The sequence below is a fragment of the Tomitella biformata AHU 1821 genome, assembly GCF_000524475.1.
GTDB classification, from domain to species: domain Bacteria; phylum Actinomycetota; class Actinomycetes; order Mycobacteriales; family Mycobacteriaceae; genus Tomitella; species Tomitella biformata.
Genome location: NZ_BAVQ01000025.1, coordinates 1 through 101,515, shown reverse-complemented (window position 1 = coordinate 101,515; position 101,515 = coordinate 1). Strand labels below are relative to the sequence as shown.

General features: G+C 68.8%; 88 protein-coding genes, 3 pseudogenes and 1 riboswitch. Of the genes and pseudogenes, 53 read left to right on the top strand and 38 right to left on the bottom strand.

What is annotated here, in order from left to right; translation table 11 throughout:
• Window positions 1-137 precede the first annotated feature (137 nt).
• Both TBIF_RS10585 and TBIF_RS10580 read left to right on the top strand, forming a co-directional pair.
• Window positions 138-695: a hypothetical protein gene (locus TBIF_RS10585; RefSeq protein WP_024794781.1), complete on the top strand. Its 558-nt coding sequence runs from the start codon at window positions 138-140 to the stop codon at window positions 693-695.
• 44 nt (window positions 696-739) lie between these two features.
• A complete protein-coding gene (locus TBIF_RS10580; protein ID WP_024794780.1) occupies window positions 740-1,255 on the top strand; it encodes a hypothetical protein in 516 nt (171 codons plus the stop codon).
• Window positions 1,256-1,278: 23 nt separating this feature from the next.
• On the opposite strand, the gene TBIF_RS10575 is transcribed toward TBIF_RS10580, so the two are convergent.
• Window positions 1,279-1,860: a dihydrofolate reductase family protein gene (locus TBIF_RS10575; protein ID WP_024794779.1), complete on the bottom strand. Its 582-nt coding sequence runs from the start codon at window positions 1,858-1,860 to the stop codon at window positions 1,279-1,281.
• A 77-nt stretch (window positions 1,861-1,937) separates the two neighbouring features.
• Between TBIF_RS10575 and TBIF_RS10570 the strand changes: the two genes are divergently transcribed.
• Window positions 1,938-2,507 (top strand): TetR/AcrR family transcriptional regulator, encoded by a 570-nt coding sequence (locus TBIF_RS10570; protein ID WP_024794778.1) that lies wholly within the window; start codon window positions 1,938-1,940, stop codon window positions 2,505-2,507.
• On the opposite strand, the gene TBIF_RS10565 is transcribed toward TBIF_RS10570, so the two are convergent.
• Both TBIF_RS10565 and TBIF_RS10560 read right to left on the bottom strand, forming a co-directional pair.
• Window positions 2,504-4,069, bottom strand: coding sequence for an AMP-binding protein (locus TBIF_RS10565; protein WP_038170691.1), 1,566 nt, complete (start codon window positions 4,067-4,069; stop codon window positions 2,504-2,506). The two genes, TBIF_RS10570 and TBIF_RS10565, sit on opposite strands and share 4 nt — an antisense overlap.
• A gap of 8 nt (window positions 4,070-4,077) precedes the next feature.
• A complete protein-coding gene (locus TBIF_RS10560; protein WP_024794776.1) occupies window positions 4,078-4,860 on the bottom strand; it encodes an SDR family oxidoreductase in 783 nt (260 codons plus the stop codon).
• Window positions 4,861-5,013: 153 nt separating this feature from the next.
• Here TBIF_RS10560 and TBIF_RS10555 point away from each other — a divergent pair, with 153 nt between their 5' ends.
• Entirely contained in the window at window positions 5,014-5,775 is a 762-nt protein-coding gene (locus TBIF_RS10555; protein WP_024794775.1) for an SDR family NAD(P)-dependent oxidoreductase, read from the top strand.
• Window positions 5,776-5,952: 177 nt separating this feature from the next.
• Window positions 5,953-6,663, top strand: coding sequence for a DsbA family protein (locus tag TBIF_RS23415; protein WP_024794774.1), 711 nt, complete (start codon window positions 5,953-5,955; stop codon window positions 6,661-6,663).
• On the opposite strand, the gene TBIF_RS10545 is transcribed toward TBIF_RS23415, so the two are convergent.
• Window positions 6,660-7,529 carry a transporter substrate-binding domain-containing protein gene (locus tag TBIF_RS10545; RefSeq protein WP_024794773.1) on the bottom strand — a complete coding sequence of 290 codons (870 nt, stop codon included), beginning with the start codon at window positions 7,527-7,529 and terminating at the stop codon, window positions 6,660-6,662. The genes TBIF_RS23415 and TBIF_RS10545 overlap by 4 nt on opposite strands.
• A 101-nt stretch (window positions 7,530-7,630) precedes the next feature.
• On the opposite strand from TBIF_RS10545, the gene TBIF_RS10540 reads away from it, so the two are divergent.
• A complete protein-coding gene (locus TBIF_RS10540; protein ID WP_024794772.1) occupies window positions 7,631-8,503 on the top strand; it encodes an amidohydrolase family protein in 873 nt (290 codons plus the stop codon).
• Here the strand turns inward: TBIF_RS10540 and TBIF_RS10535 are convergent.
• Window positions 8,480-9,670: an aminotransferase-like domain-containing protein gene (locus TBIF_RS10535; protein WP_024794771.1), complete on the bottom strand. Its 1,191-nt coding sequence runs from the start codon at window positions 9,668-9,670 to the stop codon at window positions 8,480-8,482. The two genes, TBIF_RS10540 and TBIF_RS10535, sit on opposite strands and share 24 nt — an antisense overlap.
• 126 nt (window positions 9,671-9,796) lie before the next feature.
• On the opposite strand from TBIF_RS10535, the gene TBIF_RS10530 reads away from it, so the two are divergent.
• Entirely contained in the window at window positions 9,797-10,381 is a 585-nt protein-coding gene (locus TBIF_RS10530; RefSeq protein WP_024794770.1) for a TetR-like C-terminal domain-containing protein, read from the top strand.
• On the opposite strand, the pseudogene TBIF_RS26625 reads toward TBIF_RS10530, so the two are convergent.
• Window positions 10,269-10,550 (bottom strand): annotated as a pseudogene (locus tag TBIF_RS26625) (type II toxin-antitoxin system RelE family toxin); the annotation flags it as partial. The gene TBIF_RS10530 and the pseudogene TBIF_RS26625 overlap by 113 nt on opposite strands.
• 216 nt (window positions 10,551-10,766) lie before the next feature.
• On the opposite strand from TBIF_RS26625, the gene TBIF_RS10525 reads away from it, so the two are divergent.
• Genes TBIF_RS10525 through TBIF_RS10500 form a run of 6 tightly spaced genes read left to right on the top strand, consistent with a single transcriptional unit; the run spans window position 10,767 to window position 17,049 of the window.
• Complete coding sequence (locus tag TBIF_RS10525) at window positions 10,767-12,269, top strand: CoA-acylating methylmalonate-semialdehyde dehydrogenase (protein ID WP_024794769.1); 1,503 nt, start codon at window positions 10,767-10,769, stop codon at window positions 12,267-12,269.
• A 3-nt stretch (window positions 12,270-12,272) separates the two neighbouring features.
• Window positions 12,273-13,421: an acyl-CoA dehydrogenase family protein gene (locus tag TBIF_RS10520; protein ID WP_024794768.1), complete on the top strand. Its 1,149-nt coding sequence runs from the start codon at window positions 12,273-12,275 to the stop codon at window positions 13,419-13,421.
• A gap of 11 nt (window positions 13,422-13,432) precedes the next feature.
• A complete protein-coding gene (locus TBIF_RS10515) occupies window positions 13,433-14,518 on the top strand; it encodes an enoyl-CoA hydratase/isomerase family protein (RefSeq protein ID WP_024794767.1) in 1,086 nt (361 codons plus the stop codon).
• Window positions 14,515-15,411: a 3-hydroxyisobutyrate dehydrogenase gene (mmsB, locus tag TBIF_RS10510; RefSeq protein WP_024794766.1), complete on the top strand. Its 897-nt coding sequence runs from the start codon at window positions 14,515-14,517 to the stop codon at window positions 15,409-15,411. The genes TBIF_RS10515 and mmsB overlap by 4 nt, the downstream gene beginning before the upstream one ends.
• A complete protein-coding gene (locus tag TBIF_RS10505) occupies window positions 15,412-16,188 on the top strand; it encodes an enoyl-CoA hydratase (protein ID WP_024794765.1) in 777 nt (258 codons plus the stop codon).
• Between the two features lie 54 nt (window positions 16,189-16,242).
• Window positions 16,243-17,049 (top strand): MBL fold metallo-hydrolase, encoded by an 807-nt coding sequence (locus tag TBIF_RS10500; RefSeq protein ID WP_024794764.1) that lies wholly within the window; start codon window positions 16,243-16,245, stop codon window positions 17,047-17,049.
• A gap of 21 nt (window positions 17,050-17,070) precedes the next feature.
• Here TBIF_RS10500 and TBIF_RS10495 read toward each other — a convergent pair whose 3' ends face one another.
• Window positions 17,071-18,141, bottom strand: coding sequence for a class I SAM-dependent methyltransferase (locus tag TBIF_RS10495; RefSeq protein ID WP_024794763.1), 1,071 nt, complete (start codon window positions 18,139-18,141; stop codon window positions 17,071-17,073).
• A gap of 704 nt (window positions 18,142-18,845) precedes the next feature.
• Between TBIF_RS10495 and TBIF_RS10490 the strand changes: the two genes are divergently transcribed.
• From TBIF_RS10490 to TBIF_RS10475, 4 genes are all read left to right on the top strand, one after another.
• Window positions 18,846-19,904 carry a winged helix DNA-binding domain-containing protein gene (locus tag TBIF_RS10490; protein ID WP_024794762.1) on the top strand — a complete coding sequence of 353 codons (1,059 nt, stop codon included), beginning with the start codon at window positions 18,846-18,848 and terminating at the stop codon, window positions 19,902-19,904.
• A gap of 157 nt (window positions 19,905-20,061) precedes the next feature.
• Window positions 20,062-20,292 carry a heavy-metal-associated domain-containing protein gene (locus TBIF_RS10485; protein WP_024794761.1) on the top strand — a complete coding sequence of 77 codons (231 nt, stop codon included), beginning with the start codon at window positions 20,062-20,064 and terminating at the stop codon, window positions 20,290-20,292.
• 45 nt (window positions 20,293-20,337) lie between these two features.
• Window positions 20,338-22,251 (top strand): heavy metal translocating P-type ATPase, encoded by a 1,914-nt coding sequence (locus tag TBIF_RS10480; RefSeq protein ID WP_024794760.1) that lies wholly within the window; start codon window positions 20,338-20,340, stop codon window positions 22,249-22,251.
• A gap of 37 nt (window positions 22,252-22,288) precedes the next feature.
• Window positions 22,289-23,041 carry a Crp/Fnr family transcriptional regulator gene (locus TBIF_RS10475; RefSeq protein WP_024794759.1) on the top strand — a complete coding sequence of 251 codons (753 nt, stop codon included), beginning with the start codon at window positions 22,289-22,291 and terminating at the stop codon, window positions 23,039-23,041.
• A gap of 7 nt (window positions 23,042-23,048) precedes the next feature.
• Here the strand turns inward: TBIF_RS10475 and TBIF_RS10470 are convergent, their stop codons facing one another.
• Genes TBIF_RS10470 through TBIF_RS23405 form a run of 3 tightly spaced genes read right to left on the bottom strand, consistent with a single transcriptional unit; the run spans window position 23,049 to window position 24,838 of the window.
• The gene (locus TBIF_RS10470; protein ID WP_024794758.1) at window positions 23,049-23,447 is read right to left on the bottom strand and encodes a VOC family protein; all 399 of its coding nucleotides are present in this window, start codon (window positions 23,445-23,447) and stop codon (window positions 23,049-23,051) included.
• Entirely contained in the window at window positions 23,444-24,301 is an 858-nt protein-coding gene (locus TBIF_RS23410) for an AraC family transcriptional regulator (protein WP_038170688.1), read from the bottom strand. The genes TBIF_RS10470 and TBIF_RS23410 overlap by 4 nt, the downstream gene beginning before the upstream one ends.
• A gap of 18 nt (window positions 24,302-24,319) precedes the next feature.
• Window positions 24,320-24,838, bottom strand: coding sequence for a MarR family winged helix-turn-helix transcriptional regulator (locus tag TBIF_RS23405; protein WP_038170687.1), 519 nt, complete (start codon window positions 24,836-24,838; stop codon window positions 24,320-24,322).
• Between the two features lie 101 nt (window positions 24,839-24,939).
• Between TBIF_RS23405 and TBIF_RS10455 the strand changes: the two genes are divergently transcribed.
• Window positions 24,940-25,749: a LuxR C-terminal-related transcriptional regulator gene (locus TBIF_RS10455; protein WP_051461475.1), complete on the top strand. Its 810-nt coding sequence runs from the start codon at window positions 24,940-24,942 to the stop codon at window positions 25,747-25,749.
• Here the strand turns inward: TBIF_RS10455 and metE are convergent.
• Window positions 25,746-27,983, bottom strand: a complete 2,238-nt coding sequence (metE, locus tag TBIF_RS10450) for a 5-methyltetrahydropteroyltriglutamate--homocysteine S-methyltransferase (protein WP_024794756.1) — start codon at window positions 27,981-27,983, stop codon at window positions 25,746-25,748. The two genes, TBIF_RS10455 and metE, sit on opposite strands and share 4 nt — an antisense overlap.
• A gap of 95 nt (window positions 27,984-28,078) precedes the next feature.
• A riboswitch (cobalamin riboswitch) is annotated at window positions 28,079-28,222 on the bottom strand.
• A 60-nt stretch (window positions 28,223-28,282) separates the two neighbouring features.
• On the opposite strand from metE, the gene mftG reads away from it, so the two are divergent.
• The 7 genes from mftG to TBIF_RS10415 all read left to right on the top strand — a co-directional run bounded on the left by mftG (window position 28,283) and on the right by TBIF_RS10415 (window position 37,123).
• A complete protein-coding gene (mftG, locus tag TBIF_RS10445) occupies window positions 28,283-29,587 on the top strand; it encodes a mycofactocin dehydrogenase MftG (RefSeq protein WP_038170683.1) in 1,305 nt (434 codons plus the stop codon).
• A 255-nt stretch (window positions 29,588-29,842) separates the two neighbouring features.
• On the top strand, window positions 29,843-31,114 hold the full coding sequence (gene mdo / locus TBIF_RS10440; RefSeq protein ID WP_024794754.1) for an NDMA-dependent methanol dehydrogenase: 1,272 nt from the start codon (window positions 29,843-29,845) through the stop codon (window positions 31,112-31,114).
• 85 nt (window positions 31,115-31,199) lie between these two features.
• Window positions 31,200-32,222 (top strand): MadB family AAA-type ATPase, encoded by a 1,023-nt coding sequence (locus TBIF_RS10435; RefSeq protein WP_024794753.1) that lies wholly within the window; start codon window positions 31,200-31,202, stop codon window positions 32,220-32,222.
• 2 nt (window positions 32,223-32,224) lie between these two features.
• Window positions 32,225-33,763 (top strand): MadC family VWA domain-containing protein, encoded by a 1,539-nt coding sequence (madC, locus tag TBIF_RS10430; protein ID WP_024794752.1) that lies wholly within the window; start codon window positions 32,225-32,227, stop codon window positions 33,761-33,763.
• Between the two features lie 158 nt (window positions 33,764-33,921).
• Window positions 33,922-35,112: an iron-containing alcohol dehydrogenase gene (locus TBIF_RS10425; protein WP_038170706.1), complete on the top strand. Its 1,191-nt coding sequence runs from the start codon at window positions 33,922-33,924 to the stop codon at window positions 35,110-35,112.
• Window positions 35,109-36,479 carry a MadS family sensor histidine kinase gene (locus TBIF_RS10420; protein ID WP_024794750.1) on the top strand — a complete coding sequence of 457 codons (1,371 nt, stop codon included), beginning with the start codon at window positions 35,109-35,111 and terminating at the stop codon, window positions 36,477-36,479. Before TBIF_RS10425 ends, TBIF_RS10420 begins: the two co-directional genes overlap by 4 nt.
• The gene (locus TBIF_RS10415; protein WP_024794749.1) at window positions 36,476-37,123 is read left to right on the top strand and encodes a MadR family response regulator transcription factor; all 648 of its coding nucleotides are present in this window, start codon (window positions 36,476-36,478) and stop codon (window positions 37,121-37,123) included. The genes TBIF_RS10420 and TBIF_RS10415 overlap by 4 nt, the downstream gene beginning before the upstream one ends.
• Before the next feature lie 91 nt (window positions 37,124-37,214).
• On the opposite strand, the gene mftM is transcribed toward TBIF_RS10415, so the two are convergent.
• Window positions 37,215-38,105, bottom strand: coding sequence for a mycofactocin oligosaccharide methyltransferase MftM (gene mftM, locus TBIF_RS23400; protein WP_024794748.1), 891 nt, complete (start codon window positions 38,103-38,105; stop codon window positions 37,215-37,217).
• Window positions 38,106-38,230: 125 nt separating this feature from the next.
• Window positions 38,231-38,839 carry a mycofactocin system transcriptional regulator MftR gene (mftR, locus tag TBIF_RS10405; RefSeq protein ID WP_024794747.1) on the bottom strand — a complete coding sequence of 203 codons (609 nt, stop codon included), beginning with the start codon at window positions 38,837-38,839 and terminating at the stop codon, window positions 38,231-38,233.
• A gap of 110 nt (window positions 38,840-38,949) precedes the next feature.
• On the opposite strand from mftR, the gene mftA reads away from it, so the two are divergent.
• Genes mftA through TBIF_RS10380 form a run of 5 tightly spaced genes read left to right on the top strand, consistent with a single transcriptional unit; the run spans window position 38,950 to window position 43,682 of the window.
• Window positions 38,950-39,054, top strand: a complete 105-nt coding sequence (gene mftA / locus TBIF_RS24925) for a mycofactocin precursor MftA (RefSeq protein WP_038170680.1) — start codon at window positions 38,950-38,952, stop codon at window positions 39,052-39,054.
• A gap of 1 nt (window position 39,055) precedes the next feature.
• Window positions 39,056-39,352, top strand: a complete 297-nt coding sequence (gene mftB / locus TBIF_RS10395; protein ID WP_024794746.1) for a mycofactocin biosynthesis chaperone MftB — start codon at window positions 39,056-39,058, stop codon at window positions 39,350-39,352.
• 32 nt (window positions 39,353-39,384) lie between these two features.
• A complete protein-coding gene (gene mftC / locus TBIF_RS10390) occupies window positions 39,385-40,617 on the top strand; it encodes a mycofactocin radical SAM maturase (RefSeq protein WP_024794745.1) in 1,233 nt (410 codons plus the stop codon).
• Between the two features lie 51 nt (window positions 40,618-40,668).
• Entirely contained in the window at window positions 40,669-41,844 is a 1,176-nt protein-coding gene (gene mftD, locus TBIF_RS10385) for a pre-mycofactocin synthase MftD (RefSeq protein ID WP_024794744.1), read from the top strand.
• Window positions 41,841-43,682, top strand: a complete 1,842-nt coding sequence (locus TBIF_RS10380) for a mycofactocin system FadH/OYE family oxidoreductase 1 (protein WP_024794743.1) — start codon at window positions 41,841-41,843, stop codon at window positions 43,680-43,682. The genes mftD and TBIF_RS10380 overlap by 4 nt, the downstream gene beginning before the upstream one ends.
• A 23-nt stretch (window positions 43,683-43,705) precedes the next feature.
• On the opposite strand, the gene TBIF_RS10375 is transcribed toward TBIF_RS10380, so the two are convergent.
• Window positions 43,706-45,127, bottom strand: coding sequence for a DUF222 domain-containing protein (locus TBIF_RS10375; protein WP_158506335.1), 1,422 nt, complete (start codon window positions 45,125-45,127; stop codon window positions 43,706-43,708).
• Window positions 45,128-45,476: 349 nt separating this feature from the next.
• Here TBIF_RS10375 and TBIF_RS10370 point away from each other — a divergent pair, with 349 nt between their 5' ends.
• From TBIF_RS10370 to TBIF_RS10325, 11 genes and pseudogenes are all read left to right on the top strand, one after another.
• Window positions 45,477-47,399, top strand: coding sequence for a mycofactocin system FadH/OYE family oxidoreductase 2 (locus TBIF_RS10370; protein WP_024794741.1), 1,923 nt, complete (start codon window positions 45,477-45,479; stop codon window positions 47,397-47,399).
• Entirely contained in the window at window positions 47,396-48,070 is a 675-nt protein-coding gene (gene mftE, locus TBIF_RS10365) for a mycofactocin biosynthesis peptidyl-dipeptidase MftE (protein WP_038170677.1), read from the top strand. Before TBIF_RS10370 ends, mftE begins: the two co-directional genes overlap by 4 nt.
• Complete coding sequence (mftF, locus tag TBIF_RS10360; protein WP_372435167.1) at window positions 48,061-49,416, top strand: mycofactocin biosynthesis glycosyltransferase MftF; 1,356 nt, start codon at window positions 48,061-48,063, stop codon at window positions 49,414-49,416. Before mftE ends, mftF begins: the two co-directional genes overlap by 10 nt.
• 56 nt (window positions 49,417-49,472) lie before the next feature.
• A complete protein-coding gene (locus tag TBIF_RS10355; protein WP_024794738.1) occupies window positions 49,473-50,804 on the top strand; it encodes a sigma-54-dependent transcriptional regulator family protein in 1,332 nt (443 codons plus the stop codon).
• A gap of 59 nt (window positions 50,805-50,863) precedes the next feature.
• Window positions 50,864-52,387 carry an acetaldehyde dehydrogenase ExaC gene (exaC, locus tag TBIF_RS10350; RefSeq protein WP_024794737.1) on the top strand — a complete coding sequence of 508 codons (1,524 nt, stop codon included), beginning with the start codon at window positions 50,864-50,866 and terminating at the stop codon, window positions 52,385-52,387.
• Between the two features lie 144 nt (window positions 52,388-52,531).
• Window positions 52,532-53,968 (top strand): ethanolamine permease, encoded by a 1,437-nt coding sequence (gene eat, locus TBIF_RS10345; RefSeq protein ID WP_024794736.1) that lies wholly within the window; start codon window positions 52,532-52,534, stop codon window positions 53,966-53,968.
• Window positions 53,965-55,380: an ethanolamine ammonia-lyase subunit EutB gene (locus tag TBIF_RS10340; protein ID WP_024794735.1), complete on the top strand. Its 1,416-nt coding sequence runs from the start codon at window positions 53,965-53,967 to the stop codon at window positions 55,378-55,380. Before eat ends, TBIF_RS10340 begins: the two co-directional genes overlap by 4 nt.
• A gap of 20 nt (window positions 55,381-55,400) precedes the next feature.
• Window positions 55,401-56,147: pseudogene (gene eutC / locus TBIF_RS26245) on the top strand (ethanolamine ammonia-lyase subunit EutC); the annotation flags it as partial.
• Between the two features lie 48 nt (window positions 56,148-56,195).
• Window positions 56,196-56,672 carry a DUF779 domain-containing protein gene (locus TBIF_RS26240; protein WP_268746908.1) on the top strand — a complete coding sequence of 159 codons (477 nt, stop codon included), beginning with the start codon at window positions 56,196-56,198 and terminating at the stop codon, window positions 56,670-56,672.
• Between the two features lie 165 nt (window positions 56,673-56,837).
• Entirely contained in the window at window positions 56,838-58,409 is a 1,572-nt protein-coding gene (locus TBIF_RS10330; protein WP_158506334.1) for an ABC transporter substrate-binding protein, read from the top strand.
• Window positions 58,410-58,907: 498 nt separating this feature from the next.
• Window positions 58,908-59,828 carry a 3-oxoacyl-ACP reductase gene (locus TBIF_RS10325; RefSeq protein ID WP_024794732.1) on the top strand — a complete coding sequence of 307 codons (921 nt, stop codon included), beginning with the start codon at window positions 58,908-58,910 and terminating at the stop codon, window positions 59,826-59,828.
• A gap of 701 nt (window positions 59,829-60,529) precedes the next feature.
• Here the strand turns inward: TBIF_RS10325 and TBIF_RS10310 are convergent.
• From TBIF_RS10310 to TBIF_RS10255, 12 genes are all read right to left on the bottom strand, one after another.
• Window positions 60,530-62,209 carry an AMP-binding protein gene (locus TBIF_RS10310; protein WP_024794731.1) on the bottom strand — a complete coding sequence of 560 codons (1,680 nt, stop codon included), beginning with the start codon at window positions 62,207-62,209 and terminating at the stop codon, window positions 60,530-60,532.
• A gap of 83 nt (window positions 62,210-62,292) precedes the next feature.
• Window positions 62,293-63,222, bottom strand: coding sequence for an SDR family NAD(P)-dependent oxidoreductase (locus TBIF_RS10305; RefSeq protein WP_084611650.1), 930 nt, complete (start codon window positions 63,220-63,222; stop codon window positions 62,293-62,295).
• A gap of 102 nt (window positions 63,223-63,324) precedes the next feature.
• Window positions 63,325-64,452 carry an acyl-CoA dehydrogenase family protein gene (locus TBIF_RS10300; protein ID WP_024794729.1) on the bottom strand — a complete coding sequence of 376 codons (1,128 nt, stop codon included), beginning with the start codon at window positions 64,450-64,452 and terminating at the stop codon, window positions 63,325-63,327.
• 2 nt (window positions 64,453-64,454) lie between these two features.
• Complete coding sequence (locus TBIF_RS10295) at window positions 64,455-65,672, bottom strand: acyl-CoA dehydrogenase family protein (protein ID WP_024794728.1); 1,218 nt, start codon at window positions 65,670-65,672, stop codon at window positions 64,455-64,457.
• Between the two features lie 64 nt (window positions 65,673-65,736).
• Complete coding sequence (locus TBIF_RS10290) at window positions 65,737-67,950, bottom strand: acyl-CoA dehydrogenase family protein (protein ID WP_024794727.1); 2,214 nt, start codon at window positions 67,948-67,950, stop codon at window positions 65,737-65,739.
• A 10-nt stretch (window positions 67,951-67,960) separates the two neighbouring features.
• A complete protein-coding gene (locus tag TBIF_RS10285) occupies window positions 67,961-69,106 on the bottom strand; it encodes a steroid 3-ketoacyl-CoA thiolase (protein WP_024794726.1) in 1,146 nt (381 codons plus the stop codon).
• On the bottom strand, window positions 69,103-69,942 hold the full coding sequence (locus tag TBIF_RS10280) for an SDR family NAD(P)-dependent oxidoreductase (RefSeq protein ID WP_024794725.1): 840 nt from the start codon (window positions 69,940-69,942) through the stop codon (window positions 69,103-69,105). Before TBIF_RS10280 ends, TBIF_RS10285 begins: the two co-directional genes overlap by 4 nt.
• 2 nt (window positions 69,943-69,944) lie before the next feature.
• Complete coding sequence (locus tag TBIF_RS10275; RefSeq protein WP_024794724.1) at window positions 69,945-71,159, bottom strand: DegT/DnrJ/EryC1/StrS family aminotransferase; 1,215 nt, start codon at window positions 71,157-71,159, stop codon at window positions 69,945-69,947.
• 46 nt (window positions 71,160-71,205) lie between these two features.
• The gene (locus tag TBIF_RS10270) at window positions 71,206-72,387 is read right to left on the bottom strand and encodes a lipid-transfer protein (protein ID WP_024794723.1); all 1,182 of its coding nucleotides are present in this window, start codon (window positions 72,385-72,387) and stop codon (window positions 71,206-71,208) included.
• Window positions 72,384-72,794: a hotdog family protein gene (locus TBIF_RS10265; RefSeq protein WP_024794722.1), complete on the bottom strand. Its 411-nt coding sequence runs from the start codon at window positions 72,792-72,794 to the stop codon at window positions 72,384-72,386. The genes TBIF_RS10270 and TBIF_RS10265 overlap by 4 nt, the downstream gene beginning before the upstream one ends.
• Window positions 72,791-73,228, bottom strand: a complete 438-nt coding sequence (locus TBIF_RS10260) for a Zn-ribbon domain-containing OB-fold protein (RefSeq protein ID WP_024794721.1) — start codon at window positions 73,226-73,228, stop codon at window positions 72,791-72,793. The genes TBIF_RS10265 and TBIF_RS10260 overlap by 4 nt, the downstream gene beginning before the upstream one ends.
• On the bottom strand, window positions 73,225-73,779 hold the full coding sequence (locus TBIF_RS10255; protein WP_024794720.1) for an FAS1-like dehydratase domain-containing protein: 555 nt from the start codon (window positions 73,777-73,779) through the stop codon (window positions 73,225-73,227). The genes TBIF_RS10260 and TBIF_RS10255 overlap by 4 nt, the downstream gene beginning before the upstream one ends.
• 316 nt (window positions 73,780-74,095) lie before the next feature.
• On the opposite strand from TBIF_RS10255, the gene TBIF_RS10250 reads away from it, so the two are divergent.
• Together TBIF_RS10250 and TBIF_RS10245 are read left to right on the top strand one after the other, a co-directional pair.
• Complete coding sequence (locus TBIF_RS10250) at window positions 74,096-74,686, top strand: TetR/AcrR family transcriptional regulator (RefSeq protein ID WP_024794719.1); 591 nt, start codon at window positions 74,096-74,098, stop codon at window positions 74,684-74,686.
• A gap of 100 nt (window positions 74,687-74,786) precedes the next feature.
• Window positions 74,787-75,929: a steroid 3-ketoacyl-CoA thiolase gene (locus tag TBIF_RS10245; protein ID WP_024794718.1), complete on the top strand. Its 1,143-nt coding sequence runs from the start codon at window positions 74,787-74,789 to the stop codon at window positions 75,927-75,929.
• Window positions 75,930-76,155: 226 nt separating this feature from the next.
• Here the strand turns inward: TBIF_RS10245 and TBIF_RS10240 are convergent, their stop codons facing one another.
• Together TBIF_RS10240 and TBIF_RS10235 are read right to left on the bottom strand one after the other, a co-directional pair.
• The gene (locus TBIF_RS10240; RefSeq protein ID WP_024794717.1) at window positions 76,156-77,769 is read right to left on the bottom strand and encodes an ABC transporter substrate-binding protein; all 1,614 of its coding nucleotides are present in this window, start codon (window positions 77,767-77,769) and stop codon (window positions 76,156-76,158) included.
• A 233-nt stretch (window positions 77,770-78,002) separates the two neighbouring features.
• The gene (locus TBIF_RS10235) at window positions 78,003-78,998 is read right to left on the bottom strand and encodes an AraC family transcriptional regulator (protein ID WP_235174657.1); all 996 of its coding nucleotides are present in this window, start codon (window positions 78,996-78,998) and stop codon (window positions 78,003-78,005) included.
• A gap of 155 nt (window positions 78,999-79,153) precedes the next feature.
• Between TBIF_RS10235 and TBIF_RS10230 the strand changes: the two genes are divergently transcribed.
• Window positions 79,154-80,296 (top strand): acyl-CoA dehydrogenase family protein, encoded by a 1,143-nt coding sequence (locus TBIF_RS10230; RefSeq protein ID WP_024794715.1) that lies wholly within the window; start codon window positions 79,154-79,156, stop codon window positions 80,294-80,296.
• A complete protein-coding gene (locus tag TBIF_RS10225) occupies window positions 80,293-81,378 on the top strand; it encodes a CaiB/BaiF CoA transferase family protein (protein ID WP_024794714.1) in 1,086 nt (361 codons plus the stop codon). The genes TBIF_RS10230 and TBIF_RS10225 overlap by 4 nt, the downstream gene beginning before the upstream one ends.
• A gap of 10 nt (window positions 81,379-81,388) precedes the next feature.
• Here the strand turns inward: TBIF_RS10225 and TBIF_RS10220 are convergent, their stop codons facing one another.
• Window positions 81,389-82,579 carry a pyridoxal phosphate-dependent aminotransferase gene (locus tag TBIF_RS10220; protein ID WP_024794713.1) on the bottom strand — a complete coding sequence of 397 codons (1,191 nt, stop codon included), beginning with the start codon at window positions 82,577-82,579 and terminating at the stop codon, window positions 81,389-81,391.
• Between the two features lie 123 nt (window positions 82,580-82,702).
• On the opposite strand from TBIF_RS10220, the gene TBIF_RS10215 reads away from it, so the two are divergent.
• The 4 genes from TBIF_RS10215 to TBIF_RS10200 all read left to right on the top strand — a co-directional run bounded on the left by TBIF_RS10215 (window position 82,703) and on the right by TBIF_RS10200 (window position 87,870).
• A complete protein-coding gene (locus TBIF_RS10215) occupies window positions 82,703-83,917 on the top strand; it encodes an acetyl-CoA C-acetyltransferase (protein ID WP_024794712.1) in 1,215 nt (404 codons plus the stop codon).
• A 37-nt stretch (window positions 83,918-83,954) separates the two neighbouring features.
• Window positions 83,955-86,090 (top strand): 3-hydroxyacyl-CoA dehydrogenase NAD-binding domain-containing protein, encoded by a 2,136-nt coding sequence (locus tag TBIF_RS10210; RefSeq protein ID WP_024794711.1) that lies wholly within the window; start codon window positions 83,955-83,957, stop codon window positions 86,088-86,090.
• Window positions 86,091-86,244: 154 nt separating this feature from the next.
• Window positions 86,245-86,892 carry a YoaK family protein gene (locus TBIF_RS10205; protein ID WP_024794710.1) on the top strand — a complete coding sequence of 216 codons (648 nt, stop codon included), beginning with the start codon at window positions 86,245-86,247 and terminating at the stop codon, window positions 86,890-86,892.
• Between the two features lie 75 nt (window positions 86,893-86,967).
• Window positions 86,968-87,870: a phosphatase PAP2 family protein gene (locus TBIF_RS10200; RefSeq protein ID WP_024794709.1), complete on the top strand. Its 903-nt coding sequence runs from the start codon at window positions 86,968-86,970 to the stop codon at window positions 87,868-87,870.
• Between the two features lie 9 nt (window positions 87,871-87,879).
• Here the strand turns inward: TBIF_RS10200 and TBIF_RS10195 are convergent, their stop codons facing one another.
• The 8 genes from TBIF_RS10195 to TBIF_RS10160 all read right to left on the bottom strand — a co-directional run bounded on the left by TBIF_RS10195 (window position 87,880) and on the right by TBIF_RS10160 (window position 96,216).
• Complete coding sequence (locus TBIF_RS10195) at window positions 87,880-88,548, bottom strand: SRPBCC family protein (protein ID WP_024794708.1); 669 nt, start codon at window positions 88,546-88,548, stop codon at window positions 87,880-87,882.
• A gap of 24 nt (window positions 88,549-88,572) precedes the next feature.
• Window positions 88,573-89,427, bottom strand: a complete 855-nt coding sequence (locus tag TBIF_RS10190; RefSeq protein WP_024794707.1) for an FAD binding domain-containing protein — start codon at window positions 89,425-89,427, stop codon at window positions 88,573-88,575.
• On the bottom strand, window positions 89,424-91,832 hold the full coding sequence (locus tag TBIF_RS10185) for a xanthine dehydrogenase family protein molybdopterin-binding subunit (protein ID WP_024794706.1): 2,409 nt from the start codon (window positions 91,830-91,832) through the stop codon (window positions 89,424-89,426). Before TBIF_RS10185 ends, TBIF_RS10190 begins: the two co-directional genes overlap by 4 nt.
• Window positions 91,829-92,317, bottom strand: coding sequence for a (2Fe-2S)-binding protein (locus tag TBIF_RS10180; protein WP_024794705.1), 489 nt, complete (start codon window positions 92,315-92,317; stop codon window positions 91,829-91,831). The genes TBIF_RS10185 and TBIF_RS10180 overlap by 4 nt, the downstream gene beginning before the upstream one ends.
• Window positions 92,318-92,409: 92 nt before the next feature.
• Window positions 92,410-93,540 carry an XdhC family protein gene (locus TBIF_RS10175; RefSeq protein WP_024794704.1) on the bottom strand — a complete coding sequence of 377 codons (1,131 nt, stop codon included), beginning with the start codon at window positions 93,538-93,540 and terminating at the stop codon, window positions 92,410-92,412.
• Window positions 93,533-94,654 (bottom strand): vWA domain-containing protein, encoded by a 1,122-nt coding sequence (locus TBIF_RS10170; protein ID WP_024794703.1) that lies wholly within the window; start codon window positions 94,652-94,654, stop codon window positions 93,533-93,535. Before TBIF_RS10170 ends, TBIF_RS10175 begins: the two co-directional genes overlap by 8 nt.
• Before the next feature lie 56 nt (window positions 94,655-94,710).
• Entirely contained in the window at window positions 94,711-95,601 is an 891-nt protein-coding gene (locus tag TBIF_RS10165) for an AAA family ATPase (RefSeq protein WP_024794702.1), read from the bottom strand.
• 9 nt (window positions 95,602-95,610) lie between these two features.
• A complete protein-coding gene (locus TBIF_RS10160) occupies window positions 95,611-96,216 on the bottom strand; it encodes a nucleotidyltransferase family protein (protein ID WP_038170673.1) in 606 nt (201 codons plus the stop codon).
• Between the two features lie 103 nt (window positions 96,217-96,319).
• Here TBIF_RS10160 and TBIF_RS10155 point away from each other — a divergent pair, with 103 nt between their 5' ends.
• The 4 genes from TBIF_RS10155 to TBIF_RS10140 all read left to right on the top strand — a co-directional run bounded on the left by TBIF_RS10155 (window position 96,320) and on the right by TBIF_RS10140 (window position 100,417).
• Complete coding sequence (locus TBIF_RS10155; RefSeq protein ID WP_024794700.1) at window positions 96,320-96,898, top strand: TIGR03086 family metal-binding protein; 579 nt, start codon at window positions 96,320-96,322, stop codon at window positions 96,896-96,898.
• 19 nt (window positions 96,899-96,917) lie between these two features.
• Window positions 96,918-97,208 (top strand): Dabb family protein, encoded by a 291-nt coding sequence (locus TBIF_RS10150; RefSeq protein ID WP_024794699.1) that lies wholly within the window; start codon window positions 96,918-96,920, stop codon window positions 97,206-97,208.
• Between the two features lie 72 nt (window positions 97,209-97,280).
• Entirely contained in the window at window positions 97,281-99,662 is a 2,382-nt protein-coding gene (locus tag TBIF_RS10145; protein ID WP_024794698.1) for an AAA family ATPase, read from the top strand.
• A 320-nt stretch (window positions 99,663-99,982) separates the two neighbouring features.
• Window positions 99,983-100,417, top strand: coding sequence for an SRPBCC family protein (locus tag TBIF_RS10140; protein WP_024794697.1), 435 nt, complete (start codon window positions 99,983-99,985; stop codon window positions 100,415-100,417).
• 111 nt (window positions 100,418-100,528) lie between these two features.
• On the opposite strand, the pseudogene TBIF_RS23385 reads toward TBIF_RS10140, so the two are convergent.
• Window positions 100,529-101,515, bottom strand: a pseudogene (locus TBIF_RS23385) (hypothetical protein); the annotation flags it as partial.

The following is a 101,515-nucleotide window of genomic DNA, read 5'->3' as shown; positions in this document are numbered from 1 at the left end:
TCCGGCTGCGACACGCGGCCGGATCAGCAGGTCAGGGACCGATCCAATTCCCACCACTCCACGGGACTCTCCCGTGCCGTGGGCGGGATATTTGCCGTAGGACCACCCAGGCCTCATCCCTTCGCTACGGTGTGGCGATGGGACGGATCACCGTGTTCGACGAGCCAGCCGAGGCGTTTGCGGAGGACCTGCTTTCCGGCGGGCTGGCGGACCTGCGCCACAGGATCATCGAGGCGTTCACCTACCAACCGCTCGATGATGGCCATGTCGCCGACGTCTGCGACGCACTCGCACTCGTGGTGGCCGATCCCCGGCCCGCCGTCCGCGACAAGGCCGAGGCGAGACGGCTGCTCAACATCGCCGGAGATTTCCTGGCGCACATCGGGCGTCGTGGAGCGGTGCTGATTGTGTGGCGTCAGACCTTCACCCCATACTCCGAACGTGAGCGGGACGGCAACCCGACGGAGGATGAGCACCGGGGTATTTACCAAGGATCCTGGGGTGGGGGCGATCCAGGGGACGAGTCCTATGAGACCTCGCCGGAGTTCGCCACTCTCGAGGAGGCTCTGTTCTGGGCACGAGCACGTGCACCCCATGTTCGGGTGCGGCCCCGGTGGGACACGGGAGCCGAATACTGGGCGGGCGATGATCCGCGGCCGGATCGCTTTCCACCGCTGGCGGGGCCTCCGTCGTGACCGCGAGCGGCGTTGCTCGGCCCAGCCTCCGTCCGGAGGTGTAGATGAGCGTCTCCACGGTTCCCGTCCTCATCGACGGCTCGTCGTCGCTGCCCCACTTCCGAGTCGGCGACGAGGTGGCGTGGCAGCTGTTCTGGAGCGCGCGCGTGTGCGGGTGGCATGAGTTTATGGCCCCGGCTTGGCGGCCCGTCGTAGAGCAACGAGGCGCACTGGGTGTCTCGGGGAACCTCTCCGTCGAGATTTATACGGGGCAGGACTCGATGCCAGACGGGGCCTCTCTCGAATTGTCCGGTCCACTGCTCCTGACAGACCGTCGATCGGGGCCAGCCACCACCGGCACTGTCACCCGCATCCGGCTGATCACCTGCATGATCGGCGACCCCGGTACCGTCACCGACGGCTGGATAGTGCCAGTGCCGCTGCCGGAGACCGCGGTGTTCGAGGAGCTGGAAGAGTCTGTCGACGAGCTTGTGGTCGAGGAGTTGGACCACGCGGTGTGGAGCTATCGCGTGCAACTCCTCCTGGTCGAATTGCTGGTTGACTCTGCGCCGTCGCCGTAGACCACACCAGAGGCCGACGTGGTCTAGCTAGCAGGTTCTAGCTGATACTCGTTGAAGATCACCCCTGACCGAAAGGCGGTGCTGGCGAGCATCGTCGCCTGCCGAAGATCATGGCCGCGGTCGGCGAACAGTGGAACGCCGCCGCCGAGCAGGATTGGGTTGACCTTCAGGATCAGTCGGTCGATCTGGCCGATTAGGGCGGACGCGATCTGCCCGCCGCCGCAGAGCCAGATGCCGCTGCCGGCATCCTCCGCCTTGAGCGTCCGGGCGACCTCGGCGGGCGATTCGGCCGTCACGGTCACGCCGTCGGGGGCGGCCCGCTGGCGGCGGGAGAACACGTATTGCCGCAGGTGTGGGTAGGGACTGTCCACTCCGTAGGGGAGGCCGACGCCGTAGGTGTTCCAGCCCATCAGCACCGTGTCGAAGCGGGATTGGTCGGAGCGGAGCCCCAGGGCCTGCTGGGCCGGCGCGTTGATGGTGTCGGTGTAGTCCCGTGTGATCACGTCGATGTGATCGCCCGCTGTCGGGAAGTCCGCGAAGTCGTGGCCGGGGGCCGCGATGTACCCGTCGAGGCTGACGGCGACGAAATAGGTGAGCTCTCGCATGGTGACTCCTAAGCACGACGGACGTAGTGGTTGAAGTAGACTACAACGGCTGTAGTGGTTTGGTCTAGGGTGGGCGCATGGCGAGAAATGACGAGCGGCGGGCGCGGTTGACCGACGCGGGGCTCGAACTGCTGGCGGACGAGGGTGCGCGCGGGCTCACCCATCGCGGCATCGATAAGGCGGCGGGCGTCCCCGCCGGCACCACCTCGAACTACTTCGCTACCCGGGACGCGCTGGTAGCCGGCCTCGTCGAGCGGATCGGGGAGCGCCTCGCCCCGCGGCCAGAGGTGCTGCGGGAGCTTGCTGGCCGAGAGCCGACCCGGGAGCTGTTCGCCGCGTACATGCGGGACATCGTGACCCGGCTGCTGGGCAACCGAAAAGTCGCGGTGGCGCTATACGAACTGCGTCTAGAGGCGACCAGGCGGCCCGAGATCGCCAAGGTCATGGGGGACTGGCAGCGCGAGGCTTTCGCGGCGGACGTCGCCTTCAACGACGCCGCAGGGTTGCCCGGCGGTCGTCGCGAGGTCGCACTGTTCCACTATGCGATCGAGGGTTTGCTGTTCGACCGGCTGACGACGCCGATCGATGAGGGGACGCCGACCGACGAGATCATTGACGATCTCGTCGCGGGCCTTCTGCCGGGCTAGACCAGCTCGTACGCCAATGCGTTGCCCGGTCGCAACCACAGCGTGTCCGTCACGTTGGTGCCCTCGGCCTGCAACGTCCGCTTGATCACCTTGCTTGTGGGCGTGCGGGGGAGCGCGTCGGTGATGCGGATGAACTTCGGCGCCCACTTGGTGCCGAGATCCTGCTGCGCGGCAAGGAACTCCGCGAACCCGGCCGGGTCGAACTCGGTGTCGGGATACAGCTCGACGGCCACCATCACCTGGTCGCCCACGAGGGGGTCCGGGACCGCGTAGACGGCGACGTGGTTGAACGGCGCGTATCGCGAGAGTAGCCGCTCGACGGGGGCCGCGGCGAAGTTCTCGCCATCGACGCGCAGCCGGTCAGAGGTGCGGCCGGCGAAGAACCAGAAGCCGTCGGCATCGCGGTAGGCGAGGTCGCCGGACCAGAAGATGCCGTCGCGAATACGCTCCGCATCGGCCTCGGGGTTCTTGTAGTACCCCTCGAACTGGGGAGCGGTGCGGGTATTGACGATCTCGCCGATCGCGACGTCTGCGTTGAGCAGCTGGCCATTCGCGTCGAACTCAGCGGGCGGGCACTCAGCCAGGGTGTCGGGGTCGATCACGATCGTGCCCTCGTCCGCCAAACCCAGTGAGCCGGAGGGCATCTCAGGCACACGGTTGATGCGCATCCCGCCCTCGCTGGTGCCGTAGGAATCTAGGACGACGCAGCCGAAGCGGCGGGCGAACGTGTCGATGTCCGCCTCGTTGGCCTCGTTGCCGAACGCGATGCGCAGCGTGTTCTCCGCGTCGTCGGCACGCGCGGGGGTGGCGAGGATGTAATTGAGCGGCTTGCCGACGTAGTTGAAGAAGGTGACGCCGTAGCGGCGCACATCCTGGATCCATCCGGACGCGGAGAACTTGGCGCGCAACGCCATTTGCCCGCCGGTGGCGATCGCGGGCGCGATGCCGGCCATGATCGCGTTCGAGTGGAACATCGGCATGACGACGTAGAACACGTCGTCGCGTGTGAGTCCTCGGCGCTCGACCTGCTGCAGCGCGATGGTGCCGAGACGGCCCTGCGTGCAGACCACGGCTTTCGGCGCCGACGTGGTGCCGGATGTGAACACCAGCGAGAAAACGGTTTTCGCCGTCGGCGTGGGGAACTCGGCCACCGGGGCCGCGGTGCTGAAATCGGGGGCGTCGCTGATCAGGATGTTCTCGGGCGCGCAATTGAGCTCGAGCCCGTCGAGCAGCGGGCGGAGCGCGCCGTCGGTGACGATGAGCTGGCAGTCGGTGAAATTGATATCACGGGCAAGCGACTCGCCGCGCCGGGTCGGGTTGATGCCCACGACCGTCGCGCCCGAGAGACCCGCGGCCAGTAGCCAGAACAGGTTCTCCGGCGAGTTCTGCAGCAGCAGGCCGATGTGCCACGGGCCCGGCTTGCGCAGGGACGCGGCGAGATTGGCGCGGGCGCGGGACTCGGACACCACCTCGCGCCAAGTCCAGGATTGGTCCTGGAAGTGCAGCGCGGGGCTGTCGTCGTCGGCGCGGGCGGCGATGAGCTCGCCGAAGGTGGTCGTCATCGGGGCGGTCACTCGCCCTGGTCGCGGGTCAGCAGGAAACGGCCCGGGTACTCGCCGCCGCCGTGCACTGCGATGTCCACGCCGTTGAGGTACGCGCCGAGGTCGCTGGACAGGAACAGGCAGGTCTTGGCCACATCGGCCGGAACCGCCATGCGCTTCATGGGGATGATCTTCGACAGTGCCGCGCCGCCGTTCTCGCCATAGCCGGAGGCCGCGGCCTCGGTCATGATCAGGCCGGTGGTGATGTGATTGACGCGGACCTTCGGCGCCCACTCCAGGGCGAGGGAGTTGCTTAGCATCAGCAGGCCGGCCTTCGCGGCGGAATAGGCGGCGGTGCCGGGCTGGGGGTCATGGGCGGAGACGGAGCCGATGTTGACGATGGAGCCGCCGTCCTCCTGCTGCTGCATCACCGCGTTGGCGGCCTGCGCGAGGTAGAAGGGGGCAAGCAGGTTCAGCTTGACGATGGCGTCGACGAAGCGGGGCGAGACCGTGGCCGCATCTGCGTCGGGGGAGCCGCCCGCGTTGTTGACCAGCACGTCGAGGCGGCCGTGCGTGGCGGCGACCTCGTCGACCATGGCCTTCGCGGCGTCCGCGTCGCGCACATCGAGGGCGCGGAACTCGGCGCTGCGGCCATCGACGGTGGGCAGGGCTTCGGGCTCGTTGCGCCCGCACACGATGACCGTTGCGCCGGCCTGCAGCAGGTGTTCTGCGATCACGAAGCCGATCCCCTTGGTGCCGCCGGTGACGATGGCGACGCGGCCGGCGAAGTCGATCGGATTGGGGTAGCTCAAGGGATTCTCGCTTCCAGGAGGGCGTCAGAGAGGGGCCGGTGCGCATCCGACCAATGGGATGGACCCTACCAAGCAACTGCTAGGTAATTTAGCGTGATCCCATCGGGCGCCGGACCTCTAGCGCCGGCACATTCGACAGGTGGGAGCACTACGATGGGCACTCTCGATGGCAAGGTCGCGCTGATCACCGGCGCTGGCCAAGGGATTGGGCAGGGCATCGCGTTCGCATTGGCCAAGGAGGGCGCGTCGATCGCGGTCCTGGGCCGCACCGAGCGCAAGCTCGTGGACACCTGCGCGGAGCTGGTGAAGCTGGGCGTGCGCGCCGAGCCGATCACGTGCGATGTCAGCAAGCTCGACGCGCTCGAGCCCGCGGTGGCGAAGACCGTCGACCTGTTCGGCGGCGTCGACATCCTGGTCAACAATGCCAACTCCAGCGCGCTCGGCAGCCTGCTCGATATCGACCTGGCCGCCGTCGAGCTGGCCTTCAACACCGGCCCACTGGCCGCACTGCACCTGATGCGCGCCTGCCACCCGCACATGAAGGCCCGCGGCGGCGGCTCGATCATCAACATGGTCACGTCGGCCGCTGTGCGCTGGGACGTGTCCGGCTACGGCGCGTACGCCGCCTCGAAGGAGGCGATGCGCTCGTTCAGCCGCACCGCCGCCTCCGAGTGGGGCCCCGACGGCATCCGCGTGAACGCCGTTGCCCCGCACGCGATGTCGCCGGGCCTGAAGTGGTGGACCGAGAACCGTCCGGAGGAGGCGGCCGAGTTCGTCAAGACCATCCCACTGGGCCGCATCGGGGAGTGCGAGGAGGACATCGGCCGCGCGGTCGTGTTCCTCTGCGGCCCCGACGCCCGCTACCTCACCGGCGCGACGATCCCGCTCGACGGCGGCCAGGCCCGCTGGAGCTGATGACGGCGCTAACCCGCGGACGCGAATGAACTGTAGGTCCGGCACGGACCAGTTTGCGTAGCATCGGGACTCCACGGCGTCGTCGGTGATAGGCGCCTGGGTAATCATTCACCATCTCCGGTGATGCTCCCGACTGTGAAAAGGATTGACCCGATGCGGCTTTCACGCACTCGTCTGATGTTTTCCGGACTTACCGTCGCCGGAGCACTCGTGCTCGGCGCGTGCTCCAGCGGATCGGAGGGGGCAGCACCGGCCACCGCCGCGGCCGACTCTGACGAGAAGTTCCTGGTCTCCGACGTTGCATTGCCGGCGTTTGGGCCTGAGGTCGCGATCGCGGTGCAGGACCAAGGCGTGGTCCAGGTGGGGCAGGCGAATGCGGGCACCGCCATTGACGTCTACGTCGACCCCCTGTGCCCCGCGTGTGCAACATTCGACAGCGCCTACGGCAGCGACATCGAGAAGGCGATCACGGCGGGCGACCTGGCCGTGCGCTATCACACGCTGGACTTCCTCGCGGAGCGCTCGGCCAGCGGCGACTTCTCGACGCGCGCCGCCGCGGCCTCGCTGTGCGTGGCCGAGGGCGGGGACGCCGCGCAGTTCGTCGGCTTCCACAGCGCCCTGTTCAACATGCAGCCCAAGATGGGCGGCTCCGACGACCTGTCCAATGGCCACTTGTCGGCCATCGCCTCGGCGGCGGGCGCGTCCGAGCAGGTCCTCGAGTGCGTCGCGACCGGCGCCAACCTGGACCAGGGCGCAGCCGCGGCGACGTCGAGCTCCGCGGACCTGGCAGGGAAGAACGACGGCAAGGTAAGCACGCCGTCTGTATTCGCCGGGACGGAAGCCCTGGACTTCACAAACCGGGACTGGGTCGCCGAGCTGACCAGCTAGCCGCAGAGCGCGGCGGTGCTCATCCACGGCTCCGGCAGATCCCCTTCGGCGATGCCGAACTCTCCTGTGAGGGAGAGGATCTTGACCGGGTCGAGCTTGGCGAGCTGCTCGTTGTAGGCCTGGAGCAGAGTGGTGTCCGCGGGGCGGAAGGCCGTGGCGCTGGCGCCCAGCCATGCGGCGCCGTCGAGCACGGGGGTGAATCGGCTGGTCACCTCGACGGGAGAGAGCGCGTCGTGCTCGACCATCCAGGCCAGTGCGACGGCGTTGAGCGCGCACGCGTCGACCCGCTGATCCCGCATGGCGACCATCGCGGCGGCGGGAGTGTCGACGCTGGTGCTCACGATGCCCAATGCCGCCAACTGCTCGGCTTCGATGGACCCCGTGATCGCGCCGACGCGGGCGGGCGCGAGCAGCGCGGACTCGTAGTCGGAGAGCCTCATCGGGTTGCCCGCGGGCACCAGCAGGGCGGGCTCGCTGCGGAAGACCGGCTCGCCGAAGGCCACCAGTGGGCAGCGGCCGGGCGTGATCGCGAGGTTGGTGCAGATCGCGTCGTATCGGCCGGCCAGCAGTCCCGGGATGAGGTCGGCCAGCTGCGTGGACACGCCTCGCACCTCTGGGACGCCGAGCTTGGCGAAGACCGCGCGGTCGACCGCGACGGCGGCGCCGGTCAGGGGATTGGGCCCGGCCAGCGACTCGTCGTAGAAGCTGAACGGCGCGATGCCCGAGTGCCCGACGGTGATGAACCCGGCGTCGCGCGCCCGCTGCAGGGTATCGCCGGGACGGAAATATCCGCAGCTGGCGAGCACCGCCGCGGTGCCGAGGCCGCCCAGGCCCGCCAGGAATCCACGACGTGACAGCGGGGCCATGGGTCACCTCCGGTAGGCGGGATTGCTGACAGTGACGGTAGCGGACCGTGTGCCAGTGTGATGATCGGTTGGGTATTGGTTGCAGCGGACGAGAGGACAGTATGGGTTTTCCGACAGATTCGCCGATCGTGGACACACTCATCGGCTTCCGCGAGGCGGGCGGCGGGGAGTACGACTTCATCACCGCGCAGACTAAAGACCGCCAGAGCCGCGAGGAGTTCGAGTTCCCCGCCGAGTACATGTTCAAGGGCGTGCCGAGGGGCCTTGACACCGCCGATCCCGTGTCCGTGACGTTGCATGAGATGGACCTGCACGGCATCACCCTCGGGATGGTCAGCGTGGCAACGGAATCCGGCAGACGGGCGGTGCGCACACACCCCGACCGGTTCATCCCGCAGGGCACAAGTGTGGACCCCAACGACATCATGGGCACGCTACGAACGATGATCCGCGAGCATGAGGAGTTCGGCATACGCTCGGTCACCTCCTTCGCCGCGGGCACGTTTCCCCAAGTGGCGCTGAACGATCCGCAGATGTACCCCATCTACGCCAAGTGCGTCGAGCTCGGCATCCCCATCTTCGCCACCGCCGGCATCGCGGGCCCACGAGTGCGCTCGGCCCCGCAGTATGTGGGCCTGATCGACGACGTCATGTTCGACTTTCCTGACCTGGTCCTCGTCACCCGGCACGGCTGCGAACCATGGGAGGACCTCGCGATCAAGCTGATGCTCAAGTGGCCCAACCTGTACTACTCCACCTCGGCCTTCGCGCCCAAGCACTACCCGAAGGCCGTCGTCGACTACGCCAACACCCGGGGCGCGGACAAGATTATCTACGCCGGCTACTTCCCGGCCGGGCTCTCGCTCGAGCGCATCCGCGCGGAGCTGCCCGCGGTGCCATTCGCCGACCATGTGTGGCCGAAGTTCCTGCACCAGAACGCGTGCCGGGTGCTAGGACTGCCCAGCATCGGCTAGCGCCAACCGCAGCCGCTCGAGGCCGGTCCGGATCACCCCGGGCGCGTGCGTGGTGAAGGACAGCCGCATCGTCGAGAGGTCGGGCTCCTGCGGGTAGAACGGCGCGCCTGGGACGAAGGCGACCTGGCGCTCGATCGCCAGGGGCAGCAGCGACGTCGTGTCGTACTGCGCGGGCAGCCGGGCCCAGACGAACATGCCGCCGTCGGGCCGCGTCCACTCGCTCCCGGCGGGCAAGACCGAGGGCAGCGCGTCGAGCATGGCGTCGCGACGATCTTGGTAGGCGGCCCGCTGCCGGTCGAGCGCGCCATCGAGTCGCCCGCTCGCCAGATAGTGCGCGGCGGCGGCCTGGTTCACAGTCGAGGTGTGCAGGTCCGCGGCCTGTTTGGCGACCGTCAACACGGGGTGGGTGGACGGGTCGGTGCGGATCCACCCCAGGCGTAGGCCCGGGGCGACGATTTTGGACAGGCTGCCGGTGGTGAGCACCTGGCCGGGCGCGGCGAGGCTGGCGATGTGGGGGAGCTCGCCGCCGGAGTAGCGGAGCTCACGGTAGGGATCGTCCTCCAGCACCCGGAATCCGTGTGTGGCCGCCAGTGCCGCGAGCGCGCGGCGGGAGGCCACGTTGAGGCTGCGGCCGGAGGGGTTCTGAAAGGTGGGCACGGTGTAGAACAGGACCGGCCGGTGCTCCCGGGCGAGGTGCTCCACCGCGTCGGCGTCGAAACCCGCGGGGCCGGCGGGGACGGCGATCACCCGAGCCCCGGCGATCTCGAACGCCTGGATCGCCGCGAGGTAGCTGGGCTCCTCGACTAGGACGACGTCGCCTGGGCTGATCAGCGCGGTGGCGGCGAGATGCAGCGCCTGCTGGGAGCCGGTGGTGACAATGATCTGCTCGGGGGTGGTCGGCAGGCCCTGCCGTGCGTACCGGTCGGCGATGCGCTGCCGCAGCGCGAGCAGGCCCTCGGTGGCAGAGTACTGCAGGGTCTCGGGGTCCGCGAGGGCTGCCGCGAACGCCGCGCGGATCGCGGCGATGTCGAAAAGCTCAGGCGCGGGCAGTCCGCCGGCGAACGAGATCAGGTCCGGAATCTCTGTGAGCGCCAGTAGGTCTCGGACGGGGGAGCTGGCGACGGTATCGAACCGGGTGGACGTCTGAGGCAGGGCGGGGGAGGTCATGGCGGGTCCTTGCGGCGGGGAGCAGGGGACTGGAGTGACGCGCCGATCATGTCCGTGGTCATCCATGGGCCGACGCCCGGGTGGGGCGTTGCCGACCGATGGTCATTACGATACATTCTGCATCGTATGGTGAATATCGCGGGTAGGCCCCGCCAAGAGTCACTCGATCGCGCGATCCTCGACGCGGCGGTGCGGCTGCTCGTCGAGCACGGTTACGGGGGAGTGCGGATCGACGCAGTCGCGACCGCCGCCGGCACCACCCGGGCGGCGGTCTACCGGCGGCACGGTTCCGTCGCGGCCTTGGTGACCGCGGCCTATGCGCGGGAGTTCGGCGTCGACCCGGGCGTGGATACGGGCAGCCTGGCCGCGGACCTGCGCGCCATCCAGGAGCACCGGCTGGCGCTGTTCAACCACCCTCTGATCACTCGGGGGCTGCCCGGCTTGATCGACGACCTGTCCCGCCAGTCTGAGCTCGCGGACGCGTTCTGGTCCGACTTCCTCGGCCCGCGCCGGGCAGCGGCGACGGAGGCCGTCCGCCGTGCGGTGGCTAGAGGGGAGATCGAGCCGGGCGTCGACAAGGAGTGGATCAGCGATCTGCTCACCGGCCCACTGCTGATGCGCGCAGTGCTGCCGGGCCTCGAGCCCATCGACGACGCCCTGGTGCGGCGGACGGTGGCGGCGGCGCTGCGGGAGGTGGGGCTGCGTGATTAGGGTGGCTGAACGTGTAGATGATCTGGTAGTCGCCGGTACGCACCCGCAGATAGCCCGGGTGCCCGACGCGCGCCTTCGCTGCGGGTGGCCTCGGGTTCTCGCGCAGTAGTCCTAACGTGGCCACCAGCCTCGACTGCACGGCCCGGTCGAGCTTTCGCAGGGACTCGGCGGCGCGCGGCGCCTGGTAGTCCGGCCTAGGTCGCTGTCATCCCCACCCTCCGCGCGAGCTCCCTGGCTAGATTCGGCCTAACCGGTTTCAGACCTCTCGAAAAATCCTAGGCCTAGCCATAGTCGGGCTTCCTAGTATATTCTGGATCACGATCGCTCAGCCCCGGCTTGCCCGGAGCTGTCAGCAATAGCAATCGAGTGAGGAATCGGGCACATCATGGTCAAGGAACTGAATCACTTCATCGGCGGGAAGTCCGTCGCGGGCACCAGCGGAAACTTCGCGGATGTCTTCAACCCCACCCTCGGCACCGTGCAGTCGCGCGTGCCGCTCGCCAGCAAGGAAGAGGTCGAGGCGGTCATCGCCAACGCCGCCGCGGCGCAGAAGGTGTGGGCCGGCTGGAACCCGCAGCGCCGCGCCCGCGTGCTGATGAAGTTCGCCCAGCTCGTCAATGACGACATGGACAACCTCGCCGCGATGCTCTCCTCCGAGCATGGCAAGACCATCGCCGACGCGAAGGGCGACGTGATGCGCGGCATCGACGTCATCGAGTTCGCCATGGGCATCCCGCACCTGCTCAAGGGCGAGTACACGGAGGGCGCGGGCGGCGGCATCGACGTCTACTCCGTGCGCCAGCCCCTCGGCGTCGTCGCCGGCATCACCCCGTTCAACTTCCCCGCGATGATCCCGCTGTGGAAGGCCGGCCCAGCCATCGCCTGCGGCAACGCCTTCATCCTCAAGCCCTCCGAGCGCGACCCGTCTGTGCCGCTGCGCCTGGCGGAGCTGTTCCTCGCGGCCGGCCTGCCCGCCGGCGTGTTCAACGTGGTCAACGGTGACAAGGTGGCCGTCGACACGCTGATCGAGGACCCGCGCGTCAAGGCCCTCGGCTTCGTCGGCTCCTCCGACATCGCGCAGTACATCTACACCGGCGCGGCCGCCCAGGGCAAGCGCGCGCAGTGCTTCGGCGGCGCCAAGAACCACTGCATCATCATGCCCGACGCGAACCTCGACGAGGTCGCTGACGCACTCGTCGGCGCAGCGTATGGCGCTGCGGGCGAGCGCTGCATGGCGCTGTCGGTGGCCGTGCCCGTCGGCAAGGAGACCGCGGACCGTCTGCGCGAGAAGCTGGTCGAGCGCATCGGCAAGCTCACCGTCGGCGCCTCGGACGACCCCAACGCGGACTACGGCCCCATGGTCACCGCCGACGCCGTCGAGCGCGTCGCCGGCTACATCCAGAGCGGTGTCGACGAGGGTGCGGAGCTGGTCCTCGACGGCCGCGGCATCACCGTCGACGGCTACGAGAACGGCTTCTTCATTGGCAGCACGCTGTTCGACCACGTCACCACCGACATGAAGATCTACCAGGAAGAGATCTTCGGCCCGGCGCTGATGATCGTCCGCGCGGACGACTACGAGACCGCGTTGGCCCTGCCCTCCGAGCACGAGTACGGCAACGGCGTCTCCATCTTCACCCGCGACGGCGACACCGCCCGCGACTTCTCCAGCCGCGTCGACACCGGCATGGTCGGCGTCAACGTCCCGATCCCGGTCCCGGTGGCGTACCACACCTTCGGTGGCTGGAAGCGCTCCGGCTTCGGCGACCTGAACCAGCACGGGCCGGACTCGATTCGCTTCTACACCAAGACGAAGACGATCACCCAGCGCTGGCAGACCGGTTTCAAGGAGGGGGCCGACCACTTCGTGCTCCCCGTGATGGACTGACGCATGTCGACCTTCACACTGTCCGACGATGAACGCGCGATCGTCGAAACAGCCCGCGACTTCACCACCGACCTCGTAGCCCCCAACGCCCTCGAATGGGACCGCGACAGCCACTTCCCGGTGGACGTGCTGCGCGATGCCGCGAAGATGGGCATGGGCGGGATCTACGTCCGCGAGGAGTTCGGTGGCTCGGGCCTCACGCGCGTCGACGCGGTCCGCATCTTCGAGCAGATCGCCAAGGGCTGCCCGGCCATCGCCGGTTTCATCTCCATCCACAACATGGTGGCGTGGATGGTGGACAGCTACGGGACTGCCGAGCAGCGCGCGAAATGGCTGCCGGGCCTGTGCGCGATGGACCAGCTGGGCAGCTACTGCCTCACCGAGCCGGCCGCCGGCTCGGATGCGGCCGCGCTGGGCACCCGGGCCGTGCGCGACGGCGACCACTACGTCCTCAACGGCGTCAAGCAGTTCATCTCCGGGGCGGGCGTCTCCGACGTCTACCTGGTGATGGCCCGCACTGGTGCCGAGGGGCCGAAGGGGATCTCCGCGTTCCTGGTGGAAAAGGGGAGCGAAGGGCTTTCCTTCGGCGCGAACGAGGCGAAGATGGGCTGGCACGCCCAGCCCACCCGGCAAGTCGTCATGGAAGATGTCCGCGTGCCCGCAGACCAGCTCATCGGCGGCGAGGGCATGGGTTTCACCATCGCGATGAACGGGCTCAACGGCGGCCGCATCAATATCGCCGCCTGCTCTCTGGGCGGCGCGCGCGCGGCGTATGAGAAGGCCGTGGCCTACCTCGGCGAGCGAGAGGCGTTCGGCGACAAGCTGATCAACTCGCCCGTCCTGCAGTTCGACCTGGCGGATATGGCCACCAGCCTCGAGGCGTCACGCCTGATGCTGTGGCGCGCGGCCGATGCCCTCGAGCACGACGCGCCCGACAAGGTGACCCTGTGCGCCATGGCGAAGCGCTTCGTCACCGACGCGGGCTTCGAGGTCGCGAACAAGGCCCTGCAGCTGCACGGCGGCTACGGCTACCTCTCCGAGTACGGCATCGAGAAGATCGTCCGCGACCTGCGGGTCCATCAGATCCTGGAAGGGACCAACGAGATCATGAAGCTGATCATCGGCCGTGCGGCAGCGGGAGGACGGTTGTGACTCTAGAACGTGTGAGCGAGGCAGCGGATGCTCCTGAAGTCCTGGTCGAGCGGCGCGGCCGCATTGGTGTCCTGACGCTCAACCGGCCGCGGGCGATCAACGCCCTCACCCACGCGATGGTCCGGGTCATCGACGACGCGCTCATCGAGTGGGCGGCCGACCCCGCCGTCGAGGCCGTCGTCCTCACCGGCGCCGGCGAGCGTGGGCTGTGCGCGGGCGGGGACATCGTCTCCATCCACCGCGACGGCCAGCGCATCCAAGAGGGCCTGAGCGGAGACTCGACGCTGGAGTTCTGGCGCGAGGAGTACATCCTCAACGCCCGTATCGGTTCCTACCCCAAGCCGTACATCGCGGTCATGGATGGCATCGTGCTCGGTGGCGGCGTCGGCATCTCGGCACATGCGAACACCCGTATCGTCACCGAGACCTCGTCGATCGGCATGCCCGAGGTCGGGATCGGGTTCATCCCCGATGTCGGCGGCACCTACCTCCTGGCGCGCGCCCCCGGCAACGCCGGCATCCACGCGGCGCTCACCACCCAGCGCTTCGGCCCCGGCGCGGCCATCGCCAACGGCTTCGCGGATCACTATGTGCTCCAAGAAAAGCTGCCGGAACTTCTGGAGTCCTTGGCGTCCGAGGGAGTGCAGGCACTGGCCCGATTTGCCGGGCCCGCGCCCGCCGAGACGTCCGCGCCGTGGGTGGCCGAGAGCTTCGCCGCCGACACGGTGGAGGAAATCCTGGCGCGTCTGGACGGGGTGGACGGCGCCGACGCGGCCAAGGCCGCCAGCCAGATCCGCGGCAAGTCCCCGGTGGCGCTGAAGGTCACGCTGCGCTCGATCCGCGAGGCCGCGGAGCTGCCCAGCCTCGAGGCCGTGCTCGACCTCGAGTACCGGGTGTCCACCGCGGCCTTGTCCTCGCACGACCTGGTCGAGGGCATCCGCGCGCAAATCATCGACAAGGACCGCAACCCGCAGTGGCAGCCGGCGACATTGGAGGACGTCACGTCCGCGGATGTCGACGCGTACTTCGCCCTGCTCGGCGACAATGAGCTGGGCCTGTCAGATCAGGCTCTGACTGAAAGGGCTGGTAACTCATGACCACCATCGCATTTCTCGGGCTCGGCCACATGGGCGGGCCGATGGCCGCGAACCTTGTCAAGGCCGGGCACACCGTCCGCGGCTTCGACCCCGTGCCCGCCGCCTGCGAGCACGCGGCCAGCGAGGGCGTCGCGATTCAAGTCAGCGCACGGGAGGCCGTCACCGGCGCAGACGTCATCATCACAATGCTGCCCAACGGCAAGCTCCTGCTGGATCTCTACACCGAGATCCTCTCCGGCGCACCGGCATCCACGCTGCTCATCGACTGCTCCACCGTCGACGTCGCCGACGCCCGCGAGGCGGAGTCCCGCGCCGCGTCGTCGGGCCACCGCATGGTCGACGCCCCGGTCTCCGGCGGTGTCGTCGGGGCCACCGCCGCGACGCTCACGTTCATGGTGGGCGGCGACGACGCGAACTTCGCCGCCGCCGAGCCGATCCTGGCCGCGATGGGCAAGAAGATCGTGCACTGCGGCGGGCCGGGCTCCGGCCAGGCCGCGAAGATCTGCAACAACATGATCCTCGGCATCTCGATGATCGCGGTCAGCGAGGCGTTCGTCCTCGCCGAGGCCCTCGGGCTGTCCTCACAGGCGCTCTACGACGTGGCCTCCACCGCGTCGGGCTCCTGCTGGGCGCTCAACACCAACTGCCCCGTGCCCGGCCCCGTGCCGACCAGCCCCGCTAACCGCGACTATGAGCCAGGCTTCGCCGTCGCGCTCATGGCCAAGGATCTGGGCCTCGCGGCGAACGCGCTTCGCGAGCACGGCGTCGCCGGCGAATTGGGCCTGCGCGCGGCCGAGCGCTACGCGAACTTGCGCGACACCGGCCATGCGGGCAAGGATTTCTCCGACGTCATCAACGAGATCCGGACGCAGTCCGGCGAAGGAGCTAATTAAGTGAGCCAGGCTTTTGAGACGATTCTGCTGGAACGTCGCGGACGGGTCGCGATCATCACCCTCAACCGGCCGAAGGCGCTCAACGCGCTGAACTCGACCGTGATGACCGAGGTCGGCACGGCTGTGCGCGAGCTCGACGCGGATCCCGGCGTGGGCGCCATTGTCATCACGGGTTCGGAGCGGGCCTTCGCGGCCGGCGCCGATATCAAGGAGATGGCCGACATGTCCTTCTCCGAGGCGTACAACAGTAACTTCTTCGCCGGCTGGGACGCGCTGACCTCGGCCCGCACGCCCACTATCGCCGCGGTCTCCGGCTTCGCGCTGGGCGGCGGCTGCGAGCTCGCGATGATGTGCGACATGATCATCGCCGCCGACACCGCCAAGTTCGGCCAGCCCGAGATCAAGCTCGGCGTTATCCCCGGCATGGGCGGCTCGCAGCGCCTGACCCGCGCCGTCGGCAAGGCCAAGGCGATGGACATGTGCCTGACCGGGCGCAACATGGGCGCGGAGGAGGCCGAGCGTTCCGGCCTCGTCGCCCGCGTCGTGCCAGCCGCGGAACTGCTGGACACGGCCATCGAGGTCGCGACCACTATCGCGAACATGGCCAAGCCGATCGCGATCATGGCGAAGGAGGCCGTCTCAGCCGCGTTCGAGACGACACTGACGCAGGGCGTGCAGTTCGAGCGCCGGCTCTTCCACTCCACCTTCGCCACGGACGATCAGACCGAGGGCATGGCGGCGTTCGTCGAGAAGCGGGCGCCCGAGTTCAAGCGATAGGCAAGTTCACGCGTTAAGCCGAAATCCAGGGGCCTTGTGAGGTCTACTGGGTGGGTGAACGATCAGCCGATGTGCGTCACGTGTGGGGTGCAATACCCGTACGGGATCGATCTGGGCGTGTGCCCCATCTGCGCCGACGAGCGGCAGTACGTCGGATACGACGGCCAGCTATGGACCACGTCGGCGCAGGTGGGGGACAACCATGTCAACGTTTTCCGCCAGGAGGTTCGCGGGCTCTGGGGCATCGGTACCGAGCCCCATTTCGCCATCGGCCAACGCGCGCTCATCGTGCCGGGTGAGGGTGGCAACCTGTTGTGGGACTGTGTCAGCCTCGTCGACGACGCCACGGTGGACCGCATCAACGAGCTCGGTGGGCTGGCCGCCATCGCGATCTCGCACCCGCACTATTACAGCGCGATGCACGAGTGGAGCGAGGCCTTCGGCGGTATCCCCATCCACCTGCACGCCGACGACGAGCAGTGGATCCCCGTGCGTGACGGGGCGGTGCGGCTCTGGTCCGGGGACTCCTTCGAGGCACTGCCCGGCCGCACCCTGCTCAACCCCCGCATCCACTTCGCCGGCGGGGCCATCGTGCACTGGGACGGGCTCGACGGCCGCGGCGCCCTGTGCACCGGCGACATCCTGCAGGTGGTCGCGGACCGCCGCTGGGTCGGCTTCATGTACAGCTATCCCAACCTGATTCCGGAGCATCCGGAAACTGTGCGGCGGGCCGTGAAGCTGCTGGCCGAGTACGACTTCGACGTTCTCTACGGCGCCTGGTGGGACAAGGTCGTCGACGGCGACGCCAAGGCCGCGGTCTCCCGCTCCGCCGAGCGCTACCTCGCGCACCTCGGGCTCTGACGCGACCCGGCTTCGTCCCCGTCAGGGTCTGGCCTCGAGGACCATGTTGAACGGTGTCTCGGCGACCTTGCGGACCTGGTTGAACCCCGCGCCGAGGATTACCTCGGACAGTTTGGCCGCGCCGGCCTGCGTGCCGAGCGCCAGCCCTACCTCCTGGGATAGCGAGCACGGCGTGCACAGCAGTGTGGAGAAGCCGTAGTAGAGCCTGCCCACGGGATTGAGATTGTCCTCGACACGATCGCCGGCGATGGGCTCGACGACCATCCACGTACCGTCCGGGGCGAGCACCTCGCGCACATGCCGGGCAGCGCCAGCGGGGTCGCCCATATCGTGCAGGCAATCGAACATCGTGACCAAGTCGTAGTCGCTGCCGGGAATCGAGGCCGCTGGGGCGCATTCGAACGTGGCGCGCTCCGCCACCCCGGCCTCCGCGGCACGGTCCCGGGCGGCGGCGATCGATTCGGCGTGGTAGTCGGAGCCAAAGAAGGCGGACCGCGGAAAGGCCTGCGCCATCACGATCGTCGAGGCACCGTATCCGCACCCGACGTCGGCGACTCGTGCCCCGGACTCCAGCTTCCCGACCACCCCGTTGAGCGCGGGCAGCCAGCTTCCAACGAGGTTGGCGTTATAGCCCGGACGGAAGAACCGCTCGCAGCCTTGATGGATGTCCTCGTTGTGCTGGTGCCAGCCGAACCCGGCGCCGGTGCGCGCGTCGGCGAAGATAGCCGGCGCATCGCGGCAGGTGCCGTTCGCGATCTGGAATAGCCCTGGGAGAAATACGGGGGATTGCTCGTCTGCGAGGGCGGCGGCGTGCTCGGCCGGAAGGGTGTATCGCGCGGTGGCCGGGTCGTAGTCGATATAGCCGCCCGCAGCCTGGGCGCAAAGCCACTCACGGGTGTAATGCTCGTCGACACCGGTGCGCTGGGCGAGCTCGGCGTGCGTTACCGCGGCGCCGTCGGCCATGGATCGGTAAAAACCGAGGCGGTCGCCCATCTCTACGAGGGTCGCATTCAAGGTGGCGCCGACTTCGCCAACCACACGGAAGACGAAGTCCATCAACTTGTCCTGGTCGATCGTCGTGTTGGTACTCATCGGGGTGTCCCTTCATCTCATCCGGAACGCTGACGCGAACCGCGGATTCTGGCCATGGTGGCCTCCTGCGATGGTGTGCAACCTTGACGGTAGGCACACGCGGCGGGTATCTCATGGGGCAAATGCCCCATTCTCAGTAGGGCATCTCCAGTTGGTCGACGATCCCGTACTTCGAGGCGCAGAGGCTGGCGGTGAAAATAAGTCCGCGAGTGCGGGATCGAACTGGGTGCCGCGTCGGCTCCTCGCCATCTCCATAGCGGCCTGAGTGCCTCGTGCCCGGGCGAATACCTCACAGGTGTTGCTGAGGTGCACAATCCGCACCTCGAGCGGAATCTGCTCGTGCCGACATCCCGCAGGCAAGCCGGCACCGTCCCAGCGCTCGAAGGTGAAGGCGAGTCGTCGAGTCACTTCCGGCTCGACCCCCAATTGGTCGGCCAGGGCAGTCGCCGAGGCGAACTGCGCGTCCGCCCTGAAGCTGAGGTCGTTGCCGAACACGTCGGCGAGTATGTGGGGTGTTCCATTGGCCGCCCGAGGCCGAGGTCAAAAGCCAGGGACAGGGCCGCGAGCAGTTCCGTGCGGCGTGGCATGAGGCTTGCCGCGATCACGTTTGCCCGGCCCATTCTCCCGGCGGCCATACCGACTATCGTACCGATCCTGGCCTCGACGTCCGTGCCGGCTGACAGATCGGGTGGATACGATTGGCTATGTCCAATCGTGAGATCGCGCTCCTGCGCCTGGCCGCGCAGCGAATCATCGGCCCGGGATTCGGCTCGGCCGGCGAAGTGGTCCGACACCTGACCGCGATGCAGGGCCAGGACCTGCCCGGCGCGATGATCTCAACTGCGTTGCGCACCAGCACTGTTGACCGTGGGCTCGTCGTTGAGGCGATGAACGCGGGGGAGATAGTCCGGTCCTGGCCCATGCGCGGCACGCTGCATCTGGTGCCGGCGGAGGATCTGGGTTGGATGCTCGCGCTCACCGCTCCGCGCGTCATGAAGTCGGCCGCGCGCCGACGCGTCGAGCTCGACATCGACGACCGCCGGCTGGCGCGGGCGGGCGAGCTGGCCGTCGAGGCGCTCAGTGGGGGCAGGGCCCTGCGGAGGGCGGAGCTGATTGAGTTGTGGGAGAAGGATGGACTGCTCGGGGAGGTGGGTCGGAGCTACCACCTGCTCGCACATCTGGCGTGGGATGGGCTGCTGTGCTTCGGGCCGTATCAGGGCGGCGCGCAATCGCTGGTGCTGCTCGACGAATGGGTCGCGAGCCCACGCCAACTGACCAGGGAAGAGTCCCTCGGCGAGTGGGTCCTGCGCTACTTCCGCAGCCACGGTCCGGCCACGATCAAGGACTTCGCGTGGTGGACGAAGCTGACGCAGCCAGATATCAAGGCGGGGCTGGCGATCGCGCGGCCGCACTTGGACTCGATGACGGCGGACGGCGCCGAGTACCTCATGGACCCACAGACTCCGGACCTGCTTGCGGAGCACCGGACCGATGCCCAGCGCATGCTGTTGCTGCCGGGCTTCGACGAGTTCATCCTCGGCTATGGCGACCGTTCCGCGGCGCTGCCAGCAGAGCACGCTGGCCAGGTGGTGCCCGGCAACAACGGGATGTTCCGCGGAACCGTCGTCGCGGACGGCCGCATCGTGGGCACCTGGAAAAAGGGCGGCACCCCGAAAAACGGTCAGATCGACGCGATGCCGTTCGCAACATTCACAAAGTCAAAGGAAAAAGCGTTATCTGAGCTATTCTTAGCCTTGCCTTAATTGCGCAAATAAGTGCACTTATCAAGTGCCGTGTGTCACCTTCCCTCCTGCATATGCAGACAATTGACCTGGATCATGGTCGCACCGCTTCTGCTGTCTTAATGTTCGATCTACCAGGCCAGGTGGTCTGGAAATCGAATTCGAAGGGATCAAGAAGATGAGCGCGGTCGCCAATAAATTGCTTCTCCGGGCCGAGGGGTTCTCCTGCCCGTCCTGCGTCGAGAAAATTGAGAAGCGGGTCGGCAAACTCAAGGGCGTCAGCAAGGTCAAGGTGCATTTCGCCTCCGCACGCATCGAGGTCGAGCATGATCCGGCGATCGCGAGCGTCGAGGACATCGTGGCCGCGGTCGCGAAGGCCGGCTACGTCGCCAAGCCCTCAGCTTTCTAGATGTCGGCGTTCTAGTCCCTCACCCTCGTTGGAAAGGAAAAGATCATGGGCAAGCTACGCGCACTAGGCCATAGGCGCTGGCGGATCCCGCTCGTCTCGGGACTGCTGATTCTCCTCTCGATCCTCGTCGCGAGGGCGATTGGCAACGACACGGCCAGCGACATCGTGATGGTCGGGGCGGCGATCGTCGCTGGCACCCCGATCGCCATCAAGGCGTTCCGGGCGCTCACCGCGACGGTCATCGGCATCGACCTCTTGGTGACCGTTGCGGCCGTCGGCGCGATCATCATCGGCGAGTACTGGGAGGCCGCGGCGGTCACCTTCCTCTTCGCCATCGGGCACGCTCTTGAGCAGGCGACCCTGAACAAGACCCGATCGGCGCTCGCGGAACTAGTCGCCGTCGCCCCCGATATCGCCGTCGTGATGCGGGACGGGGAGCAGGTCGAGATCCCCGCCGGCGAGGTGATCATGGGCGAGGTAGTCCTGGTCAAGAACGGCTCGAAGGTGCCGGTCGACGGCGTGGTCCTCGACGGCGTCGGGACGCTGGACGAGGCCTCGATCACCGGCGAGTCGCTGCCCGTGGAGAAGAGCACAGGCGACAAGGTTTTCGCCGGCACCGTCTCGAACGGCGGCTTCCTACAGGTGCGGGCGACTGGCATCGGCGCCGACACCACCCTCGCCCGCATCATCCACCGCGTCGAGGACGCCCAAGATGCGAAGGCGCGCACCCAGCAGTTCATGGACCGCTTCTCCGCCTGGTATACCCCCGGCATCATGGTCTTGGCGATTGTCGTCGGCGTCCTCACCGGCAACGTGGTGCTCGGACTGACCCTGCTGGTCATCGGCTGCCCCGGCGCGCTGGTCATCTCGATCCCCGTCTCGATCGTGGCCGGCATCGGCCGCGCCGCGAAGGACGGGATCCTGATCAAGGGCGGCGAGTTCCTCGAGACCTCGGCCAAGATCGACGTGGTCGCGGTGGACAAGACCGGCACCCTGACCGTCGGACGGCCCAAGCTCACCGACGTGGTGGTGCTGGGCGAGGGCCTGGACCGCGCGCAGGTGCTCGGCTGGGCGGCGCGCGCCGAGGCCGGCTCGGAGCACCCACTGGCTAGGCCGATCCTGGAGGCCGCCGCGGCCGAGGGGCTTAGCGTGCCGGGGCTACCCGATCACACCGAGCCCGTGATGGGCAAGGGGATCGTCGTGCAGGTGGACGGCCGCCGGGTCCTGGTGGGCAACCTCGCGCTCCTCGACCAGTTCGGCGTGGAGCAGGGCGAGGCCGCCGCCGCCGCGGATGAGCTAGCGGCCCAGGGCCGGACCCCGATGATTATCGCGGTGGACGAGCAGGTGCTCGGCATCATCGGCGTCGCCGACGAGGTTCGCCCCGCCGCGGCCTCCATGGTCCAGCAGTTGCGCAAGAACGGCGTCAAGAAGGTCATCATGCTGACCGGCGACACCCGCCTGGTCGGCGAGGCGATCGGCAAGATCGCCGGCGTCGACGAGGTCCGCGCCAGCCTCCTGCCGGAGGACAAGCTCGACGCGGTCGCGGAGCTGCAGCGCCAAGGCCACGTGGTCGCGATGGTGGGCGACGGCGTCAACGACGCGCCCGCGCTGGCCACCGCCGACATCGGCGTGGCGATGGGCGCGGCCGGCTCGGCGGTGGCCGTCGAGACCGCGGATATCGCGCTGATGGGCGACGACCTGCTGAAACTGCCCGAGGCGATCTCGCTGGCCCGCCGCACCGTGAACAACATGCGGCAGAACATCGCCGTCGCGATGATCACCGTCACCGTGCTGCTCGCAGGGGTCCTGTTCGGCGGCGTCACCATGGCACTCGGAATGCTCGTGCACCAGGCGTCGGTGCTCATCGTCATCGCCAACGCGATGCGACTGCTCCGCCGTCACCGCAACCAGCGGCAGATCGCGCAGGCCACGCACGAGCCGGAGCTAGTGAAGGTTTGACCGGTTAGCGCGACGGTTGGCTAGGCTCGGGGACATCATGACCGTCCCCGAGCCGTCCCGGCGTTCCACACCACTGCGCTCCTGCGAGGTTCCGCATGACTGCGCCGTCGCCGTCCGACTGGAGGTGATCTCGCAGGCCAAGTACTTCCGGGGCTTGGCGGACGACGCGATCGCCGAGATCGACGCACTCATGCAGGTGCGAGGCTTTGGCGAGGGGGCTCACATCTACACCGCCGGCGGCCCGGCGGAACACCTATTCGTGCTGGCCGAGGGCAGGGTCAAACTGAGCCGCACGACGGAGTCCGGCCGCGATGTCGTCGTCGACATCATTGGCCCCGGGCAGCTCTTCGGGACCCTCCCCACGCTGGGTAGAACCGACTACCCGGACAGCGCCGAGGCGTTGACGGTCTGCTGCGTGCTGCGGATCAGGGGCGACGACTTCCGCGAGGTGATGCTCCGCCATCCGCAGGTCGCGGTCACCGTCGCCGGGGACCTCGCGCGGCAGCTGGAGGAGGCCCGCCACTCGGTCAAGCTGCTCTCCGGCAGCTCCGTCGAGCAACGCGTCGCCAGCGCGCTGCTGGCCCTCGCCGCCAAGATGGGGGAGCGGGAGGGGGATTCGACGCTGATCCAGGTGCCGCTCACGCGCAGCGATCTCGCCGCGATGACGGGCACCACCACCGAGTCCGTCAGCCGGGTGATGAGCCGCCTGCAGAAGGCCGGCGTCATCGAGACCGGCCGCCGGTGGACGTCGATCCTGAACCTGCCCGCTCTGCGTTCGCTCGCCGCCTGACCTTCGCTCAGGACCTCCGAGGCTCCCCGCGATAGGGGCCGAAGCTCCACTGATTGCCCTCGGGGTCCGCCACGGCGAATTCGCGGTTGCCGTAGTCCTGGTCCGCGACGTGGCGGATGATCGTCGCGCCGGCGGCCTTGGCCCGCTCGTAGAGCGCATCCACGTGCTCGGTCACCACATATGCGCCGAAAGTCCCCGGTGGCAGGCTCCACTCGCCATCCGGTTTGTGGTCGCCAAGCATGATGCCGCCGCCCTCGGGCCAATCGAGCTGTGCGTGGGCTATCTTGCCGTCCTCCGTATAGGCCGCGGTCTCCTCGAACCCGAGGGTGCCGACGAGCCAATCGATCAGCGCCCGCGCGTCGCGTGCTTGCAAAGTCGGCCATACCGTCGGTGCTGGTGTGTTCATGACGTCAATCCTGTCGGAGGTTGATGTCCGCCGGCTTGGATATTTCGGAACTCATCGGCAACGAAGCGACTGGGTGCACGGTCTGTGAACAGGTGGAAATCACGCGCCAGGTGGGACTGATCATAGAATCCGCAGCGGACGGCTATTTCTGCCAAGTTCGGTGTGGTCCCCGCTCGGACCTGGGCCCCGATGCGCCCGAGCGCGTGGTCGAAGCGCAGCAGCCGGGCGAGCATTTTGGGGCCGACGCCAAGCTCCTGGGTCATCAGCTTAGATAGTTGGCGCTCGCTCACCCCGACTTCGTCGGCGAGCTCGGCGACTGACCTCGCGCCGCCTGCGCTCGCCAAGCATGACCAGGCGCCGGTGACCTCCCGCCGGACTGTGGAGGGGAGCCCCGCCCGAGTCGTGAAGTATTCCTCGACGGCAGCCAATCTAGCTGGCCACGAGTCGATCTCGTGTAGGCGCTGACGGAGTTGGCGGGCGTCGGGGCCGAGCACAGACTCCGCCTCCCACGTGCGTTGCGCCAGCTCGGCCGTGGGCATGCCAAACAATCGGCGGGCAGCGAGCGGATGCACGGCGAGCTGGATACCGCGCTCGCTCACCGGTTGCCGGATGTAAGCGGGCCGGGTGTGCAGCCCAGACACCAAGGCGTCGTGTGCGCGGGTCCGACCCCGCTGCCAACTCTCTGCGTCGTCCGCCATCTCAATGGGGTCGTCGAGGCTGATGACCACCGTGAGGCTGCCCGATGGCACGCCCTGGTGCACGCCCACCGGCTGGCCCGTGCTCTCGTAGCCATAGATGGCCGAGATGCCGGGGACGGAGGACGTGGCCCGGACAAACATCAGCTGGGGCTCCATCACCCGATTATGCGCCGACTATGAGTCGGGGGCGACGAAATCTCCGGCGTCGCGGCGCAGGTCTGTGAGCACATCGACCAGCGACGTCACGGCCTCCTGGTCGATACCCGGCTGGCCGAACACGACGGTATTGAGCTCGGCGGTGGTGGCCATCGCCAATTCCCGGCCGGCGTCGGTGATCTCGACCAGTGTGGTGCGGCGATCGCTCGGGTGCGCCTGCCGCTGCACCAGCCCGACGGCCTCGAGCCTGTCCACGACATTGGTCACGCTCGTCGGATGCACCTGCAGGCGGGCACTGGCCTTGGCCATCGGCAGTGCGCCGCTGCGAGTGAACAGCAGCAGCATCAACATCTCGTACCGGGCGAAGGTCAGGCCGTGCGGTTTGAGGACCCGCTCCACCCGGCTGAGCATGATCTGGTGGGCACGCATCACCGAAGTCACCGCGGCCATGCCATCGGCCACATCACCCCAGCCGTGTGCGCCCCACTGCCGATGGGCTTCGGCGATGGGGTCGGCGGGGAGGGGGACAGTGGCCATGTCCTGGAACTATACCGACCGCGATACTCTGCCCACGCAGTTCTCCCGGCCTGCGAGTCTAAGATGAGCGCAGGATATGGCCAAGGACAAGAGGAGCAGGGGTGACAAACGAAGACCGCGCGGCAATCCGTGACGCTCTGGCCCGTTTGCGCCTGGAGTCCGGCCTGCCGATGTTGTTCGGCGGCGCGTTGACCGGCACTGACAGGCTGCAGATCACCGAGTTTATCGGCGCGCAGAGCGGCACAATGCGCGGACTACGCGTCGAGTCGGGGTCCGGGTTGGGCGGCAAGGCGATGGCGCTGCGCAGGCCGGTGATCGTCAACGACTATGCCCGGGCCGAGGCCATCACCCACGACTACGACGAGGCTGTCGTCGGTGAGGGCATCCGCACGATGGTCGGCGTTCCGGTGGTGGTCGGCCGATCCGTGCGGGCGGTGCTCTATGGGGCGTTGCGCACCAACGTCAGCGTGGGAGATCGCGTGGTTGACTCCGTGATCACCGCCGGGCGTGTGCTGGAGCAGGACCTCGCGGTGCGTGACGCATTCGAGGCGCAGAGCCCCGCCGTCGAGGCCTTCCCGAAAGCGGGGCTCGACGCGGCCGCGGTCCGCGAGCAGCTCTTCGAACTGGCGGGACGAGTCGACGATGAGCAGATCCAGGGCCAACTGCTCAGGCTCCTAAAGGGGCTGCCCACACCGGACCAGATCGAGATCCTCACCAGGTCGCCGCTGAGCCCGCGTGAGACCGAGGTCCTCATGCACGTTGCGGTGGGGCGGACCAACGCGGTGATCGGGGAGCAGATGGGCGTCGGCGCGGAGACGGTGAAGAGCTACCTGCGGACCGCCATGCGCAAGCTGGACGTCAATAACCGCATCGAGGCCGTGGTGGCCGCGCGCCGGGGCGGATTGCTCTAGAGCCGAGCGCGGACCATTAGCGTCGCCTCGACCATATTGCGGAGCGACTCCTCGACCTCGGTGGTGCCGCGGGTCTTGAGCCCGCAGTCCGGGTTCACCCACAACCGGGAGGCTGGCACGGCATCGAGCGCCTCGCGGAGGAGCCGCTCGATTTCCACGACGGAGGGCACGCGCGGCGAGTGGATGTCATACACGCCGGGGCCGACGCCCAGATGGAAGCCCACCTCGTTGAGATCGCGGAGGACCTCCATGTGCGAGCGCGCCGCCTCGATCGAGGTCACGTCGGCGTCGAGGGCGACAATTGCGTCGATCACCTCGCCAAACTCCGAGTAGCACAGGTGTGTGTGGACCGAGGTCACATCCGCGACACCCGAGGTGGAGATCCGGAACGCCCGCACAGCCCAGTCGAGATAGGGCTGCTTATCGGCATTGCGGAGGGGGAGGAGCTCGCGCAGCGCGGGCTCATCGACCTGGATTACCTTGATGCCGGCGGCCTCCAAGTCGACGGTCTCGTCGCGGATGGCCAGGGCAACCTGGTCGGCGGTCTCGGCCAGCGGCTGATCGTCGCGCACGAACGCCCAGGCCAGAATGGTGACCGGTCCCGTGAGCATGCCCTTGACCGGTTTCGTGGTCAGATTCTGCGCGTAGTGGGCCCAGTCGACGGTCATCGGCGCGGGCCGGCTGACGTCGCCGAACAGCACCGGCGGGCGCACGCAGCGCGAGCCATAGGACTGCACCCAGCCGCTCTGCGTGGCGAAGAAGCCGTCGAGCTGCTCGGCGAAGTACTGCACCATGTCATTGCGCTCGGGCTCGCCGTGCACCAGCACATCGATGCCGAGGTTCTCCTGCAGATCGATGACGTCGGCAATCTCGCGCTTCATCCGCGAGGTGTACTCCGCCTCGTCGATGAGGCCCTTGCGCAGCTCGGCGCGGGCCACGCGGATCTGCGCGGTCTGGGGGAAGGACCCGATGGTCGTCATCGGCAGCACCGGCAGGGCGATCGCCTCGGCCTGGGCGGCGGCGCGATCATCGCCGCGTCGGGCATCGGAATCGGTCAGGCCCGCCAATCGTGCGCGCACCGCGGGATTGTTCAGTCGCGGATCGGTGGCGCGGGTGGCGAGGGCAGCCCGGGCGGCGGCCAGGGGCCGGGCGACGGAGTCGACACCCTCGGCCACCGCGTGGGATAGCAGTGCGACCTCGCTGAGCTTCTCCGCGCCGAATGCCAGCCACCCGCGCAGCGCATCGTCGATCCCGGTCTCCGCGGCCAGGGTGTATGGCACGTGCAGGAGCGAGCATGAGGTGGACACGGCGACGGGGCCAGCCAGCGAGCGCAGAGTGGTGAGCGCGTTGTCGAGGTCCGTGCGCCAGATGTTGCGCCCGTCCACCACGCCGGCGACCAGAAGCTTGCCGTTGAGGGGGACGGCGGGAACGGCTCCGGCGACGAGGTCCAGGGCGACGCCCTCAATCTCGGTGGCAGCCAGCGCGGGCAGCGCCTCGCCCAAGCGCCCGAAGTACGAGGCGACCAGGATGGCCGGACGATCTACCGCCGACGACAGGGTCTCGTACACGCGGGAGACGGTGGCGATCTGGTCCGCGTCGAGGTCCTTGACGAGCGCGGGCTCGTCGATCTGGACCCACTGCGCGCCCGCGGCCCGCAACTGGCCCAGCAACGAGACGTAGAGCGGCAGCAGGTCGTCGAGGCGATCCAGCAGATTGGAGCCGTCGAGCGCCTTGGACAGCAGCAGGTACGTGATGGGTCCGATCACCACGGGGCGGGCCGGGATACCTTGCGCCAGGGCATCTTCGAGCTCGCCCAGGATCTTGGCGGGGTTGAGGGCGAACTCGGTCGAGGCGGAGAGTTCCGGGACCAGGTAGTGGTAATTGGTGTCGAACCACTTGGTCATCTCCAGCGGCTGCACTGTGTCGTTGCCGCGGGCGGCCGCGAAGTAGCGGTCGAGCTCATCCTCGATGCCCGCGACCCGCGCCGGCAGCGCGCCGAGCAGGACGGACATGTCGAGCATGTGGTCGTAATACGAGAAGGTGCCGACGGGCACCGAGTCCAGGCCCGCCGCGGCCAATGCGGCGAGGCCGTCCCGGCGAAGCTCGAAGCCGACTGTGTGCAGCGCGTCGGCGTCGATGCGCCCGGCCCAATACGATTCCACGGCCCTCTTCAGCTCGCGGCCCGGGCCAATCCGGGCAGCGCCCAGAACGGTGGTGGCAAAATTCTCGGTCATGATGGTCTCCAAATCCCGACATCGGATGGATCACCGCCGTGGGCCCCGGGATTGCGCGGAGCCCCCCTCGCAGAGGTGAGCCGGGCCGGGCACGGTCGCGCCCGGCACAGATGGCAGGTATTCGGACTTGTGGGCTGGCGAACGACTTTGGGGCCCACTCACCGCTGCGGGGCAGTCCCGGCTTCTTACCGGATTCCCTCTTGCGACGCGCGACGCAATCCTTCGGGGCCCCTCATGGAACCGCCGCGCGAACCAGCTGCGTGATTCAGCATAGCCCCGGCGCCTGCCACACTGGCGGCATGGATCTACTCATCGTGGGCGGCGGCTCGTGCGGGGCGGTGCTCGCCGCACGGCTGAGCGCGGACCCCACGCGCCGGGTCCTCCTAGTGGAGTCCGGTCCGGGCGCGGCGATCCCCGAGCGCCTCGACACCTTGCCCATCGGTCCCGGTAGCTACCGGACGACCATGTACGACGCGCAGCTCTCGGACACGGTCACCACGACCCTGGTGCGCGGCCGGGGAGTGGGCGGATCCGGCGCGGTCAACGGCGGCTACTTCATGCGCGGCGCCCCGACGGATTTTGCGGACTGGGGGAGCGGTCTGTGGACGTATGAGCAGGTCCTGCCGTTCTATCGCCGCCTCGAGCATGATCACGACTTCGGCGGCCCCGGCCATGGCGGCACGGGCCCCATGCCGATTCGCCGAGTGCCCCGCGAGCGCTGGCACCCCTTGAGCGAGGCCTTCGCCCAGGCGGCGCTGGATGCGGGCCTGCCGTGGGAGGCCGACAAGAACGGCGGGCTCACCGCAGGCGGCATCGGCCCGGTCCCGCTGAACATGGACGAGTTGGGCCATCGCATCGACACCGCAACCTGCTACCTGGAAGGGCGACCGAACTTGGAGGTCCGGACGAACACGACGATCCGCCGGCTCGTCATCCGCGCAGGCGCCGTCGCCGGGGTGGAGACCGCAGACGGCGCTGTCATCAACGCGGACAAGATCATCCTGTGCGCCGGCGGGATCGGCAGCGCGCTGATCATGCTCCGGTCGAATCTGACCGCCGGGCAGACCTTCTCCGATCATCCCGAGGTCGCGGTGCCGTATGTCCCCAGCCAGCCCGCAGCACGTGGCCACCCGCTGTTAGAGGCCACCCTGAACCTCGGCGAGGACTTGGAGCTCCGGCCGTATACCGCCTCGTTCGGGGACGCGGTGCCCGGCAACCCGCCGATGCCCCCGCATGTCGGCGTCGCTCTGATGAGCCCGCGCAGCCGCGGCCAGGTCACTGTTGACGCAGACGGCGGGGTCCACATCAAGCACGGCTACCTGCAGGACCCGGCCGATAAGGCGATCGCGGCACATGGCGTCGCGCTCGCGCAGGAGCTCATCCGCACCTCTGGCATCGGCACCCCGCTCGAGCCGGTGCTGGGCACCTCGCAGCACCTGTCCGGCAGCTGCGCGATGGGGAACGTGGTGGATGAGCGGCTCAAGTCCCTCGAGGTCGACAGCCTGTGGATTGCGGACACGTCCGTGTTCCCACGCATCCCCAGCCGCGGCCCGCATGCGACGGCCGTGATGCTCGCCGAGCGGGCCGCGGAGCTGATCGGGTAGCACCGTAAGTGCGAAAATCCTCCACTCTCAGACCGTCAATTGCCGATTATCGGCAATCCGGGTAGTGAGAGTGGAGGATTTTCGCGTTCGAAGCGCGTGGAGCCCCAGTAGAGGGCCGCGACCCTGCCCAAGTGGACGGGTTTGTCCTCCCGACCGGACGGTACCGGCAGATATCCCTTGTGACCGGAGTCACGGGCGGCGCACAGTCGATCTCGACGTCGACGAACACCCGATCCCGGTCATGAGGAGCACACAATGGCAATCGAGCTGAACCAGATTTGGGACTTCCCGATCAAGGAGTTCCACCCCTTCCCCCGAGCCCTGCTGGGGGTCGGCGCACACGACATCGTCGGTGTCGAGGCGAAGAACCTCGGCTTCAAGCGCACCCTGCTGATCACCACCGGCCTGCGCGGCTCCGGCATCATCGAGGAGCTCATCGGCAAGATCAAGCACCAGGGCGTGGACGTGGTGCTCTACGACGGCGTCGAGTCCAACCCCAAGGACTACAACGCGATGGAAGCCGCCGCGATGTACACGAAGGAGAAGTGCGACAGCATCATCTCCGTCGGCGGTGGCTCCAGCCACGACGCCGCGAAGGGCGCCCGCGTCGTGATCGCCCACGACGGCCGCAACATCAACGAGTTCGAGGGCTTCTCCAAGTCCACCAACAAGGAGAACCCGCCGCACATCGCGGTCTCCACCACAGCCGGCACCGGCTCGGAGACCTCCTGGGCGTACGTCATCACCGACACCTCCGACATGGAGACCCCGCACAAGTGGGTGGGCTTCGATGACGCTTGCATCCCGACCCTCGCTATCGACGACCCGCTGCTGTACTACTCCCTCCCTCAGCACTTCACGGCGTACTGCGGCTTCGATGTCCTGGCCCACGGCTCCGAGCCGTTCGTCTCCCGCCTGGACTTCGCGCCCTCGCTCGGCAACGCCCTGTACTCGATGGAGCTGGTGGCGAAGAACCTGCGCGAGGCCGTGTTCGAGCCGCATAACCTCAAGGCCCGCGAGGGCATGATGCACGCGCAGTACATCGCGGCGCAGGCCTTCAACTCCGGCGGCCTCGGCATCATCCACTCCATCTCGCATGCCATGAGCGCGTTCTTCGACAGCCACCACGGCCTCAACAACGCGATCGCGCTGCCCCGGGTGTGGGAGTACAACCTGCCCTCGCGCTATAAGCACTTCGCCCGCATCGCGTCGGTCATGGGCGTCGACACCCGCAACATGACGACGGTGCAGGCGGCCGACGCCGCGGTGGAGGCCGCGATCCGGCTCTCCGAGGACGTCGGCATCCCGAAGAACTTCGGCTCGGTGCGCACCGACACGTACGAGAAGAACCGGATGAACCTGGGCAAGTACGCGGGCGTCGGCGAGACCATCCCCGGCGACGCGGCCACCGTGCGCAGGATCTCCGAGCACATCCAGGACGACTGGTGCACGCCCGGCAACCCGCGCGAGGTCACGGTCGAGTCGACCATCCCCGTCGTCGACCACTGCATCAACGGCGTGTACTAAATCCCGCCCAACCCTGTGGCCGGGGCGGTTCCCAGGACTGCCCCGGCCACACCCGCACCCCGAACACCCCAGAGGAGTTCCAGTCATGACCAGCACTTTTGCTGACGCTGACGAGTTGTTGGCCGCGCTCCGCGAGCTCGACTACATCGCCGACGACGACCTGGCCACTGTCGTGTACCTCGCCACCGCGCTCGACCGGCCACTGCTGCTGGAGGGGCCCGCCGGCGTTGGTAAGACCGAGCTGGCGAAGGCCCTCGCGCAGGCCAGCGGCCGCCGGCTCGTCCGCCTGCAGTGCTACGAGGGCCTCGACGACAACCGCGCCCTCTACGAGTGGGACTATGCCAAGCAGCTGCTGCACGTGCAGATGCTCCGCGACCGCATCACCGAGACGACGGCGCACATCACCGACATCGACGAGGCGTCGCGCTACCTCGCCGGCCGCGACTTCGGCCTGTACTCCGAGGCTTTCCTGTCCGTGCGCCCGCTGCTGGAGTCCGTGCTCTCCCCGGATCCCGTCGTCCTGCTCGTCGACGAGGTCGACCGCACCGAGGAGTCGATGGAGGCGCTGCTGCTCGAGGTGCTCGCCGAGAAGCAGGTGACCATCCCGGAGATCGGCACGTTCACCGCGCGGTCGATGCCGTGGGTCCTGTTGACCTCCAACGACACCCGTGAGCTCTCGCCCGCGCTCAAACGCCGCTGCCTGCACTTCCACCTGGGCTACCCGAGCGCCGAGCGGGAGCGGGAGATCGTCACGGCTCGCGCGCCCGAGGTGGAGCCGGGGCTGGCCGGCGACGTCGTGGAGCTGGCCCGGCGCCTCCGCCAGCTGCCGCTGCGCAAGAGCCCGTCGATCTCCGAGGTCATCGACGCGGCCCGCGCTGCCGCCGTCATCCAGGGCGACGACCCGGCACTGGCTGCGCGTACGCACCGGTTCCTGATGGCGGCGCTGCTGAAATACACCAGCGACGTCGACCTTGCGGTCGCAGCGCTGGCCGACACGGTGTCGGAACCTGTTGTCCCCTCGCCGGTTCCGGAGCGGGTCAGCGTTGCCGAGCGGCCGGCGAACACCTCCGCGAGCGTGTTCAACAGCCGCGGCAAGGGCAGGGGCTAGCGATGGCCGCGCCCGCCCCAGACCGTCTGCGTGTGGACCGCCCGGCCCGACTGCTCGACGTGCTCGCCGCGATTTTCGGCGGCCTACTGCGCCGGGCCGGAGTCGCCGCGTCGCCCGCGGAGGTGATCGAGATCCGCCGGGTGCTGGCTCTGCTGGGTGCCCGCGAGAGGGAGACCCTGCGCTCGGCGCTGCGCGCGACGTGCGTGAAGTACGCGCATGAGAACCTCGGCTTCGACGCGGCCTTCGATGCGCTCTTCAACCCGTCGCCCCCGGCCGCGCCCCGGGACGAGCGGATCGCGCAGTGGGCCCCCAATGCGGAGGGGCTGCCGACGGGGTTGGAGATCGAGGAGGATCCGGAGGCGGCCGGCCGCTACGCCGGTTATGACGAGCGGTTCGCGGAGGTAGGCGACGAGCTCGACCTGCCCGACGCCGAGGGCGGCTTCAACCCCCACCGCGACGATGACGACGTGAGCTTGACCGGCGCGCAACACGAGTTGTCCGTCTCCGCGGAGGCGGACCAGGGCCGGCGCGGCGTCACGTACACGGTGGAGGTGGATCGGGCCTCCACGACCACCGTCGGTGCGCTGTCCGATGGCAGTGGCGCGGTCGCCGTCGGGACTCTGAACTGGGACGATCCCGAATCGATCCTGGCCTGGCTCGACGCGTACGACGCCAGCCAGGTGTACGGCGGCGACGCCGACGACCTGGGCCCGCTGACCGAGGCGCAGCTGCAGCGGCTCTCCGAGGCGATCGAGTCTTTCGTTGCGGCACTGGCCGCGCGTAGCGAGCTCGCGGCCGAGGCTCCAGAGTTGGCGGGCGGAGCCCTTGAGCAAGACCCGCACGCGCAGGTGGAGCTGGCGTGTCACGAGATCTTGCGGCGGATGCGGGGCGCGCCGCGGCCCCGGCCACGTGAGTATGGACGCGGCGGGCTGGACATGCGCCGGACAGTGCGGGCCAGCCTGCGGACGGAGGGCGTGCCGTTCCGGCTCATCACCCGCACTCCGGTGCCGGACCGGGTGCGGCTGCTGATCCTCGCCGACGTGTCGCTGTCTGTCCGCCCGATCACCGCGTTCTCGCTGCGTCTGGCCCAGGCCATGCACCGGCGCGCGCACCGCTGCCAGGTGCTCGCATTCACCGACCGGCCGGTGGACGTGACCGAGGTGCTGCTACGTGGCGGGGGGGACGATGCCCTGGCCCGGGTCCTCGCAGACGAGCGAATCGACCTCGAGGCCAGCAGCGACTACGGCCGCGTGCTCGACGAGATGCTCTCCAGCCAAGCCGGGGCTCTGAATAAGCGCACGGCCGTGCTGATCGTGGGGGACGGGCGCAGCAACGGTTTGCCGCCGAAGGCCGACCAGCTCGCGGCCCTGCGACGGCGCGTCCACCGGCTGGCGTGGATCACGCCGGAGCCCAGGAAATACTGGGCGCAGGCCACCTGCGCGATGGACGAGTACGCCGATGTCTGCGACCGCGTGGTTTCCGCCCGCGACCCCGAGCAGCTGCTGGCGCGGGCGGGGGAACTGGGGCACGCCCTGTCCTGAAGGCGCCTGCCCGATCGGGCAGGTCCCGTCCCGTCCACACGACGGTTGGCGGGGCATGCGCCGCTGCCTACGCTGGGCTTGCGAGGGTAATCTGGCTCACAGCGGCTCGATTCACAGCGGGTGGGAGGCGGATGATGCACACGGACCACGCGGCGGTGATGCTCGGGACCGGCACTCGGGTCAGCGATCCCGCGTCGAGGCGACGGGTGCTGAAGTTCCAGGCGCCGGAGATCGTGTTCGGGGAGCACTCGATGATCGAGGCTGCCTACTCGGTGGGCCGGCTCGGCGGGCGTCGGCCGCTGCTGGTGACCGACGCAGGATTGCTGTCGACCCCCTGGGTAGACGAGCTGGCGGGCCATCTGCGCTCGCAGGGCTTGGCCCCACACATCTGGAGCGGGCTCACGCCGAACCCGAAGGACCATGAGGTGGCGGCTGGGCACCGGGCATATCGCGAGAACGGCTGCGATGTGCTTATCGCGCTCGGCGGTGGCTCGGTGATCGACGCGGCGAAGGGCATCGCGATCCTGGCGGCGAACGGCGGGGACATCCTGGACTACGAGGGCATCGATCGCGCGGACCTGCCGATCCCGCCGCTGGTGGTCCTCCCATCGACCGCCGGATCCGGCGCAGACGTGTCACAGTTCTGCGTCGTCACCGACACCGCGCGCCGTACCAAGATCACGATCATCGGCCGCTCGCTCGTGCCGGACGTGACGGTGGTCGACCCGCGGCTGCTCACCACCATGCCGACCGAGTTGGCTGCCGCGACCGGCCTAGACGCGTTGACCCACGGCATCGAGGCCTTTGTGTCCTTGGGGCACAACGAGTTGACCGACCACCATGCTCTGCGGTCGGTGGCGCTGGTGACGCGGAATCTGCTACGCACCATGGAGGAGCCCGCGTCGATACTCCACCGGACCGCGATGGCACAGGCCGCGCTGGAGGCGGGCATGGCGTTCAGCAATGCGATCCTCGGCGCCGCGCATGCGATGAGCCACCAGGTCGGCGGAATGCTCGACCTGCCGCACGGGGTCGTCAACGGCGTCCTGCTGCCGCATGTCGTCCGCTTCAACGCGGTTGTGGACCCGGAATCCTTTGTGCCCGTGGCGGTCGCGATGGACCTGCCCGAGCAGACGGCGGCCCCGGTGGAGGCCGCGGCGGCGGTGGCCCGGCGCATCGAGCGACTGTGCGCGGACGTAGGCATCCCGAGTGGGCTCGCCGCGCTCGGCGTTCTGGACGCCGACGTGCCGCGGCTGGCGGCGGGCGCTCTGCAGGACGCGTGCATGTCCACCAACCCGCGTGCGGCGGACGCCGCCGAGATCGAGGCCTTGTTCCGGGCGGCGATGTGAACGAGGCGGGGGCCCGGCCCGATCTGGACCGCCTGACCGGCGTCCGCTCAGGCAAGGGCACTTTCTACCCCGAATACCGCGGGGCCGCAGAGCGTTTGGAGCGGGTGGTCGGGGCGCTCGACGCGATCTCCAAGGCGCTCGTGCGCACGGTCGAGGGCTCCGAGACGCTGGTGCGCGCGGTGGCCGAGGCCGCGCGGCTGCATCTGAGTGCGGACTGGGTGCTGTTCGCGCTCGCCGACGGCGCGCTGGCGGAGGCGCAGCCGCGGCACCTGATCCTGGATGCGGACGGCAACGCGTTCGCCTTCGAGGGCCTGGTCGGCGGCCACTCGCCCACAGACGCCCCCTCGATGGTGCTGAATCGGCTCAACGATGTGCTGCGCGGGGAATTCGAGGCGTACTCCGCCCCCGTCATCGACGCTCATCACGCCCACGTGCCTATCGAGCTGGAGGGCGGGGTGGTCGGTGCGTTCGCTGCGTGGACCCCGCCGCACCGGCCGCTCGACGCCACCGACGGCGCCGTGATGCGGATCCTCGCCAGCCAGACGGCGGTGGCTCTGCAGAACTCGGCGCTGTTCCAGCGCAGCCAGCGGCTGCTGGACCAGGCGGAGGCGTCCTATCAGGCGGCCGCGGCGCAGGCCGTGGAGCTAGCCGCGCGCAACGCGGAACTGCTTGCCACGCAACGGGAGCTGGGCCTGGCGCACCAGCACAAAATTTTGGACGACGAGCGGCACCGCATCGCGCGTGAGCTGCATGACAGCGTCACCCAATGTGTCCTGTCGGCGGGCATGCAGATCGAGGTGTGCCGCAGCGCGATCCCGGAGGGCGAGCGAGCCGAGCGGCTGGACCTGGCCAAGAACCTCACCCGCTCCGCGGTGGAGCAGCTGCGCTCGGCGATCTACGCCCTCAGCCGCGAAGACGACCCGTCCGAGGCGGACCTCGTGGAGCTGCTGCGCCAACTCTGCACCGCGCACATGCCGGGAGACCTCCGGGTGGAGTTCCGGGCTGAGGGCGCACCGGTGGAGCTGCCGGCGGCGATCGAGCACGCGCTGCTGCGGATCGCGGGGGAGGCGCTGTTCAACACCGCGATGCACGCCGGCGCCACCCGCGCGATTGTGCGCCTGGGCTACCGCGTCGGCGCGGTGACGCTCGCCGTGTCGGACGACGGCCGGGGAGATCCGTCCGCGTTGCGGACGATGCTCCGGGTCTCGCAGGCGAGCGACCTGGATGGCCACCATCGGGGGCTGGCGAACATGCAGGCGCGCGCTCGCGAGTTAGGCGGGACGCTGCAGGTGGCCCGCGCCCGGCTCGGCGGGATTCGGGTCGCGGCCCGCATACCCCTAGAAACTGACACGGAGGGCACAACATGAGCGAGCAGAAGCCGGTGCGGCTGGTGCTGATCGACGACCACGCGATCCTGCGGCAGGGCTTGCGCGCTGTGCTCGACCGCGAGCAGGACCTGCTGGTGGTGGGGGAGGCTGCGACGGCGGTGGAGGCCCGCGAGGTCGTGGCGGCCACCGCGCCTGATGTCGCCATCGTGGACCTGAAGCTCTCGGCCGGCTCCGAACTGGAGGGCCTCGCCCTGTGCGGCAATCTGTCCGCGAACCATCCGAAGGTGGGGCTGCTGGTGCTCACGACCTTCTTGGAGGAGGAGATCGTGGTCCAAGCCATGCACGCCGGCGCGCGTGGCTATGTGGTCAAGGACGTCGACACGACCGAGCTGGTGCGGGCGATTCGGGCGGTGGCCCAGGGCGAGAGCGCCTTCGACGCGCGTAGTGCCGCGGTGGTGGTGCGCTCGCTCAGCGGCCGCAGCGAGCCGCGTGAGACGCTGACCGACCGGGAGATGGAGGTGCTGCGGCTCCTCGCCGCGGGCCAGTCCAACATCAAGATTGGCGAGACGCTGTTCATCTCCGCGACCACGGCCAAGTTCCACGTCAGCAATATCATGCGGAAATTGCAGGTCAACCGTCGTGCGGAGGCTGTATATGCGGCCAGCAAGCGGGGGATGATCTAGCGCCGACCACCTCGGGCGGCGTCCGCTGGCCCCGCGCTCCAGCCTGCTGCGATGAGTGAGTGTCCGGAGTGGGTCGGGTTCCTAGAGCGGGTCAGCCGCGCTGATCGATCACCAGCCAGCCCCCGTGGTGCTCGGACACGTTGTAGTCCAGCCCCGTTCGCGCACCCAAGGCATGGAGCCGCTCGACGTCGTAGGCCTGCAGGTGGCCGAAGCAGGCGCGGGGGCGCGGCTCGAAGGGCACCGCGATGATGACGCGTCGGCGCGCGAGTCGCAGCGCCTCGGCGATCACGGTCCACGCTTTCTGCGGCGGGAGGTGCTCGAGCAGGTGCAGCAAGGTGACGGTGTCGAAGGACCGGTCTGGCCGCGGCACGTCGGCCGCGTCGCAGTGCAGGGTGTGCAGCGGACGCTCCAGCTGCGTGGCCATCGCGCCGAGCAGCTCCACGGTCCCGCTGGTGATGTCCGCGGCGGTGACTGACAGGCCGGTAGCCGCCATGCGCAGTGGGAAAAAGCCGAAGCAGGAGCCGAGGTCTAGGAGCTCGTCGCCGCTGACGAGCCGGGCCGCGCGCTGGTGCACGGGGGCAAACGACGCCCGCCCGGACTCGAGTGCGGCAATAGTGTTGCGATAGAACGGTATCCACGGCCGCGCCGCGGCGGTCGGGATCGAGTGGATGAGGCCCAGCAGGACGGCCTCGAACTCGCGGGGGCCGCGGATCAGGCCTGCCACGTCGAGCTCCGCCGCCACCAGCTCGCCCAGCTCATTGGACAGCTCGTCCTCATCGAATCGGTGCAGCACCGATAGCCCATGGCGGGTGCGGCACGCCTGGAACCGCGCGGTCTCCACCCGCTCCAGTGCCCGGGCCCAGTCCTCGCGAAACCGTCGCGCGCCGGTCGAGGCCGCATGGCAGACATGGATGCCGTTGCGGTGCCAATGGGTGGTGTGGCTGTGGATGGTGGTGGCGGTCCGGTCGAGCGTCGCGGTCATGGCAGGTCCTTAGTGCGGCGGGATTTCTCCCGTCAAACACTAGGACGCAGATCACATTTCCGGTCCCGCCGTCGGGGCGAGATCGGCAGGCGAATGGTGAGTCCTGGACCTGCCCGAACAGGCAGCTACCTCCCGAGCCCGCCGAGCCCCGACTGCAGGGAATCCGCACCCTCGGCGAGGAGTCTTTGCAGGTCGAGGCTGTCGTCGGACAACCAATGCTCATAGGCCGAGAGGGCGACACCCAGTAGCATCCACGCCACCGTCTGCGGCAGATGGTCTGCCGGGCCGCACTTCAGCTTCGACGCGACATACACGGCGACCGCGTGCCGCCAGCCGGTGTACATGAGCATCGAGTACGCCTGCAGTGACGGTGCGCCGAGGATCAGGGACATCCGCTGCCGATGGGTGTCGGACTCCTCGTCGGGGAAGGTGTTGAACTCCAACAGGACTCGCCGAAGGCCCTCGGCGATGGTCAACTCCGCCGGCAGTGCCTCCAGGCCGGCGCGCATCTGCGCCAGGTGCACGTCGAAGTCGCCCCATGGCACCGCGTTCTTGGATGGGAAGTACCGGAAGAAGGTGCGACGCGCGATGTTTGCCGCCTCGGCGATCTCGTCGACGCTCGTCTGATCGAACCCCTTCGCCGCGAACAGGTCGATGCCCACCGCGCTGATCTCGGCGGCGCTGGTGGACGGGCGGCGACCTACCCGAACGGCGGGCTTTTTGACACGTGGCATCCGATTTGCCTCCTTCCTGTTTGATTATGCACTCAATGCCATTACAGTGATGACTCATGTCACAACCGCACCGAGGATGTGGCACTGAATATCCCGAAACGGAGGTACCGATGTCTGATCGTTCCGCAGCCCCGGCCGTAGCCGTGGACACCGGCATTGTCGAAGAATCGCTGATCGAAGAGGTCTCGATCGACGGCATGTGCGGGGTTTACTGAGATGAGTGACGTCGCCCCCGGGTTCGAGCTCGAGCCCGGGTGGCGGCTGCACCCCAAGGTGGAGCTGCGCCCCGAGCCGTTCGGCGCTCTGCTCTACCACTTTGGCACCAGGAAGCTCTCGTTCCTGAAGAACCGGACCATCGTGGGGATCGTGCAGTCGCTGCCCGACCATCCGAATATTCGAGCCGCGATCGACGCGGCAGGCATCGACGAAGCGTCGGAGCCTATGTATCTGCGCGCACTGGAAACCCTCGTGCAGTCCAACATGCTCGTGCGTTCCGGCCAGTCCGCCGCGTAGCAGTTCCCGCCTAGCAGCCTCGGAGAATCCCCATGACCTCAACACTCTCGCGCCCGGCCCCCGTCGGTCGTCTTGTCGACCAGTTCGAGAAGGGCCTCGACGCGCCCATCTGTCTGACCTGGGAGCTGACCTACGCCTGCAACCTGTCCTGTGTGCACTGCCTCTCGTCCTCGGGCCGGCGCAACCCCGATGAGCTCAGCACCGAGCAGTGCAAGGCCGTCATCGACGAGCTGCAGCGCATGCAGGTGTTCTACGTCAACATCGGCGGCGGCGAGCCGACCGTTCGCTCCGACTTCTGGGAGCTCGTCGACTACGCCACCGATCACCAGGTGGGCGTGAAGTTCTCCACCAACGGCGTCAAGATCGACCAGAAGGTCGCCGAGCGGCTCGCCGCGTCGGATTACGTCGATGTGCAGATCTCCATTGACGGCGCCACCGCCGAGGTCAACGACGAGGTGCGCGGCAAGGGCTCGTTCGACATGGCCACCCGCGCACTGCAGCACCTCAAGGACGCCGGCTTCAAGGACGCGAAGATCTCCGTCGTCGTCACCCGCCACAACGTGAGCCAGCTCGACGAGTTCAAGGCGCTCGCGGACAAGTACGGTGCCACGCTGCGCATCACCCGCCTGCGTCCCTCTGGCCGTGGCGCGGACGTGTGGGACGACCTGCACCCGACGCAGGAGCAGCAGCGCGAGCTCTACGACTGGCTCGTCGCGAACGGCGAGGGCATCCTCACCGGCGACTCGTTCTTCCACTTGAGCGCGTTCGGCGAGGCCAGCGGCGGCGGCGCGCTACCCGGCCTCAACCTCTGTGGCGCGGGCCGCGTCGTATGCCTGATCGACCCGCTCGGCGACGTCTACGCCTGCCCGTTCGCCATCCACGAGGAGTTCCTGGCTGGCAACGTGCTGCGCGACGGCGGCTTCAAGCAGGTCTGGCAGACCTCGGATCTGTTCCTGGAGCTGCGCGAGCCACAGTCCGCTGGCGCGTGCGCGTCGTGCGACTTCTTCGACTCCTGCCGCGGCGGCTGCATGGCGGCTAAGTTCTTCACCGGCCTGCCCATGGACGGCCCGGACCCCGAGTGCGTGCAGGGCTACGGCGAGCAGCTCCTGGCGGACCGCGACAACGGCGTGCTGCCCAAGTCCAGCGTCGATCAATCGCGCACCGGCAACCGCCGCAAGGCGCTCCCGTCGATCCCGTTGACGGTGCTGGTCACCCAGCCGCCGTCACGCGCGTGCGACGAGAACCCCCTCGCGGGCATGCGGTAACACCCTCACCCCGGAATAGCCCCTACCCGTTCAGAGATTGAGAAGACACTGATGGCGAAGAACGCCTGGTTTGAAACCGTTGCCGAAGCACAGCGGCGTGCGAAGAAGCGCCTGCCCAAGCCGGTCTACATGGCGCTGGTCGCCGGTTCCGAAAAGGGCCTTACGGTCGATGACAATGTCGCGGCCTTCAGCGAGCTCGGGTTCGCCCCGCACGTCGCGGGGCTGAAGGACAACCGCGAGCTCGCGACCGAGGTCATGGGCCAGCCCATCTCGATGCCGGTCCTGATCTCGCCCACCGGCGTGCAGGCCGTGCACCCCGACGGCGAGGTGGCCGTCGCCCGCGCCGCCGCCGCCCGCGGCGTCGCGATGGGGCTGAGCTCCTTCGCGTCGAAGTCCATCGAGGAGGTTGCCGCGGCGAACCCGCAGACCTTCTTCCAGATGTACTGGGTGGGCGACCGCGACACCCTCGTCCAGCGCATGGAGCGGGCCCGCGCGGCCGGCGCCACCGGCCTGATCATGACCCTGGACTGGTCCTTCTCGATGGGCCGCGACTGGGGCAGCCCCGCCATCCCCGAGAAGATGAGCCTCAAGGCGATGTGGGACAACGCGCCGAGCGCGATCACCAAGCCGGGCTGGCTTCTGGACTTCGCCAAGGCCGGCAAAATCCCGGACCTCACCACGCCGAACCTGATCAAGCCCGGCCAGCCCGCGCCCACGTTCTTCGGCGCGTACGGCGAGTGGATGGGCACCCCGCTGCCCACGTGGGAGGACGTCGCCTGGCTGCGCGAGCAGTGGGGCGGGCCGTTCATGCTCAAGGGCGTCATGCGCGTCGACGACGCCAAGCGCGCCGTCGACGCCGGTTGCTCCGCCATCTCCGTGTCCAACCACGGCGGCAACAACCTCGACGGCACCCCCGCGCCGATCCGCGCGCTGCCCTCGATCGCCAAGGCCGTCGGCGACGACGTCGAGGTCCTCCTCGACGGCGGCATCCGCCGTGGCTCCGACGTCGTCAAGGCCGTGGCCCTCGGCGCGAAGGCCGTCATGATCGGCCGCGGCTACCTGTGGGGCCTCGCGGCCAACGGGCAGGCTGGCGTCGAGAACGTGCTGGACATCCTGCGCAGCGGCATCGACTCCGCCGTGCTGGGCCTGGGCCACTCGACGATCGCGGACCTGAGCCCGGCCGACCTGGTTATCCCCGACGGCTTCGAGCGCGTCCTCGGCGCCTGAGAACAGTGCTGACCGGTAGTTTCACGATTGCCGGTCACACGGCGCCATCAAGAGTGATGTTCGGCCCACACGAGACCAATCTCTGTGTGGGCCGAGCCCTTTCACCCGCCCACGTCGACTACTACGCCGCTCGGGCACGCGGCGGCGCGGGCGTCATCGTCACCGAGGTCGCGTCGGTCCACCCCAGCGACTGGCCCTATGAGCGCGCACCGCTCGCCGCAGACTGTTTTCTGGGTTGGCAGGCTATTGTCGCGGCCTGCCGCCCGCACGGCGCAATCCTGTTGGCCGGCCTCGGCCACACCGGCCTCCAAGGCTCCAGTGCCTACAGCCAGTCGGTGCTGTGGGGCCCGGCGAGTGTGCCCGACCCCGCCACCCGCGAGTTGCCGATGGTGATGGGGCCCGCCGAGGTTGAGGCGCTGGTAGGTGGTTTCGCGGCGGCCGCCCGTCTGGCCGCCGACTCCGGCATGGCCGGCGTTGAGATCGACGTGGGCCCGAGATCACTGCTGCGGCAATTCCTCTCGGACCTGACCAACACGCCCGCCGACCCGGGCCCGTTGCTGGCGGTCCTGCGGGCGGTGCGGGCCGTGCTCGGCGGCGGGATCCTGGCGCTGCGCCTGACCTGCGACGAAATGGCCTCCTGGGGCGGGATCACCCCCTCCTCGGCGGCCGAGACCATCCGTCTAGTTGCGCCGCTGGTCGACCTGCTGACCGTCGTGCGAGGTGGCCTGATGAGCGTGGACGACTACCGTCCCGGGATGGCCGCCGAGCCCGGATTCAACCGTGACCTCTGCCGGCAGCTGCGGATCGCGGCGGACGGCGTCCCCGTGGTGTTGCAGGGCAGCATTGTCGACCCCGCGATGGCGGCGGCCGCGCTGGCCGCCGGCACCGCGGACCTCGTGGAGATGACGCGGGCCCAGATCGCGGAGCCGGATCTTGTCGCCGTCCTGCGCAGCGGATCTCGGGCGCCCAGGCCGTGCCTGCTGTGCAACCAGGCGTGCCTGGTGCGGGACGTGCGCAATCCGCTGGTCGACTGTGTCGTCAACCCCCGAGTGCGGGCGGTGGTCGGCACGGCGGCCCAGGAGGTTCTCGTGATCGGCGCCGGTGTCGCCGGCCTCGAAGCCGCGCGCGTCCTGGCTGCGGGCGGGGTTCAGGTGACGGTTCTGGAGCGGCAGGACCGAGTCGGTGGAATGCTGCTGACCGCCGCGGCCTCCCGCCCGCGCCTGGCCCTGCTACCGGACTGGCTGCTGGCACGGTGCCGAGACCTCGGCGTGCGAATCGAACTCGGAGTTCTCGACTCGGCCCAGCGTGCCAAGAACTTCGACGGCCCCGTGATCTGGGCGACCGGAAGCACCGCGCGGCCGGTGGGCTTCCCCTGCGACAGCGTGCTGACCGCGGCCGAGGTGCTGGCCGGTGCGCCGTTGCCCTCGGGGCCCGTGCTGGTGAATGATCCCATCGGTGGCCCAGAGGGCGTGGCAGTCGCCGAGTGGCTCAAAGCCCAGGACCGCGAAGTCGCCATCGTCACTCCGGATCCCGTTGTCGGCGTAGGCCTTGCGCGAGCGGGGGATCTGGTGGGGGCCAACGTGCGACTGCAGCGGGCCGGCATCACCAGGCACGTCTACGCGGAACTGCGGTCGGTGACGGGCGGGTTTGCGGTGATCGAGGATCGGCATACCAAGGCGGTGACCACGGTGAGCTGCGCGGTGGTCGTGGACTGCACGCCGGGCTTGCCCCTCGAGGTCTCTGCTGGCCAGAACCGGGTGGGAGACTGTGTGGCGCCGCGAACCGCATTGGAGGCCGTGCGAGAGGGCCGGCAGGCCGCGGCTGCGGTGCTGGGATGACTCGGCGACGGGGCAGCGTCGGATCAGAAGTCCGGGTCCGTCGGGAGACTGATGCCCGTGGCCGGGTGGGCGCGCTTGTGCGCGCCGGACAGTCGGTCCAGCCTGTTCAATTTTCGTTCGTGGCGCCGCCGGGCGAGCTTGTCGGCGATGCGCGTGCGCCGGCGCCGCGGCGGGGCACGGTCCTCGGGGCTGGGCCTCGCGGTCTGTGGCGGGGCCGGGGAGTGGAATTCGATGTCCCGCAATCCTGGGAACAGGACCTCGTTGGTGTGGCCACGCCCCTCGACGATCAGTCCCCGCGGCGATCGGAACTCGATACGGGTGCGACCGTCTGGGCCGAGGTATTGGTCGTCCAGCCAGTCGGTAAAGGTCTTCACGAGGTGGTGGAAGCGACATTTGGCGTTGCCATTGTGGGAGCTGGTTTGGCCACCCCGGGCGGGATTTCGATGGTCGAACTCGCCGACATGGTCGAGATCTCCTGCCCATGCGGGGCAATTGCAGCCGGGAAAGACGCAGTAGCCGTCCCTGGCCCGGATGAAGGTGTCCAACGCGCGGGAGAATCGGTACGGATCGCTAGGAAGGTGGGTCGCGAGCGCTTCGCCAGGCTTGTTGAGGAATCGGACGACGGCATCAGGCCGGGCGGCGATATCGCGCACATGCCCGGCGGAGATCAGGCCGTGGCCATTCAAAAAGCCGGGAGTGTCCGCGCCACTGGGCTCATCCGTCGGCGCTGGATCTTCGGGCGCTGGGTCTTCGGGCGTGGGTTCGCTGGGCCCGGGCTGAGGTCCGGACTCCCGCTGATGCCCCTCATCGTCCAATGTCTCGCACCCGCAGACCACGTGGACCACAATGCGCGCGTGCTGCTCGCTGAGTTCGAGACCGTTGGCAGCGGAGGTGCAGTCGGGCCGGTCGCATTGGCATGCGAAGGGGACACCCTGCAGGCGGCTGACCGCGGCATCAGATTGCCGAGCCCAGGCGCTGCGGCCATCATGCTCGCAAACCGTCAAGGCGAGGGCCCGGACGGCGGCCATCGCCAAGTCGACGTCCTCCGGAGTGGCGGTGATGCGGAGCTCGGCCATGCCGTCCGCCAGCGGGTACGCATGGCAGCCGCGGTCCCTCTTCGCGGCCTCGTGGCGCCGGCGGACCGCATCGGGATCATGCCGGGAGATGACCCGGTAGACGAGGTCGCGCAGCCGGGGATCGGACCAGGTGCCGTCGAGGCGCAACTCCGCCGCGATAGCGGCGTCGACCTGACTCGCGTAGTCCTCGCGGTCGATGAGATCGGTGAACGTGACGAGGCGCTGGAACTGGCGGGGGCTGATGTGGCCATCGCGCAGGCATTCCCCGATCAGCGGGATGCGGGACTCCATCGCGAGGGCCTCTGCCAAAGTCGCGGTGGCCGCGGACTTGGTGGCGCGTCGCACCGCGGAGAGCTCCACGGTCGTCATCGCGAAATCATCCAGAAGCCGCTTATCCGCATCCGGTGGAACGGTGCTCACATCAGCATGGAGCAGGGCCACATGGGCATATCTTGTGTATGCGATGAACGATTCATTACGGTCGCATTCAGCAATGGCGGAAAGAATGTCGGCGGCGGCTGCGCCGGACGGGACTTCGGGCAGCTGAAGCCGGGAGCTATCGGATATAGAAGTCAGTTCAAAGGCTTGGAGGGCACGCTTCTTTGGCCTCATCGTCACCCCCGATCCCATCGAATGTACAGTCTATTTTATCGGAATATGCGAATACAGTCAAGGTATCTCAGCAATTCTTTTTGGCAAAATATGAGAGTTGTGAGAAATGATTGAACGTGGCTATTCACGCTTGCTCTCAACGGTTGAATTGGGCAGCAGAACGATTCGCAATAGAGTGGTGTTCTCCGCGCACCTGACGAATTTCGCCGTCAACGGATTGCCCACGGCGCAGCACGCGGCCTATTACGAGGCGCGGGCCAGGGGCGGGGCGGGGCTGATCATCACCGAGGAGCACACGGTGCATCCCTCGGACCGCCCTTACGAGAAGCTCATCGAGGGCTATCGGCCAGAGGTTGTCGACGGATATAGAACCATCACCGCCGCGGCGCACAAGCACGGCGCGGTCATCCTCGCGCAGCTCAACCACAATGGCGCGCAGGGCAGCTCGATGCACACCGGCCGTCCCCTGTGGGCGCCGAGCGCGGTGCCGGACCCGATGTTCCGCGAGGTCCCGAAGGCGCTGACACAGGCCGAGATCGACCAGCTCATCGCTGGCTACGCCAAGGTCGCCGAGCATTGCCGCCAGGGCGGATTCGACGGCGTCGAACTGCAGGCTTCGCAGGCCTCGCTGATCCGCGGCTTCCTCGCGCCCGGCACGAATCTGCGCACGGACGAGTACGGCGGCTTGCTCGAGAACCGTGCGCGATTCCTCATCGAGACGTTGGCCGCGATCCGCGCGGCGCTGGGGCCAGACCTGATACTGGGCGTGCGGCTGGCTGGGGAAGAGCGGGTCGCCGGAGGCATCGAGATGGGGGAGGCCCTAGAGGTCGCACAAATGGTGGAGCGCCACGTCGACTACGTCAACACCTCTATCGGATTGGCGACGAGCACACTGCATCTGATCGAGGCCTCGATGGCGACACCCCGTGGCTACGCCATGCATATTCCGACCGCTTTCAAAGAGGTGCTGCAGGTGCCGGTCATCGGCGTGGGGCGGTTCACCGATCCGGCTGCGGCGGAAAAGGCCCTCGCCACCGGCCAATGCGACCTGGTGGGAGTGGTGCGCGGCCAGATCGCGGACCCGGACTTCGCGCAAAAGGCCATGGACGGCAACAAGATCAGGCAGACCTGCCTGGCCTGCAACCAAGAGTGCATCGGCCGGGTGGGCTTCAACCGCGCGATCGGCTGTGTGGTCAATCCCCGGACGGGACACGAGGCGACGGCGCTGCCGACGCCAGCCCTGAGAGGGAAGTCCGTGATCGTCGTCGGCGGCGGGCCGGCCGGGATGCAGGCGGCGGCAGTCGCGGCGGAGCGTGGGCACCGCGTCACGCTGATGGAGCGCTCGGGTGCGCTGGGCGGGCAGATCGCCGAGGCGGCCAGGGCCCCGTACCGTACGGATTTGACATTGCTCACAAGGGATTTGGCAGCTCGATGCAGGGCGGCCAGCGTCCAGCTCCAGCTAGAGGCCACTGCGACGGCGGCGGACCTGGCGGCGGATGTCGTCGTGATTGCCACCGGCGCGAGACCGATCAGGCCAGCCTGGGCGGGGCAGGGGTACTGCGACGTCCGGGATGTGCTGGGGGACCGAGTGCGCCCCACGGGCAAGGTGCTGGTGATCGACGGCCTCGGTTTCCACCCGGGCACCTCGGTGGCAGAACTGCTCGCGGAACGCGGCTGCGACGTCACCATCTGCACCGATGGCATGGTGGTGGGCCAGGATCTTGGCGTCACCCTCGACCGGGAAGGATGGCTCATGCGCGCGCACGGGCTCGGGATCACGCAACTCACGGACCGTGTCGTGATTGGCTCCGACGACGAGGGCGTGGCGATGCTGCACCATTCGATTGGCGAGGTGGCCGTGGAGCACTGGGATTGGATTGTCGGCGCTGGGCAGCAGGCGCCGGAGGACGCGCTGTGGCGGGAGCTCAAAGGCTCAGGCCGGGAGCTCCACCGCATCGGCGATGCCCTCGCGCCGCGGCGGGCCCACGCTGCGATCATCGAGGGGCAGAGGGTGGGGGAAGCGCTGTGAGACTAGAAGATTCGACCTCGAATGAGGTGGTCGACGCGTTGCTGGTGGTGCCTGTCGGCGCCGTCGAGCAGCATGGCCCGCACCTGCCGCTGGACACAGATACGCGCATCGCCACCGCGATCGCGGAGGCCCTGCCCAACGTGTTGCTCGCCCCGGCGCTGTCATATGGGGCGAGCGGCGAGCACCAGGGATTCGCGGGGACGGTGTCCATCGGCGCCGAGACCCTGTACTCGGTGCTCCTAGAGTTCGGCCGCTCGGCCTGCGAGTGGGCGCCGCGACTGCTCTTCGTGAACGGGCACGGCGGCAACGTGCCCACTCTCGCGAAAGCGGTCCAACGGCTGCGCTATGAGGGGCGCGACGCGGCCTGGTGGACGCCGATCATCCCGGGCGGGGACGCGCACGCTGGGCGCACCGAGACCTCGCTGCTGTTGCACCTGGCCCCGCACGTGGTCCGGCTCGAGCGGGCGGCGGCCGGCAACACCGAGCCGCTGCCGCAGTTGTGGGAGCGGATGCGCGCGGGCGGGGTCGCGGCGGTGAGCCCCAACGGTGTGCTGGGCGATCCGGCGGGCGCCAGCGCGGCGGAGGGCGCGGAGCTCCTAGCGCGGCTGCGCCTGTCGGTGTCCGACGCGGTCGCAGCGTGGACCCCGGACAAGCATGGGAGATTGGCATGACCGAGCTCCCCGCGGGGTTCCGGGTGCGGATCGACCCCGCGGTACGCCGGCTCGACGGCGGCGCGGCGCTGCTCGGCGGCTCGCCGACCACGCTGCTGCGGCTCAAACCCCAAGCGGCGGAACTGATCGCGGACGGCGAGTTGACGGTCACCAGCCCCGCCACGGCCGCGCTGGCCCGCAGGTTCCTCGACCTCGGCATCGCGCACCCGGACCTCGGTCCACGCCCGGTGGCGGAGGTGACGGTGATCGTGCCGGTCAAGGACAACCAGCCCGGCATCGACAGGCTGCTCAAGTCGCTGGCACAGCACGTGATTGTGGTCGACGACGGCTCAGCGATCCCGATCCAGGCCCCGCACGTGATCCGGCACGCGCAGTGCAGGGGACCTGCCGCCGCACGCAATACTGGATTGGCCGCGGCCACCACCGAGTTCGTGGTGTTCATCGATTCCGACGCGGTGCCGGTCGCGGGCTGGCTGGCGATCCTCTCCGCGCACTTCGCGGACCCGACGCTGGCCCTGGTGGCGCCGCGGATCATCAGCCTCGGCGATCCAGCCGGCGCGCTCGGCCGATATGAGCAGATTCGCTCCTCCCTGGACCTCGGCGCGAAGCCCGGGCCGGTGGTGCCGCGTTCGCCGGTGGCATATGTGCCGAGTGCTGCGATGATGGTGCGTCGGGCAGCCCTCGAGGATGGCTTCGACGAGTCGATGCACGTGGCGGAGGACGTGGACCTGTGCTGGCGTCTGCATGAGGCGGGCTGGCGGTTGCGCTATGAGCCCGCTGCGCAGGTGGCCCACGAGCATCGGACCACGCTCCGGACATGGCTCGGGCGCAAGGCGTTCTACGGTGTGGGCGCAGCCCCGCTCGCCGCACGGCACGCTGGCGATGTCGCGCCGCTGGTGCTCGCGCCGTGGTCGGCGGCGGCGGGAGTGGCGCTGCTCAGCGGGACCAAGACCGGCGCGGTGTCGGCGGTGGCGGCGACGGGATTCGCGGGGTTCAAGCTCCGCCGGACCCTGGGCGGACTCGCGCATCCGGGCCGGGCCGCCGCACGGTTGCTCGCCATGGGATTGGGCGGGGCGCTGTGGCAGTTGGCGTCGGGCATCTGTCGGCACTATTGGCCCCTCGCGGTCCTCGTGGGGCTGTGTTCTAGGAGGGCCCGGCGGGTGATCGCGCTAGTCGCCCTCTCGGAGGGGCTTGCGGATTGGGCGACGCATGACGGTCCGGGCAACCTCGACCCCATGCGTTATGTGCTGTTCAAGCGGCTCGACGATGTCGGTTACGGGGCAGGGCTGTGGTGGGGGGCAATGCGTGCGCGTAGCCTCCAGGCACTGCTGCCGAGGGTGGGTTAGTGCTGTGCGACCTTTGTGACCTCAGTTACAGTTGAGTGGAGCGGAAGGGATCGTGGATGTCAGTGCGGGAGCCTGCAGGGCGGTCCGGCCCTTGGATGGCGCTGCGGCCAGGGCAGGACGAGGTTGAGCTCGCGGCACAGATGGGCCGCGCGCACCGACAGTTTGTGGCGGGCGGTCACGGGGTCGACTACAGCGACGACGTCCGCCCGGTGATCCGCCAATCGTGGGAGCGCAGCCAGCTCAGCGGGGTCAACCCGGAGTCGGGCGGGCGGCTCGCGTCGGACAACTCCGATCTGGCCGAGTATCGCGTCGCGCACCCGATGTCGACGGTGCTCCCGGTGGTGCGGAAGCTGCTGGTCGAAGACGCGGAGGACTCGAGCCTGCTGGTGGCCATCAGCGATGCGAGCGGTCGGCTGCTGTGGGTGGAGGGCGATACTCAAATGCGCGACCACGCGGGCACGATCGCGTTCGTGGAGGGCGCGGACTGGAGCGAGGCGGCGGTGGGGACCAATGCGCCCGGCACCGCGCTGGCGGTGGACCACTGCGTGCAGATCTTTGGCGCCGAGCACTTCAGCCGGCAGGTCCACCGGTGGAGCTGCGCCGCCGCGCCGGTCCACCATCCGGTCACCGGCGCGATCCTGGGCTCGATCGATATCACCGGCGGCTCCCGCGTCGCAGCCCCGGAGGTGCTGACGCTGGTGCGCGCGACGGTCGCGGCGGCGGAATTGGAGCTGCGCTGGAGGATGCAGGACGGCGGGTTGGAGTCCCCGGCTCAGGTGCCGTTGTTGTCGGTGCTGGGCCGCGCCCGGCCCACGCTGACCCGCAATGGCGCGGAAATTCAACTATCTCCGCGGCACGCGGAGATCCTGCTGCTGCTGGCGGAGCATTCGGAGGGGATGGGCGCGGAGCAACTGGCGGTGCTGCTCGACGAGCGCTTCCTGGACTCGGTCACTGTGCGTGCGGAGTTGTCGCGGCTGCGCCGGGTGCTGGGGCCGGGCTCGGTGGGCTCGCGGCCGTACCGGTTGCAGGCGCCGCTGCGCACGGACCTCGACGTTGTACGGGAGTCGTTGGCAAGGGGAGACGTGGTCGGGGCGCTGCAGGGCCACCCGGGGCCGGTGCTGGCGGACTCGCTCGCGCCGGGCGTGGTGGAGATCCGCGAGCGGCTCGACGCGGAGATGCGGGGCGCGGTGCTGCGCAGCCGGGACGCGCGGCTCCTACAGGCGTGGGCCGGTACGGTCTCAGGCCGCGACGACCCCATCATCTGGCAGGCGCTCGCCGCGCTGATGCCCACCGGATCACCTGCGCATGTGCAGGCCAGGGCCCATTTGGATCTGTTGAACCGGCGATTTGGCATCTCTGCAACCTCGTTGCAACGTAGCCGCTCCTAGTGTTCTGAATCACAAGCTGGCGAGGATCCGGCGAGTGACACAGACGCTAGGAGTGCGGAATGACTGTTTACGAACGCCCGGGTGCCCCCGGCTCAGTGATGTCCTTCGAGTCCCGCTACGACAACTGGATCGGCGGCCAGTGGGTCGCCCCCGTCAAGGGCCAGTACTTCGAGAACACCACGCCGGTGAACGGCCAGGCGTTCTGCGATGTGGCGCGGTCCACCGCCGAGGATGTCGAGCTCGCCCTCGACGCAGCCCACGCCGCCGCCCCCGCCTGGGGCAAGAGCTCGCCCGCCGAGCGCGCGCTGATCTTGAACAAGATCGCCGACCGCATGGAGCAGAATCTCGAGAAGATCGCCGTCGCCGAGTCCTGGGACAACGGCAAGCCGGTCCGCGAGACCCTCGCCGCCGACATTCCCCTCGCGATCGACCACTTCCGCTACTTCGCCGGCGCCATCCGCGCCCAGGAGGGCTCGCTCTCGCAGCTCAACGAGGACACGGTCGCGTACCACTTCCACGAGCCCCTCGGCGTCGTCGCGCAGATCATCCCGTGGAACTTCCCGATTCTCATGGCCACCTGGAAGCTGGCCCCCGCGCTGGCCGCCGGCAACGCCATCGTGATGAAGCCCGCAGAGCAGACGCCGGCGTCGCTCCTCTACCTGATGAGCCTGATCGGGGACCTGCTGCCCGCCGGCGTCATCAACATCGTCAACGGCTTCGGCGTCGAGTGCGGCAAGCCGCTCGCGTCGAGCAACCGCATCGCGAAGGTCTCCTTCACCGGTGAGACCACCACCGGTCGGCTGATCATGCAGTACGCCAGCCAGAACCTGATCCCAGTCACCCTCGAGCTCGGCGGCAAGAGCCCCAACGTGTTCTTCGACGACGTGATGCAGGCCGACGACGCCTACCAGGACAAAGCGCTCGAGGGCTTCACGATGTTCGCGCTCAACCAGGGCGAGGTGTGCACCTGCCCGTCGCGCGCGCTGATCCAGAGCTCGATCTACGACGACTTCCTCTCGCTCGCCGCGATCCGCACCAAGGCCGTCCGACAGGGCAACCCCCTCGACACGGAGACCATGATCGGCGCGCAGGCCAGCAATGACCAGTTCGAGAAGATCCTCTCGTACATCGAGATCGGCAAGGCCGAGGGCGCGAAGGTCATCACCGGCGGTGAGCGCGCGGATCTGGGCGGCGACCTCTCGGGCGGCTACTACGTTCAGCCGACCATTTTCGCCGGCAACAACGACATGCGCGTGTTCCAGGAGGAGATCTTCGGCCCCGTCGTCGCCGTCACGTCCTTCACCGACTACGACGACGCGATCCGCATCGCCAACGACACCCTCTACGGGCTGGGCGCCGGCGTCTGGTCCCGCAACGGCACGACGGCCTACCGCGCCGGCCGCGACATCCAGGCCGGCCGCGTGTGGACCAACACGTACCACCAGTACCCGGCGCACGCCGCGTTCGGCGGCTATAAGCAGTCCGGATTCGGCCGCGAGAACCACCGCATGATGCTGGACCACTACCAGCAGACCAAGAACCTCTTGGTCTCCTACGCGGAAGGCGCCCAGGGCTTCTTCTGACCCCCAAACTCGGTGCGGGGGACGCTGCCCCCCGCCGTCCCCCGCGCCGTTTCCATAACCCCCGCTGCCATTCCGCCATCTCTGAATCGTGGGGGGAGGGTGGCGAGCTCTCCTCCGCCTGCCGACCGAGATAGAGGACACCGCATGGCCGTTTCAAACGTATCCGCCGGGGCCGCGCCGCCGGCCTCCGATGATGCCAGCTATCTGGCTAAACGCACGCTCAAATCGGGCTCGGCCGGATGGGTGCTGCTAGCCGGGCTGGGGGTCTCCTTTGTGATCTCCGGTGACTACGCCGGCTGGCAGTTCGGCTTGGTCAAGGGGGGCTGGGGCGGGCTGCTGATTGCGGTCATCGTCGTCGCGTTCATGTACCTGTGCATGTGTCTGTCGCTGGCTGAACTCTCCTCCGCGCTGCCCACGGCGGGCGGGGGCTACACCTTCGCCCGGCGCGCCCTCGGGCCCTGGGGCGGCTTCGCCACCGGGGCTGCGGTGCTGATCGAATACACCATCGCGCCAGCCGCGATCGCCACCTTCATCGGCGGGTACGTGCAGTCGCTGAACTTGTTCGGGATAACCGCGGGCTGGCCGGTGTACCTGGCCTGCTATGCCATCTTCGTGGGTATCCACCTCTTCGGCGCGGGCGAGGCGCTCAAGGTGATGTTCGTGGTCACCGCCGTCGCAGTGGTCGCGCTGATCGTGTTCTTCGTCGGGATGATCCCGCACTTCTCCTTTGCCAACCTCACCGACATCCCCGCCGACCCGGGCGGCTCCGCCTTCCTGCCCCACGGCGCGATGGGCATCTGGGCGGCCATCCCGTTCGGCATCTGGTTCTTCCTGGCACTCGAGGGCGTCCCGCTGGCCGCAGAGGAGGCCAAAGATCCCGCCCGCAGCGTGCCCAGGGGAATCCTGACCGCGCTCGGCATCTTGTTCACCTTCGCGATGCTGGTGCTGTTCCTGGGCCCCGGCGGCGCCGGCTCGAACCTGCTCAAGGACTCGTCGAACCCGCTGGTGCAGGCGCTGGACCAGGCCACCGGCTCAGGCATGATGGGGACGTTCGTCAACTACGCCGGGCTGTTCGGGCTGATCGCCTCGTTCTTCTCCATCGTCTACGCCTACTCCCGGCAGACGTTCGCGCTCTCTCGCGCCGGCTATCTCCCGAAGACGCTGTCGCTGACCAGCGGTCGCAAGGTGCCCGCACTGGCGCTGATCGTGCCTGGCGTGATCGGCTTCGGGCTGTCGATGACCGAGGCCGGCGACAGGCTGCTGAACGCGGCCGTGTTCGGCGCCGTCGTCTCCTACGCGCTGATGATGCTTTCGCACATCGTGCTGCGCCGGAAGGCCCCCGACATGGAGCGGCCCTACCGCACCCCTGGCGGGGCGGTCACCTCGGGGATTGCGCTGACGCTGGCCTGCGTGGCCATCGTCGCGACGTTCCTCGCCGATGTGCTGGCGGCGGGGATCGCCCTGGGCATCTACGCCCTGTTGCTCGCGTACTTCGGCCTCTACTCTCGGAAGAGACTGGTTGCCGGCGCGCCCGAGGAGGAGTTCGCCGCACTGGCGGAGGCGGAGGCGCAGCTTCGATGACGATGTATAGCCAGAGCATCGGCGGTACCAACCACACCTTCGACGGGCTGATCGACCTGCTGGCCAAGGCCACCCCGCGGCGTTCAGGCGACGAGCTCGCCGGCTGTGCGGCGGCGAGCGACGGCGAGCGGGCCGCCGCACAATGGGCGCTGGCAGAGGTTCCGCTGGACACGTTCCTGGTCGAATTGGTGGTGCCCTACGAGGACGACGAGATCACCCGGCTGATCATCGACAAGCACGATCGCGTGGCCTACGGCGAGGTCTCGCACCTGACCGTCGGCGGCCTGCGGGACTGGCTGCTGCAGGTTGCGTCCACGCCGGATGCGGCGGTGACCCTGGCCCGGGTCTCGTCCGGACTCACGCCCGAGATGGTGGCGGCGGTGAGCAAGCTGATGCGCAATCAGGATTTGATCGCCGTGGCCCGGGTGATCCGGGTGACCAGCGCGTTCCGAACCACGCTGGGCCTGCCGGGCCGGATTTCCACCCGGCTGCAGCCGAACCATCCGACCGACGACCCGCGCGGGATCGCAGCGGCCACCCTGGACGGGCTGCTGCTCGGCTGCGGGGACGCGACCATCGGGATCAACCCGGCGACCGACTCACCGCAAGCCACCAGCGACCTGCTGCACCTGCTCGACGAGATCCGGCTGCGCTATGAGATCCCCACCCAGTCCTGCGTGCTCTCGCACGTGACCACCACCATCGACCTGATCGAGGCCGGGGCGCCGGTGGACCTGGTATTCCAGTCGATCGCCGGCACTGAGGGCGCGAACTCGGGATTCGGGGTGAACTTGGAGCTGCTGCGGCAGGGTAACGAGGCTGGCCGCTCGCTGCGGCGCGGCACCGTCGGGCAGAACGTGATGTACCTGGAGACCGGTCAGGGGTCCGCGCTGAGCGCCGGCGCGCACCTGGGCACCGGGAACCGCCCGGTGGACCAGCAGACCCTGGAGGCGCGGGCCTACGCGGTGGCGCAGATCCTGGAGCCGCTGCTGGTGAACACGGTGGTCGGGTTCATCGGCCCGGAGTACCTCTACGACGGCAAGCAGATAGTGCGCGCCGGGCTCGAGGACCACTTCTGTGGGAAGCTGCTGGGCCTGCCGATGGGCGTGGACGTGTGCTACACCAACCACGCCGAGGCCGACCAGGACGATATGGATGACCTGCTGACGCTGCTCGCCGTGGCGGGGCTGACCTTTCACATCGCGGTGCCCGGTGCCGACGACGTGATGCTGGGTTACCAGAGCACCTCCTTCCACGACGCGCTGTATGTCAGGCAGGTGCTCGGATTGCGCCCGGCCCCGGAGTTCGAGGAGTGGCTGCGGGGGCTTGGGATGTTCGACGAGACGACGGGGAGAGTGTTGCCCGTCTCGGCCGCGCATTCGCCGCTGCGCGCCCTGCCAGGTGCACTGTGACTGGCGATGGCCGCGGGCCCGTGCCCGACGAAATCGGTGCACAGGACCTGTGGCAGAGCCTGCGCGGCAGCACCCAGGCCCGGATCGGCCTGGGCCGATCCGGGGACGCCCAGCGAACCCAGAGCGTGCTCGAGTTCCGGGCAGCGCACGCATTGGCCCGCGACGCGGTGCACCAGCCGCTGGACCTGGCCGGGCTGACCAGTCAGGTGGCGGCCCTGGGACTCGGCGCCCCGGCGGTGGTGACCAGCCAGGCGTCCTCGCGCAGCGAGTACCTGCGGCGCCCGGACCTGGGCCGGCTGCCAGCCGATCTGTCCGCGATCTCGGCGTCGGGGGCCGAGTTGGGCTTCGTGCTGTGCGACGGGCTCTCGCCGACCGCCCTGACGCAGCACGGCGCAGGACTGCTTGCGGCGTTGGCCGCAGTGCTGGGAAAGCGATACACGATCGCACCGCCTGTGATCGCCACCGAGGCGCGGGTAGCACTCGGCGATCACATCGGCGCCGCCATGGGAGTGCAGACCGTGATTGTGCTCATCGGGGAGCGCCCCGGACTCTCCGTCGCGGCGAGCGTCGGGATGTACCTGACACACCTGCCGCGTCCAGGACGGCCCGACGCGGACCGCAACTGCGTGTCCAACGTGCACCCGCCGGAGGGCCTGGCCTACACCGACGCGGCGCGGGTGATCGCCGGACTAGTGGCCGGGGCGCGCCAACTGGGCCGTTCCGGTGTCGACCTGAAGGACACCTCGCGCACGGACAGCCTGGCCGCGCGCAAGCCGCAACCGCGCGTAGTCGCCACCGTCGCTGCGTGCGACCTGTTGCGGACCCTCCGCGACCGCAACGGGGGACTCATGCTCCACCAGTCCGGCGGCTGCTGCGATGGCTCCTCGCCCATGTGTTACCTCGACGGCGAGTTCATCGTGGGCGACCGCGACGTGCTCCTCGGGATCCTCGACCTCGCCGCCGAGCCCGGCGAGACCCCGGTGGCGTTGCCCGAGGGCGCCGACGCTGTTCCGGTCTGGATCTCAGGCCCGCAGTTCGACGCCTGGCGCCACACCCAGCTGATCCTCGACGTGGTGCCAGGCCGCGGCGGCGGCTTCAGCCTCGAGGCCCCCGAGGGTTACCGGTTCCTCACCCGCTCGCGCGTGTTCGGCCCCGCGGAGTTGGCCGAGTTCGACGCCGCGCCACCGCTCGTCGGCGCCGAGGTTGAGGCCGGGGCCCGCCCGCCCGTGCCAGCCTTCCCCGTCGTCGTGGCCGATGGCGAGGCCGCCGGCGCCGCGTGCGCCCTGCCCTGAGTGTCTCTTCCCTCCCGTCCCGATGGTTGGGAACTCGCTGATCTCCGGCCTATACCGAATGGAAGGGTTGGCCGCAAGTGCCCGTGCGGCGTGCGCCGTCGGAATGTGCGGTGAATCTCGGTAAAGGAGTCCCAGGTGGTTCGAGGAAGATTAAGTATGTGGCGGATGGCGGCCGTGCCGGCCGCAGTCGCGTTGTTCGTGACCGGCTGCGCCAGCGCTGGGGAGTCGGGAGGCGCAGAAGCGTCCGCAGTGCTCAGCGACGGCATGGTGAACGTGGTCGATGGCGGCGAGCCCGTCCGGGGCGGTGGCGCCTCCTTCGGCTCGTACTCGGAGCCTGCATCCCTCGACCCCGCGGTCACCATCACCTCGGTCACCACCGGCGGCGCGGAGATGGTCAACATCTACGACTCCCTCATGCGGCTCGACAGCGACGCCCAGGAGTTTGTCCCCCAGATGGCGGCGGGCCTCGAGCACGACGCGGACTTTCGGACTTGGACGCTGACCCTCCGGGACGGGGTGGCCTTCTCCAATGGCAAGCCCGTCGACGCGGCGGCCGTCAAGGCCAGCCAGGAGCGCTACGCCGCCAAGCCGGCACCCGAGGCCGCGCTGTGGAAGGACAGCGTCGTCGGCATCACCACGCCCGACGACAAGACCGTGGTCTACGAGCTGAACAAGACCTGGGCCGAGTTCCCCGGGCTGCTCACCACCGGGCCCGGCATGATCGTGTCCACCGACTCGGACGGGGCCGACGGCAAGTTCACCCCGATCGGCGCCGGGCCCTTTACCCTGGACAAGTGGTCGCAGGCCGAGTCCATGCTGCTCAACGCCAATCCGAGCTACTGGGCCGGCGAGCCGAACCTGGACACGCTGACCTTCGTGTACCTGCCCAGCACCACGGTGGGGCAGGAGACCTTCTTCAACGGCGGCATCGACGCCACGTTCGTCCGTGAGCCGAATGAGATCCAGCAGGCGCTGGACCGCGGCGTGAGCGGGTACATGAACCTGACGGCTGCCGCCAACGCGGCGGTCATCAACGCAGCTGAGGGCCGGCCGGGCGCCGATCCGCGCCTGCGCAAGGCGATGCAGTTGGCCATCGATACGGACATCATCAACGAGCGGGCCTTCGGCAACACGAACAAGAGCACCAACATGATCTTCTCGGAGGGCTCGCGCTGGCACACCGAGACCCCCGGCCCGCAGGTGGACGTCGAGGAGGCCACGCGACTGGTCGACGCCGCGAAGGCGGACGGATACGACGGCCAGCTCGAGGTCATCGACGCGTCGGACCCCGCGTCTCTGCAGACGTCCCTTGCGGTGGAGGCGCAACTCGAGGCTGTGGGCTTCGACGTGCAGGTCAACAACCTGCCGACGATCGGCGACCAGATCCGCACCATCGCGGCGGAGCGGGACTACGACATCGCCGCCTGGGGGCTGAGCTTCCGCGAGGCGGACCCGTACCCCAAGATGTTCGCGACGATGCACAGCGCAGGCAAGCAGGTGTACGGCATGTACACCAGCCCCGAGATGGACGCGCTGATCGAGCAGGTGCAGACGGAGCCGGACGCGGACGCGAAGCTGCAGATCCTCGACAAGATCCAGCAGCAGGTGAACAAGGACGCGCCGTACCTGGTGTACGGGGACTTCTCCGACTTCATCATCTGGAACGCGAACATGCACGGCATCCTGGGGTCCTCGAACTCCCTGGTGCTCTTCGGCCAGGCGTGGAAGACGAACTAGGGCAGGTGGGCCAGATAGCGGCTAGCGATTCGAATCTTGGCACCGGATCCAGCTGATCCTCAACGTGGTGCCTGGTCGCGGGAACGGATTCAGGCAGGCTCCCGCTGGTGCCGCGCATGGCCCCGGCCGTGCGGTAAATTCCGCAATATGGCTATTGAGCTCGCCGAGGGCCATCAGTCGCTGGCCTGAACTGTAGTAACGACTACAGCCGGGGATGAGAGCTCGGGTTGCTCGGTATCCACCTCCCGGAGGACGTGGTCGGGCCCGCTGCGGCCGCAGTCGTGTCCGCTCTGCCCGCCGCGGAGGCCCTCGCACCGGCCGCGTTGACCCGCCGAATCTACGAGCAGGCCGTGCTACCTCATCCTCGCAGGGGACCTCAGAGGTCCTGTGCAACCAGATCGCCGAGCTGATTCTGGGGCTGCCTAGTGAGGCTCAGCGCTGATGAGCGCACACACAATATCGGCAAGCTGTTCCACCCAACACTGAGGAGGACAAGACATGCAGGACACCGATCTGTCGGGCCGCACGGCCATCGTGACCGGCGCCGGCGCCGGCCTGGGCCGCGCAGAGGCGCTGGGCCTCGCGGCGCTGGGCGCCAGCGTCGTGGTGAACGACATCGGACCCGCCGGCGAGGCGGTCGCGCGGGAGATCGAGGCTGCTGGCGGGCGGGCCATCGCCGTGCTCGGCGACGTCAGCGACTGGTCGCTCGGCGAGCGGCTCGTCGAGGCCGCGGTGGAGAACTTCGGCAGCCTCGACATCGTCGTGAACAACGCCGGCATCACCCGGGACACGATGCTGTTCAACATGTCCGAGAAGCAGTGGGACGACGTCATCGCGATCCACCTCAAGGGCCACGCCGCGCTCACCCGGGCCGCGTCGATCCACTGGCGCGCGCAGTCCAAGGCCACCGGTGCCATGGTCTACGGCCGCGTCGTCAACACGGCCTCCGAGGCGTTCCTGCTCGGCGGCGCTGGGCAAGCCAACTACGCGGCGGCCAAGGCCGGCATAGTCGCGCTGACGCTCTCGACCTCCCGTGGCATGGCCCGCTACGGCGTGACCGCAAACGCGATCTGCCCCCGCGCGCGCACCGAGATGACCGCCGGCGTCTTCGGCGAGGGCGCGGCGGACGCCGGGCTCGACATCATGGCGCCCGAGCGCATCGCGAGCCTCGTCTCGTACCTGTCGACCCCGACCGCCGAGCAGGTCAGCGGCCAGGTGTTCATCGTCTACGGTGACATGGTCGCGCTGATGGCGCCGCCGACGGTGCAGCGCAAGTTCACCGCGGCCGACGGTGTCTTCTCGGTGGCCGAGCTGGCGGAGCAGATCACGCCCTACATCGCGGACGAGCTGCCCGCCGGTCAGAGCTACGCGGCCACCAGCATCGTCGCGCTGGACACCACGGGCTCCGCGGCCGGCTAGAACCCTGAGAACAACTGTGGCGGGTGCCGAGCCGGGATAATATCCTCGCCCGGCGCCCGCCACAGTGCTGTGGGGGGAACGGCGTCAGCGGATCTCGCCGGCGCCGCCGAAGCGCTCCCAGTTCGACGGGTCGTGGTTGATCCAGACGTCCGCAGGGAGCGTCTGCTCGAGGAATTTCATCTTCCGCAGGGTCGCCCTTATAGGCGATCTCGCCCTCGTACTCGGCCCGGGTATGCACGGCGTCCCCTGTGGGCGCGCCCAGGTGCGGCAGAACTTCTCCGGGTTGTCCGCGTACTCGCGCTCGCCGGCCCCGATGTACGTGACCGCGTGCGGGAGCAGCTTCAGCCCCCCCGCAGTGGTCGAAGTGCAGGTACGAGGCGATGACGTTCCCGACGTCGCTGAACGTGTGGCCCCACTGCGCCAGCTGGCACTCGATCTGGTGCTCCGCGCGGAAGTCGAAGTCCAGCACCCGCGCCGAGTCGCCGTAGACCGCGGCCGGGTCGCCCGCCGCCTTCGGGGCCACGCCGGTATCGAACAGGACCAGGTCCCGCTCGATCAGGAAGGCCGGGAACGGGACCCGGTCCACCGGGGCCCCGCACGGGCCTCGAGGCCCGTGCGGGGGCATATAGGTCGGGGGCCCGAGCGCCCACATTCGCAGTGCCGCGGCGGCCATGGGGCCACTGTTCATTTCGGGGGTGTCGCTAGACAGTCGCGGCTACCGGCGGGGGCAGCAGCGCCGCCCGGCCGTGGCTGCGGAATTCCGCCTCGATCGCCGCGCGCTGGGCGTCGTCGATCGGGACGTAGGCGCTGGTCTTGCCCACTCGGATGTAGACGGGGTCGGTGGTGTTCCAAGCTGCCTCGCGCAGCGGCGCCTTGTTGATCTTTCCACTGCCGGTCAGCGGAATGCGGTCGGTCACGCGGAGGTAGGTGGGCCACCACTTGGCGCCCATCTCGGACTGGCCCTCGATGAAGGGGCCGAAGGCATCGACGTCGAAGTCGGCGCCGTCCGACATCTCGAGAGTGGTCATCACCTGGTCGCCGGTCCGGGGATCCGGGACGGCGAAGACCGGCGCCGAGGCGACGCCGGGCACGCGCGCGAGCACCCGCTCGACGGGGGCCGCGGAGAAGTTCTCGCTGTCTACCCGCAGCCAGTCCGAGGACCGGCCGGCGAAGTAGAAGTAGCCCGTCGCGTCGCGGTAGCCGAGGTCGCCGGACCAGAAGTCCGCGCCGCGGATCCGGTCGGCCATCGCCTCGGGGTTCTTGTAGTAGCCCTCGAAGGCGCGGGCCAGGCCGACGGCCACCATCTGGCCGACTGCCGCGATGTCCTTGAGCCGGCCGCTCTCGTCGAACTCCGCGCGGGGGCACTCCGCGCCGGTGGCTTCGTCGTAGACCCGGATGTCCAGGCCGTTCTGCGGCAGGCCGAGCGAGTACTTCGGGGTGTCGGCGGTGCGTCCGAGGCGGAAGACTCCCTCGCTGAGGCCGTAGCCCTCCATGACCTCGCAGCCGAAGCGCTCGGTGAAGCGCTGCACATCCGCCTCGGAGGCCTCGGTGCCGAACGCCAGCTCCAGCGTGCTGGTGCCATCGCGCGGGTCCTCCGGCTGGCTGAGCACGTAGGACAAGGCGCGGCCTACGTAGTTGACGTAGGTCGCGCCGAAGCGGTGAACGTCCTTCGCGAAGCCGCTGGCGGAGAACTTGCGGGTCATACCGACCGTCGCGCCCGTGCGCATGGCGACTGCGAGGTTCATCATCACTGCGTTGCCGTGGAAGAGCGGCATGCACAGATACGTCACGGAGTCGCGGCGCATCGAGACGCGGTCCACGAGGGCTTCCACGAGCCGGCCCAGGCGGCCTTGGCCGACGATGACGGCCTTGGGCGCGCCCGTCGAGCCGGAGCTGAACAACAGCAGCGCCAGTTGGTCCGCGGTGGGGGTGACATCCGGCAACGCGGCACCGCGGTGGGGCGCGAGCGCGGCGAGGTAGGACGGCTGGTCCACGTTCAGGATGCGCTCGTCGGGGATGCTGTGCCCGGTGCCCGTGACCAGGTGCGCCAGCTTGTCCTCGGTGATGATCACGTCCACGTCGGCGTGCGCGATGTCCCGCGCCAGCTCGGGGCCGCTGCGGCTGGCGTTGATGCCGACGACGACGGCGCCTGCGAGGGGCCCGGCCGCCAGCCAGAACACGAAGTCCGGCACGTTCTCGAGCAGCACGCCGATGTGCACTTGGCGGTCTGCGGGGGCCGGGTCCACCAACGCGGCCAGCAGCGAGGCGCGGTCGGCGCCCTCCTGGACGACCTCGCGCCATGTCCAGGACTGGTCCTCGAACCGGAGCCCGACCTTGTCGTCCTCGGCCCGCAGCCGGACGATCTCGGTGAATGTTTCCAACTTGCACTCTCCACGATAGTTGTGGCGCCCGCCGCGGCCACCAAGGCCGGGGCGGGCGCCGGGATAGGACAGGTTCTCGCCGACTAGGCCTTCTTCAGCAGGCCTTCCGGGACCGCGCCCGGGGGGTTGAAGTTCAGGTAGGGCAGCAGGAAGGATTCGTCGTCGAGGTCCGCCGGCTGCCAGCCCGCGAGCAGGCCGGAGCCGTCGAGCGCCCGGACCGGACGGTTGAACTCCTTGAGCAGCGGGAGGCTGTAGGCGACGCGGCCGGTGACCGCGTCCAGCTTGGAGCTGGCGAGCAGCAGCGCGGCCTCGGCCATCGTGTCCTCGGGCTCCGACGGCCAGCCGGGCACCGCGCCGGCCGCGTGCTCGGTGGCGACGCCGCGGTTGGGGGCGAGCGAGCTCACCGCGATGTTGTCCTCGTAGAGCTCCATGGCAGAGCCGGTGCTGATGCGGTCCAGCATGGCCTTGGTACCGCCGTAGAGCACGGAGCCGGCCAGCGGGTGGAAGGCGAACGGCGGCCCGACGCGGGGGCCGGCCTGGCGCGAGGAGATGTTGACGATCCAGCCGGCGCCGCTCTTGCGCATGCCGGGGATGACGGCCTTCATCAGGTCCCAGGTGTTCCACAGGTTGGTCTCGACGGAGTCCTGGAACCACTCGCGGGGCATGTCGGCGAACAGCGTGTCGTAGCGGCGGGCCGCGGCGACGTTGTTGACCAGGGCGTCCACCCGGCGGCCGAACTTCTCCTCGATCTCCGCGATCAGGGCGGCGCGGTCCAGGTCGGGGCTGCCCAGGTCGACGGCGAAGGCCTCGGCGTTGCCGCCGCCGTCGGCGGTGATCAGCTCGACTGTCTCCTCGAGGGAGCCCTGCAGCGCGCCGTCGCCCGCCCGCATGGTGCGGGAGACGGCGGCCACGGCGATGCCCTCGGCCGCGAAGCGCCGCGCGATGGCCCGGCCGATCCCGCGGCTGGCACCGCTGACCAGCGCGAGGCCGGGCTTGTGTTCCTGAGTTGTCACGATCTGCACACCTATCGCTTTGGGGGTTGGCGAACCGATATCTCTAGAAGCTGTGTCGCGGGCGCAGCGCGTCGGGGGGCTCGCCGCGGCTCTCAGCTTCGGTCACGCAGGCGATCCGATCGACGCGCCCTTCTCGAGCTCATCGCCCAGCTCGGCGCCGATGGCGCCGGCGCTGCCCAGGGTGAACGCGATCTGGCGGCCCCACAGGAAGTAGCGGTGGATCGGGTAGTCCACGTCCGCGCCCATGCCGCCGTGCAGGTGTTGGGTGGCGTGGACGGCGCGCAGGCCGCCGCGGGAGGCCCAGAACTTCGCGACCAGGGCCGCGGCCTCCGTCTCGTCCTCCTTGCCGATGTCCATCAGCCAGGCGGCGCGCTGCGTCGTCAGGCGGATGGACTCCGTGTCCAGGTGGGTGTCGGCGGCGCGTACCGCGACGGCCTGGTTGGTCGAGAGCGGGCGGCCGAATTGCACGCGCTCGGAGGTGTACGCGGCGGTCATCGCCAGCGCCTCCGAGCACACGCCGATGGCCAGCGCGGCCAGCGCCACCCGCGCGCGGCGCAGCGTCCACGCCAGGATCTGCGCGCCGTCGCCCGGCAGCACGTCGGCGGCCGCGACAGCGACCCCGTCGAAGCCGACCGCGGCGGTGCTCTCGTAGTTGGTCGCGGACAGCGGGGTGCGGGTCAGTCCAGCGGCGTCCGTGCGGACCAGCACGACGGCGACGGAGCCGTCGGGCAGGCGGGCCGGGACCAGCAGCGCGTCCGCGACCTCGGCGGCGGGCACCGAGGCGACCTCGCCGAACAAGCGCCAGTCGGCACCGTCGGCCTCGGCGCGCACGGGCAGGCGGCGGCCGTTGCCGGTCTCGAGGGCGGTGGTCACAATGCGCGAGCCGTCCAGCAGTCCGGGCAGCCATGCCTGGGCCTGCTCCGGGCTGGCGAACTCGGCCAGCGGCAGCGCGCCGGTGGCCACGACCGACCACAGCGGCACCTGCGCGACGCGGCGGCCCTGCTGCTCGAGCACGGCGACGAGCCCGAGCATGCCCAGGCCCGCGCCGCCGGCCGACTCCGGCACGGCGATGCTGATCAGGTCGGAATCCGCGAGGGTCTTCCACAGGTTGGCGTCGAAGCCGCCGGACTGCTCGATCTTGCGCAGCTGTTTGACGTCTGAGCGGGCAGAGAAGATCTGCTCGGCCAGGCCACGGACTGCGGAGAGGTCTTCGTTGAACTCGAACTCCATGGTTACTTCCCTCCAGCTGTGGTCTTGGGCGCATCGGTGCGGCGACGCGCGGACATGGTCATGCCGAGGGTCTTGCCCGCGACGATCTCGCGCATGACCTCGTTGGTGCCGCCGCCAAAGGTGTTGTTCTGCGCGCGGCGCCCCAGGGCCTCCACGCGGCCCTCGATAGCCGCGCCGGGGGTGCCGGGGCGCAGCAGCCCCTTGGCTCCGAGCACCTCCTGCAGCATCCCGTAGGCGCTGACGACGGCCTCGGTGCCGAAGATCTTGGCGGCCGCGGAGTCGCCGCCGCCGAGGGTGTTGGCCGCTACGTCGGCGACCAGACGCAGGTTCATCAGGTCGGCGGCGCTGAGCAGCGCGTAGATCTCCGCCATCTTCTCGCGGACCCACGGCACGTCGTAGACGTTGCTGTCGTCGTCGCAGGGCTCGGCCTTGGCCCAGGCCAGGACCTCGGTGAAGAGCTCGTTGGCGATGCCGCCGCGCGCGGCCAGGGCGACGCGCTCGTGGTTGAGTTGGTCGGTGATCAGCTTCCAGCCCTGGTTGAGCTCGCCGACGACGTTGGACAGCGGGACCCGCACGTCCTCGTAGTAGGTGGCGGAGGTGCTGATGCCGCCGACGGTGTGGATCTCGGTGACCGAGAAGCCGGGGGAGTTGGTGGGCACGAGCACCACGGAGATGCCCTGGTGGCGGGGCGCGTCCGGGTCGGTGCGCACGGCCAGCCAGACCCAGTCGGCGAAGACGCCGGCGCTGGTGAAGATCTTGTTGCCGTTGATGACCAGCTCGTCGCCCTCGACCCGGGCGCGGGTCTCCAGCGCGGCGAGGTCGGTGCCCGCGTTCGGTTCGGTGTAGCCGATCGCGAAGATCAGCTCGCCCGCGAGGATCGGGCGCAGGAAGTAGTCCTTCTGCGCCTGGGTGCCGTGCTTGATCAGCGCCGGGCCGACGGTGTTGAGCGTGACCAGCGAGAGCGGGGCATTCGCGCGGATGACCTCGTCGTAGAAGACGTAGAGAGCCTCGGGGTCCTCGCCGCGGCCGCCGAACTCCTCCGGCCAGCCCAGGCCGAGCCAGCCGTCGGCGCCCATCTTGCGCAGAATGCGGTCGAAGGTGGGGCCGCCCTCGGTCTGGTCGACCAGGTCCGCGCGGTCTTGGTCGTTGATGATGTCGGCGAAGTACGCGCGCAGCTCTGCGCGCAGCGCCTTCGAGTTGTCGGACAGGTCTAGGTACATGTGTAGGTGTCTCCTGTTCAGGAATATCTACGGAGTCGACGTCAGGGTGTGCGAGTCGGGGCGGTCAGCGGGGCAGCCCCAGGACGCGTCGGGAGATCACGTTGAGCTGGATCTCCACGGTGCCGCCGCCGAAGAGGATGGCGGGCAGGCCGATGTGGTCGATCACGTGGTCGGCCTCCGGGTGCAGGACCGCGGCCTGCGGGCCGAGCAGGCGCAGCAGGTCCCGCGAGCCCTCGCGCTGGGCGAGCGCGTTGTAGACCTTCGCGACACTGATCTCCGCGCCCGGCTCCACGCTCGCGAGCCGGGCCAGGACGCCGCGCAGGTTGAGCGCGGACAGCGCAAACTCGCGGCTGGTGCTGTGGCCGAGCGCGCGCACCGCGTCCGCGCGTGAGCAGCTGTGCGCGCCCTGCGCGAGGACGTCGCGGTAGCGGTCGCTCGAGCCGTGGCCCAGGGCCCCGCCCATGCTCAGGCGCTCGTTGGAGAGCGTCGTGACGGCGAGGCGCCAGCCCTGGTTGGGCTCGGAGACCAGGCACTCGTCGGGCACGAAGACCTCGTCGAGGAAGACCTCGTTGAACTCGGAGAAGCCGGTGGCCTGCCGCAGCGGGCGCACGTCCACCCCGGGGGTCTTCATGTCCACGAGGAAGTACGAGATGCCCTTGTGCTTGGGCGCGTCCGGGTCCGTGCGCGCCAGGCACACGCCCCAGTCGGCCTCGTGGGCCATCGAGTTCCACACCTTCTGGCCGGAGAGGAGCCACCCGCCGTCGACCTTGCGGGCCGCAGTCGAAAGCCCCGCCAGGTCCGAGCCCGCGCCGGGTTCGGAGAACAGCTGGCACCAGACGATCTCCCCGCGCAGGGTTGGGTCGATGAACCGCCCCTGCTGCTGCGGGCTGCCGTGCTCGAGGATCGTGGGCAGCACCCACTCGCCGATCACGGTGGTCGGCTGCGTGAGCCCGCGCGCCGCGAACTCCTGCGCGATGACGGCCTGCTGCTCCGGGCCCGCGCCGAGGCCATAGGGCTTCGGGTAGTGCGGGGCGACCAGGCCCGCGCCGGCGAGCAGAGCGCGTCGGCTGCCGCCCCGCTCCGGGGCCCAGCCCTCGCTGCGCACGGCGTCGTCGGGCAGGGCCTCGAGCTGCTCGAGCACCGCGGCGACCTCGGCCCGCAGCGCGGGCAGCGTGTCATCCGCGACGAAGGAGAAGTCCCGCGTCGTGGTAATCGCGAGTTCGCCGAGGCGTTGTGCCCACAGCTCCTCGGACCCGGCGAGCGCCGCCAGGCTGATCGCCCGGCGCCAGTACAGGTGCACGTCGTGCTCCCAGGTGAATCCGACCCCGCCGAGCAGTGTCACGCACTCGAGGGAGTTGTCGACGCCCGCGGATAACGCCGCGACCGCCGCCTGCGCGGTGACGAGCGCGCGCTGGTCCGCGTCGTGCTCCTGCGCGCGGGCGGCGTCCCAGGCCGCGGCGCACCCGATCTCCGCGCGCACCAGCATCATCGCGGCCTTGTGCTGCACGGCCTGGAAGCTGCCGACCGCCCGGCCGAACTGCTCGCGCGTCTTGATGTACTCGACGGCCGTCGAGAGCGTCCAGGCCGCGATGCCGGTGGCCTCGGCGGCGAAGAGGGTGTTGCGCAGCCACTCGGCGTCGGCATCGGTCACGCCGGCGAGCACGTCGGCCTCGGGGACCTCGTGCCCGCGCAGCTCCAGCACGCCAATAGAGCGGGTCAGGTCGACGCCGTCCTGGGCGGTGATCGTGGCGCTCGCGCCACCGGCGAGGCGGAACCACACTGGCGAGCCCGCGCCGTCGAGCGCGCGCGCCAGCACGATGTCCGCGCCGGGCAGTCCCAGCACTGGCTCGGAGACGCCGTCGACGCGCCAGCCGGTGGCCGTGCGCTCGGCGGTCAGGCCGGAGCGGAAGCTGGCGGCACCGGTCGCGCCGCCCGCGAACTCGGCGAGCAGCCCGGCCGCGACGGCCGAGGCCCCCGCCCGCGCGAGGATCGCGCTGGCGATGACGGTCGGCAGGAACGGACCCGGGTACAGGGCCTTGCCCAGTTGCTCGACGACGACCGCGAGCTCGGCGATGCCGGCCCCGTCGCCGCCGTGCTGCTCGGGCAGGTGGATCGCGTGCAGGCGCTGCTGCACCAGCTGATCCCAGGTGTCCGGCAGCTCGCCGGCCGCCAGCCGGGCGGAGTGCGCCCGGCCGTGCGCGATGCCGTCGGCGCGCGCGCCGAACGACTCGACCGATTCGGCGAGGTGCCGGTGTTCTTCTTCGAGTGCTAACGCCACGATGTGCCCCTTAGATCCGCTCGAGGATGAGCGCGGTGGTCGACGCGGAGGCGCAGATGGCCACTAGCGCGGTGGACGCGTCGCGGCGCTCGAGCTCGTCGAGTGCCGTCGCGAGCAGTCGGATGCCGGTCGCGCCCGCCGGGTGGCCCACGGCGATCGCGCCGCCGTTGACGTTCAGGCGGTCCTCGGCCACGCCGTGGACCTTGGCGAAGGACATCGGGACCGACGCGAAGGCCTCGTTGATCTCGAACAGGTCGATATCCGCCGCGCTCATGCCGGTGCGCCCGAGCACCTTGCGGCCGGCGTCGATCGGGCCGTCCAGCAGGTATTCCAGGTCGCCACCGATGATGCACTGCGCCAAGATCCGCGCCCGCGGACACACGCCCAGCTCGCGCGCGCGCTCCTCGGACATCAGCACCGCGGCGCTGGCCCCGTCGGAGATCTGCGAGGAGGTGCCGGCGGTGTGCAGTCCGCCCTCGAGGACGGGCTTGAGGCGGGCGAGGCCCTCCAGGGTGGAGTCGCGCAAGCCCTGGTCACGGGTGACCAGGACCGGCTCGCCGCCGGGCTCGGTCGATGGCGCGGTGACGGGGATGATCTGCGAGTCGAACCGGCCCTCGTCCCATGCCGCCTTCGCCAGCTGCTGCGAGCGCAGGCCGAACGTGTCGAGGTCCGCGCGGGCGAAGCCGCGGTTGCGGGCGATGCGGTCTGCGCCGGTGTACTGGTCGGGGTACTCGACCGACCAGGACTCGGGCCGTGGGGTGCCCAGGCCCTTGCCGACCTTGGCGGTCAGCGGGGCGCGGGTCATCAGCTCGACGCCGCAGGCGACGCCCACATCCGTCGCACCGGCCGCGATCTGCCCGGCCAGCAGCTGCACGGACCGCTGCGCGGTGCTGCACTGGGCGTCGATGGTGGTCGCGCCGGTGTGTGGGGGCAGGCCGGCATGCAGCCATGCGGTGCGGACGATGTGGCCGTACTGCTCGCCCAGCGGCGTGACGCAGCCGCCGATGACCTCCTCGACGAGCTGCGGGTCGATCCCGTTGCGCTCGAGCACACCGCGCTGGGCCAGGCCCAGCAGCTCGGCAGAGTGGATCGTGGACAGCCAGCCGTTGCGCCTGCCGAACGGGGTCCGGGCCAGGTCGACGATGACCGGTGTCATGACATCTCCTCAGTCTTGGTCCAGGCCTGGCCGTCCAGGCCCCGGGTGGTCAGGTTCCACTTGTCGATCAGGTCCAGGCTCACGCACACCTGGCCCGTCACGTCGGCGGGGCAGTCGCAGAGCGCGAGCACGCCCTCGACCATCTCCTCGAGTGCTTCGATCTGGTCCGGACGGACGGTGGCGCCGACCAGGGACTTGGCACCCTCGGTGAGCACCGCGGCGCGCGGCTGAACGGTGTTGACCCGCACGCCCGTGCCGTAGAGCTCCGCACCCATGCCGTGCGTGATGCGGTTCAGCGCGGCCTTGGACGCGCCGTAGACCGCCATTGACGTGCCGGGGGGCACCAGATCGAACGGCGGACCCGCGTGGTGCCGGGCGGTCGCGCTGGAGACGTTGACGATCCAGCCCGCGCCGGCCTCGACCATCGGGGGGATGGCGGCCTGCATCAGGTCCAGCGGGGCGTGCACGTTGGCCTCGAACGTGAGCTGCCGACGTCGCAGCGGGTAGTCCGCCAGCGGCTGGTAGATCGCCGCGGCCGCGTTGTTGACCAGGATGTCGATCGGCCCGCCGAGCAGCTCGGCCGCCTTCAGCACCACCGGGGAGCGGCTCTCTGGGTCGGTCAGGTCGGCGACGACCATCTCGACCTTCCCGCCGTAACCGCGCAGCCGCTCGGCAGTCTCCTCCAGGCTGCCGGGCAGGCGCCCGCCGGGGCCGAGGGTGCGCGCGGTGATGACCACGTCGGCGCCCTCAGCGGCAAGCCGCTCCGCGACGGCCGCGCCGATGCCCCGGCTAGAGCCGGTGACGACGGCGCGCCGTCCCTCGAATCGCTTGCCCATGCCTACTTGAACTTCGAGGCGAAGCGGTGGATGCTCGCGCCGATGCGGGCGACCTCCTCGTCGGTGAGCCCGTGGCTCATGCCCAGGGTCATGCCGCGGGCGAAGACCTCGTCGGCCACCGGCAGGCCGTCGGCGGGCTGGCGGAACTCGATGTTGTTCATCATCGGGTGCCGGGTGATGTTGCCGCTCCAGACGGTGCGGGTGTCGATGCCATCGCCCTCGATGGCCTCCTGCAGCTGGCTGCGGGTGAAGGGGGCGTCGGCGTTGATCATCACCGGGTAGCACAGCCACGCGGTGTCCAGGCCCGGGAGCTCGACGGGCGTGGTGAAGAACTCGGGGAACTCGCCATAGGCCGCGGTGTAGGCGGCCCAGGTCGCCTTGCGCGTCTTGTAGTTGTCCGCGAGCTTGTCCAGCTGCACGACGCCGTAGGCGGCGCCCAGCTCGGAGGGCTCGAAGTTCCAGGGCATGACGTCGTCGAAGATGAAGTCGTTGTCGTAGTCGACGCCGTCGAGCTGCTCGCGGAATACCCGGCCGACATCCTTGGTACTGCCGAACAGGTTCGGCTCGCTGCGGCGGCCCCAGCGGCGCAGCAGCAGCGCCTTGTCGCGGCTCGCCTGGTCGTCGACCAACACCATGCCGCCGGTGCCGGCGCAGGTGATGATGTGGGCCATCGAGAAACTGGTGACGCTGATGTCGGCGCGGGCGCCGGTGGGCGTGCCGTGCAGGGTGGGGCCGATCGCGTCGCAGCAGTCCTCGATGATCTTGAGGCCGTGGCGGTCGGCGATCTCGCGGATGGCATCCCAGTCGGGGCAGTTGCCGGCGAGGTTCGGCAGCAGGATCGCGCCGGTCTTCTCGCTGATCATCGCCTCGATCTTGCTGACGTCGATGTTGACCGTGTTGGGTTCGACGTCAACGAACACCGGCACGAGGCCGGCGCGCACGATGGGTGCGATGTCGGTGGAGAATGTCAGTGGCGAGGTGATGACCTCGCTGCCCTTGGGCAGGTTCAGCAGCTCGACGGCAATGTACAGGCCCGAGGAGCCGGAGTTCACCATCACGCCGAACTTCTTGCCGCTGAGGTCCGCGATGCGGCGCTCCATCTCGGCGACGTTCTTGCCGATGCGCAGGCCCTGGTGGCCGCTGCGAAGCACGTCGACGACGGCCTGGATCTCTTCCTCGCCGTGGGTCGCGCGGGCATAGGTGATGCGGTCGGTCATGGGAAAACTCCTAAAGGGCTAATCGTGAAATTCTTGAGGGGGAGTGCTAGCGGTCGGCGGAGAGCACGAGCGCGCTGTGCGGCACGGGGGAGCCGCCGGTGACGAGGACGTTGTCCAGCGTCTTCGCGGGCTGGTTCACGGAGGTGCCGCGGATGAGCCGCACGCCCTCGGCGATGCCGTTGACGCCGTGGATGTAGCCCTCGCCGAGTTGGCCGCCGTTGGTGTTGATGGGCAGGCGGCCACCCACCTCGAGGTTGCCGTCGGCGATGAAGTCCTTCGCCTCGCCCTTGCCGCAGAAGCCGTACTCCTCGAGCTGAAGCAGCACCATCGGGGTGAAGGCGTCGTAGAGGATCGCGGCGTCTATCTCGGCGGGGCTGAGCCCGGACTGGCTCCACAGCTGCCGGGCGACGAGGTCGACCTCCGGCATGGAGTCGATGTCGTCGCGGTAGTAGCTGCTCATGGAGATCTGCTGCGGGCCCACGCCCTGCGCCGCGCCAGTGATAATGGCGGGCTTGTGCGGCAGGTCGCGTGCGCGCTCGGCGCTGACGATGACCAGCGCGACGCCGCCGTCGGACTCCTGGCAGCAGTCCAGCAGCCGGATCGGGTCGGCGATCATCCGCGAGTTCTGGTGGTCCTCGATGGTGATGGGGCGCTCGTGGAACCAGGCCTTTGGATTGTTAGCCGCGTGCTTGCGCGAGAGCACCGAGATCGCTCCGAAGTCCGCGCTGGTGGCCCCGTACTTGTGCATGTACTTCTTGGCCAGGAAGGCTTCCTGCTGGGCCGGGGTGAGCAACCCGTACGGGTTGATCCAGTTGCGGTACTCCTGGTCGGTGTTCTGGTTGTATGCGAAGGCGGGCGGGCCCTGGCCGAAGCGGTGGCCGGAACGCTCATTCATCGCGCGGTAGACGACGACGACTTCGGCGACACCGGTCGCGACCGCGAGCGCGGCCTGCTGGACGGGCGCGCACGCGCCGCCGCCGCCGTGCGGGATGCGGCTGAAGAACTTGAGCTCCGGGATGCCGAGCGCGCGGGCGACGGCGATCTCCGGGTTGTTCTCCATGGTGAACAACGAGAAGCCGTCGACCTCCTCGACGCCGATCTGCGCGTCGTCGAGGGCGGCAAGGACGGACTCGCAGGCCAGCTGCCACTCGCTGCGTCCGGAATTCTTGGAGAACTCGGTTGCGCCGATGCCGGCGATTGCGGCGGCGCCAGAGAATCCGCGGGTCATGTGCTCGCTCCTTGGGTGGGCTCGACGGTGACGTCGGCGGTGACGTGGGCGCCGCGCTGGTTGCGGCCGACGACCTTGATGGTGACGGCGGCGCCGTCGACGGCGGTGATCTCACCGGTGAAGGTCATGGTGTCCCCGGGGAAGTTGGGGACGCCGAGGCGCAGCGAGATCTTCCGGATCCGCGACGCCGGCCCGGACCAGTCGGTCACATAGCGGTCGATGAACCCGTTGGTGGAGTTGATGCTCATGAAGATGTCCGGGGTGCCGCGATCTTGGGCCTTGGCGGGATCGTGGTGCACATCCTCGTAGTCCTGCGAGGCCATCGCGGCGGCGACGATCAGCGTCCGGTCCAGGGGCAGGTCGAGACTGGGGAGGGTGTAGCCGACCTCGCACTGCGGAAGGCTCATGACGAGCCCTCCCCGCGGCGGCGCAGCTGCGGCAGGATCTCGCCGTGCGCGTGCTCAGAGAAGCCGACCTCGAGCTCCATGCCGAACTCCAGGTCGTCGTGGTCGATGCCGGCGATGTCGGCAACCAGGCGGGTGCCCTCCTCGAGGTCCACCAGCCCGACGGCGAGGGGGTACTCGAATGCGGGGTCCTTCGGGTGGTGCAGCACGGTGAAGCTGTGCAGCGTGCACTTGCGGCTCGACTCCACCGTGTCCCACTCGAACGAGCGGCAGGACGGGCAGGATGGGGTTGGCGGGTGGCGCAGCGTCTGGCAGTCTGCGCAGCGCTGGATCTCGAGCCGGCCCTTCTTCGCGGCGTTGAAGAAGAAGTCGTTGTCCTGCGTGACCGTCAGGCGGGGGACAGAGGTGTGCCGGACCGGTTCCGTTGTCTCGCTCATGCTGGGGTCTCCTGACTGTTGGGGTTGAACCGGAGGATGCGGAAGCGCTCCTCGACCAGGGTCTCGCCCGCCTGGTTGGCATAGTTCTTGTGGAGCGTGATGAAACAGCCGTGGCCGAGGCCGGTCTGCTTGAACGGCGAGATGGACTCGACGGTGAAGTGCGCTGTGACGTGGTCGCCCGGGTACAGCTCGGCGAAGTACTCCTGCTCGACGTTGGTGGCCACCACCGAGGTGAAACCGGCGTCGTCGAGCATCGCGAGGAGTCTCGAGTAGGCGAAGTCCTCGGTGACCCCGTCCGCGCGGAGTTGCTGGACTTCGCGGTAGCGGCGGTAGCCGGACATAACCCAGGTGGAGATCATCGCGGGTGGGCAGATCACATCCCGGCGGCCGGTGGCGCGGGCGGCCTCCAGGTCAATGTAGACCGGGTTGTGGTCGTCATGCGCCTCGACCCAGTTCCGGATCATGGCGGTATTGACGTCGTAGCGCGCAACACGGGGAGGCTCGGCCTCGACCCCGATGAAATGCGCGAAATGTTCCTCTAGTTTCTCCACTGTTGCCTCCGTGACGCAACTCTTGAGCAAGCGCTTGATTTAGCTCAAGCTATCAGGAGGTTGCGGAAAGGGAAAGTGTGGTCTCGCGGATGGGAACTGCGCTGCGGGGACCGACGCCGCGTCGGTTTACGATCGCAACTTCAACCGCTGCGAGGGAATGTGCGGTCGTCGGACGTTGCTCTTTTGCGATTCCTGCCGGTGCACGGTTCGGGCGGCTACCGCCGTCGGGTGGAACGCCCGACCAGTAGCAGGAAATCCGCACGCGCGATACTGGGGTGACGATGGCCGACACGCGACTACAGATAGAAGAGATGCCGTGACACAGAGCCCTGACCGCAAGGCGAAAATCCTGGAGTGCTCCGCGGAGCTATTCGCCACGAAGGGCATCTCCGTGACCACTGTCAGGGAGATCGGGGACGCGGCAGGCGTCTTCTCCGGCAGCCTGTACCACTATTTCAAGTCTAAGAATGCGATCGTGGCGGAACTACTCGGCGTCTTCATGAGAGATATTGAGACGCGGTTCGACCTGATCGAGGCGACCTCCTCTACCCCGGACGAGACCGTCCGCGGACTGATCCGAGAGACGCTCACGGTGATCGAGCTGCATCCGCATCCCACGGCGATCTACCAGAACGACCGCAACTACCTGCGCGATCACGGCCTCCTCGATCCGGTTGACAGCGCTTCCCGCGGTATCCGGGAGCACTGGCTCTCGGCCATCAGGCGGGGCGTCGAGAGCGGGGTCTTCCGTAGCGACATCGCCCCGGAGATCTTCTACCGCACAGTCCGCGACACGCTGTGGTCCACCACGCATTGGCCGGACCGCAAGCAGTACTCCCTGGAGGAGTTCTCCGAGCTGATGACGGTGCTCTTCTTCCGGGGTTTCTGCGAGTCGCCCACCGTCTAGTCGTCCCGAATGGCGGGATGGAGTCGTGGGTCACTGTCTTGTTCCTGGTTAACGTCGGGCATGCTGCGCGGCGCACGGCCGCGGCGGGACAGGAGCTGTTGTGGGCACACCGGTAATTATCGACGCGGCGCGATCGCCTAGCGGACGGCGGGGCGGCTGGCTGTCTAGACTGCACGCGGCCCAGCTGCTCGGCCAGGTCCAGCGGGCCGCCCTCGAGCGGGTCGGGCTCGAGTCAGCCCTGGTGGAGCAGGCTATCGGCGGCTGCGTCACCCAGGCGGGCGAGCAGGCCTCCAACGTGACGCGCACGGCCTGGCTGAACGCCGGGCTCGCCGAGGAGACGGGCGGCACCACCATCGACGCCCAGTGCGGCTCGGGCCAGCAGGCCGCGCACCTTGTCGCCGGGCAGATCGCGATCGGCGCGATTGACGTGGGTATGGCTTGCGGCGTCGAGATGATGTCGAGGGTGCCGCTGCTGTCGAACATCCCGGAGGGGCTCGGCGGGCCCAAGCCGGATGATTGGACGCTCGATATCCCGAACCAGTTCGTGGGTGCCGACCGGATCGCGTACCGGCGAGGCTTCGACCGCGAGGAGCTCGACGCGTTCGGACTGCGGTCGCAGCAGCGGGCCGCGGCGGCCTGGAGCGAGAACCGCTTTGAGCGTCAGATCATCCCGATCGCCGTCCCTGGCGCCGACGGGCCGGCCGTCGTCGACCGCGACCAGGGCCTGCGGGAGACCAGCATGGACGCGCTGGCAGGCCTGCGCCCCGTCATCGAGGGCGGCTTGCACACCGCCGGCACAGCCTCGCAGATCTCAGACGGCGCGACCGCCGCGATCCTGATGGACGAGGGCCGCGCCCGCCAGTTGGGCCTGCGCCCCCGCGCGCGCATTGTGAGCCAGTGCCTGATCGGCGCTGAGCCGGAGTTCCTGCTCGACGGTCCGGTCCAGGCCGCCACGCGGGTGCTCGACCGCGCCGGGATGAGCATCGCGGATATGGGCCTGGTCGAGGTCAACGAGGCCTTCGCCTCGGTGCCCATGTCCATGGCCCTAGTCCACGGAGTCGACCCGGACAAGCTCAATGTCAACGGTGGCGCGATCGCGCTCGGCCATCCTGTCGGCTCGACCGGCATTAGATTGATGGCGGCGGTGATCGACGAGCTCGAGCGCCGTGATCAGCAGTTCGGGTTGATCGCGGTCTGCGCCGGCGGCGCGATGGCGAGCGCGGCGATCATCGAGCGGCTATAACCAGCGGTGCGCTGGCGAGCGGGCTCGCCGGCTAGGTGGTCGTGCTCTCCGGCACGGGACGGTCTCCCGGCCGGGTTCCGGTGACGGACCTGGCCGCGGAGGCCCTCGTGGGCGTGGCGAAGATCGGTTCCATGGTTGGTCGACGACTGGTGAGTCGACGAGAAAAGCGGGAACCGTTGTCGTCACAACTGGAACGGTTCCCGCTTCGCGTCTACTTGGATTAGGCCTACTTGATCCAAGCCTGGTCGAGCAGCATGATGCCGTCCAAGGACGGGACCGTGCCGTGCACGTTATCGGTCCACGGCACGAAGGTGACGCCCGCCGCGAGCGGCAAGAACGGCGCGAGCTCATTGACCTTGGTCTGCAGGTTGGCAATCGCCGCGCGCTTCGCATCGTCGTCCGTCGCGGTCTGGATGTCCGTCAGGAGTTGGTCCACCTCCGGGTCGTTGATGCCGATGATGTTATTGCTGGACTCGCTGTTCATGGCGCTGTACAAGCGTGCGAATGGGGCCGGATCGGCGATGCTGTAGGAGCCCGTGGAGATGTCGAAGTCCTTGTCGACGTATAGGCGCTTGACGACGTCGGTGACCGATGCCGCGTACTCGATGTTGACGTTGATGCCGATGGGCGCGAGCATCGCCTGGATGGCCAGGGCCGTGGCCTGTGAGGACGGAGTCTGCACTGTGAAGTAGGTGATGTCGCCGTCGAATCCGTCGGCTTTGGCCTCGTTGACGAGCTTGGTCGCCTCGTCGGTGTTGAGCGCCACAGGCGGGACGTCGTTGTGCCACTTGGACCAGGACTGGAACATCTCGGTGCCGGGCGCACCCTTGCCGTCCTTAGACCGGATATCGACGACCTCGGGGTCGACCGTCATCTGCATCGCCTTGCGGATCCGCAGGTCGGCTCCGGGGCGGCCCTCCCGCTGGTTGATCTGCACAACGGAGCTGCCGAGGCTGACAGTCTCGTAGTAGCCGGGCAGGGTGGCCTTGGCGGTGTCGATGGCGGCGTCATTGAGCAGGAAGGCCATCTGGATGTCGCCGGTGTTGAGGGCGTCGAGCTTGGGTTGGTCGCCCGCGATGGTGACGAACTTCAGGGTGTCTAGGTGCGGCTTGCCGTTCCAGTAGTCCTCGCGGGCTTTCAGCACGAGGTCGGCGCCGGGAGTCAGACTCTCCATGGTGTACGCGCCAGCGCCGATTGGCTTGAACGTCCCGTCTGGCTGATCCGCGCTGGGGGCGACGATCATGCCATGACCGAAGACCAGCAGGGCCGGGAACTCGGTCCACGGCTGGTTCATGGTGTAAACGACGGTGGATGCGTCGGTGGCCTCGACGGACTTGACGCCGGTCATGAAGGCCTGGCTGTTGCCACCGTGACGCTCGTTGAAGCGGTTGGTGCTGGCGACGACGGCCTCGGCGTCGAGCGGGGTGCCGTCGCTGAAGGTGACGCCGTCGCGCAGCGTGATGGTCCAGGTTGTGTAGTCGTCGTTCGGGGTGAGCGATTTCGCCAGCTGGGGCTCGTAGGTCTGAGATTCGGCGTCGTAGCGGACCAGCAGGTCGTAGATCGCCGCCATCTCGGTGCCGCCGGTGGAGCCGGCGGGCTGGGTCTTGGTCGGGTCCAGGCTGGCGACGGGAGAGTAGCCAGCGAAGCTGAGGGTGCCGCCGTCGACGGGAGTGCCGCCGTCGGGTTGATCGCCGATGATGCCGACGGCTCCGGCCTCGGTTTCAGGGCCTGCTCCGCCAGCGTTGCCACTGCCACTGCTGCCGCAGCTGGCTAGCAGCAGAACGCTGGCCATCGCGGCGACCGCCATCGCGGCGGGCCGGTGTTGCCTCGGAAAAGACATCGAGTTTCCTCCAGGTTTTCGAGTCGAGTCACGGGTACTTCGCCAGGTGCGGGGATCACTAGACACCCGCGGACAAGGCACAGTTTGTGATCGGCGTCATACTTTCAGCTCGACGTGTCCCGTTAGGTGAGACTGGGGGTGGTCAGTGAGTCTCGCCGTAGAGCCACGCGGCGGGGCTGACCGTGCCCTCGAGGATGAGAGCGCCAACCTGGAGGGCAGAGACTCTTGCGGGTTTAGCGGAACGACCCCGGTGTCTGCCCCGTCCAGCGCTTGAATGCCCGCCGGAATGCGCTGGGCTCCGAGAAACCGAGGCGCATGGAGATCGAGTCCACCGACTCACCGGCGTCGAGCGCGGCGATGGCGGCATCGCGGAGGACGCCGTCGCGGACCTTGTTCACGCTGGTGCCCTCCTGCCGGAGCAGCCGCCGCAATTGCGGCTCGCTCACGGCGAGGGCTGAAGAGAGGTCTGCGGCACTGGCCTGGCGGCCACCCGCGGTGAGCTCGACGATGCGCCGCACGCGGGCCTCGACCCCGCTGTCGTAATCGCGCACCGACAGCAGATTGCGGGGCGATTGGCGCAGGAAATCCTGCAGCGATGCCTCCGTCTGCAGGATGGGGCTTGACAGGTCCGCCAGGGCGATCTCCAGGGCCGGCACCGGTTTGTTGAATGAGACAGGGATGCCGAACATGTGGTGGTAGGCCACGATGTCGATGGGGTTGGGGGAGCGGTGTGGCAGCTCCACGGCGAGCGGCTCGAGGCGTCGGCCCGTCAGCCACGCGGCGAAGCGGTGGAAGATCAGCAGCCCGAAATCGGAGATCAGCGACGCGTCCTCGTCGAAGTTCGGCAGCTCGGACGTGTCGAACCAGATCCGCACCCGGTCCTCAAGGAAATCGATGGTGACCGGCGCGGAGGACGGCAGCACGGGCAGGAACCCGGCCAGCCGCCGCAGCACCGACTCCAGGTCAGGGCAGTGGATCACCGCGAAGCAGATCAGCTGGAACGTCCCGCGCGGTGCGGGCGCGAGGCCCATGCCCAGCAGTTCGTCGTCGGTGAGGTCCCAGCTGGCGACCATGAAGTCGGCAACCTGCTCGATGGTCAGGCGCGTGTGGGGGTCCGCAAGCTCATGCCGGGTGATCCCGCCGACTCGCAGCGCCGGGCTCAGGTCGAGGCCGCGTCGTTCCGTCGCGTGCAGCGTGCGGTTGATGAAGCTGGCCGGAATCATCCGCACTGACAAGCCTGGCTCCCTTGGTCATAGATGACGATCGTTTGGGTCCTTACCGTCCATCTCCGCCGAGGATACGTTGGTGACCGGACAACCTCGCGCCCTGACTTCTCAAGAGCGGCGTGGAGGTGGACTTTTACGTGTTGTGGAGGCACTAATTCATGGAACGCACGCTCTTTGATGACGACCAGAAGCTTTTCCGCGAGTCCTACCGCGGGTTTCTCGCCGAACACGTTGCCCCCTTCCACGATCAGTGGGAGGACGAGAACATCGTCGATCGCGGCGTCTGGGTAGAGGCCGGCAAGCTGGGCTTCCTCGGCATGGCGGTCGATGAGAAGTACGGCGGTGGCGGGGTCAAGGACTTCCGCTACAACACGATCATCACGGAGGAGTCCGTGCGCGGCGGCTACAGCGGTCTGGGCTTCATGCTGCACAACGACGTCATCCAGCCCTATCTGATGAACCTGTGCAACGAGGAGCAGAAGGAACGCTGGCTGCCCGGATTCTGCTCCGGCGAGATCATCACGGCCATCGCGATGACCGAGCCCGGCACCGGCTCTGACCTGCAGGGCATCAAGACCAACGCCAAGCGGGACGGCGATGACTGGATCCTCAACGGCTCGAAGACGTTCATCACCAACGGCATCAACGCGGACCTCGTCCTCGTGGTGGCGCAGACCGATCCGACCAAGGGTGCGCAGGGCTTCAGCCTCTTCGGCGTGGAGCGCGGTATGGAGGGCTTCGAGCGCGGCCGCAACCTCGACAAGATCGGGCTCAAGGCACAGGACACTGCGGAGCTCAGCTTCAACAACGTCCGGGTGCCCGGGGCCAACCTCATCGGCGAGGAGGGCATGGGCTTCGTCTACCTGATGCAGAATCTGCCGCAGGAGCGGCTGTCGATCGCCGTGGTCGCCGCCGCCGCGATGGAGCAGGTGCTGCAGCAGACCATCGAGTACTGCCGGGACCGCAAGGCGTTTGGCCGCAGCATCGGCACCTTCCAGAACACCCGCTTCGTGATGGCGGAGCTGGCGACCGAGACCAAAATCGCCCGCATCTTCGTCGACCAGTGCATCGAGGCCCTCAATCGCGAGGACCTCACCATCGAGGAGGCCGCCATGGCCAAGTGGTGGACCACCGAGAAGCAGGTGCAGCTGATCGACCGCTGCCTGCAGATGCACGGCGGTTATGGGTACATGCGCGAGTACCCGGTGGCCAAGGCCTACCTGGATTCCCGGGTGCAGACGATCTACGGCGGCACCACCGAGATCATGAAGGAAATCATCGGCCGCGGGTTGGGGATGTGACGGGCCCGCTCGCTGGACTCAAGGTCCTCGAGCTCGGCGGCATCGGCCCCGGCCCGCACGCGGCGATGCTGCTGGGCGATATGGGCGCGGACGTGGTGCGGGTGCGCCGCCCCGGCGGGCTCGTGCTGCCGCCCGAGGAGCGCGACATGCTGCTGCGCGGCCGTCGGCTCCTGGACCTGGACCTCAAGACCCAGCGCGAGGAGCTGCTCGAGCTTGTCGAGCAGGCCGACGTGCTGCTCGAGGGCTTCCGGCCCGGGGTGTGCGAGCGGCTCGGCATCGGCCCGGTAGACTGCCACGCCCGGAACCCGCGCCTGGTCTTCGGACGCATGACCGGCTGGGGCCAGGACGGGCCGATGGCGCAGCGCGCGGGCCACGACCTGAACTACCTGTCGATGACGGGCATGCTGTCCACAATCGGCCGCAAGGGTGAGCCGCCCGTGCCCCCGCTGAACCTGGCGGCGGACTTCGGCGGCGGCTCGATGTTCCTGGTCATGGGCGTGCTCTCGGCGCTGTTCGAGCGCCAGAGCTCCGGCCGCGGCCAGGTGGTCGACGCCGCGATGGTCGACGGCGTCAGCGCCCTGTCGATGATGCCGTGGTCATTCCGCGCCTCGGGGCTGTGGGAGGACGAGCGCGAGTCCAACATGCTCGACGGCGGCGCGCCCTTCTACCGCGTCTACACCTGCTCGGACGGCGGGCACATGGCCGTCGGCGCCATCGAGCCGCAGTTCTACGCGCTGCTGCTGCAGGGGCTGGAACTGGATCCCGAGTCGCTGCCGCACCAGATCGACAAATCGCGTTGGGCCGAGCTGCAGAAGGTGTTCGAGGACGCCTTCGCCAGCAAGACCCGCGACCAGTGGACCGCGATCTTCGAGAACGTCGACGCGTGCGTCACGCCTGTGCTGAGCATGGAGGAGGCCCCGGACAACGCGCATCTTCTCGCCCGCGGCACCCTTGCCCGCACTGGGCCCGACGGCGCGCCCCAGCCGGCCCCGGCGCCGAGGTTCTCGCGGACCCCGAACGCGGCGCCGCAGGCTCCGTCATCGGAGTCCACGCCGCTGAGTGCGATCGGTTGGTCCAGCTAGCTTGACTCGCTCACAGCGCGGCCGTACCGAGCTGGGCAAGCCGTCGGACTCCCTCGGCCAGCACCTCGTCCCGTTTGCAGAACGCAAACCGGACGAGGTGCTGCCAGGGCTGTTTGTCATCGACGAACGGGCTCATGGGCACGGCGGCGACGCCGATGCGCTGGGGCAGCTGCCGGCAGAACTCGTCGCCGTCGGTAAAGCCGAGCGGGCGGACGTCGGCCAGCAGGAAATAGGTGCCGGGGCAGTGGTGGACGTGGAATCCCGTCTCCCGCAACGCTGTGGAGAGCAGATCGCGCTTGGACTGAAGCGCAGCCCGGTTCTCGGCGATCCACCCCTGCTCGGTGCGCAGCGCCAAGGCCACCGCAGGCTGGAACGGTGTGGCGCCGACGTAGCTGAGGAACTGCTTCGCGGCGCGCGTCGCCGCGACCAGCTCGGCGGGCCCGCTCACCCAGCCCGTCTTCCAGCCGGTGACGTTGAACGTCTTCGCCGCAGAGGAGACGGTCAGGGTCCGCTCGGCCATACCGGGCAGGGTGGCCAGCGCGATGTGCTCGATCCCGTCGAAGGTGAGGTGCTCGTAGACCTCGTCGGAGAGCACCAGCACGTCGTGGCGGATCGCGACCTCCGCCACCACGGCCAGGTCCGCGGCGGAGAAGACCGTGCCGGTGGGGTTGTGCGGCGAGTTCACGATGAGCAGGCGGGTGCGGTCGGAGACCGCGGCGCGCAGGCCGTCGTGGTCGAGCTGAAAACCGTGCTGTCCGTCGGGGCTGGGCTTTTGGGGGACCAGCGCGACGGTTTTGCGCACCCCGCCGGCGAGCGCGATGGCGGCGGCGTAGGAGTCGTAATACGGCTCGATCAGCACCACCTCGTCGCCGGGCTCGACCAGGCCCAGCACCGCGCCGGCGATGCCCTCCGTGGCGCCGACGGTGACCAGCACCTCCGTGTCCGGGTTCGTCGCGATGCCGAAGCGGGTGAGCCGGTCCTGCGCGATCGCCTCGCGCAGCTCGGGCACGCCGGCGCCGGGCGCGTACTGATTCCGGCCGGCCGCGATGGCGTCGCGGGCGGCGTCGAGCATGGCCTGGGGTCCGTCCGTGTCCGGGAACCCCTGGCCGAGGTTTACTGCGTCATACTTCACGGCGAGGGCACTCATCTCGGCGAAGATGGTGTCCCGGAAGGGGCGGAGTCGACGAACCATGGCAGCCATGGCGGAAGCCTAACGGGAGCATCCCGTTTCGTGGTTGGAGATATCTGGCGCGGTGTCGCTGGGTAGATCCGTGAACAGTGGTAGAACATGTTACAGAAACACTGCAGAAAGGAACACCTGCCGATGACTACTGAGGCATACATCTACGAGGCGTTGCGAACCCCTCGCGGCCGTGGCAAGAAGACGGGGTCCCTGCACTCCGTCAAGCCGATCTCCCTGGTGACGGGCCTGATCGACGAGGTGCGCAACCGTTTCCCCGGCCTTGATGAGGACCGTATCTCCGACCTGATCCTCGGCGTCGTGACGCCGGTGGGCGACCAGGGCATGGACATCGCCCGCATCGCGGTCAACGACGCGAAGCTGCCCGACACCGTCGGCGGCGTGCAGCTCAACCGCTTCTGCGCGTCGGGCCTCGAGGCCGTCAACATCGCCGCGGCGAAGGTGCGCTCCGGCTGGGACGAGCTCGTTCTCGCGGGCGGCGTCGAGTCGATGTCGCGCGTGCCGATGGGCTCCGATGGCGGCGCCTGGGCACTCGACCCGGCCACCAACTACGACAACTATTTCGTCCCGCAGGGCGTGGGCGCGGACCTGATCGCGACCATCGAGGGCTTCACCCGCGAGATCGTCGACGCGTACGCCGTGCGCTCGCAGGACCTGTCCAAGGCGGCCTGGGACAACGGCTACTTCGCCAAGTCCATCGTGCCGGTCCGGGACCAGAACGGCATCGTCGTGCTGGACAATGACGAGCACATGCGCCCCGGCAGCACCGTTGAGGGCCTTGGCAAGCTGGGCTCGGCGTTCGCCGGTGTCGGCGAGATGGGCGGCTTCGACGCCGTCGCGCTCCAGAAGTACCACTGGGTCGAGAAGATCAACCATGTCCACCACGGTGGCAACAGCTCCGGCATTGTCGACGGCGCGGCGCTGCTGGTGGTGGGTTCAGAAAACGCAGGGAAGGCTATGGGCATGACCCCCCGTGCCCGCATCGTCGCGACCGCCACCTCCGGCGCGGACTCGACCATCATGCTCACCGGCCCGACGCCCGCCGCACACAAGGTGCTCGCCGCGGCCGGCCTGACCACCGATGACATCGACCTGTTCGAGATCAACGAGGCCTTCGCCTCCGTGGTGCTCAAGTTCCAGAAGGACCTGAACATCCCGGACGAGAAGCTCAACGTCAACGGCGGCGCGATCGCCATGGGGCACCCCCTCGGCGCCACCGGCGCGATGATCACCGGAACCATGGTCGACGAGCTTGAGCGTCGCGGCGCGAAGCGTGCCCTGATCACGCTCTGCATCGGCGGCGGCATGGGCGTGGCCACCATCATCGAGCGCGTCTGACCCCCGAGCGGCTCTTCCAGAAAGGCTTCGAAAGCTCATGAGCAACAACATCATTAACTGGGAGCAGGACGCCGACGGCATCGTCCTGCTGACCATCGACGACCCCAACCAGGGCGCGAACACCATGAACGACGCCTACATCTCCTCGATGAAGGCCACCGTCGACCGCCTCTACGAGGAGAAGGACACCATCACCGGTGTCGTCCTGACCTCGGGCAAGAAGACCTTCTTCGCCGGCGGCGATCTGAACAACCTCCTGGCCGTACGCGCCGAGGACGCTGAGCAGATCTACAACCACACGCTGACACTGAAGGCAGACCTGCGTCGCCTCGAGACCCTCGGCAAGCCCGTCGTCACCGCCATCAACGGCGCGGCGCTCGGCGGCGGCCTGGAGATCGCGCTCGCCACCCACCACCGCATCGCGGCGGACGTGCGCGCCGTGAAGATCGGCCTGCCCGAGGTCACCCTCGGCCTGCTCCCGGGCGGCGGCGGCGTCGTCCGCACCGTGCGCATGCTCGGCCTGCAGAACGCGCTCATGGGCGCGCTGCTCCAGGGCCAGCAGCGTGGCGCGGTCGCGGCCAAGGAGGCCGGCCTGGTCGACGAGGTCGTGTCCTCCATCGAGGAGTTGGTGCCCGCCGCCAAGGCGTGGATCAAGGCCAACCCCGAGGCCGGCGTGCAGCCGTGGGACGTCAAGGGCTACCGGATCCCCGGCGGCACCCCCGCGACCCCCGCCTTCGCCGCGAACCTGCCGGCGTTCCCCGCGAACCTGCGCAAGCAGCTCAAGGGCGCCCCCATGCCGGCTCCGCGCGCCATCATGGCCGCGGCCGTCGAGGGCTCGCAGGTCGATTTCGACACCGCGCAGCTGATCGAGGCCCGCTACTTCACCGAGCTGGTGACCGGTCAGGTCGCGAAGAACATGATCCAGGCGTTCTTCTTCGACCTCCAGTCCATCAACTCCGGCGCCTCGCGTCCGAAGGGCGTCGAGAAGACCCCGATCACCAAGATCGGCGTCCTCGGCGCGGGCATGATGGGCGCGGGCATCGCGTATGTCTCCGCCAAGGCCGGCTTCGAGGTCGTCCTCAAGGACGTCGAGCAGGCGGCCGCCGAGCGCGGTAAGAACTACTCGGAGAAGATCGAGGCCAAGGCCCTCTCGCGTGGCAAGACCACCGAGGCCAAGTCCGCCGAGCTGCTGGCCCGCATCACGCCGACGGCTGACCCGGCGGACCTCGCGGGCGTCGACTTCGTCGTGGAGGCCGTGTTCGAGAGCGAAGAGCTGAAGCACAAGGTCTTCCAGGAGATCGAGGACATTGTCGAGCCGACTGCGCTGCTGGGCTCGAACACCTCCACGCTGCCCATCACGGGGCTGGCCAAGGGCGTCAAGCGCGATGAGGACTTCATCGGAATCCACTTCTTCTCGCCCGTCGACAAGATGCCCCTCGTCGAGATCATTCGCGGCGAGAAGACCTCTGACGAGGCCCTGGCCCGCGTGTTCGACTACGTGCAGGCCATCCGCAAGACGCCGATCGTGGTCAACGACTCGCGCGGCTTCTTCACCTCTCGCGTGATCGGCACGTTCATCAACGAGGCCATCGCCATGCTGGCGGAGGGCATCGCGCCCGCCACCATCGAGCAGGCGGGCATGCAGGCCGGCTACCCGGCAGCGCCGCTGCAGCTCTCGGACGAGCTGAACCTGACGCTCATGCAGAAGATCCGCAAGGAGAACAAGGAAGCCGCCGAGCGCGCGGGCACCGCGCTTCCCGCGGATCCCGCCGGCGATGTCATCAATGCGCTCGTCGACGAGGGCCGTACCGGCCGTCTCGGCGGCGCAGGCTTCTACGACTACACCGATGGCAAGCGCACCGGCCTGTGGTCGGGTCTGGTGGAGAAGTTCAACGCCGTCAACCACGACGTCCCGATGCAGGACCTCATCGAGCGCATGCTGTTCGCCGAGGCCCTCGAGACGCAGAAGTGCTTCGACGAGGGCGTCCTCATGACGACGGCCGACGCGAACATCGGCTCGATCATGGGCATCGGCTTCCCCGCCTGGACCGGCGGCGTGTCGCAGTACATCGTGGGCTACGAGGGCGGCAAGGCCGGCTTCGTGGCACGCGCGAAGGAGCTCGCCGCCAAGTACGGCGAGCGCTTCGAGCCCCCGGCCAGCCTGCAGGGCTGACTCAGCCTGGGCTGATCTAGCCTGAGCTAGTTTCGGCGAAGGGCCCGGCACGCGAGCGCGTGCCGGGCCCTTTGCCGTCTCCTAGTCAGGATTAGGGGGTCTACGCTCGGTGCTGGCGAGGCGGTGTTCGGATGCGCAGGGGAGAGGGTGGGGAATGCAAGAGCATGGCCAACGGGACCTAGCGTTAGCTGGCGGCCTGGCGGCACTTGCGGGGTTTGTCGACGCTATCGGCTTCATCAAGATCGGCGGGTTCTTCGTTGCGTTCATGAGCGGGAACACGACCCTCGCCGGGGTGTCCCTCGCGGAGGGCCGCTTCTGGGATTTCGCCCAGGCGGGCGGACTCATCGCCGCGTTCGTGGCCGGTGTGGTGGGGGGCTCGATCCTGGGGCGGTTAGTGCGGCGACGCCAGTCGGCAGTGATGTTGGCGGTCGCGGCGCTGTTGGCCACCGCCGCGCTGGCCTATCTGGACCCGCGCGCCGCGTTGCTCGCCCCGCCGCTGCTGGCAGCGGCGATGGGCGCCGAGAACGCGGTGTTCGAGCGCGATGGGGAGGTCACCATCGGGCTGACGTATATGACGGGGACGCTGGTCAAACTGGGGCAGGCCGTGGCGCGGGCGCTGTCGGGGGAGCCCGCGACGGAATGGCGCGGGTACTTCCTGCTGTGGGCGGGGCTGTCGATCGGCTCGATTATGGGTGGGACGGCGTTCACGTTCCTGGGGCTGTGGGCCCTCTGGATTGCGGTCTGTTTCGCCGTGGCCGCAGCGCTGCTGATGCGGCTTCGGGAGCGTTCGGCGACGGTTTAGCAGATTAGTTTCTCGTTGCGGTAGCGTGCTGTGGCTGAGCGTGGTCTGGGTCGGCCACGCGGTGAAGGAGTGCTCATGGAAGCCGCCGTCGCGAGGGCCGCGGACGAGGCCGTCCTGAATAGGGACAGTGCGGCCCTGGTCCGGGCGCGCTGGCGCTGGATTGCGGTGGCGTTCTTGTCCACCCCGTTCTTGGTGGGGATCTATATCTTGGCCGTGCGGACCACCACCGGGCAACGGTTGGAGAATGCGGCGCTGCGCGGCGCGGACCAGGCCTCGCCCGGAGAAGTGTCCACCGCCGACACCGCGCTGGACCACATCACGCTCTACAGCCTGGCCGGGGCGATCGTCGTGATCGGCGTGATCGGGCTGCTCCGGCGCAAGTTCAAATTGACGGTGATCGCGGTCTCCGTGATAGTCCTCGGGCAGGTCGTCACTCAGGGGCTCAAGCGTTTCGTGCTGCCGCGCCCGGACCTTGTCGATGCCGCGGCCGGATACGCGCACAACAGTTTCCCCAGCGGGCACACCACCATCGCGATGACCGTGCTGGTGGCCGTCATCCTTGTGGTGCCGTTCCGTCTCCGAGGACTGGCGATGTTCGTGGTGATGAGCTGGGCGGTGGGCATCGGCGCGTACACCGTCACCGCGAAGTGGCATCGGGCCTCGGACACTCTGGGCGCGGACGCGATTGCGATCACCCTCGGGTCCCTTGCCGCGCTGGTGTTGCTCCGCCGCGGCATGGTGTGCCGGGCGGACAAAGGGGTGTGGTTGCTGCGCAGTATGTATGCGGTGCTCTTCGGGGTCTTTGGTCTGATCACGCTGGTTCTGGGGCTGGTGTTGCTCGTGGTCTCCGCCCAGCAGGTGCTGGACGAGACCGTCGAGTACAACCTATTCCTGGCCTCGAACTCCCTCGCCGCGGCGGGCTCCATGCTGTTTGGACTGTTGTATTGGTGGACGTGGCGGGACTTGGAGGTGCGCTGAGCTGACCGATTAGTCCCCGCCGGGGCAACCTCGACGGCGCCGGACCAGTAGGAAGACGAGCACTGCGACGATGACCGCAGCGGCCGCCGGGACCGCCCGTTTGGCGACGGCGCCGCTGGCGTACTGGGTCAGGTCTAGGGGCTCGGCCTCCTCTGTGGGTAAGACGCGCCCAGGCTTGGCTTCCGGGGCGGCCGTGGTGGCAGGCGGTAGCGGGGCGACCTCCGCAGGGCTGTCGGGGGCGGCCAACTTGTCCGACAGGCAGCTGGCGAACTGCTCGAGGATTTTGCCGCCCACATCGGTGATCATCCCGCGGCCGAACTGGGCCGGCTTGCCGGTGATCGTGAGGTCGGTGGTCGCAGTGCCCTCGGTGCGGTTGCCGTCTCCGGTGAGCCGCAGCGTCACGGTGGCCGCCGCGGTGCCGTTGCCGCGGGCGTCCTTGCCAGAGGCCTTGATCACCACGGTGTGCGTTGCCTCGTCGGTCTCGATGTACTCGCCCGTGCCCTTGTACTGCAGGGACACCGGCCCGAGCTTGACCTTCACCTTGCCGCCGAAGGTGTTGCCGTCGACTTCGGTGAGCACCGCACCGGGCATGCACGGGGCCACCCGCTCGGGTTCGAGCAGCGCTGCCCAGACGTCCTCGACGGCGGCGGGCACGGTGAATGTGTGTTCAAGTTGCACGGGGTATCTCCTTTGACAGTCGGGTCACAGGCCTGCCGCGGCCGCCACCGCGCGGCCGGTGAGCACCTGCGCCAGGTGGGTGCGGTAGCCGGCGTCGGCATCACCGTCGCTGTTCGGGTCGGTGCCCTCGGCGGCACGTGCGGCGGCCGCGCGGATGGTCTCGGCGTCGGCGTTGCGGCCGATCAGCGACTCCTCCACCCCTGCGGCGCGCAGCGGCACATTGGCCATGTTGGTCAGCGCGACACGCGCCTGCTCGATCTTGCCGCCGGAGACCTTCAGCGCCGCGGCGACCGCCACGACCGACCAGGCTTGGGCGGTGAGGTTGAATTTCTCGTAGTGCGCCGACCACCCGGTGTGCTTGGGAATGGTGATCGCGGCGAGGATCTCGTCGGGCTCGATTGCGGTGGTGAACAGGTCCTGGAAGAAGTCCTGTGCGGCCACCTCGCGGCGCCCGTTCGGGCCGGCGATGGTCATCGTCGCGCCCAGCGCGAGCACCGGGGCGGAGAGGTCCCCCGCCGGGTCGGCGTGCGCCACCGCCCCGCCCAGGGTGCCGCGGTGCCGGATCTGCGGATCGGCCACCGTGGTGGCGGCCTCGACGAGCAGCGCGGCGTGCGCGCGAACCAGGGGATCGTGGATCACGTCGTAGTGCGTGGTCATCGCGCCGATCACGAGGTTGTCGCCTTCCTCACGGATCCCGCGCAACTCGGGGATGCGGCCGAGGTCGATCACCACGTTGGGGTCGTTCATCCGCAGCCGGAGCACCGGCATGAGGGATTGCCCGCCCGCGATGATCTTGGCGTCCTCGCCGGCTTCGGCGAGGGCACGCAGGGCGTCCTCGATGGTCTCGGGCGCGGTGTAGTCGAAAGTGGGCGGAATCATCGGGAACCCTCCTGGATCGCCTTCCACACCCGCATGGGCGTCATGGGCATTCGGATGTCTTGGACCCCAAGGTGGCGGACCGCGTCGAGTGCGGCGTTGACTACCGCCGGGGTGGAGGCGATGGTGCCGGCCTCGCCGACCCCCTTGACACCGAGCACGTTGCTGGTGGCCGGGGTCTCGGTGCGGTCGGTGGTGAACCAGGGCAGGTCCACGGCCGACGGGATCAGGTATTCGGCGAAGGAGCCGCTGATCAGCGTGCCGGAATCGTCGTAGACGGCCTCCTCGTACAGGGCCTGCGCGATGCCTTGGGCGAGGCCGCCGTGGATCTGCCCGTCGACCAGCATCGGGTTGATCACGGTGCCGACATCGTCCACGGCCACATAGGAGCGGATCTTCAGCCGCCCCGTCTCGGTGTCGACCTCCATCGCGCACAGGTGGGTGCCGTGCGGGTAGGAGAAGTTCTCGGGGTCGTAGGTCATCTCCGAGTCGATGTTCGGCTCCACGCCGTCAGGCAGGTCATGCGCGGCGAACACGGCCAGCGCCACGTCGGTGATGCCGACCGATTTCGCGGTGCCGCGGACCTGGAACTGGCCGCCGGTGAAGTCGAGGTCGTCCACCGAGCACTCCATCATGTGCGCGGCGATCGGGCGGGCCTTGGCGATCACCTTGTCCACCGCGTGGGCCACCGCCACGCCGCCCACGGTCAGCGACCGCGAGCCATAGGTGTCCAGGCCCTTGGGGGAGAACTGGGTGTCGCCGTGCAGGATCTCCACATCCTCGAAGGGCACGCCCAGACGGTCGGCGACGATCTGGCTGAAGCCGGTCACGTGGCCCTGGCCGTGCGGTGAGATACCGGTGACGACTTCCACCTTGCCGGTGGGCAGCATCCGCACCGAGGCGTGCTCCCAGCCGCCGGCGCCGTAGTCGAGCGAGCCGAGCACCCTTGAGGGGGCCAGCCCGCACATCTCCGTGAAGGTGGAGACCCCGATGCCGAGCTGGACGGGGTCGTTCCGCTCGCGCCGCTCGGCCTGCTCGCGGCGCAGCGCGTCGTAGTCGAACATCTCGACGGCCTTCGCGGTGGCCGCCTCGTAGTTGCCGGTGTCGTAGGTGAGCCCGGAGACCGTGGCGAACGGGAACTCCTCGTGGGTGATCCAGTTCTTCTCCCGCAGCTCCAGGGGATCCATGGCGAGCTCGGCGGCAAGCTCGTCCATGATGCGCTCGACTCCGAAGGTCGCCTCGGGTCGGCCGGCCCCGCGATAGGCGTCGGTGGGCACCTTGTTGGTGAACACCGGTTGGCAGGTGAAGCGATAAGCGGGGAATTTGTAGATGCCGTTGAACATGAACGCGCCGAGCACCGGCACGCCCGGCGAGAGGATCCGCAGGTAGCCGCCCATGTCGGCCAGCAGGTGGACCTTGAGCCCCGTGACTGTGCCGTCGCGGCGGGCGGCGAGGGTGAGCTTCTGCACCTGCGCGCGGCCGTGGTGGGACGCGGCCATGGACTCGCCGCGGCTCTCGACGTACTTGACCGGCTTGCCGAGACGGCGCGCGGCCAGCAGCGCGAGCACCTCCTCGGGGCAGACCTGGAGCTTGCCGCCGAAGCCGCCGCCCACATCGGGGGCGATCACCCGGAGCTTGTGCTCGGGAATGCCGAGCGTCAGCGCCAACATGAGCTTGAGGATGTGGGGGATCTGGGTGGACGACCACATGGTGATCTGCTCGCTGGTGGGGTCCACCACGACCGCGCGCGGCTCCATGTAGGCGGGTGCGAGCCGCTGTTGGTAGAAGGTGCGCTCGACCACGATGCCGTCCGCCGAGTCTCGTGCCTCGGCAATGGCCTGGTCGACGTCGGATCCGCTGCCAGCCTCCGCGGAGTCCAGCTTCCAGGTGGCGCAGATGTTGGTGCCGAGATCGGGGTGCACCAGGACCTTGTCCTGGGCGGCCTCCTCGAGGTCGAGCACCACCGGCAGGTCCTCGTAGTCGACGTCGATCCCCTCGAGCGCGTCATGGGCCTCGTAGTCGGTGCGGGCGAGCACGATCGCGACCGCGTCCCCGGCGAAGTTGACGGTGTCCACGGCCAGAGAGGGGGCGGGCGGGGCAAGCATGTCGGGGGTGATGGGCCACGCGCACGGCAGGCTGCCCTGCTCCGCGGCGAGGTCGGCGCCCGTGTAGACGGCGATCACGCCCGGCATCGCCTTGGCCTCGGTGACATCGATCGCGGTGATCTTCGCGTGGGCGTAGGGGCTGCGCAGCACCGCCATGTGCAGCATCCCGGGCAAGGTGAGGTTGCCGGTCCAGCGGGTGCGGCCGGTGATCAGGCGCGCGTCCTCCTTGCGGGTGCGGGATCGGCCGATCTCCGGGGTGGGGGAGTCGGCGGGCGCGGATGCGGGGTCGGCGACGCTGGTCATCGGGCACCTCCAGTGGATTCTGCGCGCATGTCGCCAGCCGCCTGCTGCACGGCCTTGACGATGTTTTGATAGCCGGTGCAGCGGCACAGGTTGCCCTCGAGGCCCTCGCGAACCTGCTGTTCGTCGGGGTCGGGGTTCTCATTCAGGAGGTCGACCGAGGCCATGATCATGCCGGGCGTGCAATAGCCGCACTGCAGCGCGTGGCACTCGTGGAAGGCGCGCTGGACGGGGTGGAGCGTGCCATCCTCCTCGGCCAGGCCCTCCACGGTGGTGACCTCGGATCCGTCGGCCTGCACCGCGAGCACCGAGCAGGACTTCACGCTGCGCCCGTTCAGGTGCACGGTGCACGCCCCGCAGTTGCTGGTCTCGCAACCGACGACGGTGCCGACCTTTCCGAGGCGATCACGAAGGTAATGCACCAGCAGGAGCCGGGGCTCCACCTCATCGGTGTACTTGGTTCCATCCACGTCGACTGTTATGCGCATCGGGGCTCCCACTCAGGTGACTGTGAATCAGCTCACATGCGACTGTGCCCTCTTTTGCAGGGTCGGACAACCGGATCGGTGAAATCCGCTGGTCAAGGGGTGCTGGATAAGTCCACGTGGATGGGTCCGTCGCGGTGGGTCAGGCGCGCGCCACCGGCGCCCCAGTGCAGCGCGATGATCTCCGCGGCGATCGAGACGGCCGTCTCCTCCGGGGTCCGGGCGCCCAGGTCGAGCCCGATGGGGGAGCTCATCTTGGCGATCTCCTTGGTCGTCATCCCGGCCTCGCGCAGCCGTTCCAAGCGGTCGTCGTGGGTGCGCCGCGAGCCCATCGCGCCGATGTAGCCGACGTCCAGGCGCAGCGCCACCTCCAGCAGGGGCACGTCGAACTTCGGGTCGTGGGTGAGGACGGTGACGACGGTGCGCTTGTCCACACGCCCGGCCGCGGCCTCGGCGGCCAGGTAGCGGTGCGGCCAGTCGACGACGACCTCGTCGGCCTCGGGGAAGCGGGTGTGGGTGGCGAAGACCGGGCGGGCGTCGCAGACCGTCACCCGGTAGCCGAGGAACGAGCCGATGCGGGCCATCGCAGCGGCGAAGTCGATCGCGCCGAAGACCAACAGCCGCGGCGGCGGGGCGAAGACGTTGACGAACACGGACATGCCCTCGCCGCGGCGTTCCCCGCCGGGCCCGTAGTGCAGGGTCCCGGAGCGACCGCTGTCGAGCTGGCCGCGCGCGTCGTCGGTGACCGCGTCGTCGACGCGCTTCGAGCCGAGGGAGCCGACGGTGCTGTCGTCGAAGACGAGCAGGTGCCGGCCGACCACGGCCGCGTCGGGGTGCTCGGTGACGGTGGCGATGGACACGGGGACCTCGGCGCGCACGGCGTCGATCGCGGCGCGCAGCTCGGGGAAGCCGTTCTGGTCGACGCGCTCGACGAAGATGTCGATGATCCCGCCGCAGGTCAGGCCCACAGCGAAGGCGCTCTCGTCGGACACGCCGTAGCGCTGCAGCACGGGTCCGCCGTCCGCGATGGCCTGCTCGGCCAACTCGTAGACCGCGCCCTCGATGCAGCCGCCGGAGACGCTGCCCGCGACGGCGCCATCCTCGCCGACCAGCATGGCGGCCCCGGGGTCGCGGGGTGCGGAGCTGAAGGTGCCCACCACCGTCCCCAATCCGACGGACTGCCCGGCCCGGTAGCGGCGATCCAACTCGTCCAGAACGTCACGCATCTCGCATCACCAGCAACAACTCTTGCAGCGTGGCCACGCTGTGCCCGGCCAGCAGCCGGTCCAGGTGTGGCAGCGCCGCGGCGATCCCGGATTGCACGGGCTGATATTCCTTCGACCCCGCGTGGGGATTGACCCAGATGACGGCGTGGGCGAGGCGGCGCAGCTGCGCCAACTGCGTGCCGAGCAGTGCCGGGTCCCCGCACTCCCAGCCGTCGGAGAACACGACGACGGTGGCGCCGCGGGCCATGCCGCGGCGACCGTGCCTGGTGAGGAATGCGCCGAGCGTCTCGCCCAGCCTGGTCCCTCCCGCCCAGTCCGGGACGGTGGCCCCGGCTGCGGAAAGCGCGGTGTCGGGGTCGCGCGAGCGCATCGCCCGGGTCAACCTGGTCATGTGGGTGCCGAGGGAGAACACCTCGACGTTTGCGCCCCGGCTGTGGGTGAGCAGGTGCGCAAAGCGCAGCAGCGTGTCGGCGTAGGGGCGCATCGAGCCGGACACGTCGATCAGCAACACCACACGACGAGGCCGCACACCGCGGCGGCGCCGCCTCGGCGCGACGGGCTCGCCGCCCGCCGCGACCATGCGGCGCAGGGTGGCTCGGGGGTCGATGGGGCCGCTGCGGGCGCGGCGCCAGCGCAGCGCTCGCCTGGTGGGGAGATGCACCCGCAGGCCCGTGAGCAGCGCGGCGATCTGGGCGCGTTCGGCGGCGGTCAGCTCCGCGATATCACGGTGGCGCAGGACATCGGTCTCGCTGGCCGCGACGGCGAGGGGATCGCCGTCCGCGCCGTCGGCCCCCGGCGGTCCGGCGGCGGGGAGCAGTCCGGCGATGCGGGCGACACGGGGCCGGACACCGCGGGGGGTGGTGGCCGTGACGGGCGGGCCGCCGAACCAGCTCTCGAACGCCAGGTCATAGCGGGGCAGATGCTCGGGGTCCCGGCACAGGGTGACCCGGCCCGCCCAGTAGACCTGCTCGCGGTCGGCGAGGTCGATCTCCCGCAGCGCGCGCAGGTAGCCGGCGGTGGCGTCGACGCCGTCGACCACCCCGGCCGCGCGCAGGGCAGCGGCGAATCCGGCCGCCCCCACCAGCGGGTCGGCAACCATGGCAACTGGGCTCATGGGTCCATTCTCACCCGAGCCCGGGCAAACGGGGGTGAGAATGGGGGTGAGTATGACTACCGGGCGAGCAGGCGGTCGAGGCCCTCGCGGGCCACGCGCTCGAGGTCCTCGCGGTATTTGAGCACCGCGCCCAGTGTGCTGGCGGCCGTGGCCGCGTCGAGCTCATCGCGGCCAAGCGTCTCCAGCGCCCGCGCCCAGTCGAGGGTCTCGGCCACGCCCGGGGGCTTGAGCAGCTCCATGCGCCGCAACTCGTGGACGGCGCTGGCGACCTGCGTGGCGAGCGACTCGCCGATGCCGGGCAGTCGCTGCCGCAAGATCGCGATCTCCCGGGCCAGGGGTGGGTGGTCGAGCCAGTGGTACAGGCACCGGCGCTTGAGCGCGTCGTGCACGTCCCGGGTGCGGTTGGAGGTGAGGACCACCAGTGGCGGCGTGGCCGCGCGGACCTCGCCGTACTCGGGGATGGTCACCGCGTTCTCATCGAGCAATTGCAACAGGAAGGCCTCGAACTCGTCGTCCGCGCGGTCGACCTCGTCGATGAGCAGCACGCACGGTGCCTCGATCAGCGCCCGCAATAGTGGCCGGGCCAGCAGGAACCGCTCGGTGTAGAGGGAGCGCTCCGCCTGCTCGGCCTCGAAGTCGCCCGCCGCCTCGAGGGTGCGCAGGTGCAGCAGTTGGCGGGGGAAGTCCCACTCGTAGAGCGCCTGGGAGGCGTCGATGCCCTCGTAGCACTGGAGCCGGATCATCGGCAGACCCAGACCCTCGGCGAGCGCCGTGGCCAGGCTGGTCTTGCCGGTGCCGGGCTCGCCCTCTAGGAATAGCGGACGGCCCATGCGCAGGGCGAGGTAGGCGGCCACCGACGCGCCCTCATCGGCGAGATAGCCGGTGGACGCCAGTGTCTGGGCGAGCTCCGCGGGGGATTCTGGGCGGCCAGATGCTGGGTTCTCCACGGTGCGAGCCTAGGACGTGAAGCCCATGGCGCGCAGGGCATCGGCGGTGTCGACATCTGCGCCCGTGGCCAGATCCCCGCATTCGACGAGGTGAACCGTGGGCTGTGCCCGCAGCCAGGGCCCCGCCCCGCGGTCCCCGTGCACGGACTCGAGCAGTGCCGGCCAATGTGTCCGGCCGAGCAGGACTGGGTGGCCGGGGATGCCGTGGTAGGCCGCGCGGGCCAATACGTCCGGGCCGGTCTGCGCGAGGAGCCGGGCGATGGCCTCGGGGCCGACGTCGGGGAGATCGACCAGGTGGATTAGGGCGGCCTCGGGCAGCGGGTCGAGCGTGGCGGCAGCCGTGAGGCCGGCCCGCAGCGACTCGCCGATGCCCTCCGCCCAGCGCTCGGCCACCACGAATGTCGCGTCGGACGGGGTGAGCGTGGCCGCGTCCTCGGCCTGCGCGCCGATGACCGCGAGCACAGGATCGCACCCGCCTCCGCGCAGCGCCCGGGCAGCGCGTGCGATGAGAGGCTCACCGTCGATGCGCACCAGGGCCTTGGGCTGGCCGAACCGGCTGCCGCGGCCTGCGGCGAGCAGGATCGCGGCGGTGCGCACGCCATGCCGGAACGTCATCGCAGAACCCCATCTCAGCCGAGTGGGCCGGCTGGGCCCAGCGTGTCTGGCAGTGAGTCTACGGGGGGTTGTCGAGCCTCGATCCGTGTGGAATTCTCGTGTGATGGACTTCGCCACGCTCGCACCCGCTGACCGCCACCGCGCCGCCGCCGAGACCTTCACGGGGCTGATCGCAGGCACCTCCGATTGGCAGGCGTCGACGCCGGTCAAGGAGTGGGCCGCGATTGACGTCGTCGGGCACTTGATCGACTGGCTGCCGGGGATGCTCGAGGGCGGTGGAGTGGAGCTGACTGTCGCGGACGTCGAGTCCGCTTGGCGCACTGATCCATTGGCCGCGTGGAAGTCGCGTGCCGCCATCGTCCAGGAGGTTCTGGATGACCCGGCGAAGGCGGGGGCCACGTACCGCAGCCCGATGCTGGGCGAGATGCCGATGGTCGACCTGCTAGACCGCTTCTGGACCGCCGATATCTACATGCATTCCTGGGACCTCGCACGGGCTGGCGGCCTGCCCCTAGACCTCGACGAGGCCTACGCCGCCGAGATGCTCACCGGCATGGAGTCGATGGAGGAGATGATCAGGGGCTCAGGGCAATTCGGCGTCCGCCAGCCCGTCGCCGATGATGCGCCTACGGTGGATAAACTGATCGCGTTCATCGGGCGTGATCCGAATTGGTCGCGCTGATCCACTGAGGAGCCAGCTTATGTCGTTCACCCACATCGTCGCGTTCAGCTTCAACGAGGGCTCAGACGCCGCCGCGCGCGCCGCGGAGGCGCTCAACGCACTGGCCCCGACAGTGGCCGAGGTGAAGGAGTTCCGGTGCGGGCCCGATGCCGGGGTGTCCGCGGGAAATGCGGACTTCGGCATCGTGGCGGTCTTCGACGACGAGGCGAGCTACGAGGTCTACCGCGACCACCCGGAGCACCAGCGGATCATCAAGGAGATCCTGGTGCCGAACCTGACCGCCCGGACCTGCGTGCAGCTGCGCTCCTGAGCCCGCCGCCCGTAGGCTGGATCAGCTGGGTGGACGGCATCTGGCGAACTTCGGGTGAGGGAGCGATAGGGATTGGATGGCCGCAGGCTTGTCCTGACCGAGGAGTTCCACCACGCACTGGCATTGCTGGCCTCGGGCGAGAACCTCTTCCTGACCGGGCGCGCCGGCACCGGCAAGTCGACGCTCATTCGGCACTTCCTGGCCCAAACCCGACGCAGGGTCGTGGTCGCCGCGCCCACCGGCATCGCGGCGCTCGGAGTGGGCGGCTACACCATCCACCGGCTGTTCAGCTTCGACGCGCGCACCACCCTCGATGACGTCGACGGCGGTGGCTACAGCCCGCAACGTTTCGCCAAGACCCTCGCTGGGCTGGACACCTTGATCATCGACGAGGCCTCCATGGTCCGCGCGGACCTGTTCGACATGCTGGTCATCGCCCTCGAGCGCTTCGGGCCCGAGCCCGGGCAACCCTTCGGCGGCGTGCAAGTCGTATTGGTGGGAGACCTGCACCAGCTGCCGCCCGTCGTCACCCAGCTCGAGGCGGAGTATTTCCGCACTCGCTATGCCTCGCCGTACTTCTTCTCCGCGGACCGCTTCCGCCGGGCGGACTTCCCGACGGTGGACCTGACCAGGGTCTTCCGCCAAGCGGGCGACGAGCGCCTCGCCGCGATCCTGAACGGCATCCGCGACGGGATTCTCGACGGCCCCGCCACCCTCGAGCTCAACGCACGGGCCGATCCGCACTTCCTGCCGCCCGCGGACGAGTTCTGGCTGACCCTGGCCGCGACCAACTCCATCGTCAACGCCCGCAACGCCCAACGCCTCGACCTCCTCGAGGGCGAGGAGTTCACGCACTTCGCGGAGCGGGTCGGAGAGCTGGAGCTGTTCGAGGCGCCCACCGACGACGCGCTGCGGTTCAAGGTGGGCGCGCAGGTCATGATGCTCACCAACGACTCCGCGGAGCGCTGGGTCAACGGCACGCTCGGCCGGATCACCCGCTTTCGCTGGACCGACGACGGGGCGGTGGTGACCGTCGACTTCATCAACGGAGAGCGCGCGGATGTGACCGCCTTCAAATGGGAGGCCACCCGGCCCGTCATCGACGGCGGCCGGTTGCGCCACGAGGCGATCGGCTCCTATACCCAACTGCCGTTCCGGCTGGCCTGGGCGATCACCATCCACAAGGCACAGGGGCAGACGCTCGACCGCATGGTGGTGGACCTGACCGGCGGCACATTCGCGTCGGGGCAGCTGTACGTTGCCCTGAGCCGCTGCACGGCCATCGAGGGCCTGGTCCTGACCCGCCCGGTCCGGCCGAAGGACCTCAAGATCGACCGTCGGATCGTGCGGTTCCTGCAGGCGGTGGTGCCCGATGCGCAGCCCCGGCGGTACTGCGCGATCGGTATCTTGACTGTGGGGGAGGAGAGCCGGCTGGCGCGGCCGCGGCCGGTGGAGTTGGCAGTGGTCTTCGAGGACGGCACATCGGTGAGCACCCTGGTCAACCCGCAGCGCGACGCGGGGGAGGCTCGCCGTCTCCACAGCATCTCCGCAGCGGACCTGTTGCTCGCGCCCACACTGGCGCAGGCTTGGGCGGTGCTCGCGCCCATTCTTGCGGGCCATACCCCCGTGGGCGCCGATGTGGACGGCACGCTCGGGCTTGTCGATACCGAGCTCAAGCGGTTGGGGATCGTCGCCGCGCTCCCGCTCGGGGTCGCGGTGGACGCGGCCGGGCAGGGCAGCGCGCTGGAGCGCGCACGCACGGTGCTGCGCGAGCATGGCCGGTTGCTTCCCGACAGCGATAGCGCCAGCGCTTTCCCGCCAGTCGACTTCGTAGAGGGCGCGGGATACCTGCTCAGCCGGGACCCCGACGCATCCGCGCCGGCCTGCGGGCTGCCACTTACGGAGGTACTGGCGGCGGGTCGGGAGCTGGGCGGGGCGGTATTGGGGGTGGAGCAGTCGGACGGGCGGGTGCCGACGCTCGACCCTTCTGACACCTGGAACCGGGTCGCCGCGCAGCTGCGCAGGGCAGCGGCGGGGACCACCCTGCCGGGCGGGCTGCTGGCGCGACTACACGAGGCGGAGTCGCTGTTCGGTCTGGACCTCACCCAGGGGCTGACGCAGGACCCCGAGGGCCCGGACATCGCCGTGGTGATGGTCGTGGGGGCGCGGATCTGCTTCACGGGCAACGCCACCACCGCAGCGGGCGAGCCGGTGCACCGGGACCAGATCAACGAGCTGGCGACGACCCGCGGGCTGGTGCCGGTGGGCTCGGTCACCAAATCCAAGTGCGACGCGCTCGTGACCGCGGAGCACGGCAGCCAGTCGAGCAAGGCCCGGCAGGCGGCGCGCTACGGCAAGCCGGTGTTCTCGGCGGAGGAGTTCTTCGCCTGGGCCGATGAGGATGACCCGAGACAACTCGAGGCGCTCCGGATCGCTAGTAGGATTTCCCGCTGATGCCTTGGCCTTGAGGCAACAGTTGGGTAATATGCCTACTCGGACGATGTGGTCCGATGTTTCGCAGGCCGTCAGCTAGCGGCTTGCGAGTGTGGCCTCACCGACTCGTGCGGTGAGCAATTCGGGCCTCAGGCTCGGAGTACAGGGGGCTGTTGAGCGGGGCCGGGCACGTCTTCGGGCGAGCATGGCCCCGCCTTCGTGTGTCCGGCCTGTGATGTGCGCCGCAATGGCGCTCTGCGTACTGGCTGGCCACGTCCGATGCGGGCACGATGGGGTGGCCGCCGCGCCCCCGCGTCGGCAGGACGTTAAGGAGATTCACCGTGGGTCAGGTCAGCGCCAGCAGCTCAATACAGGTCAATGCAACGCCGGCGAAGGCGCTCGAGGCGCTCGCGGACTACGACGTCATCCGGCCGAAGATCCTCACCGAGCAGTACCTGGACTACCGGGTCCTCGAGGGCGGCAAGGGCGCGGGCACCATCGCGCAGTGGACCCTTAAGGCCACTGAGAAGCGCTCGCGCGACGTGAAGGCCACCGTCACTGTCGCCGGTAGCACCATCAGCGAGAGCGACGCGAACTCCTCGATGGTCACCACCTGGACCGTCTCGCCCAGCGGTGACGGCGCCACGGTCACCACCACCACGAAGTGGACCGGCGCGAGCGGGATCGGCGGTTTCTTCGAGCGCACCTTCGCGCCGCTAGGCCTGAAGAAGATCCAGGCCGGGGTGCTCGAGAACCTGGCTCGCGAGCTCGCCTAATTTGGAGCCCGGCGTTGCCGCGCCATGGCCTCGTGCGCCGGCCCCCGCAGATTTTACTGTGCTCACCTCGGGTTTTCCGAGGTGAGCACAGTGTTCTTCCATGGTTGTGCGCTAGAGCAGCGGGGATGGCGGGTCATCCGGGTGCTGCGCCGCACGGTGTTCGCGGCGTAGTCGGTTGTGTTCGCGTTCGCGGCGTCGGCGGGCCAACTTGTCGGCGTGCCGGGTCCTGCGGCGTTGCGGTCCCGCGCGGGGATGACCCTCGCCCGTGGGTGGCGGGTCGGGTGTGCCGGGTGGGTCGTGAAAACGGATTTTCTGCAGCGCGGGGAACAACGCCTCGTTGGTGTGGCCGTGACTGTGCAGGTGATTGCCGGACGGGGTCACAATCTCGACGTGCGTGTGCCCGTCCTCGCCGATGTATTGGTCATCGAGCCAGTTCCCGAATGTTTTGAAGAGGTGGTGGAGCCGGCATTTGGCGTTGCCGTTGACCTTGTTGGTCTTCCCGCCCTGTTCGGGACAGGCGTGGTCGTATTCGGTGACGTGGTCGAGATCGCCGGACCAGGCCGGTTTATCGCAGCCAGGGATCACGCAGTAGCCATCTCTAGCGCGGATGAAGGTGTCTAATGCTGCGGAGAACCGGTACGGGTCGCTCGGCAAATGCGTGGGCAGTGTCTGGCCGGGGTTCGGGTTAAGGGGCCGGATGATGGTGTCGGGGCGGGCCGCGATCTCGCGGACGTGATCGGGACTGATCAATCCGTAGCCGTCGAGGAAACCAGGGCGCTCATCAGACTCAGCAGACTTTTCGGACTCACCGGACGTGCCGGGTGCGCAGGCTTCGGGAGTCTCAGACGACGCCGGCGACGACGCATTGGACTCGGAGGCGTCTGGCGTCTCCGCCGGTGCTGGTGCCGTGGCTTCTGCTGGTGCTGGTGTTGTCGGTGGTCGGGGGTCCTGCGGCGGCACCGGACCCCCAGGGCCGTCGGGGCCATCAGGATCATCCGGTGTGTCAGGACCCTCGGGACTATCCGGGCCATCGGGTGTGTCGGGGGTGTGGAGGGTGTCGGCGTCGCAGATCACGTGCAGCACGATCTGCGCGTGACG

What these genes read in the sequence shown, in the direction of transcription:
- TBIF_RS10170 (WP_024794703.1), bottom strand. Translation starts at nt 94,654, where the DNA reads ATGAGCCCAGTTGCCATGGTTGCCGACCCGCTGGTGGGGGCGGCCGGA.
- TBIF_RS10475 (WP_024794759.1), top strand. Translation starts at nt 22,289, where the DNA reads ATGACCGTCCCCGAGCCGTCCCGGCGTTCCACACCACTGCGCTCCTGC.
- TBIF_RS10580 (WP_024794780.1), top strand. Translation starts at nt 740, where the DNA reads ATGAGCGTCTCCACGGTTCCCGTCCTCATCGACGGCTCGTCGTCGCTG.
- TBIF_RS10415 (WP_024794749.1), top strand. Translation starts at nt 36,476, where the DNA reads ATGAGCGAGCAGAAGCCGGTGCGGCTGGTGCTGATCGACGACCACGCG.
- TBIF_RS10570 (WP_024794778.1), top strand. Translation starts at nt 1,938, where the DNA reads ATGGCGAGAAATGACGAGCGGCGGGCGCGGTTGACCGACGCGGGGCTC.
- TBIF_RS10525 (WP_024794769.1), top strand. Translation starts at nt 10,767, where the DNA reads ATGGTCAAGGAACTGAATCACTTCATCGGCGGGAAGTCCGTCGCGGGC.
- TBIF_RS23410 (WP_038170688.1), bottom strand. Translation starts at nt 24,301, where the DNA reads ATGGAGCCCCAGCTGATGTTTGTCCGGGCCACGTCCTCCGTCCCCGGC.
- mdo (WP_024794754.1), top strand. Translation starts at nt 29,843, where the DNA reads ATGGCAATCGAGCTGAACCAGATTTGGGACTTCCCGATCAAGGAGTTC.
- TBIF_RS10160 (WP_038170673.1), bottom strand. Translation starts at nt 96,216, where the DNA reads ATGACGTTCCGGCATGGCGTGCGCACCGCCGCGATCCTGCTCGCCGCA.
- TBIF_RS23415 (WP_024794774.1), top strand. Translation starts at nt 5,953, where the DNA reads ATGTTTTCCGGACTTACCGTCGCCGGAGCACTCGTGCTCGGCGCGTGC.
- TBIF_RS10270 (WP_024794723.1), bottom strand. Translation starts at nt 72,387, where the DNA reads ATGACCCGCGGATTCTCTGGCGCCGCCGCAATCGCCGGCATCGGCGCA.
- metE (WP_024794756.1), bottom strand. Translation starts at nt 27,983, where the DNA reads ATGACCGAGAATTTTGCCACCACCGTTCTGGGCGCTGCCCGGATTGGC.
- TBIF_RS10325 (WP_024794732.1), top strand. Translation starts at nt 58,908, where the DNA reads ATGCAGGACACCGATCTGTCGGGCCGCACGGCCATCGTGACCGGCGCC.
- TBIF_RS10200 (WP_024794709.1), top strand. Translation starts at nt 86,968, where the DNA reads ATGGAAGCCGCCGTCGCGAGGGCCGCGGACGAGGCCGTCCTGAATAGG.
- TBIF_RS10295 (WP_024794728.1), bottom strand. Translation starts at nt 65,672, where the DNA reads ATGTACCTAGACCTGTCCGACAACTCGAAGGCGCTGCGCGCAGAGCTG.
- TBIF_RS10480 (WP_024794760.1), top strand. Translation starts at nt 20,338, where the DNA reads ATGGGCAAGCTACGCGCACTAGGCCATAGGCGCTGGCGGATCCCGCTC.
- TBIF_RS10205 (WP_024794710.1), top strand. Translation starts at nt 86,245, where the DNA reads ATGCAAGAGCATGGCCAACGGGACCTAGCGTTAGCTGGCGGCCTGGCG.
- mftG (WP_038170683.1), top strand. Translation starts at nt 28,283, where the DNA reads ATGGATCTACTCATCGTGGGCGGCGGCTCGTGCGGGGCGGTGCTCGCC.
- TBIF_RS10470 (WP_024794758.1), bottom strand. Translation starts at nt 23,447, where the DNA reads ATGAACACACCAGCACCGACGGTATGGCCGACTTTGCAAGCACGCGAC.
- TBIF_RS10490 (WP_024794762.1), top strand. Translation starts at nt 18,846, where the DNA reads ATGTCCAATCGTGAGATCGCGCTCCTGCGCCTGGCCGCGCAGCGAATC.
- TBIF_RS10355 (WP_024794738.1), top strand. Translation starts at nt 49,473, where the DNA reads ATGTCAGTGCGGGAGCCTGCAGGGCGGTCCGGCCCTTGGATGGCGCTG.
- TBIF_RS10190 (WP_024794707.1), bottom strand. Translation starts at nt 89,427, where the DNA reads ATGATTCCGCCCACTTTCGACTACACCGCGCCCGAGACCATCGAGGAC.
- TBIF_RS10300 (WP_024794729.1), bottom strand. Translation starts at nt 64,452, where the DNA reads ATGGAGTTCGAGTTCAACGAAGACCTCTCCGCAGTCCGTGGCCTGGCC.
- mftM (WP_024794748.1), bottom strand. Translation starts at nt 38,105, where the DNA reads ATGACCGCGACGCTCGACCGGACCGCCACCACCATCCACAGCCACACC.
- mftR (WP_024794747.1), bottom strand. Translation starts at nt 38,839, where the DNA reads ATGCCACGTGTCAAAAAGCCCGCCGTTCGGGTAGGTCGCCGCCCGTCC.
- TBIF_RS10495 (WP_024794763.1), bottom strand. Translation starts at nt 18,141, where the DNA reads ATGAGTACCAACACGACGATCGACCAGGACAAGTTGATGGACTTCGTC.
- TBIF_RS10155 (WP_024794700.1), top strand. Translation starts at nt 96,320, where the DNA reads ATGGACTTCGCCACGCTCGCACCCGCTGACCGCCACCGCGCCGCCGCC.
- TBIF_RS10330 (WP_158506334.1), top strand. Translation starts at nt 56,838, where the DNA reads ATGGCGGCCGTGCCGGCCGCAGTCGCGTTGTTCGTGACCGGCTGCGCC.
- TBIF_RS10425 (WP_038170706.1), top strand. Translation starts at nt 33,922, where the DNA reads ATGCTCGGGACCGGCACTCGGGTCAGCGATCCCGCGTCGAGGCGACGG.
- TBIF_RS10535 (WP_024794771.1), bottom strand. Translation starts at nt 9,670, where the DNA reads ATGACCTCCCCCGCCCTGCCTCAGACGTCCACCCGGTTCGATACCGTC.
- TBIF_RS10575 (WP_024794779.1), bottom strand. Translation starts at nt 1,860, where the DNA reads ATGCGAGAGCTCACCTATTTCGTCGCCGTCAGCCTCGACGGGTACATC.
- eat (WP_024794736.1), top strand. Translation starts at nt 52,532, where the DNA reads ATGGCCGTTTCAAACGTATCCGCCGGGGCCGCGCCGCCGGCCTCCGAT.
- TBIF_RS10240 (WP_024794717.1), bottom strand. Translation starts at nt 77,769, where the DNA reads ATGTCTTTTCCGAGGCAACACCGGCCCGCCGCGATGGCGGTCGCCGCG.
- mftA (WP_038170680.1), top strand. Translation starts at nt 38,950, where the DNA reads ATGTCTGATCGTTCCGCAGCCCCGGCCGTAGCCGTGGACACCGGCATT.
- TBIF_RS10340 (WP_024794735.1), top strand. Translation starts at nt 53,965, where the DNA reads ATGACGATGTATAGCCAGAGCATCGGCGGTACCAACCACACCTTCGAC.
- TBIF_RS10210 (WP_024794711.1), top strand. Translation starts at nt 83,955, where the DNA reads ATGAGCAACAACATCATTAACTGGGAGCAGGACGCCGACGGCATCGTC.
- TBIF_RS10485 (WP_024794761.1), top strand. Translation starts at nt 20,062, where the DNA reads ATGAGCGCGGTCGCCAATAAATTGCTTCTCCGGGCCGAGGGGTTCTCC.
- mftB (WP_024794746.1), top strand. Translation starts at nt 39,056, where the DNA reads ATGAGTGACGTCGCCCCCGGGTTCGAGCTCGAGCCCGGGTGGCGGCTG.
- TBIF_RS10185 (WP_024794706.1), bottom strand. Translation starts at nt 91,832, where the DNA reads ATGACCAGCGTCGCCGACCCCGCATCCGCGCCCGCCGACTCCCCCACC.
- TBIF_RS10375 (WP_158506335.1), bottom strand. Translation starts at nt 45,127, where the DNA reads ATGACGACCGTGGAGCTCTCCGCGGTGCGACGCGCCACCAAGTCCGCG.
- mmsB (WP_024794766.1), top strand. Translation starts at nt 14,515, where the DNA reads ATGACCACCATCGCATTTCTCGGGCTCGGCCACATGGGCGGGCCGATG.
- mftD (WP_024794744.1), top strand. Translation starts at nt 40,669, where the DNA reads ATGGCGAAGAACGCCTGGTTTGAAACCGTTGCCGAAGCACAGCGGCGT.
- TBIF_RS10555 (WP_024794775.1), top strand. Translation starts at nt 5,014, where the DNA reads ATGGGCACTCTCGATGGCAAGGTCGCGCTGATCACCGGCGCTGGCCAA.
- TBIF_RS10285 (WP_024794726.1), bottom strand. Translation starts at nt 69,106, where the DNA reads ATGACACCGGTCATCGTCGACCTGGCCCGGACCCCGTTCGGCAGGCGC.
- TBIF_RS10545 (WP_024794773.1), bottom strand. Translation starts at nt 7,529, where the DNA reads ATGGCCCCGCTGTCACGTCGTGGATTCCTGGCGGGCCTGGGCGGCCTC.
- TBIF_RS10435 (WP_024794753.1), top strand. Translation starts at nt 31,200, where the DNA reads ATGACCAGCACTTTTGCTGACGCTGACGAGTTGTTGGCCGCGCTCCGC.
- TBIF_RS10530 (WP_024794770.1), top strand. Translation starts at nt 9,797, where the DNA reads ATGGTGAATATCGCGGGTAGGCCCCGCCAAGAGTCACTCGATCGCGCG.
- TBIF_RS10585 (WP_024794781.1), top strand. Translation starts at nt 138, where the DNA reads ATGGGACGGATCACCGTGTTCGACGAGCCAGCCGAGGCGTTTGCGGAG.
- TBIF_RS10540 (WP_024794772.1), top strand. Translation starts at nt 7,631, where the DNA reads ATGGGTTTTCCGACAGATTCGCCGATCGTGGACACACTCATCGGCTTC.
- TBIF_RS10520 (WP_024794768.1), top strand. Translation starts at nt 12,273, where the DNA reads ATGTCGACCTTCACACTGTCCGACGATGAACGCGCGATCGTCGAAACA.
- TBIF_RS10230 (WP_024794715.1), top strand. Translation starts at nt 79,154, where the DNA reads ATGGAACGCACGCTCTTTGATGACGACCAGAAGCTTTTCCGCGAGTCC.
- TBIF_RS10260 (WP_024794721.1), bottom strand. Translation starts at nt 73,228, where the DNA reads ATGAGCGAGACAACGGAACCGGTCCGGCACACCTCTGTCCCCCGCCTG.
- TBIF_RS10565 (WP_038170691.1), bottom strand. Translation starts at nt 4,069, where the DNA reads ATGACGACCACCTTCGGCGAGCTCATCGCCGCCCGCGCCGACGACGAC.
- mftC (WP_024794745.1), top strand. Translation starts at nt 39,385, where the DNA reads ATGACCTCAACACTCTCGCGCCCGGCCCCCGTCGGTCGTCTTGTCGAC.
- exaC (WP_024794737.1), top strand. Translation starts at nt 50,864, where the DNA reads ATGACTGTTTACGAACGCCCGGGTGCCCCCGGCTCAGTGATGTCCTTC.
- TBIF_RS10150 (WP_024794699.1), top strand. Translation starts at nt 96,918, where the DNA reads ATGTCGTTCACCCACATCGTCGCGTTCAGCTTCAACGAGGGCTCAGAC.
- TBIF_RS10220 (WP_024794713.1), bottom strand. Translation starts at nt 82,579, where the DNA reads ATGGCTGCCATGGTTCGTCGACTCCGCCCCTTCCGGGACACCATCTTC.
- TBIF_RS10265 (WP_024794722.1), bottom strand. Translation starts at nt 72,794, where the DNA reads ATGAGCCTTCCGCAGTGCGAGGTCGGCTACACCCTCCCCAGTCTCGAC.
- TBIF_RS23405 (WP_038170687.1), bottom strand. Translation starts at nt 24,838, where the DNA reads ATGGCCACTGTCCCCCTCCCCGCCGACCCCATCGCCGAAGCCCATCGG.
- TBIF_RS10275 (WP_024794724.1), bottom strand. Translation starts at nt 71,159, where the DNA reads ATGACCGACCGCATCACCTATGCCCGCGCGACCCACGGCGAGGAAGAG.
- TBIF_RS10280 (WP_024794725.1), bottom strand. Translation starts at nt 69,942, where the DNA reads ATGGGCAAGCGATTCGAGGGACGGCGCGCCGTCGTCACCGGCTCTAGC.
- TBIF_RS10180 (WP_024794705.1), bottom strand. Translation starts at nt 92,317, where the DNA reads ATGCGCATAACAGTCGACGTGGATGGAACCAAGTACACCGATGAGGTG.
- madC (WP_024794752.1), top strand. Translation starts at nt 32,225, where the DNA reads ATGGCCGCGCCCGCCCCAGACCGTCTGCGTGTGGACCGCCCGGCCCGA.
- TBIF_RS10175 (WP_024794704.1), bottom strand. Translation starts at nt 93,540, where the DNA reads ATGCGTGACGTTCTGGACGAGTTGGATCGCCGCTACCGGGCCGGGCAG.
- TBIF_RS10370 (WP_024794741.1), top strand. Translation starts at nt 45,477, where the DNA reads ATGATTGAACGTGGCTATTCACGCTTGCTCTCAACGGTTGAATTGGGC.
- TBIF_RS10215 (WP_024794712.1), top strand. Translation starts at nt 82,703, where the DNA reads ATGACTACTGAGGCATACATCTACGAGGCGTTGCGAACCCCTCGCGGC.